Annotated in this window: 93 protein-coding genes and 1 pseudogene (2 of these 94 only partly in view); 36 read left to right on the top strand and 58 right to left on the bottom strand. The window is 61.6% G+C overall.

Annotation, left to right across the window (positions count from 1 at the left end):
- From P6U29_RS08990 to P6U29_RS08980, 3 genes and pseudogenes are all read right to left on the bottom strand, one after another.
- A protein-coding gene (locus P6U29_RS08990; protein WP_407117256.1) for an AAA family ATPase crosses the window boundary here: on the bottom strand, positions 1 to 2388 show its 5' portion. The gene continues 561 nt to the left of window position 1, outside the view; the window shows 2388 of its 2949 coding nt (coding positions 1-2388); the start codon lies at positions 2386 to 2388; its stop codon lies beyond the left edge, outside the window.
- A 221-nt stretch (positions 2389 to 2609) separates the two neighbouring features.
- Positions 2610 to 2768: pseudogene (locus P6U29_RS08985) on the bottom strand (SAM domain-containing protein); the annotation flags it as partial.
- A 46-nt stretch (positions 2769 to 2814) separates the two neighbouring features.
- On the bottom strand, positions 2815 to 4257 hold the full coding sequence (locus P6U29_RS08980; protein WP_407117255.1) for an FAD-binding oxidoreductase: 1443 nt from the start codon (positions 4255 to 4257) through the stop codon (positions 2815 to 2817).
- A gap of 499 nt (positions 4258 to 4756) precedes the next feature.
- Between P6U29_RS08980 and P6U29_RS08975 the strand changes: the two genes are divergently transcribed.
- Complete coding sequence (locus P6U29_RS08975) at positions 4757 to 5098, top strand: ABC transporter substrate binding protein (RefSeq protein WP_407117254.1); 342 nt, start codon at positions 4757 to 4759, stop codon at positions 5096 to 5098.
- A 477-nt stretch (positions 5099 to 5575) separates the two neighbouring features.
- On the opposite strand, the gene P6U29_RS08970 is transcribed toward P6U29_RS08975, so the two are convergent.
- The 9 genes from P6U29_RS08970 to P6U29_RS08930 form a co-directional block, all read right to left on the bottom strand.
- Positions 5576 to 6775, bottom strand: a complete 1200-nt coding sequence (locus P6U29_RS08970) for an ABC transporter substrate-binding protein (protein ID WP_407119281.1) — start codon at positions 6773 to 6775, stop codon at positions 5576 to 5578.
- 118 nt (positions 6776 to 6893) lie between these two features.
- Positions 6894 to 7538 carry an SDR family NAD(P)-dependent oxidoreductase gene (locus P6U29_RS08965; protein ID WP_407117253.1) on the bottom strand — a complete coding sequence of 215 codons (645 nt, stop codon included), beginning with the start codon at positions 7536 to 7538 and terminating at the stop codon, positions 6894 to 6896.
- A gap of 70 nt (positions 7539 to 7608) precedes the next feature.
- The gene (locus P6U29_RS08960) at positions 7609 to 8619 is read right to left on the bottom strand and encodes an NAD(P)H-dependent flavin oxidoreductase (protein ID WP_407117252.1); all 1011 of its coding nucleotides are present in this window, start codon (positions 8617 to 8619) and stop codon (positions 7609 to 7611) included.
- Positions 8620 to 8643: 24 nt separating this feature from the next.
- Positions 8644 to 9831, bottom strand: coding sequence for an acetyl-CoA C-acyltransferase (locus P6U29_RS08955; protein WP_407117251.1), 1188 nt, complete (start codon positions 9829 to 9831; stop codon positions 8644 to 8646).
- Between the two features lie 15 nt (positions 9832 to 9846).
- Complete coding sequence (locus P6U29_RS08950) at positions 9847 to 10977, bottom strand: acyl-CoA dehydrogenase family protein (protein WP_407117250.1); 1131 nt, start codon at positions 10975 to 10977, stop codon at positions 9847 to 9849.
- 23 nt (positions 10978 to 11000) lie between these two features.
- Positions 11001 to 12182 (bottom strand): acyl-CoA dehydrogenase family protein, encoded by a 1182-nt coding sequence (locus P6U29_RS08945; protein WP_407117249.1) that lies wholly within the window; start codon positions 12180 to 12182, stop codon positions 11001 to 11003.
- Positions 12183 to 12194: 12 nt separating this feature from the next.
- A complete protein-coding gene (locus P6U29_RS08940) occupies positions 12195 to 12932 on the bottom strand; it encodes an SDR family oxidoreductase (RefSeq protein ID WP_407117248.1) in 738 nt (245 codons plus the stop codon).
- 44 nt (positions 12933 to 12976) lie between these two features.
- Positions 12977 to 14527, bottom strand: coding sequence for a class I adenylate-forming enzyme family protein (locus tag P6U29_RS08935; RefSeq protein ID WP_407117247.1), 1551 nt, complete (start codon positions 14525 to 14527; stop codon positions 12977 to 12979).
- A 55-nt stretch (positions 14528 to 14582) separates the two neighbouring features.
- Positions 14583 to 15221 carry a 2-hydroxychromene-2-carboxylate isomerase gene (locus tag P6U29_RS08930; protein ID WP_407117246.1) on the bottom strand — a complete coding sequence of 213 codons (639 nt, stop codon included), beginning with the start codon at positions 15219 to 15221 and terminating at the stop codon, positions 14583 to 14585.
- 199 nt (positions 15222 to 15420) lie between these two features.
- Between P6U29_RS08930 and P6U29_RS08925 the strand changes: the two genes are divergently transcribed.
- Complete coding sequence (locus P6U29_RS08925) at positions 15421 to 15933, top strand: winged helix-turn-helix transcriptional regulator (protein WP_407117245.1); 513 nt, start codon at positions 15421 to 15423, stop codon at positions 15931 to 15933.
- A 253-nt stretch (positions 15934 to 16186) separates the two neighbouring features.
- Here the strand turns inward: P6U29_RS08925 and P6U29_RS08920 are convergent, their stop codons facing one another.
- Positions 16187 to 26980 (bottom strand): VCBS domain-containing protein, encoded by a 10794-nt coding sequence (locus P6U29_RS08920; RefSeq protein WP_407117244.1) that lies wholly within the window; start codon positions 26978 to 26980, stop codon positions 16187 to 16189.
- A 1029-nt stretch (positions 26981 to 28009) separates the two neighbouring features.
- Between P6U29_RS08920 and P6U29_RS08915 the strand changes: the two genes are divergently transcribed.
- Both P6U29_RS08915 and P6U29_RS08910 read left to right on the top strand, forming a co-directional pair.
- On the top strand, positions 28010 to 29110 hold the full coding sequence (locus tag P6U29_RS08915; RefSeq protein ID WP_407117243.1) for a helix-turn-helix transcriptional regulator: 1101 nt from the start codon (positions 28010 to 28012) through the stop codon (positions 29108 to 29110).
- 703 nt (positions 29111 to 29813) lie between these two features.
- A complete protein-coding gene (locus P6U29_RS08910; protein WP_407117242.1) occupies positions 29814 to 30035 on the top strand; it encodes a hypothetical protein in 222 nt (73 codons plus the stop codon).
- Between the two features lie 447 nt (positions 30036 to 30482).
- Here the strand turns inward: P6U29_RS08910 and P6U29_RS08905 are convergent, their stop codons facing one another.
- Positions 30483 to 30806 (bottom strand): hypothetical protein, encoded by a 324-nt coding sequence (locus P6U29_RS08905; RefSeq protein WP_407117241.1) that lies wholly within the window; start codon positions 30804 to 30806, stop codon positions 30483 to 30485.
- Between the two features lie 363 nt (positions 30807 to 31169).
- Between P6U29_RS08905 and P6U29_RS08900 the strand changes: the two genes are divergently transcribed.
- Together P6U29_RS08900 and gmd are read left to right on the top strand one after the other, a co-directional pair.
- Positions 31170 to 31757 carry a transglutaminase-like cysteine peptidase gene (locus P6U29_RS08900; RefSeq protein WP_407117240.1) on the top strand — a complete coding sequence of 196 codons (588 nt, stop codon included), beginning with the start codon at positions 31170 to 31172 and terminating at the stop codon, positions 31755 to 31757.
- A gap of 271 nt (positions 31758 to 32028) precedes the next feature.
- Positions 32029 to 33120 carry a GDP-mannose 4,6-dehydratase gene (gene gmd / locus P6U29_RS08895; protein WP_407117239.1) on the top strand — a complete coding sequence of 364 codons (1092 nt, stop codon included), beginning with the start codon at positions 32029 to 32031 and terminating at the stop codon, positions 33118 to 33120.
- 154 nt (positions 33121 to 33274) lie between these two features.
- Here the strand turns inward: gmd and P6U29_RS08890 are convergent, their stop codons facing one another.
- Complete coding sequence (locus P6U29_RS08890; RefSeq protein ID WP_407117238.1) at positions 33275 to 34033, bottom strand: class I SAM-dependent methyltransferase; 759 nt, start codon at positions 34031 to 34033, stop codon at positions 33275 to 33277.
- Between the two features lie 47 nt (positions 34034 to 34080).
- Here P6U29_RS08890 and P6U29_RS08885 point away from each other — a divergent pair, with 47 nt between their 5' ends.
- Both P6U29_RS08885 and P6U29_RS08880 read left to right on the top strand, forming a co-directional pair.
- Positions 34081 to 35160 (top strand): FkbM family methyltransferase, encoded by a 1080-nt coding sequence (locus tag P6U29_RS08885; RefSeq protein WP_407117237.1) that lies wholly within the window; start codon positions 34081 to 34083, stop codon positions 35158 to 35160.
- A 184-nt stretch (positions 35161 to 35344) separates the two neighbouring features.
- Positions 35345 to 37360, top strand: coding sequence for an acyltransferase family protein (locus P6U29_RS08880; protein ID WP_407117236.1), 2016 nt, complete (start codon positions 35345 to 35347; stop codon positions 37358 to 37360).
- A 126-nt stretch (positions 37361 to 37486) separates the two neighbouring features.
- On the opposite strand, the gene P6U29_RS08875 is transcribed toward P6U29_RS08880, so the two are convergent.
- From P6U29_RS08875 to P6U29_RS08860, 4 genes are all read right to left on the bottom strand, one after another.
- Entirely contained in the window at positions 37487 to 38794 is a 1308-nt protein-coding gene (locus tag P6U29_RS08875; RefSeq protein WP_407117235.1) for a WcaI family glycosyltransferase, read from the bottom strand.
- Between the two features lie 61 nt (positions 38795 to 38855).
- Positions 38856 to 39830: a GDP-L-fucose synthase family protein gene (locus P6U29_RS08870; RefSeq protein ID WP_407119280.1), complete on the bottom strand. Its 975-nt coding sequence runs from the start codon at positions 39828 to 39830 to the stop codon at positions 38856 to 38858.
- Positions 39831 to 40117: 287 nt separating this feature from the next.
- Entirely contained in the window at positions 40118 to 40390 is a 273-nt protein-coding gene (locus P6U29_RS08865) for a hypothetical protein (protein WP_407117234.1), read from the bottom strand.
- A 190-nt stretch (positions 40391 to 40580) separates the two neighbouring features.
- Positions 40581 to 41582, bottom strand: a complete 1002-nt coding sequence (locus P6U29_RS08860; protein ID WP_407119279.1) for an ABC transporter substrate-binding protein — start codon at positions 41580 to 41582, stop codon at positions 40581 to 40583.
- 252 nt (positions 41583 to 41834) lie between these two features.
- Between P6U29_RS08860 and P6U29_RS08855 the strand changes: the two genes are divergently transcribed.
- The 5 genes from P6U29_RS08855 to P6U29_RS08835 all read left to right on the top strand — a co-directional run bounded on the left by P6U29_RS08855 (position 41835) and on the right by P6U29_RS08835 (position 47915).
- Positions 41835 to 43334 carry an undecaprenyl-phosphate glucose phosphotransferase gene (locus P6U29_RS08855; protein WP_407117233.1) on the top strand — a complete coding sequence of 500 codons (1500 nt, stop codon included), beginning with the start codon at positions 41835 to 41837 and terminating at the stop codon, positions 43332 to 43334.
- 14 nt (positions 43335 to 43348) lie between these two features.
- Positions 43349 to 44425 carry an acyltransferase family protein gene (locus P6U29_RS08850; protein ID WP_407117232.1) on the top strand — a complete coding sequence of 359 codons (1077 nt, stop codon included), beginning with the start codon at positions 43349 to 43351 and terminating at the stop codon, positions 44423 to 44425.
- A 78-nt stretch (positions 44426 to 44503) separates the two neighbouring features.
- Positions 44504 to 45583: a glycosyltransferase family 4 protein gene (locus P6U29_RS08845; protein ID WP_407117231.1), complete on the top strand. Its 1080-nt coding sequence runs from the start codon at positions 44504 to 44506 to the stop codon at positions 45581 to 45583.
- A 200-nt stretch (positions 45584 to 45783) separates the two neighbouring features.
- Complete coding sequence (locus tag P6U29_RS08840; RefSeq protein ID WP_407117230.1) at positions 45784 to 46896, top strand: lipopolysaccharide biosynthesis protein; 1113 nt, start codon at positions 45784 to 45786, stop codon at positions 46894 to 46896.
- A 440-nt stretch (positions 46897 to 47336) separates the two neighbouring features.
- Entirely contained in the window at positions 47337 to 47915 is a 579-nt protein-coding gene (locus P6U29_RS08835; RefSeq protein ID WP_407117229.1) for a glycosyltransferase, read from the top strand.
- A gap of 25 nt (positions 47916 to 47940) precedes the next feature.
- Here P6U29_RS08835 and P6U29_RS08830 read toward each other — a convergent pair whose 3' ends face one another.
- From P6U29_RS08830 to P6U29_RS08780, 11 genes are all read right to left on the bottom strand, one after another.
- Positions 47941 to 49413, bottom strand: coding sequence for a hypothetical protein (locus P6U29_RS08830; protein ID WP_407117228.1), 1473 nt, complete (start codon positions 49411 to 49413; stop codon positions 47941 to 47943).
- 117 nt (positions 49414 to 49530) lie between these two features.
- On the bottom strand, positions 49531 to 50997 hold the full coding sequence (locus tag P6U29_RS08825) for a hypothetical protein (protein ID WP_407117227.1): 1467 nt from the start codon (positions 50995 to 50997) through the stop codon (positions 49531 to 49533).
- 28 nt (positions 50998 to 51025) lie between these two features.
- The gene (locus P6U29_RS08820) at positions 51026 to 51928 is read right to left on the bottom strand and encodes a glycosyltransferase family 2 protein (RefSeq protein ID WP_407117226.1); all 903 of its coding nucleotides are present in this window, start codon (positions 51926 to 51928) and stop codon (positions 51026 to 51028) included.
- The gene (locus P6U29_RS08815) at positions 51925 to 53100 is read right to left on the bottom strand and encodes a glycosyltransferase (RefSeq protein WP_407117225.1); all 1176 of its coding nucleotides are present in this window, start codon (positions 53098 to 53100) and stop codon (positions 51925 to 51927) included. The genes P6U29_RS08820 and P6U29_RS08815 overlap by 4 nt, the downstream gene beginning before the upstream one ends.
- 6 nt (positions 53101 to 53106) lie before the next feature.
- A complete protein-coding gene (locus tag P6U29_RS08810; protein WP_407117224.1) occupies positions 53107 to 53520 on the bottom strand; it encodes a hypothetical protein in 414 nt (137 codons plus the stop codon).
- A complete protein-coding gene (locus P6U29_RS08805) occupies positions 53511 to 54245 on the bottom strand; it encodes a hypothetical protein (RefSeq protein ID WP_407117223.1) in 735 nt (244 codons plus the stop codon). The genes P6U29_RS08810 and P6U29_RS08805 overlap by 10 nt, the downstream gene beginning before the upstream one ends.
- Before the next feature lie 10 nt (positions 54246 to 54255).
- Positions 54256 to 56520: a polysaccharide biosynthesis tyrosine autokinase gene (locus P6U29_RS08800; protein WP_407117222.1), complete on the bottom strand. Its 2265-nt coding sequence runs from the start codon at positions 56518 to 56520 to the stop codon at positions 54256 to 54258.
- A gap of 272 nt (positions 56521 to 56792) precedes the next feature.
- Entirely contained in the window at positions 56793 to 57413 is a 621-nt protein-coding gene (locus P6U29_RS08795) for a hypothetical protein (protein ID WP_407117221.1), read from the bottom strand.
- A gap of 140 nt (positions 57414 to 57553) precedes the next feature.
- Positions 57554 to 59002 (bottom strand): O-antigen ligase family protein, encoded by a 1449-nt coding sequence (locus tag P6U29_RS08790; protein WP_407117220.1) that lies wholly within the window; start codon positions 59000 to 59002, stop codon positions 57554 to 57556.
- Positions 59003 to 59068: 66 nt separating this feature from the next.
- Positions 59069 to 59530, bottom strand: a complete 462-nt coding sequence (locus tag P6U29_RS08785) for a hypothetical protein (RefSeq protein ID WP_407117219.1) — start codon at positions 59528 to 59530, stop codon at positions 59069 to 59071.
- Positions 59531 to 59824: 294 nt separating this feature from the next.
- The gene (locus P6U29_RS08780) at positions 59825 to 61027 is read right to left on the bottom strand and encodes a polysaccharide biosynthesis/export family protein (RefSeq protein WP_407117218.1); all 1203 of its coding nucleotides are present in this window, start codon (positions 61025 to 61027) and stop codon (positions 59825 to 59827) included.
- Between the two features lie 488 nt (positions 61028 to 61515).
- Here P6U29_RS08780 and P6U29_RS08775 point away from each other — a divergent pair, with 488 nt between their 5' ends.
- From P6U29_RS08775 to P6U29_RS08765, 3 genes are all read left to right on the top strand, one after another.
- The gene (locus P6U29_RS08775) at positions 61516 to 61878 is read left to right on the top strand and encodes a hypothetical protein (RefSeq protein WP_407117217.1); all 363 of its coding nucleotides are present in this window, start codon (positions 61516 to 61518) and stop codon (positions 61876 to 61878) included.
- Positions 61879 to 61953: 75 nt separating this feature from the next.
- Positions 61954 to 62229 carry a hypothetical protein gene (locus P6U29_RS08770; protein ID WP_128938180.1) on the top strand — a complete coding sequence of 92 codons (276 nt, stop codon included), beginning with the start codon at positions 61954 to 61956 and terminating at the stop codon, positions 62227 to 62229.
- Positions 62230 to 62469: 240 nt separating this feature from the next.
- Complete coding sequence (locus P6U29_RS08765) at positions 62470 to 63648, top strand: hypothetical protein (RefSeq protein WP_407117216.1); 1179 nt, start codon at positions 62470 to 62472, stop codon at positions 63646 to 63648.
- 11 nt (positions 63649 to 63659) lie between these two features.
- On the opposite strand, the gene P6U29_RS08760 is transcribed toward P6U29_RS08765, so the two are convergent.
- Positions 63660 to 64286 (bottom strand): transglutaminase-like cysteine peptidase, encoded by a 627-nt coding sequence (locus tag P6U29_RS08760; RefSeq protein WP_407117215.1) that lies wholly within the window; start codon positions 64284 to 64286, stop codon positions 63660 to 63662.
- Positions 64287 to 64480: 194 nt separating this feature from the next.
- On the opposite strand from P6U29_RS08760, the gene P6U29_RS08755 reads away from it, so the two are divergent.
- Complete coding sequence (locus tag P6U29_RS08755) at positions 64481 to 65218, top strand: metallophosphoesterase family protein (protein ID WP_128935766.1); 738 nt, start codon at positions 64481 to 64483, stop codon at positions 65216 to 65218.
- A gap of 61 nt (positions 65219 to 65279) precedes the next feature.
- The gene (locus P6U29_RS08750) at positions 65280 to 65942 is read left to right on the top strand and encodes a hypothetical protein (protein WP_407117214.1); all 663 of its coding nucleotides are present in this window, start codon (positions 65280 to 65282) and stop codon (positions 65940 to 65942) included.
- Between the two features lies 1 nt (position 65943).
- Here P6U29_RS08750 and P6U29_RS08745 read toward each other — a convergent pair whose 3' ends face one another.
- A complete protein-coding gene (locus P6U29_RS08745; protein WP_407117213.1) occupies positions 65944 to 66441 on the bottom strand; it encodes a hypothetical protein in 498 nt (165 codons plus the stop codon).
- Positions 66442 to 66817: 376 nt separating this feature from the next.
- On the opposite strand from P6U29_RS08745, the gene P6U29_RS08740 reads away from it, so the two are divergent.
- Both P6U29_RS08740 and P6U29_RS08735 read left to right on the top strand, forming a co-directional pair.
- Entirely contained in the window at positions 66818 to 67195 is a 378-nt protein-coding gene (locus tag P6U29_RS08740; RefSeq protein WP_407117212.1) for a hypothetical protein, read from the top strand.
- Between the two features lie 772 nt (positions 67196 to 67967).
- A complete protein-coding gene (locus P6U29_RS08735) occupies positions 67968 to 69113 on the top strand; it encodes a hypothetical protein (RefSeq protein ID WP_407117211.1) in 1146 nt (381 codons plus the stop codon).
- Positions 69114 to 69131: 18 nt separating this feature from the next.
- On the opposite strand, the gene P6U29_RS08730 is transcribed toward P6U29_RS08735, so the two are convergent.
- From P6U29_RS08730 to P6U29_RS08720, 3 genes are all read right to left on the bottom strand, one after another.
- A complete protein-coding gene (locus tag P6U29_RS08730; RefSeq protein WP_407117210.1) occupies positions 69132 to 69410 on the bottom strand; it encodes a hypothetical protein in 279 nt (92 codons plus the stop codon).
- 442 nt (positions 69411 to 69852) lie between these two features.
- The gene (locus tag P6U29_RS08725) at positions 69853 to 70269 is read right to left on the bottom strand and encodes a hypothetical protein (protein WP_407117209.1); all 417 of its coding nucleotides are present in this window, start codon (positions 70267 to 70269) and stop codon (positions 69853 to 69855) included.
- Between the two features lie 41 nt (positions 70270 to 70310).
- The gene (locus P6U29_RS08720; RefSeq protein ID WP_407117208.1) at positions 70311 to 70601 is read right to left on the bottom strand and encodes a hypothetical protein; all 291 of its coding nucleotides are present in this window, start codon (positions 70599 to 70601) and stop codon (positions 70311 to 70313) included.
- A gap of 1108 nt (positions 70602 to 71709) precedes the next feature.
- Between P6U29_RS08720 and P6U29_RS08715 the strand changes: the two genes are divergently transcribed.
- From P6U29_RS08715 to P6U29_RS08700, 4 genes are all read left to right on the top strand, one after another.
- Complete coding sequence (locus P6U29_RS08715) at positions 71710 to 71841, top strand: hypothetical protein (RefSeq protein WP_407119627.1); 132 nt, start codon at positions 71710 to 71712, stop codon at positions 71839 to 71841.
- Positions 71842 to 71956: 115 nt separating this feature from the next.
- Positions 71957 to 72121: a hypothetical protein gene (locus P6U29_RS08710; protein ID WP_407117207.1), complete on the top strand. Its 165-nt coding sequence runs from the start codon at positions 71957 to 71959 to the stop codon at positions 72119 to 72121.
- 519 nt (positions 72122 to 72640) lie between these two features.
- A complete protein-coding gene (locus P6U29_RS08705; protein WP_407117206.1) occupies positions 72641 to 74179 on the top strand; it encodes an EAL domain-containing protein in 1539 nt (512 codons plus the stop codon).
- A 72-nt stretch (positions 74180 to 74251) separates the two neighbouring features.
- Positions 74252 to 74617: a VanZ family protein gene (locus P6U29_RS08700; protein ID WP_407117205.1), complete on the top strand. Its 366-nt coding sequence runs from the start codon at positions 74252 to 74254 to the stop codon at positions 74615 to 74617.
- A gap of 44 nt (positions 74618 to 74661) precedes the next feature.
- Here the strand turns inward: P6U29_RS08700 and P6U29_RS08695 are convergent, their stop codons facing one another.
- The 14 genes from P6U29_RS08695 to P6U29_RS08630 all read right to left on the bottom strand — a co-directional run bounded on the left by P6U29_RS08695 (position 74662) and on the right by P6U29_RS08630 (position 90249).
- The gene (locus tag P6U29_RS08695; RefSeq protein WP_407117204.1) at positions 74662 to 75090 is read right to left on the bottom strand and encodes a CHRD domain-containing protein; all 429 of its coding nucleotides are present in this window, start codon (positions 75088 to 75090) and stop codon (positions 74662 to 74664) included.
- Positions 75091 to 75229: 139 nt separating this feature from the next.
- Positions 75230 to 75514: a hypothetical protein gene (locus tag P6U29_RS08690; RefSeq protein ID WP_407117203.1), complete on the bottom strand. Its 285-nt coding sequence runs from the start codon at positions 75512 to 75514 to the stop codon at positions 75230 to 75232.
- A gap of 150 nt (positions 75515 to 75664) precedes the next feature.
- A complete protein-coding gene (locus tag P6U29_RS08685) occupies positions 75665 to 76126 on the bottom strand; it encodes a hypothetical protein (RefSeq protein ID WP_407119278.1) in 462 nt (153 codons plus the stop codon).
- 150 nt (positions 76127 to 76276) lie between these two features.
- Positions 76277 to 78004 carry a chemotaxis protein gene (locus P6U29_RS08680; protein WP_407117202.1) on the bottom strand — a complete coding sequence of 576 codons (1728 nt, stop codon included), beginning with the start codon at positions 78002 to 78004 and terminating at the stop codon, positions 76277 to 76279.
- A gap of 5 nt (positions 78005 to 78009) precedes the next feature.
- A complete protein-coding gene (locus P6U29_RS08675; protein WP_407117201.1) occupies positions 78010 to 79101 on the bottom strand; it encodes a chemotaxis response regulator protein-glutamate methylesterase in 1092 nt (363 codons plus the stop codon).
- A 16-nt stretch (positions 79102 to 79117) separates the two neighbouring features.
- A complete protein-coding gene (locus tag P6U29_RS08670; protein WP_407119277.1) occupies positions 79118 to 79972 on the bottom strand; it encodes a CheR family methyltransferase in 855 nt (284 codons plus the stop codon).
- A 147-nt stretch (positions 79973 to 80119) separates the two neighbouring features.
- Complete coding sequence (locus tag P6U29_RS08665; RefSeq protein ID WP_407117200.1) at positions 80120 to 82294, bottom strand: methyl-accepting chemotaxis protein; 2175 nt, start codon at positions 82292 to 82294, stop codon at positions 80120 to 80122.
- A gap of 59 nt (positions 82295 to 82353) precedes the next feature.
- The gene (locus tag P6U29_RS08660) at positions 82354 to 82842 is read right to left on the bottom strand and encodes a chemotaxis protein CheW (RefSeq protein ID WP_407117199.1); all 489 of its coding nucleotides are present in this window, start codon (positions 82840 to 82842) and stop codon (positions 82354 to 82356) included.
- A 46-nt stretch (positions 82843 to 82888) separates the two neighbouring features.
- Positions 82889 to 84814, bottom strand: a complete 1926-nt coding sequence (locus tag P6U29_RS08655) for a methyl-accepting chemotaxis protein (protein ID WP_407117198.1) — start codon at positions 84812 to 84814, stop codon at positions 82889 to 82891.
- Positions 84815 to 84897: 83 nt separating this feature from the next.
- On the bottom strand, positions 84898 to 86985 hold the full coding sequence (locus tag P6U29_RS08650; RefSeq protein WP_407117197.1) for a methyl-accepting chemotaxis protein: 2088 nt from the start codon (positions 86983 to 86985) through the stop codon (positions 84898 to 84900).
- Positions 86986 to 87021: 36 nt separating this feature from the next.
- A complete protein-coding gene (locus P6U29_RS08645) occupies positions 87022 to 87483 on the bottom strand; it encodes a chemotaxis protein CheW (protein ID WP_407117196.1) in 462 nt (153 codons plus the stop codon).
- Positions 87483 to 89564, bottom strand: coding sequence for a chemotaxis protein CheA (locus tag P6U29_RS08640; RefSeq protein ID WP_407117195.1), 2082 nt, complete (start codon positions 89562 to 89564; stop codon positions 87483 to 87485). The genes P6U29_RS08645 and P6U29_RS08640 overlap by 1 nt, the downstream gene beginning before the upstream one ends.
- On the bottom strand, positions 89561 to 89926 hold the full coding sequence (locus P6U29_RS08635; protein WP_407117194.1) for a response regulator: 366 nt from the start codon (positions 89924 to 89926) through the stop codon (positions 89561 to 89563). Before P6U29_RS08635 ends, P6U29_RS08640 begins: the two co-directional genes overlap by 4 nt.
- Positions 89926 to 90249, bottom strand: a complete 324-nt coding sequence (locus P6U29_RS08630; protein WP_407117193.1) for a lipid asymmetry maintenance protein MlaB — start codon at positions 90247 to 90249, stop codon at positions 89926 to 89928. The genes P6U29_RS08635 and P6U29_RS08630 overlap by 1 nt, the downstream gene beginning before the upstream one ends.
- Before the next feature lie 256 nt (positions 90250 to 90505).
- On the opposite strand from P6U29_RS08630, the gene P6U29_RS08625 reads away from it, so the two are divergent.
- The 3 genes from P6U29_RS08625 (at position 90506) to P6U29_RS08615 (ending at position 94669) form a co-directional block, all read left to right on the top strand.
- Positions 90506 to 91651 carry an HD domain-containing phosphohydrolase gene (locus tag P6U29_RS08625; RefSeq protein ID WP_407117192.1) on the top strand — a complete coding sequence of 382 codons (1146 nt, stop codon included), beginning with the start codon at positions 90506 to 90508 and terminating at the stop codon, positions 91649 to 91651.
- A gap of 180 nt (positions 91652 to 91831) precedes the next feature.
- Positions 91832 to 92500, top strand: a complete 669-nt coding sequence (locus P6U29_RS08620; protein ID WP_407117191.1) for a hypothetical protein — start codon at positions 91832 to 91834, stop codon at positions 92498 to 92500.
- Between the two features lie 18 nt (positions 92501 to 92518).
- Entirely contained in the window at positions 92519 to 94669 is a 2151-nt protein-coding gene (locus tag P6U29_RS08615) for a CHASE2 domain-containing protein (RefSeq protein ID WP_407117190.1), read from the top strand.
- Positions 94670 to 94854: 185 nt separating this feature from the next.
- Here P6U29_RS08615 and pobA read toward each other — a convergent pair whose 3' ends face one another.
- Positions 94855 to 96027: a 4-hydroxybenzoate 3-monooxygenase gene (gene pobA, locus P6U29_RS08610; protein WP_407117189.1), complete on the bottom strand. Its 1173-nt coding sequence runs from the start codon at positions 96025 to 96027 to the stop codon at positions 94855 to 94857.
- A gap of 50 nt (positions 96028 to 96077) precedes the next feature.
- On the opposite strand from pobA, the gene P6U29_RS08605 reads away from it, so the two are divergent.
- Positions 96078 to 96983 (top strand): helix-turn-helix domain-containing protein, encoded by a 906-nt coding sequence (locus tag P6U29_RS08605; RefSeq protein WP_407117188.1) that lies wholly within the window; start codon positions 96078 to 96080, stop codon positions 96981 to 96983.
- A gap of 33 nt (positions 96984 to 97016) precedes the next feature.
- Here the strand turns inward: P6U29_RS08605 and P6U29_RS08600 are convergent, their stop codons facing one another.
- The gene (locus tag P6U29_RS08600) at positions 97017 to 97406 is read right to left on the bottom strand and encodes an SPW repeat protein (protein ID WP_407117187.1); all 390 of its coding nucleotides are present in this window, start codon (positions 97404 to 97406) and stop codon (positions 97017 to 97019) included.
- 411 nt (positions 97407 to 97817) lie between these two features.
- Here P6U29_RS08600 and P6U29_RS08595 point away from each other — a divergent pair, with 411 nt between their 5' ends.
- Positions 97818 to 98429, top strand: a complete 612-nt coding sequence (locus P6U29_RS08595) for an NYN domain-containing protein (RefSeq protein ID WP_407117186.1) — start codon at positions 97818 to 97820, stop codon at positions 98427 to 98429.
- A gap of 24 nt (positions 98430 to 98453) precedes the next feature.
- Here the strand turns inward: P6U29_RS08595 and pcaG are convergent, their stop codons facing one another.
- Together pcaG and pcaH are read right to left on the bottom strand one after the other, a co-directional pair.
- A complete protein-coding gene (pcaG, locus tag P6U29_RS08590) occupies positions 98454 to 99080 on the bottom strand; it encodes a protocatechuate 3,4-dioxygenase subunit alpha (protein ID WP_407117185.1) in 627 nt (208 codons plus the stop codon).
- Between the two features lie 4 nt (positions 99081 to 99084).
- Positions 99085 to 99873, bottom strand: coding sequence for a protocatechuate 3,4-dioxygenase subunit beta (gene pcaH / locus P6U29_RS08585; RefSeq protein WP_407117184.1), 789 nt, complete (start codon positions 99871 to 99873; stop codon positions 99085 to 99087).
- 94 nt (positions 99874 to 99967) lie between these two features.
- Here pcaH and P6U29_RS08580 point away from each other — a divergent pair, with 94 nt between their 5' ends.
- From P6U29_RS08580 to P6U29_RS08565, 4 genes are all read left to right on the top strand, one after another.
- Entirely contained in the window at positions 99968 to 100897 is a 930-nt protein-coding gene (locus P6U29_RS08580; RefSeq protein ID WP_407117183.1) for a LysR family transcriptional regulator, read from the top strand.
- A gap of 91 nt (positions 100898 to 100988) precedes the next feature.
- On the top strand, positions 100989 to 102293 hold the full coding sequence (pncB, locus tag P6U29_RS08575) for a nicotinate phosphoribosyltransferase (RefSeq protein WP_407117182.1): 1305 nt from the start codon (positions 100989 to 100991) through the stop codon (positions 102291 to 102293).
- Positions 102294 to 102423: 130 nt separating this feature from the next.
- Positions 102424 to 103611, top strand: coding sequence for an IS481 family transposase (locus P6U29_RS08570; protein WP_407112701.1), 1188 nt, complete (start codon positions 102424 to 102426; stop codon positions 103609 to 103611).
- Between the two features lie 306 nt (positions 103612 to 103917).
- A complete protein-coding gene (locus P6U29_RS08565; protein ID WP_407117181.1) occupies positions 103918 to 105213 on the top strand; it encodes a GGDEF domain-containing protein in 1296 nt (431 codons plus the stop codon).
- A 15-nt stretch (positions 105214 to 105228) separates the two neighbouring features.
- On the opposite strand, the gene P6U29_RS08560 is transcribed toward P6U29_RS08565, so the two are convergent.
- Positions 105229 to 105849 (bottom strand): TetR/AcrR family transcriptional regulator, encoded by a 621-nt coding sequence (locus P6U29_RS08560; RefSeq protein ID WP_407117180.1) that lies wholly within the window; start codon positions 105847 to 105849, stop codon positions 105229 to 105231.
- A 51-nt stretch (positions 105850 to 105900) separates the two neighbouring features.
- Here P6U29_RS08560 and P6U29_RS08555 point away from each other — a divergent pair, with 51 nt between their 5' ends.
- Together P6U29_RS08555 and P6U29_RS08550 are read left to right on the top strand one after the other, a co-directional pair.
- Positions 105901 to 106167, top strand: a complete 267-nt coding sequence (locus P6U29_RS08555; protein ID WP_407117179.1) for a hypothetical protein — start codon at positions 105901 to 105903, stop codon at positions 106165 to 106167.
- A gap of 347 nt (positions 106168 to 106514) precedes the next feature.
- Positions 106515 to 109919, top strand: a complete 3405-nt coding sequence (locus tag P6U29_RS08550; RefSeq protein WP_407117178.1) for an acyl-[ACP]--phospholipid O-acyltransferase — start codon at positions 106515 to 106517, stop codon at positions 109917 to 109919.
- Positions 109920 to 109939: 20 nt separating this feature from the next.
- Here the strand turns inward: P6U29_RS08550 and tcuB are convergent, their stop codons facing one another.
- Both tcuB and tcuA read right to left on the bottom strand, forming a co-directional pair.
- Positions 109940 to 111040, bottom strand: a complete 1101-nt coding sequence (tcuB, locus tag P6U29_RS08545) for a tricarballylate utilization 4Fe-4S protein TcuB (protein WP_407117177.1) — start codon at positions 111038 to 111040, stop codon at positions 109940 to 109942.
- Positions 111027 to 112418: an FAD-dependent tricarballylate dehydrogenase TcuA gene (gene tcuA, locus P6U29_RS08540; protein ID WP_407117176.1), complete on the bottom strand. Its 1392-nt coding sequence runs from the start codon at positions 112416 to 112418 to the stop codon at positions 111027 to 111029. Before tcuA ends, tcuB begins: the two co-directional genes overlap by 14 nt.
- Positions 112419 to 112568: 150 nt before the next feature.
- Here tcuA and P6U29_RS08535 point away from each other — a divergent pair, with 150 nt between their 5' ends.
- Positions 112569 to 113252 (top strand): GntR family transcriptional regulator, encoded by a 684-nt coding sequence (locus P6U29_RS08535; RefSeq protein WP_407117175.1) that lies wholly within the window; start codon positions 112569 to 112571, stop codon positions 113250 to 113252.
- Positions 113253 to 113261: 9 nt separating this feature from the next.
- On the opposite strand, the gene ybaK is transcribed toward P6U29_RS08535, so the two are convergent.
- Positions 113262 to 113735 carry a Cys-tRNA(Pro) deacylase gene (ybaK, locus tag P6U29_RS08530; protein WP_407117174.1) on the bottom strand — a complete coding sequence of 158 codons (474 nt, stop codon included), beginning with the start codon at positions 113733 to 113735 and terminating at the stop codon, positions 113262 to 113264.
- Positions 113736 to 113887: 152 nt separating this feature from the next.
- Positions 113888 to 115343, bottom strand: the 3' portion of a protein-coding gene (gene fdhF, locus P6U29_RS08525; RefSeq protein ID WP_407117173.1) for a formate dehydrogenase subunit alpha. The gene runs 1313 nt beyond the window's last position; only the last 1456 of its 2769 coding nucleotides appear in the window; its start codon lies off the right edge, out of view; it ends in the stop codon at positions 113888 to 113890.

Genomic DNA, 115343 nt, shown 5'->3' with positions numbered 1-115343 from the left:
TGACTCTGCAGCAGCCCTCAGTGCGGCATCGGGCTCTTGCCTGAATTGATATAGCATCGCCAGATAGTTGAGCGCGAGCGCGATGCTGAATGGATGTGAAATCTCACGCGCGACGGCGAGCCCTTTCTCAGCAATCCCAAGGCTACGAACGGGGTACCCGAGATGCCAGTCGCAATGGCTCATATAGGCGCGGCAGAATACGCTCATATCAATTCCGTATACCTCGGAATAATAGCGGCCGCGGTATTCGCCGGCTTGTGCGCTTCTGTCGAGCCGGTCGCGTGAGAATTGAAACTGGCCGAGGTGGAACGAGAGCACTCCCGCAAGATGATCGGCTTCGGCTTGACGTACGGGATCACCGCTCCGTTTCGCGAGCGCCTCCGTCTCCTCAACGAGAGTTGTGACCTCGCGCAAGTTGGCGCGCACGTGATAGACGTGGCCGAGCCCCTTCAACGCGGCGGAGAGATCAGCCTCGCTCTGCAGCTCGCGGCTGAGCTCCTGTGCGCGCTGGAACGCCGCTTCTGCCTCGCGTGAAGCAAATCCTTTAGTTGCAATCAGTGGGCCGCCGAGCCCAAGCTGCAGGGCAACTTCGAAGCGGGAGCGTGATGCTCCAGCAGGAAGTGCTTGGGCGCAATCGAGCCCTGATCTCAGATGGGCAATTGCCTCCATATTCGCCGATCGGGTGGCTGCGAGGCGACCGGCCCTCAGCCAGTATGGAATGGCCCTCTCGGCCAATCCCGCCTCGCCAAAGTGACGGGCGACCAGCTCCGGCTGCGCCTCGACAAGTTGCGGAAAGACCGCTTCGATCGATGTGGCAATCCGCGCATGCAGCTCCTGGCGGCGCCGCTTGAGCAGGCTTTCGTAGGCGGCATCGCGCACCAGAGCATGCTTGAAGACATAGGTAGCGGCAGGCGCGAGACCGCGGCGGAAAACGAGCTCTGCCGCTACTAGGCGATCAAGCGCCGCAGTGAGCTCCCCCGCTGGCATCGAAACGACCGCAGCAAGCAATTCGTGATCGAACTCGCGGCCGATACAGGCTCCGATCTGGGCGACCTCCTTGACTGGAGCAAGACGGTCAAGCCGCGCCATCAACGAATCGTGCAGCGTCGCCGGGATCGCCAAGGACGGGAATGCGCCGGCAAGGACGTAGCGAGCGCCGGTGTAGCGGAGGATCCCGGCTTCAAGAACGGCTTTCGTGAGCTCCTCGGTAAAGAGTGGCACACCCTCGGTCCGCGCCAGAATCTGGTCGAGGACCTCGGCTGGAAGCGATTTGCCTTCGGTGATCCGGTCGACGAGTGCAACCACCTGCGCCTGTGGCAGGCGGTTTAGCATGAGCAACGTGACGTGCGGAAACCCGGTCCATGGCGGCGGGAGCTCGGGGCGGAATGTTGCGAGGACCAGCACTGGCAGGTCCTGAAGACGATCCACGATCTGGTCGAACAGCTCGCGCGAGGTGGGATCGAGCCAGTGCGCATCTTCAAGCACCATCAGCACCGGCCCGCGAGCGGCAAGTCGATCGAGGCGGGCCAGGAATGTGCGGAACAGAAGAGCCTTCCTTTGCTGCGGCGACATTTCTGGCTGGGTGCTCGGCCTCTCATTTGGAATGCCGAGCAGATCGGCAAGAAGCTGGATTGCATCGCTAGGCAGCCCTTCGCCGTTTTCGCCAAGGAGTGACTCGAGGCGCTTGAGCCGTGTTTCTGCGGTATCCTCAGGTGCGAACCGCACCTCCCGCTCGAGCTGCGAGATGAAGGGAAAGAGCGGACTGTTCAGGTGATGCGGCGAACAGGCGTAGCTAACAAGCGTGAATTGTTCGTCCTGTAGCCGTTCTCGCAGCGCGAGCACCAATCGTGATTTTCCGATTCCTGGCTCTCCAAAAATCAAGACGACCTGTCCAGCCCGTCCTTTGGCAAGCTGCCACCGTGACAGCGTCAAATCGAGCTCCTCGCTGCGCCCGACGAGTGGCGTGACGTGGGCTCCGTGCAAAGCCTCGAACCTGCTTTCTGCCCGGCCTTCGCCGATGACCCGCCAAGCTTGCACCGGCTCGGCAAAGCCCTTGAGCCGAAGGGAACCAAGCTCAACAAATTCGAAGAGATTGCCGACCAGACGGCGCGTGCTGTCGGCGATAAGGACCGTACCGGGCTCCGCAACCTGTTGCAGACGGGCCGCGAGATTAGGCGTCTCCCCAGTGACCGCTTCCTCCTTCGCAGCACCTTCCCCGAGCAGATCACCCACCACGACAAGCCCGGTGGCGATGCCGACGCGTGCTGCCAGCAGGCCTCCTGCACCTGACGACATGCCGCTGACCGCTGTTGCGACCGCAAGTCCCGCCCGGACAGCTTGCTCTGCCGCATCTTCGCTTGCGCGCGGCCAGCCGAAATAGGCCTGCACGCCGTCTCCCAGAAACTTCGCGACGTGGCCCTCCAGTCGCGCAATCTCTCCGCCACCGTGTTGGAGTAGGCCCGCATGACCTCGCGCAGCTCCTCGGGATCGAGACGGCGGCTGAGGTCGGTCGAGCCGACGAGGTCGACGAACATGAGCGTGAGCTGACGGCGCTCCACCGACGCAGAGGGCCGCGCCGCCGCCAGCTCCGCTGGTAACAGGCCGATTGCATCGAGAAGCTTCCGCCGGTGGCCGACAGCCTGGACTCCAATCTCCTTGAGATCTTCAACCGTCAGGTGGGGCAGGATCTCAAGGTCAACTCCGTTGTCGCGAAACGTCTGCTCATAGGATTGCAGGCCCAGCCTGCGCAGCCATTCTCCGATATCCAACTTCGTCTCCGTAGCCCCCTCGGTTACGGATCCCCTCCTCCTCTTATCAGGCGGCCGGTCGCTGTGCAGCGGCCGGCCTGACGTTCTGGTTGAGCCGGAACAGGTTGCCAGGATCGTACTTGGCCTTCAGCGCGGCAAGACGAGCGTAGTTCGGGCCGTAGGCGCCGGCTACGCGATCGGTCTCGTCCTCCGGCATGAAGTTGACGTAGACGCCGCCGGTTGCGTGAGGCGCAGTCTCAGCAAAGAGCCTGCGCGCCCAGGCGATCGAACGTTGCTCATCCGCCGGATCGCGCCATCGCGTGTGAACGTTCATGACAAACTTCGCATCGCGGTGGGGAAACGCCGTAGCGTCGACGGCCATGCGACTGGTGGCGCCACCAAGCTGACCGATGAAAATCTCGCACTCACCGGTCGGCAGGCTTGTCGTATGGCTCACCAGCGTATCGAGAAGACTGTCGTTGAGTTCAACGAAATTGTGCGACTTCCAGTAATTATAGGCGCCGGGCGTGAGAAGTGGGTCAAACGCGGTCTGCCAAGCCGCGAAGGGCTGCATGCCGATCACGTCTGCGATCGGCTCTCCGAGCGCGCGCAACGGCTCCAATGCACGCTTGCCCTCGTTCTCATCTCCCGCATAGCAGACGGCGAACGCGACGATCTCCTTGCCGTGAACCTCAGCGGGCAAGAACGGCAGCGGCGGTGCCTGCCTGAGCACCACCCACACCGTCAGTTCGTCGGGCGCCTTGGCGGCGACGTCGCGATAGCCCGTCAGCAGCTCCTTCGCCCGCGAAAAGGGATGGACGATGAGTCCGGCCAGAACCATCGGACCAACAGGATGCAGGCGGAACTCGAACGAACTCACCACCCCGAAATTGGCTCCGCCTCCGCGCAGCGCCCAGAACAGGTCGGTCTTCTCGGCGATGTTTGCCCGGACGAGCTCGCCTTCGGCCGTCACCACGTCGGCCGAGATCAGGTTGTCGGCGGCAAGCCCGTACTTGCGGCTAAGCCATCCGAAGCCGCCGCCCAGCGTCAATCCCGCAACGCCAGTCGTCGAGTTGATCCCGAGCGGGGTCGCAAGGCCAAAAGCTTGCGCCTCCTTGTCGAAGTCGCCAAGCGTTGCCCCCGGGTCCACGCGCGCGGTGCGGTGAAATGGATCAACCCGGACGGAGCGCATGAGGGAAAGATCAATTAAGAGCCCGCCGTCACAAACAGCATTGCCCGCGATGTTATGGCCGCCGCCGCGCACGGCGATCAAGAGGTCGTGCTCACGCGCAAAGCGTACGGCACGAATGATGTCAGCGGCCCCTCTGCAGCGCACGACCGCGCTTGGGCGGCGATCGATCATCGCATTCCAGATCGTGCGTGCTTCATCATAGCCCGGCTCCTCGGCCAGACAGACGTTGCCTCGCAAGGTTTGGCGAAAGGTAGCAATTGCATCGCTTTCAAGCGTAATCGCCCCGCCCTGCAGCGAGGCCAGCCGGATCTCCGTCATGGTATCTCCTCCGTGACTAGTGGTCAGTATTGCGGCAGTCCGCTTCACGCTCTTTGGACAGATCGGCAGAGGGGCGACCACCGCCCACGGCTCTTGCAACCCTTGACGGCGCAGGATCGCCCGTTGCATGCCGTTCGACTTGCGAACGACAGATTTCCGCCTAGAGGTTAGTCCTCCGGCAAATCGAATGGTTCTGCGACAGAATGTCTCGCGGATGAGAAGCGCCCGCACACCCGCGCATCAAGAAAATGCGATCCGCAGAGGGAACTCGGGGGCAGAGAAAGGAGGGGATTCCTCTGGCTCCCATTGCTGAAGCCAACTCGCCGGCCGATGTCCGTTTTGCACCAGCAGCTGCCGAGGGGCCGAAGCCGACCCCCATCCTTGCCTCCAATGTGCTACACTGAAAACCGTCAGATGCTCCTGGGGGCCTGATGAAACGGCGCGAGTTCATCACCCTGATTGCTGGCGCTACGGCTTTTCCGCTCGAAGCCCGCGCGGGATGGCCGGCGGTACCGCATCGGGGCCGGTATTGTCCAGCTTCTTCGATGAGCTGGGCAGAGCCGGCTTCATCAGAGGCCGCAACCTGGAGATCGACAGCCGTGGCGAAGGCGTGGCTGCGGCCTCTTATGCCACAGCGGCCATTGAATTGACCGAGGCAAATCCAAACGTCCTGATGGCGATCGGGGCTGAGGCCGGACGTGCAGCACAGAAAGCGACGCAGCGCATCCCCATCGTGGTGATCGCGGACGACTTGCTTGGCAGCAAGCTCGTCGCCTCAATGCCGCATCCCGAAGCTAGTAATACCACCGGTGTTGCCATCTTTGCGTTCCAGCTCGAGTGAAGCGATTGGAGTTGCTGCATGATGCACTGCCGGGGGCCCGTCTCGTGCGGACTTGACGATCGAGTGAGTTCGCCACCTTTCAATGCATGTTACATCAACCGTTCGGTTGAGGCGCGCGGCCGCGTGAAGGTTTGTTATAACCAGCTGGCCTAAACCGAACAGCGCCCGAGCCATCGAGATGTCGGTTGCGGAAGGCTGACCAGACGCCTGGCCGGAGTTCAGCGCCTGCTTATGACCATAGCGGACTGTCGCTGGGGCTGCCGGCCGAGTGTATGACTACGGCAGCCCCACGCAGCTTCCATTTGCGCCTGTGATGCCCTCAACCTCGACTGCACTGATTAATCCGCGATTTTTTGGATGTTCGAGGAATGCGCGGCTGGAATTGATATCGAAGCGGAGTCTTTGAGGTAAAAAATCAATCTCCAAGCCCCCGACACCGATACGGAAAGCCAGCATCACGAGTCGCTTTAGTGCTGATTAGTTCTGGTCGGCGCTCAGAACACTGCCGAACTGCTCCCAGGAGCTTCCGGTCCAGCGTTGCAGCTGAAGCTGGGTGTACGCCATACTGTTGCTCGGACCGGTGTTGATCGCAATACCGGGCATTAGCGTCGGAAGCACGAGTCCTTTGATGCTGCGCGCCTGCTTCAGGATGTTCTCGCGCGACAGGTCGTTGCCGCATTGCTTGAGCACCTGCTCCAGAATTTGGCCCTGCTGGGTTCCGAACAGGTAATTGTTGTCGCCAATGTCCGAGCCGGGAAGATATTTCTCGAAGTGCTCGCGATACCATTTCATGCCCGGGTCGTCGGCCCACCTCTTGTCGTTCGGATCCTTTGTGACGGTCGCGGCGATAACCCCGACCGCCTTGTCCGCTCCGGCCGGCACGATGGTTGCGGAGACTGAGCTCGAGACATAGTTGATGATGGTAAGCGGCGACCAGCCGATTTCGCTCGCCTTCTTGATTGCCTGGGCGGTGAATTTGGGCGTGCCCGCGATCACGAACGCCTGGGCTCCCGAAGCCTTGAGTGACACCACATGGGATTCGATGGTTGGTTCGGTAACTTCGTAGGGCGAGGCGACCACCTTCCGGTCAAAATCGGCTTTCAACGCCTCCTTAAACGCTGCGACGAAATCGCGGCCGAGGTCATCGTTCTGATAGAGGATCGCGATCTTCGTCTCGGGCGCCGTCTGGGTGATGTACTTCGCGTAGATCTTGCCCTCGGTGTTGTAGCTCGGCAGTCCGGTGGTCGTCATCGGAAACTCGGTGAAGTTGGCAAACTTGGTCGCGCCGCTGACGACGAAGAGGTGTGGCACCTTCTTGCCGTTGACATATTTGACGGTCGCGCTGAGACCCGGTGTTCCAAGCGGGCTGAACAGCACTGCCACCTCGTCGCCCTCGATCAGCTTCCTGGTCTGTTCGACGGCCTTAGGCGGGCTATAGGCATCGTCATAGGTCACGAGGTTGATCTTGCGGCCATTGACGCCGCCACGGTCATTGATCGAACGAACGTAGGCGATGAGGCCCTTGCCGGTATTGCTGAGCGGAGACGCGGGGCCGCTGAAGGGGAATGTCGCCCCGACCTTGATCTCCGATTCCGTGACACCGGGCGTCTCGGCATGAACCGGCATCGCCACAAATGCCGCGAGCGCGGCCATGGAAAGCGCGAGTTTCCTCGTCAACATCTAAATTTCCTCCCGAGCTTGTTATGGTTTGAGCGGCTGATGCCTGCTGACTTGCGATCTACCAGGCTTCCCCGAACGGCCTGATCTCCACATTGAACGACCAGGCACTGCGATCCTAGTGAACGACATGCCAGATCTCATCCGCGATGGCCCGCGGATTGATGAAGAAGTCGTCCGTCCGGTCCGGCCAACGCTTTCTCGTCCATTCGAGATCGATCACGGCATCGATGACGACATAGGCGACGTGGACGCCCTGCGGTCCGAGATCACGCGCGATTGCCTCGGCAAGGATGCGTTGCGCCGCCTTGGTCGGAGCGAAACCGGCAAAGCCTGGCTTGCCTCGCCACGCCGACGTATTTCCGGTCGCGACGACGGCGCCGCTGCCCGCCAGTGTCATCGCCGGGGTAAACCGCCGCGCCAGATACAGCAGCCCCATCGTGTTGATCTGGAAGTTGCGGTTGAGGATCTCCGGATCGATTTCGCTGAACCTGCCGAACGCCCCGCCGACGGCGTTATGGATGACGACGGCGGGACTGCCCAGATCTCGTTCGACGGCGGATGCCACGGCCTCAACTTGCGCGGCATCGGACACGTCGCATGGATAGGCCCTTGCGCCCGGCAATTGCTGCGCCAGCGCGGCGAGGCGCTCCTCGTTCCTGGCGAGAAGAGCGAGGCGATATCCTCCCTCGGCAAATCGTCTCGCCAGCGCAGATCCCGTGCCTGGCCCAACGCCGGATATCAGACACACAGGTGCGCTCATGCAATCAGACCTCCATGTTCGGCCGCCAAGTCATGCCAGCTCGCGGCCTTGCCGTGCCCAGAAGCGCAGTTCAGGCGACTGCGCGCGCCTTCTCCGTCTCAACCTTGCCGTCGAGGAAGCCGGTCAGCCGCTGACGGATGATCGTCTCAGCTTCCATCATAATGCGATCGATCAGCTCCTTGACGGTCGGAATGTCATCGATGAGGCCGACCACCATGCCGCAGCTCCAGGCGCCGGCACTCATGTCGCCGTCGACCATCACCTTCGGGTAGACGCCCGCGACCTGGTCGTGGATGTCGTCGATCGTCAGGCCGGCGCCCTTGCTGCGCTCGATCTCGAGGAGCCGGTCGACCCCCTTGTTCTTCAGGACACGCTCGGTATTGCGCAGCGCGCGCATGACCAGCACGGTGTCGAGTTCGCTCGCCTTGACGATCGCCTGCTTCACATTGTCGTGGACCGGCGCTTCCTTGGTGGCGACGAAGCGGGTGCCCATGTTCATGCCCGAGGCGCCCATCGACAGCGCAGCGACCAGGCTGCGCGCATCGGCCATGCCGCCCGAGGCCACGAACGGGATTTTCAGCTCGTCGGCGGCCCGCGGCAGAAGAATCATGTTCGGGATGTCATCCTCGCCGGGGTGCCCGCCACACTCGAAACCATCGACGCTGACGGCGTCGCATCCGATTTTCTCTGCCTTGAGCGAGTGCCGGACCGACGTGCATTTGTGGATCACCTTGATGCCCGCTGCTTTCAGCGCGGGCATGTACTGTTCCGGACTGCGGCCGGCCGTCTCCACGGCCTTGACGCCGCCCTCCCTGAGGGCTGCGATGTATTCGGGATAGGGCGGCGCCGAGAAGGCCGGCAGGAAGGTGAGATTCACGCCGAACGGCTTGTCGGTCATGTCGCGACACCGCGCGATTTCCTTCGCCAGCAATTCCGGCGTCCGCTGCGTCAGGCCGGTGATGATGCCCAGGCCGCCGGCATTCGATACCGCAGCGGCGAGCTCGGCAAAGCCGACATAGTGCATGCCGCCCTGGATGATCGGATGCTGGATGCCGAAAAGTTCAGTGATTGCTGTCTTCACGAATGATCTCCCCGCCTTTGCCGCTCAGTGGACGATTTCGAACAGACCGGCGGCTCCCATGCCGCCGCCGATGCACATGGTCACGACGCCGTATTTCGCCTTGCGCCGGCGGCCCTCAATCAAAAGATGCCCGGTGAGGCGCGAGCCGGTCATGCCGTAGGGGTGACCGATCGCGATCGAGCCGCCATTGACGTTGAGCTTGTCCGGATCAATGCCGAGCTTGTCGCGGCAATAGATCACCTGCACCGCATAGGCTTCGTTGAGCTCCCACAGATCAATGTCGTCGATCTTCAGGTTATGGCGCTTGAGCAGACGCGGGACCGCGGCAACCGGGCCGACGCCCATCTCGTCCGGCTCGACACCGGCGGCGACGAAGCCGCGGAAGATGCCGAGCGGCTTCAGCCCCTTCCTGGCCGCGATCTTGTCGCTCATGATCACGCAGGCCGAAGCGCCGTCCGATAGCTGGCTGGCGTTGCCGGCGCTGATGGTCTTGCCCTCGAACACGGGCTTGATCCTGGCGAGACCTTCGGCGGTGGTTTCCGGACGCGGGCCTTCGTCCTTGGTGAGCGTCACCTGCTCGTAGGTGACCTCCTTGGTGTCCTTGTTGACAAGCGCCATCCTCGTCGTGAACGGTACGATCTCGTCGTTGAAACGGCCGGCCTGCAACGCAGCGCCGACGCGGCGCTGACATTCGAGGCTGTATTCGTCCTGCTGGTCGCGGCCGATGTTGTAGCGCTCGGCGACGACCTCCGCAGTGTCCAGCATTGACATGTACATTTCCGGCTTCATCGCCATCAGCTCGTCATCGATGGCGTGGAAGTTGTTCATGTGCTCGTTCTGCACCAGGCTGATCGACTCAATCCCGCCGCCGATCGCGACCTCGACCCCGTCAAGCATGACCGACCGTGCGGCCACCGCGATAGCCTGCAGGCCCGACGCGCATTGTCGGTCGATGGTGGTGCCGGCAACAGTGACCGGCAGACCCGCGCGGATCGCGCCCTTTCGGGCCACGTTCATCACCATGGTGCCCTGCTGCATCGCGCAGCCCATAACCACGTCTTCCACCTCATCCGGCGCAATGCCGGCCCGCTTCACCGCTTCAGCCATCACGTGCCCGGCCATGGTCGGGCCGTCGGTGTCGTTGAGGGCGCCGCGATAGGCCTTGCCGACAGCCGTCCTTGCGGTGGAAACGATGACTGCTTCAATCGTCATGCTGACCCCTTCTGTTTACGCGGCCGCGTCCAGCTGCGCGTAGCGCAGCACGTGGAACGCGGGATCGCCGAACTGGATGTTGATGGAGGAGATACGCTTGAAATAGTGCCCGACATTGAGCTCGTCGGTCATTCCCATGCCGCCATGAAGCTGCACCGCCTGATCAGCGACGAACTTGCCGGCATAGCCGATCTTCGATTTGGCGCCGGAGGCGAGCCGCGACAGGCCAGGATCACCGGCGCTGAGGTTCAGGCTGAGATGTTGCATCAGGGAGAGCGCCTCCTGATGAGCAATGAACATGTCGACAATGCGATGCTGGAGGACCTGGAAGGAGCCGATGGTCGTGCCGAACTGCTTGCGGGTCTTCGAATAGTCCAACGTCGCGGCGTTCAGCTCGCCGATGGCGCCGACGGCCTCGGCGCAGAGCGCTGCAATAGCGCGGTCGCGACTGGCTTCCAGCAAGGCAACGCCCTCGCCCTCCCGCCCGAGCAATTGCCCACGGACCTCGCGCAGACTGATCTCGGCGGCCCGGCGGCCGTCGATCGTCTTGAAGCTCTGGAGATCGAGTCCAGCGGCGCGCCGGTCGACCGCGAACAGGCTGACGCCACCGCGGTCGCGGTCGTCGCAGGACGTCCGCGCCGAGACGATCAGATAGTCGGCCCAGGGCGCAGCAATCGCCATCGTCTTCGTGCCGCTCAGAACGTAGTCGTTGCCCTCGCGCCGCGCGGTGGTCGTGACGTTGGCAAAGTCGAAGCGGGAACCCCTTTCCGTCCAGGCCAGCGCCCAGATCGTGCTGCCGTCGATGATTCCGGGGATGAAGGCCTGCTGCTGCTCGGGCGTGCCGGCCTGCTCGATCAAGCCGCCGGCCAGCACCACCGTCTCGACGAAGGGCTCGACGACGAGGTGACGGCCGAACTCATGCATGATGATCATGATCGACAGCGCACCGCCGCCGAGACCGCCGACGTTCTCGGAGAACGGCGCGGCGAGCAGTCCGAGTTCGGCGAAACCCTCCCATCGCGTCCGGCTGAAGCCTTCCTCGCTTGCCACGATCTTGCGCCGCGCCTCGAAATCGTACTGGTCGCGCAGCAGGCGCTGGACGCTGGATCGCAGCAGCTCCTGCTCTTCCGTGAACTGAACATTCATCCGATCCTCCCGATCCGCCGTGGCTAGAGCCCGAGCACGGCTTTGGCGATGATGTTGCGCTGGATCTCGTTGGATCCGCCGTAGATGCTGAGCTTGCGCGAGTTCAGGTATTTTTCCGACGCGGTATGAGCGTGCTCAGGGCCCGGCATGAAGTGATTGGCGCTGACCGGATGCTCGCGGATGGCAAGACCGTAATTGCCGACCGCGCGATGGGTGAGCTCGGTGATATCCTGGAAGATCTCAGTGCCGCGGATCTTGAACAGCGAGGCCGCCGGACCGGGATCGATGCCGCGCGCCATCTGTGCCACGACGCGAAGCTCCGTCGCCTCCAGTGCCAGCACGTCGAGCTCGATACGGGCGATCTCGCGCAGAAACTCGAGATGCGCGGGATCGTCGGCCGGAATCTCCGCTTTCACGATCTGCTTTAGCTTCCGGATGTACCGGGTCGACCGGCCGATACCCGCCATGCTGGTGCGCTCGTTGCCAAGCAGGAATTTGGCGTAGGTCCAGCCCTTGTTCTCCTCGCCGACCAGATTCTCGACCGGCACCCGGACGTTTTCGAGGAAGACGTCGTTGACCTCGTGACTGCCATCGATCGTGATGATCGGCCGCACGGTAACGCCGGGCGACTTCATGTCGATCAGCAGGAAGGAGATGCCGGATTGGGGCTTCGCGTTCGGATCGGTCCGCACCAGACAGAAGATCCAGTCAGCATGCTGCGCCAGCGTGGTCCAGGTCTTGTGACCGTTGACAATGTAGTGGTCGCCGTCACGCACCGCCTTGGTTCGGACGGTCGCAAGGTCCGAGCCGGAGCCCGGCTCTGAATAGCCCTGGCACCACCAATCCTCGCCGGACAGGATCCGCGGCAGGAATTTTTTCTTCTGCGCCTCGTTGCCGAAAGTGTAAATGACGGGGCCGACCATGGTGACGCTGAACGCCAGCGGCGGCAGCGTCCCCGCCCGGGAGGTCTCCTGCTCGAAGATGAAGCGCTGCGTGATCGACCAGCCGGGGCCGCCATATTCCTTCGGCCACAGCGGCGCGATCCAGCCCTTCTTGTAGAGAATGCGATGCCAGAGCAGCGACTGCTCCTTGGTCAGATCGGTCTCGGGGTTCGGAACGCGCATTTCCTCGGGGTAATGATCCCTGATGAACGCGCGAACCTCGTCGCGAAACGCCGCATCTTCCGGCGACAATGCCAGCTCCATCGAACCGGCTCCTTACCACTTTTCGCCGAACGGACGGATCTCCAGCTCAAATGTCCAGGCGGTCTTTGGCTGCTGGTAGAGCTGCCAGTACGCGCCGGCGACGGCCGCCGGCGGCATCAAGAGGTCCGGATTGTCAAGTGCGTTGGGGCCAAGCGCCTCGATGCGGCGCTGGCGCACCCATTCCGTATCGACGCCGGAATCGATGATGAGATGCGCGACATGGATGTTCTTCGGACCGAGCTCGCGCGCCATCGCCTGCGCGACAGCCCGCAGGCCAAACTTCGCGCTGGCGAAGGCGGCATAACCGCTGCCACCGCGCAAGGATGCGGTTGCGCCGGTGAAGAAGATCTTGCCGCCGCCGCGAGCGGTCATCAGCCGCGCCGCCTCACGTCCCGCCAGGAAACCGGAATAGCAGGCCATTTCCCACACCTTGCGGAACACGCGCTCGGTGGTTTCAAGAATCGGGAAATTGACGTTGGCACCGATATTGAAGATGCAGACCTCGAGCGGCGCGTGCTTATCGGCGTCGCTCAGGAAGGAGATGATCTCCTCCTCCTTGCGGGCGTCGAGTGAACGGGCGTGGATCTCGCCGCCGGCGGCTTCGATGTCCTTGACCAGCGGCGCGAGCTTGTCACCGTTACGGCGGCCGGCATAGATCGAAAATCCCTCGGCCGCGAATCTCTTGGCGATCTCGGCCCCGATGTAGTCACCGGCACCGATCACGGCTGCAGTGGCGTTTCTCTTTTGCATAGCCTTTTCCTTCATTCCGAGAGAACTGCTTGTCGGGCAAAGCGTCAGCCGGGACTGCGCAGCGACTCCGCCAACTTGTGCTTCAGGATCTTGCCCGTCGACGTCGCTGGCAGCGCGTCGATCAGGATGATTTCGGACGGTCGCTTGTATGAGGTGAGTTGCGGAGCTATGTGGGCCATGAGATCCTTTGCCGTCGCCCTTGAACCCCGGATGAGTTGCACGAAGGCGACAACCTCTTCATTGCCCTCGACCGGTCGTCCGACCACCGCGCATTGCACCACCGAATCATGCGTGCTCAACACGGCCTCGATCTCAGCCGGGTAGACGTTGAATCCTGACCGGATGATCATCTCCTTGGTACGTCCAACGATGTAGAGAACATCGCCTTCGAACCGGGCCAGATCGCCGGTATTGAACCAGCCATCGGGATCGATCGCCTTCGCAGTCAGATCGGGCGCGCGGTAATAGCCGCGCATCACGTTCGGCCCACGGACGTGGAGTTCACCGACCGCATCGCCCGACACTGGTTTGCCGTCGCGGCCCACGAGCTTGGTTTCGAGGCCCGGCAGAACTGTCCCCACCGCATGATCCGCCCTCGGGCACTCGATCCGGACGCCCGAGATGCCCGGCGAGCATTCCGTGATCCCGTAGCCATTGAGCAGCGGCAAGTCCAGCTCCTGCTCTACGCGCGACTTGAGTTCGAGGTCCAGCGGCGCGCCGGCAACCGCGATCAAGCGCAGGGCACCGCGATCGAGCTTCGGCAGGCCGGCATTGCGGCGGTACTCCAACAGGCGCTGATAGGTCGCAGGCACACCGTTGAGGATCGTGATGCCCTCCTCCGCCATCGCCTTCACCAAGGCTGCCGGATCGTATTTTGCGACCAGGCGCACCCTCGCGCCGACCATCAAGGTCATGGTGAGCAGGGAGATCCCGACGATGTGCGAGATCGGGAGCACGCAATACTGCACGTCGGCCGCGGTCATCTTGCGCCAGCCGGCCGTGCCCCGTGCACTGAACAGGAGATTGCGATGAGTCAGCATCACGCCCTTGGGCGTGCCCGTGGTGCCAGACGTGTAGATGAGAACCGCGACTTGCTTGGCGCCATCGGCTTCGACCGGCTCCGCCGCCGTGTCCGCGTTCAGCCCGGTCACCCCGATATCGCGCAGCGTCCCAAGCTCCTGCACCGAGGCATCGCACCGCGCAGCATGGGTAGCGGCTTCCTGTGATACCCCGACGGTGAAAAACACCCGCCTCGCGCCGCTGTGGTCCCGGATCTGGTCCACCTCGCGCGGCGACAGCCGCGGATTGACGACGATCGCCCAGGCGTCGAGCAAGCTCGTGGCGAGCAGCAGACAAGCGAGCGGGATCGAATTCTCGCTGACGATCATCACGCGGTCGCCGGCGCGGATGCCAAGCGTGCGCAGCGTGTCAGCTGTGGCCTGAACCGCCGCATCGAGTTCGCGATAGGTCAGCGTCGCGGTGTCGTCGACCAGCGCCACGCGATCCGGCGTTGCCGCGACATGCGCCATCACGTGATGGATCCGGCTCGGCAGACCGTCCACGCTCCCGATTGTCTCTTGCGTCAATGAGACCACGGCATCCTCCCTGAGAAACGGCTTTTTGCCTGTTTAATTTGCCTCGGCGTTATGATCACGCGATCTTGCGCCGCGCGCTGGCGAGTTGGGCGACGATTTCCTCTTCGACCTCGCGCAGACTATCCTTGCCGAAATAGATTTCGTCGCCGACAAAGAAGGTGGGAGAGCCGAAGCTGCCGCGCTCTACGGCGCGCGTGGTGTTCTCGATCAGCTTCTTCTTGACGTCGTCCTGCTGGGCGCGCGCGACGATGCGGTCAATGTCGAGACCAGACGACAGGAACGCCTCGCGGAACACCTGCGGGTCGTCCATCTTCTTGGGCTCGACCCACATGTGGTGATAGGCCGCGCGGAAATAGGACTCGAACAGGCCTTCGAATTCGGCCGCGACGACACCGCGCATCAAGCTCAACGTGTTCACCGGAAAGAACGGGTTCGGCGTGAACTTCGTGATGTTGTGGCGGCGCAGGAAGCGGACGGTCTCGAGCGCATTGTATTCCGGCTTGTTCTTGATCCCGCGCAGCGAGTCCGCCGGCGACATGTTGCCCGTCGCCTTGTAGATGCCGCCAAGGAGCACCGGGACATAGTTGAACTTGACGCCGGTACGCTTCTCGATTTCAGGCAATACGAGCTCGGCGAGATAAGCGTTTGGACTTCCGAAATCGAAGTGAAACTCAACCTTCACCGCAGCAACCATGGCAACGCTCTTCCCTTCGATGCATCAGCGGTTCGACTGCCGCCTCATTTGATGACCTCGCCCGAACCATAAGTTCTAATACAGAACTGTCAATATGATAATCGTCATCCAATGCTGGATATGACGACATCCTATTGAAATCGCATAAGTTCTGTTTTAGAATTTATTTTGCGGAAGTCGGAAGACGCGGAGAAAGTTGATGAAATGGGATGCACTTGAAGAGGAGCCGTGCTCACTCGCGCGCACTGTCGCGGTGATCGGCGACCGTTGGAGTCTGCTTGTCCTTCGCGAGTGCTTTCTTCGCATCCGCCGGTTTGACGACTTCCAGGCGTCGCTAGGGATTACCCGGCATCTGCTCGCCGACAGGCTGAAAAAGCTGGTGCGTTTCGGCGTGCTGCGGAAAATCCCATATCAGGAAGCACCAAAGCGCTACGAATACATTCTGACGCAGAAGGGGCTGGATCTGTACCCGATCATCATGTCGATCGTGCACTGGGGCAACGTGCATATGGTCGACTCGCGCGGCCGACCGATGCTGCACGAACACAAGAGCTGCAAGAGGATGTTCGATCCCGTGATGGTCTGCTCGGAATGCGGTGAACCGCTGGCGGCCAAGGCCGTCCATGTCCATCCGGGACCTGGTGCCCGGCAAGCTTCGCCGGTTCATGCAAAAGCGCAGGAACGAGCCAAGACTCGTCGAGAGCGGGCTTGAGGCGAGGCATGACTCCAAATCAGCTTAGACGAGCGCGGTCGGATCGAGGAAAGACGACCATAGCACCCGAATCAGGCGCCCTCGAACCCCGCCCCGCTTGGCTCGTTCAGAGCACGGGTAGATGGCGTCCTTGGTGGTGGTGAGCTCGTTAAGCCGCGGATGCACGCCCAAAAAGCCTTGGCGGGCGAGCGGCTTCGTGGTGGTCAGAATCCCGACCGCCTGGCGGCCAGCGCCGAGCTATCCCAATGCCGGACTAGCCCACCAGGAAGTTGCCATTATGCAACGCGCCAGTAGCGTTCAGCAGGCTGATCTCCATATCACTCGCTCCGTCGCCATCGATATCGATCTGGAGAGCGTCGTTGCCCGGATCGAAATTCTGTAAATGTGCCGAGGCTTGGTTGCCGCCAAGCAAGGCCGCACTATCCACATACTCGATGTGACCGCCGGCAATGCTGATGCCCGAGAAGGTAAAGCTGTCGCCATCGGCATTGAAGTTGTGAATGGTATCGGCAGCGCCCTGGGCGGAGTCCGCGACGCTGAGGAAGCGGAAATTGTCCTGGCCTGCGCTGGCAAAGATTTCATCCGCACCCGCGCCGGCGGTGATCGTCGTGTTACCCGACGTGTTGCCGATTGTGATCCTGTCGAAATTTGCGGCGGCATTGACCGTTTCGACGTTGGCCACCGTGATATCGTAGACGTTTGCGTTGAAGTTCAGAGTGTCGTTGCCGTCGCCGAGATCGATCACGTTCGCCGGGCTGCCTTGCAACGTCAGAGTGTCGTCCGACGAGCTCCCGTTGAGCAGATTCACGTTCCACAGATTGTCGAACGAATTGCTGCCTGCGGCGAGATTTAGGACGTTGGCTGTTCCTTCTCCAAGATTGACCGTCACCCCGGACACGGTGCTCAACAGCGTGACCGTATCATCCGATGGATTGAGATTGCCGGTAAAGTCGCTACTGTTGAGATTTTCAACGCCGCTGATGCTGAGCGAATTGACGCCGTTGGCGAGGGAGACCCAATCGTTTCCACCGCCCATATCAACGGCGATGCCGTTGACGTTATTCGTCAAGCTGATCGAATTATCAGCAGCATTGCCGTTGATGTGCTCGACACCGGTCGCGGCAAAGGCAGCGAAGTTTCCGTCAAGGACGATCGTGTCGGCACCATTGCCGAGGTCGATCGCGACGCCGTTGGTTGCCGCGATCGCACCGGTGACAATCAGGCTGTCATCGCTCGCCGTTCCGTTCACGTGATTGACATCGTAGATGTTCACGAACGAGTTCGCGCCGGCCGCGAGATTCATCGTGTTGTCTCCGTTGCCGAGGCTGATGTTCAGGCCCGTGACCGTTGTCAACAAGGTGAGCACGTCGTTGACGCCGGGCGTCGCACCGAAATCGGATCCACCCAGACCCTCGACCCCAATCAAGCTGAGCGTGTTGGCGCCGCCCGCGAGATTGAGCTGATCGTTGCCGCCGCCGAGGTCTACGACCAGTCCGTTGGCGATCGTGGCGAGATTGACGAATTCGTCATTGCCGCTGCCGATCAGATTCTCGACACCCGCGAGATTGAGCGTGTAGCCGTTACCGAAGATGCCATTGAGCAGGACGGTGTCGCCCGTCCCCGCCCCCAGATTGAGCCCGTGTCCGAAGATGTTGGCTCCGACGCGAAGATAATCGTCTCCGGCCGTTCCGAGGACGGGTGCTGCGCCGGGCAGTTGCTGCGTCGAGAGATCAATCGGGCTCCCCGAAGTCCCCGAAGACTGTAGCACGATGGCGTCGCTGAACTGCAGCACTTCGACGTTGGTCAGTGTGTCGGTGCCGTCGCGGTTCGCAACATTGTCTTGAACCTGGATCGTTCCAGCCGTCGTGACATTGTATTGCGATTGCGTACCCGAGAAGATCACCATGTCGGTTCCGGCGCCACCGTCGATCGTATCGTTACCGCCCTGACCGGTGATGCCGTCATTGCCGCCGCCGGCGTTGATCGTGTCGCCACCCCCGCCGCCGAAGAAGAACTCGTTGTTTGAGCTGCCGACCAGCGTGTCGGCTTGGTTCGAACCCTGCACGCTGTTGACGCCGCCCGTGATGACGTCGGCACCGGCGGCACCGCTCACAATTCCCGTCGACAGGTCGACGGACACTCCGCCCCCGCTCGCCTGAGAATACGAGACCCGCGTATTGCCGTTCCCGGTGATGGTATCGTTGCCGAGCAGGCCTTCGAACAAATTGAAGGTGCCGAACGATCCGGCCGAGGTCACCCCGGTGAAGCCCGCGGCATTGTAGGTGTCGTTCAGGTTGCTGCCGGTCGCACTGTTGACGCCAACGTAGGTGTCGGTGCCGATCGAGCTGCCGCCGGTCGCAGTTCCCGCCTGCAGGTTGATCGTCACGGCATCGGCTGCGCTGGAATAGATGATGCGAGTGTTACCGTTGCCGGTGACCGTATCGTTACCAGCCAGGCCCTCGAACTGGTTGAAGTTGCCGTTGTTACCGACGTTGTTGGTTGCGCCGTTCTGGAAGCCGATGGCGCCGAAATTCGTAGCCGTGAAGACATCGTTGAAAGCAGTGCCCTGGGCACCCTCGATTCCACGGAACGTATCATTGCCGATCGAGCCGTCACCGGTCGCGGTGCCGGCTGTGAAGTCGATGGTTACCGGGCCGGTGGAGAAGTAGATGTTGTTGTAGCTGATGATGTCAAAGCCACCGCGGCCGTCGATGAAATCGTCGCCGGCAAGACCGGTGAAGGTCTCCGTGGCCGTGGTGATGTTGCTGCCGCGGATGGTGTCGTTGTACATCGAAGCCATCACGGCGTTGACGCCGCTGAAGGTATCGTTGCCGGTGGATGCGTCGCCGCTTGCAGTACCTGCCAGCAGATCGACAGTCACCGCACCGGTTGCGTTGGTGAACGCAACACGCGTGTTGCCGTTTCCGGTGATGCTGTCGTTGCCTCCCATGCCGATGAATTCGTTGAAGGTGCCGTTGGAACCGGCATTTTGGCTGCTTCCGCTGAAGCCAACGGCGTTGAAAACGTCCGCAGCGTTCGAGCCACGCACGGATTCGATCGATCGAAGCGTGTCGGTGCCGACCGTCGCGGCGTCGCCCGTCACAAGTCCCGAGCCCAGCTGAACGTTGATCCCGCCCACGGCGGCCGGATCAAGCGCGTAATCCGCCCGGTCGAAGCCAGCCCGGCCGTCGATGAAATCGTCGCCGGCGCGACCTTCGAATATCTCGACGGTCCCGGGACCATTGGCGCTGCCGAGCAGTTGGTCGGCAAATCCAGAGCCGACGACACCAGCAAAGCCCGAGCCCAGCAAGGTATCGGTACCAACCGAGCTATCTCCGATCGCCGAATGGGCCGTCAAATCGACGGTCACGCTGCCCGTTGCGTTGGCGTAAGAGATGCGTGTCAGGAGCGCACCCAGGCTGTTCATTGCGCCCGTGATGGTGTCGTCGCCTCCGCGGCCTTCGAACTCGTTGAAGCCTACATTGGTGCCGGCAATGCCGGTATCGCCCGCAAAGCCGGTCGCGTTGAACGTGTCGGCGTAGTCGCTGCCCACGATGCCCTCGACGGTCACGAGCGTGTCGGTGCCGACTCCTGGACCTGAGACGGAGCCTGCAGCGAGATTTGCGGTAATGCCTCCCGTTGCCGCAGAATAGTCGGCGCGGTCGAAGCCGAGGCCGCCATCGAGCAAATCATTGCCATCGAGGCCCTTCAGCCGGTCGTTGCCCGCGAGGCCACTCAGGCTGTCGGCGTAGGCGGTGCCGACCAGCGTATTTGCGCCGGCGTCGCCGGTGAGGTGCACGCCCTGCCCCAGCATGAAGTCGGCGGCCGTGAGGTTCGACAGCGTCCCGTTCAGCAGCGTGAGGGTGTCACCATTGCCGAAGTCGATGACCGTGTTCGGCCCCTGCTGTGTGGCCAGCGCCTGAATGTCGGCGAGGGTCGAGATGCCCGGGACCCCCGTCAGGTCGATCTTATCGGCGTCCGCCTGCACGAAGTCGCCGATGATATCGGCGCCGCCGCCGGTGGCGTAGACAAAGGTGTCTGCACCCGTGCCGCCGTTCAGGGCATCGTTGCCGGCACCGCCACTGAGCAGGTCGTTGCCGCCGTTGCCGAACAGCTGATCGTCGCCGTTGGAACCGGTGATCGTGTCGCTGAAGTTAGACCCCCAAACGTTGGTTACCCCTCCCATGATGGTGTCGTGCCCCACCGAACCGTCGCCGTCCGCAGTACCGTTTGCGAGGTTGACGATCACACCAGAGGTCGCGTTCGCGAACAGGATCTGCGTGCTGCCGTTGCCGATGATGGTGTCGTTCCCGCCCTGGCCCTGGACAGCGTTGAAGCCGGCAAACCCGGTTGCGTCGAACACGTCGGCAAAATTGCTGCCGGTGGCGCTGTTGACACCGGAGAACGTGTCGTGGCCGACCGAGGCATCGCCACTGGCCGTTCCGGCCTGGAAGTTGATGGTGACGCCGGCAGCCGCACTGGCGTAGATGATGCGGGTATTGCCGTTGCCGGTGATGGCATCATCGCCGCCGAGGCCTTCGAACTGGTTGAAATTGCCGAACGAGCCGGCATTGGCGCTGCCGCCGTTGAAGCCCGTCGCCACATAAGTGTCGGCATAGCCGGTGCCCTGAATGCCCTCGATCGAGCGCAGCGTGTCGGTGCCGATCGACGCATCGCCGGTCGCCGTGCCCGATGCCATGTCGACGGTGACGCCACCCGTGACCGTGCTGAGGCTGTTGTAGATCGCGGTGTCGAAGCCGCCGCGGCCGTCGATATAGTCGTCGCCGCCCAGTCCTGTGAAGTTGTTGTTGAAGCTGCTGCCCAGCAGCGTGTCGGAGAACGTCGACCCCTGCACCGCATTGACGCCGGTGAAGCTATCGGTGCCCTCCGTCGCACCCGTGGCGCTGCCGGCAACCGTGACCGCATTGGTGGTCCCGACGGCGCTGGTCTCGAGATCGACGCTGACGTTCGAGGCTGCGATCTGGTAGTTCAGGCGCGTGAAGCCGTTGCCGATGATGGTGTCGTTGCCGCCGGCGCCGGCGAAGTCGTTGAAGCTGCCGGAGGAGCCGACATTGGTCGCCCCGGCCTGACCGAACCCGGTGGCATCGAACGTGTCGTCGAAGTTGGTGCCGCGGGCGGCCTCGACGCTGCGCAGCGTGTCGGTGCCGACCGTCGCATCGCCGTTCACGACGCCGGCGGCGAGGTGAACGTAGATGCCGGACGTGGTCGTCGTGTCCGAATTGTAGGTGACCTGGTCGTAGCCGCCGCGGCCATCGATATAGTCGTCGCCGCCGCGCCCCTCATAGGTCTCATAGGTGAAGGCCGCATTGTCGCTGCCATAAATCGTGTCGTTGGAGGCCGATCCCCAGATCGTCGATACGTTGGAGAAGGTGTCGTGACCGACCGAGGCATCGCCGTCCGCGGTCCCTGCCCCGATGTCGACCGTGACCGCGCTGGTTGCTCCGAGATACGACAGCCGCGTCACGATCTGGCCGGGCGCGTTGACGGCGCCGACGACGATATCGTCGCCGCCGCGCCCCTCGAACTCGCTCTGGCCGCCGGCGACGCCGGGCAGACCGGTCGAGCCGGTAAATCCGGCGGCGTTGAATGTGTCGGCATAGTTGCTGCCGACCACCCCTTCGATGTTGACCAGCGTGTCCGTCCCGACGCCGGGCCCCGAGGCGGTGCCAGCCGCGAGGTTGACGGCGATGCCGCCGGTCGCATCCGTATAGATGGCCCGATCGAAGCCCTGGCCGCCATCCAGAAGGTCGCTGCCGCCGAGGCCCTGGAGGCGGTCGTTGCCGCCGAGACCGCTGATGGATTCGGCGTTGGCTGTTCCGACGAGGTCGTTGGCGTTGCCGTCCCCGACGATCGGTGCGGCCGGCGTACCGAACAGGAAATCGCTCGCCGTCAAGCTGTTCAGATCGATGTTCTGAAGCGTGAGGCCGTCATTCGGACTGAACGTGATCACGGTGTTGGGGCCGCTCTGCGTCGCATGCGATTGCAGATCGGCAAGGCTGAAGATGCCGTAGACGCCGGTCAGATCGATCTTGTCCTGTCCATGGACGAAGTCCTGGATGAAGTCGAAGCCGCCGCCGGTCGCATAGACAAAGCTGTCCGCGCCGGCGCCGCCACTGAGGAAGTCGTTGCCGGCACGACCATCCAGGATGTCGTTGCCGTTGCTGCCGGAGAGGCTGTCGTTGCTGGCGCTGCCGATGATGGCGTCGTTGAAATTGGATCCCAAGACGTTGAACACGCCACCGCTGATGGTGTCGTGGCCGACCGAGCCGTCGCCATCGGCGGTGCCTGCGGTGAGGTTGACGCTGACACCGCCGGTCGCGTTGCCATACTGGATCTGGGTATTGCCATTGCCGGAGATAATGTCGTTTCCGGCGTTGCCCTGGAACGAGTTGAAGTTTGCGTTGAGGCCGGTGAAACCCGTCGCGTCGTAAACGTCGCCAAAATTGCTGCCGGTCGCGCTGTTGACACCGGTGAAGGTGTCGTGACCGGTCGAGCCGTCGCCGGCGGCGGTGCCGCCCGCGAGATTGATGGTCACACCGCCGGTCGCATTGGCGAAAATGAGGCGCGTGTTGCCGTTGCCGGTGATGACGTCGTCACCACCGAGCCCTTCGAACTGGTTGAAGGTGCCGTTGTTGCCGATATTGGCCCCGGTCACACCGTAACCGGTCGCATCATAGGTATCGTTGAAATTGGTGCCCTGAATGCCCTCGATCGAACGAAGCGTATCCGTTCCGTTGGACGCATCTCCGGTGACGGTGCCAGCCGCCATATCGACGGCGATGCTTCCCGTGGTGAAGAAGATGTTGTTGTAGGACGCGACGTCGAAACCGCCGCGTCCGTCGATATAATCGTTGCCGGCAAGGCCGGTGAACGTGTCGTTGGTCGCGCCGCCCAGCAGCGTGTCATCGAACATCGATGCCTGGACGGCATTGACGCCGCTGAAATGATCGGTGCCGACGGACGAATCGCCGGCAGCAATGCCGGTGACGAAGTCGACCTGGACGCCGGCCGTCGCGTTATTGAACCCGAGCCGGGTGAAGCCGTTGCCGATGACGGTGTCGTCCCCGCCGTTGCCGGTGAACTCGTTGAACGTCCCGTTCGAGCCGGCATTGACGCTGCCCGCGCCGAAACCGACGGCGTTGTAGGTATCGGCGAAGTTGGTGCCGCGGATCGCCTCGATCCCGCGCAAAGTGTCCGTTCCGATGGTCGAATCGCCGGTCACGGATCCGGCGGCGAGATTGACCGTAATTCCCGTCGTGGTGTTCGGATCGACATTGTAGTCCACGCGGTCGTAGCCGCCGCGGCCGTCGATATAGTCATTGCCCGCAAAGCCCGAATAGACCTCCGCGGTGAACATCGGATTGTTGCTGCCGAGAATCGTGTCGTTGTAGGCGGAGCCCCAGACGCCGTTGAAGCCGGAACCGACCAGGGTGTCGTGGCCCACCGATGCATCACCCTGGGCATAACCGGCTGCGAGATCCACCGTCACCGCCCCGGTGGCGCTGACATAGGAGACGCGCGTCAGCTCCGCACCCTGGCTGTTGGTGTTGCTGATGATAATGTCGTCGCCGCCATTGCCTTCGAACTCATTGTAGCCGACGGGGCTACCCGGGACATGTGCATCGCCGGTGAAGCCGGCTGCGTTGAACGTATCGGCAAAATCGCTGCCGATGGCAGCTTCGATGTTGACGAGCGTGTCCGTCCCCACGCCTGCGCCGGACGCCGCTCCCGCCGCGAGGTTGATCGTGACGCCGCCGGTTGCATCGCTATAGACGGCACGGTCGAAGCCCGGGCCGCCGTCGAGAATGTCGTCGCCGGAGCCGCCGCGGAGATAGTCCTTGCCGGCCCCGCCGAACAGGATGTCGTTCCCGTCACCGCCGCTGATGCGATCGTTGCCGTCCTGACCGTCAATCAGATCGTTGCCGGCTCCTCCCGAAAGCGCGTCATCGCCGAGCGAGCCCAACAAGGCACTCCCGACCGGGGTGAGCACGGCATTCGCAACCTCAGTACCGAGGTTATCGACAAAGCGGTCTGTCAGCTGATCGATCGATTGTTGATCCGAAAAATCGGTCGCAGCCAGCTGGTCGGCGGCAGCGCCTTGAGCGACCTGGCCGGCTTGCGCCAGTTCGGTGACGTTCGTGGCCGACTGAATGCTGTTGTTTGCGGCAGCAACGACCTCAACAACCGTCGCGGCAGCGGCTGTGCTGACGCCGGAGGATGTGACGATACTCTGAACCGTCTCCGAAGACGCCAGATCGAAAGTCGGCGCGCCGGGATCGCTCAGAGAGGCCGTAATAGCGCTTGCAATGGCTGTAATGACCGTGCCCGTTTCCACGCCGACGGCGGACACCTGGGCGACGGTGCTTTGGACCTGGATGGCTGCCGCGAGCACCGCGGTCGCGGTGGCATCGTTGTTGACCGCCGCGGGTACCGGGTCGAATGACCTAAGGTCGATACCTCCGCTGATATCGAGGTTGAAGGCAGCCGCCACGGCATTCATGGCCTGGTCCGCCGTCAGCGGGTGCTCATCGTTTGCCGTGCTATCGACGAGCGCGACGATCAACGTCGTCAGCGGAGTGATGACGGTGGAGCCCTCCGGCGCCCTCAGCACGCCGGCGACCTGCAATCCCGTCGAGATATCGACACCGCCGATGCTCACCAGCGGACCGGATCCGCCCGCCAGCGTGAAGCTGCCGTCAGCCCGCGTCGTCGTGACCGCCTCGCCCGCGTCGAGTATTCCGTTGTTGTTGGCATCGGCAAAGACGGTCGCGCCGCCGATATAGCCGTCGATATCCAGCGCGTTGATCTCGTTGGCACCGGGATCTACGGTCAGCGAGAGCTCGGCCGTGCTCACCGCCTGATGAACGCCGTCGTCGGAGATGGCGGTGACGCGCAGCGTGAACGGATCGGGGCTGCTGACGGCATGGTTCGGAATCAGGACGACGTTCTGAACCGAATCGCCGGTCACAAGCCAGGCGCCTTCCCCGATCGCTGCGCCGTTCTGCACCGTGAAGCTCGACGGCACTCCCTCGATTTTCACCGACAAGCTGCTGCTCAGGTCGATCTTGTTCGCCGCAATGTGCAGCGTGATGTTTCCGTCGGCCGCGCCCGCAGAGTCCTGAACGCTCAGAATCGGCGCGTCCTGCGCGCCATGGATGTCGAAGCTGATGGTCTTGGTCGTGCCGTCGAGGGACCTGACCGCGAAAGTCTCCGTCTTGATCTCGTTGGCGCCGAGATACTGGATAGCGGCGTTGTCGACCGAATAGGTGTAATGCCCATCCGCATGCAGCGTCAGCTTGCCGAGGTTTCCGGACGCCGTGATCTCGCCGGCCTGGAACGCGGCCTGGTTCTGATCAGCGTCGCTGACGGACAGCTGGCCGGACGCGGTCAGCTGGCCGTCCTCGGTGACGTCATGCTGGGCGGGGCCGCCGATATCGGCGGCATCGTTGACGCCGTGGATCGTGAACGTCACGTCCTTGGTCGTGCCGTCCAGAGCCTTGACGGTGAAGATCTCGTCGCGGGTTTCGTCCTGGCCGAGATATTGAACGAGGTCGTTGGCGACCGAATAGCTGTAGGCGCCGTTGGCGCCGATCGTCAGCGTCCCGAGATTGCCGGGCGCCGAGAAGACGGCGGTTTGGAAGGAATTCTGGTTCTGGTCGACATCGTTGATCGACAGCGTGCCGGACGCCGTCAGGACGCCGTCCTCGGTGACGTCGTGCTGGACGGGATTGCCGATTACGGCCGCGTCGTTGGCACCCGTGATGTTCACCACGATATCGTGGCTGGCGGTACCGTCGACTGACGTGACCGTCAGGGTGTCGGTGACGTGCTGCCCTGCGGCGAGCGAATCCGATTTCGCGGAATCGAGTGTGTAGGTCCAGGCTCCCGACGCTGCATTGAAAGTGAAGTTGCCATAGGTGCCGGCCAGCGAGGCCGGGACTGCGAAATGGTCTTGGCCGCTGTCGACATCGTGAACCGCGAGCTGGCCCGACGCGCTGGGATCGCCGGCCACGCTTCCAGCCTCGGTCACTGAAGTATCCTGGCTCCCCGACACCGTGATCGTGGCCGGGTCGTTGCTGCCGGTGATGGTCACCGTAAGCGTCGACGAGCCCGATCCTCCGTGGTTGTCGGCGTTCGTGTAGGCAAACTGCTCCGTCACCTGCTGGCCTTCGGCGAGCGCCTGCACGGAGGCGCTGGAACTGTTGAGCGTGTAGGTGTAGGCGCCGGTCGCCTTGGTGACCACCAGCGTTCCATAGGTGCCGACGACGGTGATTGTGGTGCCGTTGTCCGTGCCTCCTGCCACGGCCGACACGATGTGAGTATCGCCGGCATCGGCATCCGTGTCGTTTGCAAGCAGATTGCCGTTCGCAGCCGTCGTCACATCCTCCTTGACGGAGGCGAGATCCGCGGCTGCGACCGGCGCATGATTGGTCGGTCCCTCGATGACGACCTTGACCTTTTCGATCGAGACGACGGCCAGGTTGAAGCTCCTGAACGCGTAGTCCGCGCTGCCACAGCGCGCGATAAGGGCCTGGATTGCCGCAAGATCGGACCTGAACGAAGCCGAGTTCGCCAACTCTTGCGTGACGACGAGGCGGAGCGTGTCCTGGCCCTTACCGCCGTCATAGATATCGATTGAACCAACATTTTCCGAAACGCGGTAGCCCAGGATATCGTTGCCATTCCCGCCGCTGACGAGATCGCTGCCGGAGCCGCCGTCGATGATATCGTCGCCGTTTTCGCCGGCGATCAGATCGTTCCCCGCCCCACCGAGCAGCGTATCGTTACCAATACCGCCGAGAATGATGTCGTTACCGGTGCCGCCGTCCACCGTGTCGTTGCCATTGCCGGCGTCGATGATGTCGTTGCCGGCACCGGCATTGATGCTGTCGTTGCCGTTGCCGCCCTGAATGACGTCATTCCCGGCCCCGGCGCCGATGGTATCGTCGCCGCTCTTTGCATTGATGGTGTCAACCAAGCTGGTGCCGGTGATCTGATCGTTTGCGTTGGTAGCGTTAATGATCATGGCAATTCATCTTTCTCGATAGGGCAACAGGCATTGCTCGCAAGCGCGCGGAAGCGGCTTGCGTTGTGCGGATGGAGAAGTCTTCAATCGTTGAAAGCGGAACGCGATATGGACGCGACGCGTGACATCGTGCGGTCGCTCATGGTGAGCCCCCTCCCGTAACCTTCTTGATTTTTCAGGTTCGCCGTCAGCCCAACGGCTTAAGTTTGAAATGATGTGGTCTTGTTATTGTTCGACGCCTCCGTTGTTCGGCGTCGCCTGAATTCTCGAAGTCGCAATCTCCGACCGTCGAAAAACCTTTTCGATAATTGCAAATTGTTCCCACTGTTGCGCGACTGCGTCAAGACAGTACAGCTGCTAACCTTAAGCAGCGCACGAACCGAACGGTGCGGCTGCGAAATCGTGCGTCCCCGATTCGCAACGGCTGGCCGCCTCACCGAACCTGACGATCGACGTCTCGCCGGGCTCCGGCGCAATATGTGACGCAATGAAGTGAGCGCTCTCTCCACCGGGCGCGATCGAACCAGGCTGCTCAAGCTGCCGAGCAAACGAAATGCCGCCGTTGATGGCGCCGGCCCGCAGGCCGGGCCACGCGCCTCAGGACAGTCTGCGACATTCTGACGCGCCGAGGCGCCACCACAGAACATGAGCGGACACCGAAAACCTACAACAATCTGGCTCAAGACCTTTAATTCCCGGATCGAAATGCATTCCTCGCCAATGGAATAGCGCTGGCACAGACCGCCGCATGACCCGAATGGGTCATGCGTGTTCTGCTCGCACCGCCTCGCCGCGGCGATTTCATCAGACTTTCGTCGGCCACGATTTTTCAGGAAAAATAGGCAGGAGGGCTTGTTTCGAACCGCCGCCTCGCGAAGCATCCTGAACCAGGGGAAATGCGGAGGGTGCCAAGGTCGGTTCGATGCCGGGCCTTCTGCACGGCATGCAACGAAGAGGCTTGCCGGCCGCAATGGATGGCTCGACGAGTGCCTTGACGGGTGCCTTGGGCTCAGCGGAGGGGGACCGCACTTGAGGACCAACAAGATAGACGATCATGAATTGTCGAAGGTCATCAATCGACTTGGCGAAGCCGCCGTGAATCCGGCTGCGTGGCGCGACATCATGGATGACATCTGCAAGGCGGTCGGGGCGTCAGCGGCATTACTGCTTCAGAGCGACATTAGGACCCCCGACGTTCCACGCACCGAATCGATCGACGAAGGGACCAAGTTCTACTTCAGGAATAACTGGCATCTGAGAGATCCTCGCGCCAGGGCGTTTCCGCGCATGATGGCGGGCGAAGTCGTGACCGACCTCGATGTGATGACCCCGGAACAGATTCGTTCCGATCCCATGTACAACGAGGTGCTGTTTCCGTTCGGATACCAGTGGTTTGCCGGCATCGGCTTCTGGGCTGACGGCGCAGCGTGGGCGTTGACGATCCAACGAACCGGCCGCGAAGGCGCATTCGAGGCGCGCGACAAGCAACTGCTTGCCCAACTGGCTCCGCGGCTCACCGAGACCGCCACGCTCGCCACCGCGGTCGGCAGGATTGCGCTGACCTCGATGACAGACGTCCTCAGTCGCGTTGGACAACCCGCACTGATCCTCAACCGCGAAGGCAAGGTTCTGCGCACAAACGAAGTAGCCGACGGCGGCTTTGACAATGAGATCCGCATCAAAGATCGGCGTCTCGTGCTCCGTGACAAGCAGGCCATGGCGAAACTCGATCAGCTGATCAGCTTGATCCGATCCGCGCCGGATAGCGCCGTCATCCCCGCCGCTCCCATCCTTGTCCGTCGCACGGCGAAGCCACCGGTTGTCTTGCGCATACTGCCAGTGGACGGCGCGGCGCGCTCCGTCTTTCTCGGCGCTCGCGCCATGCTGATTCTGTCCAATCTCGTCCCGCCTGCGGCGCCCGACTCTGTCCTCATCGGCCAAGCCTTCGACCTCACGCCGGCGGAATCTCGATTGGCCGCACTGCTTGCAACTGGCGCATCGCTCGCCAGCGCGGCCGAACAGCTGCACATTTCGCGCGAGACGGCGCGCAATCACCTCAAATCGGTCTTCTCGAAGACCGGCGCCCACCGGCAGCCGGAACTAGTCAAGCTGCTCCTTCAATTAGTCTGAGGATTGGTTCTTTGCCCAGCGGCGATCGCAAATTTCGCCTAAGCGCGAGCGAACGACCTCGACCTTTTCGGCGTCTCAGCTGAAAGGTGCGGCCTAATGGTTTGCGCTCCACCTTTCATTTTCGGCTCCGAGCCGCCACGGATACGTTCATTAGCAAGAGAAACAACGCGCTTGTCGCTTCATATCTCGCCACCACGCGTTTCCTCGCTCTTCCTCGCATGATGGCTTTTCCGGCGCGGGAGCCAATACTCCACTCCCAGCTTCGCGAACGTTTGCGCATCTCAAGTTCGAAGAACGAGAAGTCGTCCAAGCCTCCTGGATTATCTCCCAACGAGTTTGACGTCATTTCGCTACTTAAGGACCCATCGGCACCTTTGCCCCATACGAGCAAGAACGCTGCATGCAAGGGATAGCGATATGCCTAGAATCCTTGGGTGCGCCTCCCCCAAATGGGCTAGGCCGAGAAAAATCAGTGGAAGGGTCAGCTCTGCGGCTAGTCATACTCCGCTATTTGCGCTCCGCTGACCGCACAAGGCCAGCACAAGCGCGCTCGTCAAAGGGCTGCTGGCTGGCTTCTCCGGTATCACAATGCGCTCCAACGGGCTCCCGAAGAGCCACAAGATTCCTCCGGAACAGCTGGACTTCTGCACCGACCTGAGCGTGCATTCGACTATCCGGATCTGTCAGTGGAGTTCGACAAGCCATGAAAGCGGAAATCATCGAACCGGCTATCAAGGCGTGCCTCGCGGAGATCCATGCCAAGCTGAAGGCGGCCGAACAGACCGCGAAGGCTGCGCAGGCGTGTGCGGCGGCAGGTGGTGTGGCGGAAGCGGTTCGAGTCTCCATGGATATCGAGCAGCTGATCTACGAAGCTGGACGGCTTCATGATGCCGCCACGCTGCTTGCTCGAATGGCGCACGACTGAGACCCTCATCGTCCGCGCGATTGACAGGACATGAGTTTCGACAGGCTCTCTAACGCAAGGCCTCCGACCTTCAGCCTCCAGCCCCGCGCTTTCCTTCTTTATCACACCTCGTTCAGCCAACGCTTCAGGAGCCGCCGTTGCGCGGCCCGGAAATGCAGTAAGCATGTCATGGCGGGCTTGGCGGATGCGACCGAGCCACAAATTGGCACGGACGAGATCATCCATGGCGAACGAGCTCTGACGCTCCGCGTAGCCTGCCGTGATCGCGCGCGCCAATGGGCCGGAGTTGACGTCGTCCTCCATGCCTAGGCGCGATAGCCCATGTTGACGGGCATTGCGGCTCGATCGCGCTTTTCCGGCGTCCGTTTTCGGCCCTGTGCTTCGCTTGGCATTCAGCCGGTTCGCTTCCATTTTTCGTTCTGAAGTCATGCCGTCTTTGCTGACTCCCTAGCGCGGTTGGCGCGAACATAGTCTCGCACCCGGGGTTTTCGTGCTCTCCGTCAAAGCTTCCTCTTGTTCCTTTTCGACTTGGCGCAACATCCGACCGCCGCTTTGCTGGCCTAGCTGGCCGCGCAATGCGTCTCGTACTTCGAAGAGTTCACGAAGTGTTTGGGCATTGTCAGATTGTGTCTCCTGCCATTCGATGCGATCCTCTGCGGTCCATAAGTGAGACTCGCGATTGAAGCGAGTTTTCTCTGTCTTATCAAATTCGATGTACTGTTCGATCTCGCGCTCAATGTGATCTAGTTGCTCTTGGAGAGTCTTTGGCATCAGCCGTTCCCTCGGCTTTGCCTCCAGCCGGCGTCAACCTTCGGCGCAATCGGCGATGTGATCAATAGCTGTTCTGGTTCCAAGCGACGTCACGTTCCGGCGAAGAGGACTTCCGGACGAGGCCTTGCATGGACCCTAGCTTCATTCGGTGAGCGGCTCTAACGGCGGCGTGATAGAGCGGGAGCAGACGGCTTCCATGTCTTTATATAGATCTTGCAGATGTAAGGCCACGGACTGCACCGCGGTCGCCTTCACCCCTTGAGATCGAGCGCGCACCCCTGATGCACGATTGTGCATCGATTGCCTCACAATTGTCATAGCGCTTCCATTGCATCGCAATATACTTCGCCTAGCAATCAAGAAATGTCAGGCGAACTTTCGATGATCAGACATGCGGCCTGCATGCTGGCCATACTGTATTGCGTTGGCGGCCAGCCCGCCTATTCGAGCTACGAATCCCAAGCGGTGACGCCACCGCTGTCATTCTCACAATTCTGCATTCAATATCCCAAGGACTGCCAGCACCACGATGATCGGAGGATCCGAGATTTCCGCTCCTCAATTCAGCGTTGGCGAGAACTCGCCCAGATCAATTCAACGGTGAATTTCGGCATAGCGCCGCAAGATCCGCCCGCAAGCCGGCGTGACGCGGAGTGGCAGATATTCCCATACGAAGGCAATTGTGGCGACTATGCCGTCACCAAGCGCCATCTGCTGCTGCGATCCGGCTGGCCCAGTTCGGCACTCCTTCTCGCGGAGGTCGTCATCCGAGCGACCGGAGAGCACCACCTTGTGCTGATAGTGCGCGAGGGAAGAGCGGTTCTTGTGCTCGATAATCTGAGCCCGGTGGTAACGCCGTTGGTGGATGCGTTGGATCGCTTCACTATTGTGCGGGTGGAGTCAGGATCGATCCACAACAGTGGACACGGGAAGTCGCTGCCTTCTAAGTAGTCTTCTGGACGAACTACCGGCCAAGCCCGAATGCTGTCATCAGATCCGATCCAGCTTCTTTCCGCCGGGATTTGACGCTTGGTGGTCCCGCTATGGCTAAAGGCGGGACGGACGCAGTGAGGGCCACTGAACCTCGCGAGAACTCTGTTGGGGATTCTTGGCGCCTCCGCCGGAGCCAGACGCCGTTAATCTAAGCTTGATTTTCGCTCTATTTCACCCTCCCTAGCCAAGTGGATTTCGTGTAAGCACAAATTTCCATTTTGGGACTGATATGACAAAGAAACGAGCACTCATTACCGGCGTCACCGGCCAGGACGGCGCCTATTTGGCCGAACTTCTTCTACAGAGGGGATACGAGGTCCACGGCATCAAGCGCCGGACCTCCCTCTTCAATACGGACCGAATCGATCACCTTTACCTTGACCCGCATGAGCCGGACCCGCCGTTCCGGTTGCACTACGGCGACCTCACGGACTCGTCGAGCCTGATCCGGATCGTCGGGCAGGTGCAGCCTAATGAGATCTATAATCTCGCTGCCCAAAGCCATGTTGCCGTTTCGTTTGAGGAACCGGAATACACCGCAAATTCAGACGCGCTGGGCGCGCTTCGGATTTTAGAGGCAATCCGGATCGTTGGCTTGGAGAAGAAGACGCGTTTCTATCAAGCCTCGACGTCCGAACTCTATGGTCTCGTGCAGGAGATCCCGCAAAAGGAGACGACGCCCTTCTACCCGCGCTCGCCTTACGCGGTCGCCAAGCTCTACGCGTATTGGATCACCGTGAACTATCGTGAAGCCTACGGCATGTATGCCTGCAATGGCATCCTGTTCAATCACGAATCTCCCGTCCGCGGCGAGACCTTTGTCACCCGAAAAATCACGCGCGCCCTGGCGCGGATCCATTTGGGCCTGCAGGAACGTTTGTATCTCGGTAATCTCGACGCGCTGCGCGACTGGGGACATGCCCGCGATTATGTTGAGATGCAGTGGTTGATGTTGCAGCAGGAGAAGGCAGAGGATTTCGTCATCGCTACCGGCAAACAACACTCGGTGAGGGACTTCGTCAACGTCGCGGCCAGCGAGATTGGAATGCGAATTCGCTGGGAAGGCGCGGGCGTCGATGAAAAGGGATACGATGCCAAAACTGGAAAGTGCGTTGTATCGGTCGATCCCAGGTACTTCCGACCGACCGAAGTCGAGACGCTTCTCGGTGATCCTGCCAAGGCGAAACAGAAGCTCGGGTGGGAGCCGAAAACGTCGTTCGAGAGCCTAGTTCGGGAGATGATGAAGGAGGATCTCGAATCCGCGAAGCGGGACGAACTGATCAAGCAGCACGGCTTCCGCTACTTCGCGCGACACGAATAGCCTGTCGGTGGGTCGACATCGCGATTGATGAGAAGCAAGTAAGCGCTCTCGCGGCGCTTACTGTTGGCTGCTCTTGCCCAAGCGACGTCATCGCGGTGTCATCCCTCTTTAGGCAAGCGAACCGCATCTTCCACCGGCAGTGGGGAATGAGGCGTTAGAGACCGGACCGACGTCTCGCTGCTCTTGCCAAGACCCCAAGGTTTCCGAGGAGATGTCTTGCCGCTATCGCCGCACTCTTGCCTTCGGTGACTTCCTGGAGCTTATACTCAAAGTAGTCGGGCAAGACGCGATCCAGATCGAAGGGGCTGGTTAGCGAGGAATAACCTGCGGGACAAAAATCGCCGCGACAAAAAACGAGAAGGTTCTGTCGATACCAGGGCCGAATTCGGCTGTCGTCATATATCTGCGGTCGGACGCAATCGAAGGCGCTGTAACCATGGCGGCTGAAACGTTCTGCCCAGTAGGATGGCCATTGCTCGTTCAGGTGGTTTCTACCGCCTTGCCCTTTGACTGCAGCAGAGAACAGTACGATTGGTGCAGCGGTCACGAGCGCGGAAACGAACTCATTCGCGCTACTCTCGGGCAAATGCTCGGCCACCTCTAACGAACACGCTAAATCGAATTTGCGGCCGATATCGGTGATGGATCGAAGGTCCATGGATCTGAACCTTTCCGACGGAATTCTGAGCTGATCACGAGGCACATAGTCGCCGTCAATTCCGAGATAATCGCGCACACCGTTCGTAGCGAATTCGTGCAACCAAGCGCCGACACTGCAGCCGACGTCAACGACCGAATTGACTTTGAAAAGTCGAAGCACCAGTGGGACGATCACCGACGCAGATTCGAAAGAGCCGCCTGACTGCTCCTTGAAGAACTGCGCACCGTAATGCTCAGCGACAGACTTCTCCATATCGACACCTCCGGACACCCAACCCGCCGGACAATCAAGGCTGCGCCATGCCGGCGCATAACGTCAAGCCCGTCACTCATTGGAGTTTGCAGAAAAAATGTGACTTGTGCGATCGAGTTCCGCACTGCCACATTTGTGGTGCGCGACCGCGGCTCGCGGATCGCACTCTCAACTTCGGGCGCTGCCATAACGCGGGCTCTATCGCGGCAATACGTTCGGGTGCTTTCGGAAAAGGCCTTTCTCCCTCTTCAATTGATCTTTCACCGACTTTGAAGCACCTGGGCAACATCGCGTACTTCGTCGAATGCGTCGCCGCTTTGCCGCCATTGTTTCCAACGGAACACTGGCGCGCGCTTAGCATAGAGCGGGTTGACCTCCCCTCATGTGGAGGTCAAATTGCCGGGTGGGCTGTTCAGGCGACAAGCACAGGCGAACTCATTATGCTCACAGCGCCGCTACGCTTCGCCGGCCGATTGCGCCGCTACATTTCCCGCCGCCTTTACGGCGATCCCGACTCCTATCTTGAACTATGTTCCGGCGTGATTCATGTCGGGGCAAATGCTGGCCAAGAACGGGAGCTCTATGCCCGACACAAGCTCAAGGTGGCGTGGATAGAACCTGTCCCGGAGCAATTTGAATTGCTTCGACAAAACATCCGCTCGCTGCCTGACCAGCGGGCAATCAACGCGCTGATCGCCGATACCGATGGCAAGCCCTATACTTTCCATGTCTCGAACAATGATGGCCTGTCATCGTCCATTCTGGATTTGCATGACCACAAGGACATTTGGCCGGATGTGCACTTCGTCCGCGACATAACGATTCGTTCTTCGACGTTGAAGACGGCTCTTGAAATGTGGCAAGTCGATCTCGGGCAATACAATGTCCTTGTGTTGGACACCCAGGGCTCGGAGTTGCTGGTTCTGCGGGGTGCGCAAGAAATCTTGCGACAATTCAGATTCATCAAGGCCGAAGCGGCGGACTTCGAATCATATCGGAATTGTGCGACCGTTGATCAAATCTGCTCGTATCTGAAAGCTTTTGGCTTTCAGGTGAGACGCGAGGACCGGTTTGCGAAGCGTGCATCTGGTGGCGCCTATTTCGACATCTTGTTCGAACGCGTTTAAGGCTGAGGTCACCGAATGACGCCAACCTGCCGGCTTTGGTCCGAGCGGATATTATCTGCTGATTACTTGTCGGCGCCTGGCGGGTCAGGCCCGCCTTCTCCTTCGCGTATCCGCCGACACTAGCCCTTGCCTCGCCGCCGCCCCACGAACAGCCGAAAACGGACAAACTCCCCGAACGAAATGCGTGGTACTGATTGTTCGCGCGTTTCTAGATGCAATGTGCACAGCAATAGACATGCAGCCCGTATCGCGAGCGGCGACCCATTTCAGAGCTGATGTCGAGGGGCTGAGGGCGATCGCAGTTCTATCGGTGGTCGCCTTTCATTACGCAGTTCCGGGCTTAACCGGCGGATTTGTCGGTGTAGACGTGTTCTTCGTCATATCCGGCTTCCTGATCACGCAACTTTTGCTTCGGGAGATAGCCGCGACCGGGAAAGTCGATTTTCTTGGCTTCTATGGTCGCAGGGCTAAGAGACTCTTGCCTGCCGCCTTCGCGGTCACGCTAGCGACCTTGATGATCGGATACTTCCTGCTGGCGCCCTTTGAACAGAAGGAGATGGCCAAGTCGGCCGCAGCTTCAGCGCTGTATGCCGCCAATGTTTGGCTCCTCCGCCAATCCATGAACTATTTCGCCCCCGAAAGTTCGCTCAATCCCTTCCTTCATACGTGGTCACTTTCAGTCGAGGAACAATTTTACTTGGTCTGGCCCGCGTTTCTCGTCATTGTCGGTCGTTTCAGCCAAAAGATCATCCTGCTAGCTTTGCTGATCGTAGTGTTCGGATCGTTCGCTGGCTGCATCTACCTGACCTACGGCAAGCAAGCTTGGGCGTTCTATCTCGCGCCCCCTCGGGCGTGGGAGTTTGGAGCAGGAGCTCTGATCGCAACAAGGCCCTTCGAGCGCTGGGCAAAGCAGCATGGCTCGAGTTCAATCGTTGGATGGTTGTCATTCGCAGTTCTCATCCTGTCATTCTTTGCTATTGACGGCTTCATGGCGTTCCCGGGAGTCGTTTCCGTTGTTCCAGTGGCAGCTACGGCACTGCTGCTGCTCACGGGGAACAATCCTGCTGGACCGTCGGCTTTGCTCAGGACTCATCCGTTTCAGTTCTTCGGTGCCCGGTCCTACGCTATTTACCTCTGGCATTGGCCGATTGCAGTTCTTGGTACGGCAGTTGTCGGCGGGACTGCATTGGCCCATTGCCTTTTCTTTGTCATGACAATCGTTCTCTCGTCGCTCAGCTTCGCCTGGCTCGAATACCCCATCAGAGCTAGTCACTGGCTGGCACAACGACCTGTACGATCAATAGTCATGGGCGGCGCCGTTACGTTAACCGCCACAGTTGCCGGAATCCTTTCGTTCGCCATTGCGCAGCACGTCACGAATGCCGCGCAAGCGAAGATAGTTGCCTCGACTTCGAAATATTCACTTTCGAGCGAGAGTGGTTGTCTGGCCGGGTTCACCACACAAAGTCCCATCCGCTGCGTATTCGGCCCGTCCAACTATACAAAGACAATTGTGCTGTTGGGAGATTCTCACGCCGATCAATGGACGACCGCGCTCGCGGATATTGCCGAACAGAGAGGATGGCGGCTTATTACCTACCTGAAGGCCTCGTGTCCTATCGCCGACATCCCGGTTTCCAAGGTCCACAGTTTGCGACTTCGTCGGCTTTCGCCCCAGTGCGCAAGCTGGCGCGAGCAGGCAATCGCGATGATAAAAACTCAAGATAGCCCGGACGCGATACTGTTGGCGCAGTTTTCGAGCGGAAACGTCAAGGGACCATTCACCAATCTGGGACCTCACGCAGTGAGCATTGAGACCTGGGAGCGTGGATTATTTGGAGCGCTCAAGGAACTCGAACCGGTCAACGCCAAGCTCATTGTCATCCGCGACAATCCCACTCCTTACCACCCGGTCGGCAATTGTCTTGCTCGGGCGGAATGGCGGCGCTTACCATTTAGCACCTGCAGTCGCAGTCTTTCGCTCACTACAAGCAACGAAGTGTTCGAAGCGGAGCAACGTGCCGTCTCGTCGATCAACCACGCGCGCATGATCGACCTAACATCGTCGATTTGCACAGGCTTGGTATGTCCGGCCATTCGCGACGGCGTCGTTGTCTATAGAGACGCAAACCATCTCACAGTCGATTTCACACTAGTGCTTATGGATCGTCTCGCCGCAGAACTAATAGCCGCCCTCTGAGGAAGATCGTGTCGGTCAAGCATCGCAGCGAGCGAGACTCGGGTATGAGCGCTCATCGCGGCGCTTATTTCCGGCTAGTCTCGGTCGACAAAACTATCGCAGCGCAACTGGTTGAGGCTAGGCCCCTCAGGGCACACGAACCGCATCCTCCACCGGCAATGCAACGTTGTCGTTAGCGCCTGCCGAGCCGTTTTCCTCTTTCCCAGTTGAGTTGGACTCGCCTGCCATGACTTCCGCCCACCGCCGAACTATGGTCCACCGATCCCATCGCTCAAGGGCGCGCTTTCGTCCTTCATCGCCGTAACGCCGGCGGAGTGCGGGCGACTCACTGAGCTGGCAGATCGCAACTTCCAGAGCTGACAAATCTCCCGGCGGAATCACGAGACCGGCGCCGGTCACTTCCACCGCCAGCCCCGTACCTTCTTCGGCCATCGCTATGACCGGCCGCGCGGACGCGAAGATCGCACCAAGTTTCGAGGGCAACACCAGATCGGCTGCCTCGGCCTTCTGCGGAATGAGATGAAAATCGGCGGTCGCCATCAATTCGTTGAAGCTCTCGTTGGGCTGAAGTCCGAAAAAATGGACGTTGGAATGTCCAGCGCCCATCTGCTCGAGCCTCGTTTTGTGCGGTCCCTCGCCGGTAAGAATAAAGTGAACATTTGGATGGCTTTGCTCCAAGCTGACCGAAGCCTCGATTACGAGATCGAGCCCCTGCTTGTTCGACATCGTTCCAGAGTAGAGCGCAACAATATCGCCTTCGCCGAGGTTTAACTGCCGGCGGTATTTTGTCATTCGTGATCCGGGGCAGACCGTGCTGGTATCAATCCAGTTTCTGACCTCAAGCGCTTTGTTGGGCGCTAGCCCTTTGATTACCAGGCGCAGCAACATCGCCTCAGAAATAGTTGAGACGCGATCGAAGGATTTGAGGATTGCAGCTTCCGTTCTCAACATCCACTTGCGCAGTGAATGGTTGCGCAGCAGACCAAGATCGAATGCCGCGTCCACCTCGAAATCCTGCACATGAAGCCATGATTTGGCGCCGACGCGACGAGCGACGAACGAGACGAAGGCAGCCGACATCAGCGATGGCGCGACGGCGATCATAACGTCGGGTCGCCAGGATAGCGCCTCGAAGAGGACCGGCGCCGCGCTCGTGAGCGCGAACGAAGCGTGATGGACCAGCCGTTTAGCGCCCGAGGGATGTCCGGGCACATAAATCGGCACACGTGTTACTCGAACGCCGTCAATATCTCTCGATCTGAAGTACGACGATTTGAACGCGGGTGGGATCTTCCAGGCCGGATAATAAGGGGGCGCCGTAATGACCCGAACTTCATGACCGTCGGCTGCCAAACTTTCGCAGAGCTCGGCGTTGTATTTCGCAACGCCGATCAGATCTGGGGCATAGTTGATGCCCACCAAGAGAACACGCATAAAGCCCCGCCCAAGTCAAAGTTCAGAATAAAAAAGCTTTCTTGTAGTCCAAGTAATCTACTCAGCGCGTTGCGCTGACTTCCAGATGACGTCCGTAGCCTTCCAAGAAATCTGCGTATGCGGCCGCGAGACCGGCCTGCAAAGCGACGTTCGGCCGCCAACCAAGCCCTCGAATTCTCGAACTATCGAGCAGCTTGCGTGGCGTTCCGTCAGGCTTGGAGGTATCGAACGCGAGCTTGCCTCCATAGCCCACGACTTCCGCTACGACCGCCGCAAAGTCTGCGATCGATAACTCATCACCACTACCGACGTTTATCGGCAGGTCGCTCGAATAATTCTTCAGAAGGAAAAAGCAGGCATCGGCAAAATCATCGACGTTGAGAAATTCGCGGAGCGGCGTGCCGGTGCCCCATACGGAGACGCTCGGCGCATTGGCGATCTTGGCTTCGTGGAAGCGCCGGATCAGCGCTGCAGGGACGTGACTATGGTCCGGATGATAATTGTCGCCGCGGCCGTAGAGATTGGTCGGCATCACCGAGATGAAATCATCGCCATACTGCCGACGATACGCCTGGCACATTTTGAGGCCGGCAATCTTGGCGATCGCATACCACTCGTTGGTCGGCTCAAGCGGCCCCGTCAGCAATTCGCTTTCGGCGATCGGCTGCTTGGCGTGCTTGGGATAGATACAGGATGAGCCGAGGAACAACAGGCGCTGCACGCCAACCGCGTGACTTGCGCGGATGACGTTCAATTCCACCGCAAGATTGTCGCAGAGAAAGTCGACCGGGAAACTGTTGTTGGCTGCGATACCGCCGACCTTTGCAGCGGCGTGCACCACAACGTCGGGACGATTGGCCTGCAGCCATTTCAGCGTGGGCTCTTCCTTTGTGAGGTCCAGTTCACGCCGGTCGGCCGTCAGCACAGTGCAATTCTCTGATGCAAGCCTTCGGACGACAGCTGATCCGACCATGCCGCGGTGACCCGCGACAAAGACACGTTTGCCCGTGAGATCGTAGGTTGAAACCCCTGTCATCGTATCCTCTATCAGCGGCCGGTTGGCCGGATCACCACTCCCAGGAAATCCGGCCCACCGCCGCCTAAGCAATCACGCTGCCGATGCAGCCCCGCCGATCTGGTAACACAATCTTCACCATGCGAAAGCCTATCCCGGCCCGGCAAAGATATTCATGGTGAACCTGCGCTGCGCGCACAAAAGAGCAGCACTCTGCGAAACAAAAATGAGCAAGGCAGCCGCATGAGCTGTGCGGCTGCCTTTAAGTCTTTGCAAAAAACGGCGGCCGCCGCTTGTTCAGCCCAAGCTCAATACGCCCGACGTAGGACAGGGCCGACAGGCGCGCAAACGCGGTCCATGTACCAGCCATAGGGCGTCTCGACCCGCACCAGGGGGCAACGGCGCACCGGCACATAGCGGTACGGGTACGGCTGCGCCCAGAACGTAACAGGCGTCACCTGGCTCTCGCCCGTGAGCAGGGCTGCCGGTGCGGGCATCTGCATCGCGGCGCTTGCTCCGCTCGATGCGCCGAGGGTAACAGTTGCGGCCAAAAGACCTGCTCGCATCAACGTCTTAAACATCCAAAAAGCTCCTCGCCCCTGCGGATTTGATCCCCGTGCTCGTCAGACCCCAGCCGGCCGACGTCGCGGTCCGCGACTAGCCCAAATAGTGAACTGAACTTTACCAAGGCCACCGGCAGAAATGCAACCGATGCCACGGCGGCCAAAGGCCTTTTGGGTCGATATGGCGCACAGGTGTGGCTTCTTGGTCCTACTTTTCCTCGGTCCAGGCGCCCGGGGCAGCGAGGTCGGGTGAACGGCGATACACATCCCGAAGGAACTGGTAGTTGACCGTCTGAGCCAAAGGCACGTCTTCCTCGCCGAGCTTGGCAAAGAGGAGGATATCCCGAAGCGTCCGCCAGCGGCTTTCGTCGTAGTCGCCAATACGACCGCCCGTCGGCAACACCAACGGCCGCTGCTGCTGCAGCTCGAATTTCAGCCGCTCGGAATTCAGCCTGGCCGGGCCGGTGCCGGCGAGAACGGGCACGCTCCGTGCATAGTCCGCGTAGGCAAATTGCCATCCTCGAATGAGCCCCTGCAGGACGTCGGCGATCACGGACGGCTGATCATGGATGAGATCATTGCTCGCGAAGTAGACCTGGCCTGGGACATGAATGCCGTAGTCCTGCGGTTTGATGACGCTCAGCTTCACGAAGGTCGCGCTGGAGGGATCGGGCTGCTCGTCGATGGCGGCAATGATCGCATCCACCTCCCCGGCCCTCAAAGCCTCGAAGCTGTCGCGGTCTGGGACCTTGGTGATCTGGCTTCGGGGAAGCCCGAGCTGCGCCATCATGGCGTCAAAGACGACGTCCCCCTCACTCGCCCTGCGGTATCCGACCCGTTTTCCGACCAGATCAGCCGGCCGCCGCAAGCCCGAGCTTTCGAGCGTGAAAATCGCGACCGAGGTATCGAGGAAGCTTGCAGCAAACGCTGTCACGGGAACGCCGCGCCAGCTTGCCAGCAGGAAGTTCTGGCCGCTCGTCACGCCGATGGCATGTTGGCGTGCAATGGTTTCGACGAAGTCAGGGCCTTCGGGCTGCGCCGACACCTCAATGCGGGAGGAGAAATATCCCTGCCTGGACGCCGCGAGCTCGCCGGCAAACCGGGCGCCATATGGCCCATCAAGGAGGAGCTTGATTGCGACGGGCCTGGACGCCGTTGGAGTTCGGATGGGGGCCGCATCGGGACGCAGAAGGAGAAGCAGGATTCCCACCAAAGCGACGGCCGCAAGGCCAATGGCGAGGTACCGCTTCCCTGTCGGCCGGCTCCGCCGCCGGGAGTGGGTGCGAGGCAACGAGGACTTCCTAACGGGTTGTGAAATTTGACATATCAACCGAGGCAAGATGAGGCTACAATCGAGCGCGTGGGGTAAGGTTAATTTTTCCTTCGCCTTGTTCTAACAGCGATTTTGACCGATAGCACGGCGCGTTCGGATAATGAATTTTGCGTCAATGGGTTTGGCAGGATGACGATTCTTTCCACGCGGCCGGTGCCCGTCGCTGATTCGACGACGGAAATTCGTGTGGTCGAGCCGGTCACCGAGACATCTGCAGGGTTTGCGCCGAGCTGGCTACGACCTGTGGTTGTCGAGCGGCTGATCGCCATGGTCGATGCGGCGCTGATCGTGATCAGCGGAATCGGCTGTGCGGTCGGCTATCACATCGTGACCGCCGGCACGCTCGGCAAGGCGGATGTCTATGCGGCGGCGAGCGTGCTGGTTGCGATCAATTTCATCCTGCTGACGACCGTGCAGCACGGCTACCGCCTGAAGAATATCACCAACCTCCCCCGCACGTTCCGGATGACGCTGACGACGTGGACCTTCCTGTTCGGCGCGCTGCTGGCGATCGCCTTCACGATGAAGGTCAGCGACGAGTTCTCCCGCGGCACCACGATCTCGTTCTACCTGGTCGGCCTCGCCGCCCTGCTCGCCTGGAAGACCGCGGCGGCGCGCTGGACCGCGCATGCCCAGCGCACCGGCGCCTTCGCCAACGGCCGGGCGATCATGATTGCCGAGTTCGGCCTTGCCACCTCGTCCAACGCGGTCGACGACCTTGGCCAGCACGGCTACCGCCTGATGCGCGTGATGGAGATCCCGGCCAAGGAGCTTGGCTCTCCCCTGCTGCTGTCCTCGCTGGCGCCGCGCTTCGAGGAGTTGATCAATTACGCGCGCGAGCACCGGATCGAGCACGTCTTCCTCTTGATCAACTGGAGCCGGCAGCATGCGATCGACAGCATTCTGGACATGCTGAAGATCCTCCCGCTGCCGGTGCATCTGGTGCCGGACCCCAACACGGCGCGCTTCTTGCGCTATCCGCTTGTAGGCACCGGCAACACCTTCACAGCCGAGCTGCGCCGCGCCCCGCTCAGCCATCGCGAACGCGCGCTCAAGCGCGCGCTCGACCTCGTCGGCGCCAGCCTTGCGCTCTTGGTGTTCGCGCCGGTGATGCTGGTGACCGCACTCCTGATCAAGCTGACCTCGGCGGGCCCGGTGTTCTTCCGCCAGACCCGCCACGGCTTTGGCGGGCGCGCGTTCAGGATCTTCAAGTTCCGCACCATGCGCGTGCTGGAGGACGGCCCCACGATTGTGCAGGCGCAGAAGGACGACCCGCGCGTCACGCCAATCGGCAAATGGCTGCGCAAGACCTCGATCGACGAGCTGCCGCAGCTCCTCAACGTGCTCAAGGGCGACATGTCGCTGGTCGGCCCCCGCCCGCACGCGGCCGCCCACAACACAGAATATGAGCAGATCATCGGCAACTACGCCTTCCGCCACCACGTCAAGCCCGGCATCACCGGCTGGGCCCAGGTTAATGGTTATCGCGGAGAAACCCGCACGCTCGAGCTGATGCAGAAGCGCGTGGAGTATGATTTGTGGTACATCAATAATTGGAGCTTGTGGTTGGATGTGAGGATCTTGTTGGGAACGGCAGTGTCAGCGTTTAAGCATCAAGCTGCGTACTAGCACCTCGCAACAGAATGTCCGCCAAGATTAGCCCGAAAGTTGTTTCGGCCCTGAACGTTGCCCGCGCAGTCGCAGCAACGTACGTTGTACTTCATCATCTCGCGAACCATCATGGCTGGTCTTCGCAAGGAATAGGGCTCCTATTTCGGTTCGGGCAAGAGGCCGTGCTCGTCTTCTTCCTATTAAGTGGATTTGTGATTTTCAGTAACGAACGAGACAGGGTGTCTTCGCCGCTTCCCTACTTTTGGCGCCGCATTCGGCGCATTTATCCGGCGCTATTAGCTGCCATGTTGGTGTCAACTGCGGTTGCCGCAGACAATGGCTCGCTTAGCCGCGAATTCCACGTCTCAGAACTGGCAGGGACTCTTCTTGGGCTACAAGACGTATCAACATTGAAGCCAGGCGTGATTGTTGATCCCTACTTGGGCAACGATCCCCTTTGGTCACTGTCCTATGAGCTGGCCTTCTATTTTGCCTTCCCCTTCGTGATGTGGCTTTGGAGGCGCCACTCCACCTTCGTGGAGCACGGAATAGGGTTTGTCAGTTGTGCCGCGTACGTTCTCTATGCTTTGGCTCCGAACCATTGGGCCCTCGTAACGTCGTACTTCTTGGTTTGGTGGTGCGGCGCAGCTGTCGCGGAAAGATACCAAAGGGGACTGAGAAGCTATCGATCGCTCGGTGCGCCGCTCTATTGGCTGGTGGCACTATGTGGGATAGCGGCCATAGTAGCAGTTTGGACGGGCCCAAAGAGCGTGGGAGTTTACCCCCTCTTACCGCTGAGACATTTTGCTGTTGCGCTGGCTCTCACGATTCTGTTGTTCAGCAGCAACGGTGAAAAATTTGCCAGGTTGTTGATGCCTGCAGCTGCGCTTGCGTCCTCAGTGGCCTCGATTTCCTATGGACTTTACGTGCTCCACTTTCCGCTGCTTATAGTCTGGCACCGAGCGCAAAGTATTGGAGGTATCCTGCTTGCACTGATCATACTGCTGGTTTGTGCGTACGTTGCTGATCTGAAAATGCTAGAGCTTGTCTCTAGACTCAGAGTTGGCAACTCGGCGAGTAGTCATGCTCGCTCAACTGCAACTGGATAAAAAGTGTCTCGTCCTGTGCACGAACGGAAGTCACATATCGTCTTTTGCGCGCTTGAAACCTACTCATTGATAGGCGGAATGCAGAACTTCAACCGGCGGGTCATTCGAAATCTAATTTCGCGTGCTCAAACGCGAAACGAAGCTCCGCCGCAGGTGAGAGTGCTGCGGGATCGCGATCGCATACCGATGGATTTGCTATCCTTTGTGCGGAGCCATCAGAATCGGATTGTCTACCTTGTGGCGAGCGCCTTCACCGCACGTCGTGCGCGCGTCTTCATTGTAGGACACATAAACCTGCTGCCGCTTGCCGCGTTCGTGCGATGTCTTCATTGGAAAACGCCGATACTGCTGTTTGTGCACGGAGATGAAGTCTGGAACGAGCCCGGTCGTCGACAGAAGCGTTGGTATGACCGCCTTTTCCTTCGCGCCGTTGATCGAATTGCGTCCGTAAGCTGCTATACTGCTGAGATCATGTCGCGGGAATTCCGTGTACACCCAGAGAAATTCAGTATTCTTCCGAATGCAGTCGATCTGATCGAGAGACCAACGAACGCTGCCCAGAAGGATGGGCTCGTCGTGCTAACCGTCTCCCGTCTCAGCCTAGGCGATCGTCCCAAAAACGTTGACCAGATGCTGAGAGCGATCGCTATATTGACGCGGAAATTGCCAAACGTTCGTTATGAGATCGTTGGCGACGGCGCGCTTCGGGGTGAATTGGAGCGACTGGCGCAAGAGCTAGGCATCACGGGCAACGTTGCATTTCTCGGACGCCTCAGTGAGGCAGAGCTTTCGCAAGCCTACGAACGGGCCTCTGTTTTTGCGATGCCGTCCTCTAAGGAAGGCTTTGGAATCGTTTACCTTGAAGCTTGGCTACGTTTCCTGCCAGTTCTCTGCAGTTCGTTCGGGGCATCCAAGGAAGTTGTATCGAACGGCTCTGATGGATTTGTCGTCGACCATCGAGAGCCGGAGGCCGTCGCAAATCTGCTTTACGAATTGCTGACCGATAGCAGACTAGCCCGAAGGTTTGGGGAAAATGGCAGAGCCAAGGTAGAGTCCAAGTATCTCAACAACTCCTTCCGAGCCAATCTTGACGTGATTATAGACGAAGTTCTCTCGCAAGGAGATGAGTATCGTTCGGCCGTGAAAAGCACCTCATGAATAGGACAGAAGCTGACTGGTCACGAAAGCGCCTTGCGCGGACGTTTGGAGCACAAATCTACAATCAGTTTGTCACTGTTGCAGTCCAATTGGCTCTTGTCCCCATTCTCTTGCACTTTTGGGGTACAGAACGGTACGGCGTTTGGCTTCTGTTATCCGCAGTGCCCAGCTACCTCGTATTTGCGGATTTTGGATTCACCTTGTCCGCGAAGAACGAACTGACCACGAGCATGGCCTCTGGCGAGCGTTCGAGAGCGATCTCTATATATCAGAGCACATTCGCTCTACTTAGTTTGGTCGTAGCCCTTGTTCTTGCGATTTTGCTCGCAGCTGTTTCTCCTTCGGGTCTGAATCGGGCGTTTACGCTCGGTGAGATCAGCGGAGAAAATGCAAAGTTGGTTTTGTTATTTTTGGCAGGTAACGTGCTGCTAAACCAATATCTGTTGCTATTCGCGGCCGGCTTGCGAGCCTGCGGCCGACCGGCAGAGGAAGTCATCTGGAATGCTTCGTCGAGGCTGGCTGAAGGCATTGCAACGGTTATTTCCGCTACTCAAAGCGACGATCTCTCGACCACAGCACTGGCTATATTGATGTGCCGCGGCTGCATTGCAGTTCTTCTCTGGGCTAGATTGTCAGCAGTTGCTCCTTGGCTTCAACTCGGATTTACCTATGTAAGTCTGTCAGAAGTTCGCCTTTTGGCGTCCCCATCATTTGCGTTCCTCGCTCAGTCATTTGCACAAGTTCTGCTTATTCAAGGGCCTGTAGTCCTGCTGGGCACCTTAGCCAGTCCGTTGGCCATTACCACGTTCTCGACATGCAGGACCCTTGTTCGACTTGGAACGACCGGTGCAAACTTGCTGAATGCCACGTTCATTCCGGAATACACACGCCTCTACGCTACTGACCGGCCGCTGCTATGGGCCACGTTCAGATGGCATTCACTTGCGACTACATTCATGGTCGCCGGTTACATTGCAGTTCTTTTATTCTTTGGAGAGTACATCCTCCGCCTGTGGACCAAAGACGCAGTACACACCGGTTATCCGTGGTTCTTCTTTATGGTTGTGGCGAGTTCATCCGAGATGATGTGGACGACTCTTGCGATGCCGATGTTGGCAATTAATAGGCACATCACGTTATCTTATGCGTACCTTTCGGTCAGCATTATCTGCCTGGGTGGGCTAGCGGTCGCACTGAAGAGCTTTGGCCTCGATGCCGTTGGCATGTCGTTGGTTACTGCGCATGGGGCGATGCTTGTCGTAGTCGCCCTCGATGTGCGACGCCAGTTCCGACAAGAGATCATTCGCAAATAATGAAAATACTTTATATCGGATCTAGCACAGGCACGTCGCTTCACCGATCGCTTGCAATGGCTCGCCTTGGGCACATTGTGACCAGCATCGATCCTCATCGCGCTGTTCCGGAAGCGTTGAGGAGGTGGGGCTTCAAGACGGGGTATTTAGGCTTAGCGAGCCCAATCTGCCGGTACGTTTATGACCGCGCCAAGGACGGCAAGTTTGACGTCGTGTGGGTTGATCACGGTGACCTTTGCAGCGCGTCGCTTATTCGAGCCTTGAAATCCCTTGGCGCGCCAATTGTGAACTACTGTCAGGACAATCCCTACGTTGCGCGAGACGGCTTTCGCTGGCGCTTATTCTTGCATGCGGTCCCAGAATACGACCTAGTAGTCACTCCTCGAGCCTCAAGCGGAGAAGCCGCATATGTCGCGGGGGCCCGTCGAGTTTTTCGAGTGATGTTTGCGGCGGACGAAATCGCCCATGTCCCCAGGACGCTGCCTGCTGCCGAGAGGGCTCATTTCGCTTCTCAAGTCAGTTTTGTGGGAACCTGGATGCCAGAACGAGGGTCATTCCTCCGGGATCTGATCGATAGAGGGGTACCTCTAACCATTTTCGGCCCAAGGTGGCATAAGGCTCCTGAATTCTCCGCGTTGAAAGGCCACGTGAGGTTGGGAACACTATCCTCCGAAGACTACGTCAAGGCCGTTCAGTGCACGTCGATTGCAATCGGCCTACTTTCGAAAGGCAACGAGGATCTCCATACGACCCGGTCGGTAGAGATCCCCTCGATCGGAACGTTGCTCTGCGCTGAAAGGACATCCGAACACCTCGCAATGTATAGGGAGGACGAGGAAGCAATCTTTTGGGAGAATGCGGAGGAATGCGCAAACAAGTGTCTGGACCTTCTTAAAGATCCGATACGGATAGCCAAGATCTCCAGAGCGGGGCAGGCGAGAGCATTGCTGAACCGCTATTTTAATGAAAACTTGGTCAGCTCCGTCCTGCGATATCTCGGAGAAGATAATCTATTATGACGATCCTGTACGCACAGCTGGTCACTCAGTCGGATTCTATGCGAATGCTAATCGAGTGATTCTTGCCAGCGAAGGACGGCACCTTTGCCGCGCTGGTCGTCGGAGAGTGCAGTACAGCCGTAACATTCCGTAGAGATACATTTGCGCTGTTCGCATCAAGAATACCTCCGATCGGAGCGACCTTCGGCCGTAACGCTTTGTCCTCGATCTCGATATCTTCCAGGAGAACATCTCGATACGGGCCTACTGGAAAGCGGATCGCAGGGTAGATGTCGTTCAAGAAGTATGAATCGTAAACGCCCTTGAGTCCCTGGATCACAAGACGTTCGCTCGGAAGAAGATCGAGAACTCCGTCCGGCCGATAAGAGGTGTAGTTCTTTACGCCAGAATCGACGGCGCTGATCTTGAGCGACAAAGCGTATCCGCTGCGGTTCGCTGCATCTTTGTCTCTCGCTTCGCCGACACGTTCGCCCCAGTCCTGTACATTCGAAATCTCCAAATTCGAGTTGCGGAGATCATTGCGCTTAGGCGCCGTGATATAGAACAGATGCGGCGGCGCAAACCATTTTCCTACACCTCCTACATTCTGGCCTTCTTCATCTTGGAGATCACCATAGCGGAATGATTTGATGCCTCGGAAGCGCGAGTTCTTCAAGCTTCCAAGCCAACCCATGTATGCGCCATCGAGCTCTAAATCTGATACCTCGATCTCGCTCGGTATAGCTGCAGAATTTGCGTCAACCGGGACCGCAGCAGTAATTACCTGATTGCTCTTGAACCCGACCGTACTAAGAAAGCACACCGGAACGAAGCGAGCGACATCAGCGTTTCTGGGCACGAAGATTTTCATGCCGCGAATTCTGATCAAGGTTGCACTTCCCAGGATGTAAAATACTGCCGACGTACCCGTTGGGCCAGGCCACGGGGAAGTAACAGAGCCGCGACTGCGGTCGAACAAAATACCTCTGTTTGATGTCAACCATGGCGTCAAAATCTTGTCGTGAAACGCTCCAGCGGGCTGATATTTTCCAGTCATTGGCACGAATGTGCCGCCTGCCACATACCCCTTCGTGTCCGGATCAACCGGGAGACGTCCAACATACTTGACGCGCCAATTGAGAAAATCAATTTGACTGCTGTTGGCAATAACCCATGTGGGAATCAGGACGTTGTCCGTAATGAATAGTCCTTCGGGACCAAATTGGACGCTCGTCCCGTCCTCTACAAAAATGGGTCGCGAAATATCATTACCGACATGGATATACACTGGGCAATCAACTACTAGCGCGAACGCGTGATTCTTTGCCTCGTTGAAGGCCGCCGCAACACCGTTTCGATCGTCCCGTTTACCATCGCATGTGGTCCAATCACGAATGCTTCGGCTGGTCCGAGCGTTTGGATCTAAGGCAAAAAGCTCATTCGGGAATGATATCGCCGCAAGCACGACAAGGCCAAGCAACAACTTCAGTGTTCGAGCAAAGCAGCCGAGCGAGTTCATGGCTGCGTGCCAAAGGTCGTTTGCTGGACGCGCAGTGTCCCGATCGCTTTTTTCGGGGCATCGACACTCGCGCCGCTTCTCTTAAAAGCGTTCTGCCGGTCAGTCACAGGCGCGGATCTATCCATGCCGTAACGCACCGGCCGAATTTCGGGACCGAAGATTCTGCAGCAGGATTAGCATAACGAAGAAAAACGGAACGCCGCGTGTCAATTCCGCTAAGAGAACCTCAGTTGTAGATTCGACGAATTCGTGCTGATAACTCGAAAAGAGGAATATACTCACCACTGAAACATTACGAAAACTCGCAATCCTGGAAAGAACGAACAACAGGGGCAGCATAAAAAGAAACGGGTAAACAAGCAGGCCTGGCAATCCAAAAGACGCGAAACCTTCCATCGCCAAGCTGTAGTTCAAAAACGCCGGGTGGCCAACCGGAAGCTGGCCAGTGTTCCAGGCAATGAAATCTCCAATGCCGTAGTTCATCGCTTTCTTATCAGGCCAGAGAAAGGACGGCGTGACCCGCTGCACACTCTCTTCAAGAATGCGCGTCCCTAGAGGAGCCCGTCCAGCCATTCCCGTGTAAGCCCAATCAACTAGCGCGACGAAGGACAGTCGGTTCAGCACGTTCGACCTGGAGCTAAGCCGGTAATAGTCATATCCTACTACTCTTTCTTGCTTAATGTTGGCCGCTGCGCTGTCGTTCTGACTGGATATGGATTCCAGAAATTCAAAATCGAGTGCAGCTCGTGTAGCCGTCGTTAGCGCTAGGTCAGCAAACTCCGCGATGGGCATATTCTCCTTCTTCGTCCTCAAGTACAGAGTGACAGGAGAGATCAAAAAACCAAACAAGGAGACAAAGATTGCGCCAACGATCAGGTGTCTTATCCTAATGGCCTGGCAGTAATATGCAGTCAGTACTACGCCCAGGAGGGCAGATAGTAGACCCTCGCGGTAATTTAGCACTAAGCCGATCAAGAACTCGAACGCGAGGGCGGCCAGGAGCCCGATCGTCAAAAAACCATCGCCTCCGAAACGTCGCGCACCATCCCTTGTCTGTATGATAAGACCTAACACCAATATTTTTGCGAGGACGGCGAACAGGACAAACAATCCAGTTCCTGCAGTCTGGGCCGAGGTCGGTTTCACAGCAGCTAACCCGACGTAAGCTGCGATCCCTAACCCAACCGCAATGTTCTTTGCTGAAAAGATGTCAGAGGATTGCTCGCCCAAAGAAACGATTGACGCGCCCCTATCAAATAACCGAACTACATAGATGACGAGCGTTTCCACCGAAAGAATGCAAAATGTTAGAAAGAAAGCCTCGAGTGGATAGACAAGATGCTCATCGAGCGGTTGTCCGTAAAACGTCTTGGCGACCAGAGGAAAGACAACATATCGCACACCCAACACCACGTTGAGCAAGCCGTACAGATCAAACCGGTAGATAAAAGCCGGCACAAAGCTGACTGCGATAGTAGCACCGCAAAGGGCCAGCACAGCAAAACTGCAGCCCATCGCGAGTTGCGCCACCATCAGCAGGATGACTAGCGCGACGAAAGCAACTGATATTTGGCTTCGTCTCATCAGGTCGAACGCACGCTCCGATCGATCTTCAGATTCTTAAGCCGTGGCGCTCTGCCATCATGACTTTGAACGCAGGCAGTCCGTTAGACCTAATGAAGTCAGTTGCTTCAAGTATTTTTGTATCGACGAGCAGTCTGTACCAGAGACCTTGCATCAAATGGAAGACCAAGCCCGCCCTTCCATCAAGAAAACCCAACCGCAAGAAATATCGATAGCAAAAATAGCAGATCGCTCGATAGATCACCGGCAGCCGCGAGTAAACATTCTTCTTCGCGGCCCTCTTTACCAGAGTCTGCGCAGAGAGCACCGAGGTCGACTCCTCGAAAAACTTGAACTCCGAGTTCAGAGCGTCAATCATCTCGCGGGTCGCATATCGATTGTGTTTATCGACCCAAAAGCCAAGCCCTTTGAGGTTGTCATCAATTAGAAGACCGGACAAATTCGCCGTTTTGCCTTCAAACAGAATAGTATGCTCGTCCATCCATCGATTTTCCACCGCCCCCTTATTTGTCCTCCAGATCTTCAGGACAAACTGAGGAGAAACGCCTCCTCCGAATCGTATCATTCTTCCGAGAAATGTTACTCTACGCTCAACGACAAACCCGTTAATTTCCATGCTTGCTGTAGGCAACTGGGAACGCATTTGCCCGGCTAGCTCTGCATCGATGTATTCGTCGGCATCGATACGCATGACCCAATCTGTGGCCACTGCGCAGTTTTCCAACGCCCAATTGAATTGAGCTGCGTAGTTCCTGAACGGATGAGTGTATACGTCCGCTCCGCACCGCTTTGCGATGTCCACGGTCTGATCGGTCGATCCTGAGTCAACGATCACGATCCGCTCAACGTTCGATTTGAGGCTTGCGATACAACGCCCAATATGGAGTTGCTCGTTGTGCGTCAGCACTATTGCGGTCACCGAAACCGTCATGTCGACAGCCTCCTGGCTATGCTCGAGCTGCCGGCCTCGTCCAAGATCGCCTGATATTCAAATTCTAGTTTTCCGGCAATGTTTGACCAGTCATAGTTCCGTCTGCAGAACTCTCGCGCGCGCTTCGATAATGTTTGGCGTCGTTCGGCGTTGACGAGTAGTTGATGCAGTGCAGTCTTAAGCTCGTCTATCTTTGTATCTACTACAATGCCTGCGTCGGCTGCGGCGATTTCCGGCCAACTATTCACCTGGTTTGATATCACTGACGGCGTGCCGCAAGCCAATGCTTCAAAAAGCGCGTTTGCAAAATTCTCCGAATATGAGGGCAAGACAAACACTTCAGCGTCGGCCAAAGCCTCGAACTTTTGGGGAGACCCAAGGAAACCAGTAACCGTGCAGTCAGCAAAGAGGCCGTGAGCTCCGATTAGCTCTTGGACCGCCGAGAGATGTCCGTCGTCGTTGCCAGCGATTACGAGATGGATGTCCGAGATTGTTTGTCTGAGCTGCGCAAATGCCGGTATTAGAAGCTCGAAGCCCTTCTTGTAGTTGATACGTCCGAGAAACAATATCAGTCTCTTGGATGCAGCCACTCCCAGTGTATTTCGGAATCGTCCTTTTTGCGCATGGCTTTCGATTTGCGCGATATTCAAACCGTTCGGAACGACGAAGCCCTTTCTTCCGTATGTCCGCGGCTGGGAAATCTTGCTTTCGATTTCGGTCGTGAAATGGAAGGCGGACGCATTTCGCAAGACCCGATTGTGAATAAGATGATCGAAAAGTGCCTTCTTTAGTGCTTTGCGGCGGAGGTGGTAGGGATCCAACGCTCCTGCCGGCCTGATGACGTAGGGCACACCAAACTTGTGCGCCAATTGAGCGGCTCGCACCGTCGAATGAAGGTACAATGCGTGAATGTGCACCAAATCCGCATTTGGCATAAGCGATTCAAGCACGCTCGACATTTCAGGGGCATAAGCGTAAGGCGCGAAAGTTTCCTTCAAAACTGTCACAGTAACATTTTGGAGCGATCCGACATCGGCAACGCCGCCCCGATCGGTCGTAATAAGATGTACCGTGTGGCCCCGGTCCGCCAACGCCTTCGACAGATTGATCGCCACGAAGGTGGGACCTCCATGCAATGGCGAAAGGGACGGAATGACCTGAAGAATATTCATCAAAATTTACTTCTGTATCATCGAGTAGCGAAAAAATTTCGCACCGCGCATGGTCCCAAGGATCGTATCGGCTCTCTTGTAGCCTTGAATCACAACATCATTGCAGCGATCCGAATTGAAATAGCAGACCTTTACGCGAATGATGCGCGGACAGTTGTTCTTAAGACTAACGACGTGATCAAGCATTTCGGGATTGACGGTGTGAGCCCGAGCAGCCGCCTCCACATCGAGACACGGACGCCCTAGTGCGTCTCGAATGACCGACGCTCCCGCTTGGTCAGCAGGGCCTTGCAAAGTGAGGCTGGAGGACGGCGCGGTGGTAGCCGTTTGAGCGCGAGCCGATGGTGAGAGTTCAACGCCAGCCAGAGCGGCGAACACCGAGCAGCAAACTAAAATGGCTAAGATCCGTTTCATTTCCACGGCCTATCTTCGGTTTCAATACCGGGCATCTTGATTTTCACGCCATCCCTCGAAAGCCGTTTAGCAAAGCTTTCCCGGGCGGTTGGGTCCGTCCCTGCCAGGCCCGCCACAAGGCGTTCGCGATGTACCCAGCCGACCGTCGTAAGATTCAACGCAGCATCCTCAATTAAGTCAGAGTCGACCAGGGCTGCGAATTCAGCAACAACGCGCTCCTGCGTTGAACCACCTAGCACTGGCAAGGCGGCCAAGGCCAGTCGATTCCGCCGAAGCGAGATCCACCCCTCATAAGGTCCGATCGTGTAGGATTGCATAAGATAGCTGCCGCGATCAGTATCAAAGCCGTTGCGGGTCATCTCGATCGAGTAGAGAAGAAGCCAGAGAAATGAATCATTAGGGCTAGTCGAAAGTGAAGCCCGAAGCTTGCTCTCAGCCTTTTCGACTTCACGATCGGCCTCATCGGGACTCCTCTGCTTTATCGCTTCTTCAGCCTTCTGCAGCCTGATTAGAGCCTCGGCGTGCAGGAGTTCCGACTGCACGATGGGCGGCACAAAATCATCCGTAATACGCGAGAGCGCGTCGGAGAGAACGCCGGGCCCGAAGCGCTGGTCCTCCATAATACGTGCCGCGATGGCGCGTGCCGGCGTTGTTAGCCGAAAGGACGGTAGTACGGCTAGTGACCACAGCATTCCGCCTGCGCCAAGCAGCAGCAGCACACCCCGAAGCATGAGCTTCCCGCTATTCTACGTATCCATAGCGCGCGTAATACTTCTGGTAGTAATAGCGGCCGTGATATGACTCGTATCGGGCAAGTGCCTTTGTGTCGGCCTTGTTCAGGACCACGCCAAGCAGCTTATCCTGGATCTCGGGAGAGCCGCGCAGATTGTGCCTAACGACATCGATCTTGGTCCTGCCCCACTCCACCACGAAAACGTAGGAATCGACGAAAGACGAGGTGACGCGCACGTCGACCACCGGTGCCATCGGCGGCATGTCCAGCACCACGTAATCGAACTTCGAACGAAGCTGCGTTACTAGCGCGTACATCGCCTTTGACGCTAGGATCTCGTTGGTGTGCAACAGCTTCGAGGTGGTGCCCGCCGGCAGGATCGAGAGCTTGGTCTCGCGATCGACGATCAGCACGTCCTCAAGCTGCGCCTTCTGTGCCACGACGTCGACTAGGCCAATCTTCGCATCGGGCACCAGCGCCCGCGACAAGGAGGGATTTCGCAAATCAGCATCGACGAGGATGACACGAGCGCCGCCATGCGCCATGAGCTGGGCGAGGTTGGTCGAGAGCGTGCTCTTGCCCTCGTTAGGTAGCGTCGAGGTGGTCGCGAGCACGCGGTTCTCGCGCACGATCGAGTTCAGATCGACCGCAACCTTCACCGACCTCACGGCTTCCGAGAAACGCGAAAGCGGGTTGTTGACGACATAGCGCAGCAGATCGGGCTCGGGGTTGTTCTTCTTCATGGCGAGCTTGCCCGCCAGCACCTTCTCGCTAAGCGCCGCGGCCGAGCCGCCGAGCGCCGGTAGGATCGCGATACAGTTGGCGCCGAGCTGCTGCTCGACTTGACCCGTGGTGCGGAACACCTTGTCGGTGAACTCGCGCGACAGGGCCGCGCCGAAGGCCAGTATGAGGCCACCGCATAGGCTGGCGGCTAGGACGAGCAGCGACTTCGGAGAACTCTTCTTGAGCGGCGTGGTGGCCGCGCTGATTACGCGCGCCTCGGTGATCGGGAAGGACTGCTGCTGCACGCTTTCCATGTAGCGCTGCAGGAAATTGTCGTACATCGCCTGGTAGGACTGTGCGTTGCTCTCGAGCTCGCGGAGCTGCACCTGCGCCTGGTTGGTGAGCTGCGATTCCGACACGACATTGGCGAGGCTCGACTTGATCGCCTCCTCGCGCGTCACTGCGATGTCGTAATCGCTCTTGTAGGATTCCTGGATGCGCCTGAGCTCGTCCTGGATGTTCTTCTTGATCTCCGCCATCTGACTGCGCAGATTGACCGCGGCGAGATGGTCGCGTCCGTATTTGGACGACCAGATCGACTCCTTCGAAGCCATGTCGACATATTGCGCACGCAGTTTGACGATGGTGTCGTTCTTCAGCGCGTCAGCTACGTTCGCGTCCGGAACATCCTGCTTCTGGATATCGTTCATGCGGTCCAGCCGCGCCTTCGCTTCGGCGGTGGCCGCATGCGCCATGATAAGCTGGCTGTTCACCTCGGCGAGCTGCTGCTCGTTCATCAGCCGGCCGCCGGTATCGACGATGTTGTTGGACGTCTTGAAATCAACCACCGCCCGTTGCGCGGCGGAGGCCTGGGTGCGCAGCTCCTTGATGCGGTCCTGCAGCCAGACGCTGGCTCGGCGAGTGGCTTGGTACTTCGCCTCGAGCTGGTCGACGATATAGGCGTCCGCGATCGCATTGGCGATCTTCGCCGCCTTCGCCGGGTCCTTCGAGGTGTAGCCGATCTCCATGACATAGGTGAGGCCGAGCCGTTTGACGGTGCGGCTCTTCTCAAAACGCTCCAGCGCCTTGCGGGTAAGCTCGAATTCGGACGAGGCGTGTCTGTCGGAGAACAGGCCGCCGACGAAGCCGAGGATCGAGCCAAGCACGCCGCCTCCGGAGCCGGAGAACTCGGGGTCCTCGATCAAATGTAGATCGCGGATCACGGCGAGGCTGATGTTCTCGGATTTCAGGATCTCGACCTGGGTTTCCACCGTCGCGGAATCGATCGCGATGTCGCCGAGTACGGATTGCTGCTGGAACAGCTGCACCTTGCGGGTGTCGATCACCATCGAGGCGGTGGAGGTAAACAGCGGCGCGGCGGTGAAGAGATAGAGCAGCGCCAGGATCACGCAGGCCGAGACAATCGCGACCATGGTCGGGAACTGGCGGCGGACGATCTCGACATAGGAGGTGAGCGTCTGGGCCGGAGAGCTTTCAACCTCGTCGTAGTCGCGGTTGATCTCCGACGACGGCTTATTCACCTGCAGCATTGTGCAATTCCTGAAATCGTCCAGCGAACGGTTCTGGAGGATGGGATTGGGATGAGAAAGTCACGCGAGCAAAAGCACTCGAAAAGAACCGGCAGTTGAGGGCGAATATAACACGCGGCGAAACGCGGCTGAACTCAATTGATGCAGCGCAACGGTGTGCGCACATTATAATTTGTGTGGAAGCTTAACGGTCGAAACGCGAAACGGCGCCGTGAAGCGCCGTTCCGTCGTTGGTCGGTCCAGCCGGACCGCTCCTTGAAGCTCGTCTGCGCTCAGCGGCGCTGGCTGACGGCGTTGGTGGTGCCGCTGACGCCGGCACTCGCGTTCGGCGTGATCGTCGTCGCGTAGTGCAGGCCGCCGAAGGTGCCGAGGCTGCCGCCCGGTCCGCCGTTGGCGAAGCCGCCCGATCCGGTCGGGCCGCCTGCGCCGGTGCCGCCGCCACCCGCGCCGCCGCCGGTCGCGGCGATCTGGACGTCGCCGGTCGCGGCCTGGTAGGCGGCGATCACGTCCTGGTTGCCGGTGCCGGCGATCGCGGTCTGGATCTCATTGGCGAAAGCCGGATCGCTCTGCGCAGCCATGCGGGCGACCTGGGCGAGGCCGCCGACGATGGCGCGCATCTGGTCCTTGGTCGTCGCGGGATCCTTCAGAAGCGCGATCAGGCCGGGAAGCGTGGTCGGATCGGAGGCGCCGAGGTCGCGCACGCGCGAGATCAGCTGCGGGCCGCCGGTCGGATATTGCTGCAGCAGGCTGTTCGGGGAAGCCTTGAAATCGGAAATAACGGTGGCCGGCAGCTGGCGCTGCGGCGGGTAAACGGCGGCGCTGGCGGCCGTGGTGATCGTCGCGGCGAAGGCCGCGGCGGCAGCCATGCGAAGCGCGATTCTGATAACGCTCATAAATCAACCTCCAAAAAATCAGCTGCCCCGATTTGCTTCCTCGGCCCGGGCAAATGGCTGTGCAGTGCGGAACCTAGCCGAAGAGACATGAGCTGTCCACTTATTCTAAAGACTTCGTAAACGGCGCAACTGCTTCAAATCTAGACACTTTTATGAAGCTCGGGCAGCGCGCGCGGGGCCGGAGGCGCGGTTGCGATACGGCCCTCACCTCGCCGCCTGGTGGCGCCCACGTCCGGTTGCGGTCGGCCCTCCTGGCTGCGGAATGATTGCGACAGGCCCGCGCCAAAAAGCGCAAAGAACGGAATGCTGTAGCCGGGCACCTGGAGCGTGAAGTCCAGACACGAGTGCAGCAGCGAGAGCGTCGCGGTGGCTGCCGCGGCCAGCGGGATGATGGCATCGCGCCGGCGTCCGAACACGCCCCTGGCCAGGACGAGCAGCATGATGGCCCAGCCGAGCGCCACCAACAGCGCCATGGGAATGCCTACCTCGGAGGCAAGCTCCAGCGGCGTCGAATGCGCGGCATCCCAGACGCCGCGAATCGAAATGTTGGGGCTGCGATAGGGTGGGAAGGCCCATTGGAAGGTGCCCATGCCGGTGCCGAACCACGGATTGTCGGCGATGATCCGCAGCGTCGATTTCCAGGCCTCGACGCGGCCCTCGTCGACCAGGCCCTGGCTGTCGAAGCGGCTGGAGACGCGGCCGCCGAGCAGCTGCAAGAGGCCGAGCGCGACGGCAAGCCCAGAGCCGAGCGAGATCCAGATGCCGGTGCGCGGCGGCAGGTCTTTCCGGAGGAAGACCGTGAACGAGACGATCATCGCGAGCAGCGACAGGCCGACGCCGGCGCGCGAGGTCGTCATGAACATCGCCATCAGGCAGATCAAGAGACAGGTGAGCTGCGGCAGGATTTCTTTCGGCGGAACCGCGAGCAGATCGAGCGACAGACGCCGCCATTCGATATGCCGCTCCGGCAGACGGCGGCGGACGTCCTCCAGGATCAAGAGCATCCAGATCACCGCGCAGGAGCCGAAATAGGCCGCCGCCGTGTTGCGGTTGATGAAGGTGCCGGTGACGCTGCCGAGATAGGCCGTCTTGTCCCGCCACAGGATCATGGTGGGCTCGATCAGGAACGAGAGCACGCCGTAGAGCGCGTAGGCCGCGCCCGAGATCGCGATCACCCACAGCAAGCGGCGCGCGCGCATCCGATCGGCGCCGATGGTGATGCCGAGCACGATGGCGAGGATGTTGGCGAGCGGCGCGCCGAGCGCGAAGAACGCCTCGTTCTTCACGATCGATGCGGACGGGGCGATCGGCACGCCAAGCAGATCCGAGGCCTGCTTCCAGATCGGCTGGAACGGCGCGACCCAGGGATGATCGGACAGCTGCTCGTGCAGCACGAAGGCGTAACCGGCGACGATCAAGGCGATGGCTGCGAGCAGCGCTAGATGCGGCGCCCGCAGATCGCGCGTCGGCGCGAAGATCACCGCGATACCGAGACACAGGCACCAGAACGCGATCGATAGATCATTGGTCGAGCCGAACGGAAACGGCGCGCCGGCGGCCACGAAGAACAGGATAAGGGTCGCGGGCAAGCTCCACGACCAGCGAATCTCGGGAAGCCAAAGGCGCATCGTCGTTCTTGCAAGCTTTGCTTGAGCTTAGAGGAAGCAATCGATCGGATAGATCTTCAGATCCACGTTGAGGCGGCTGTTCCGGCTCTGCGCCCGGAATGCATAGAATACCCCAAAGCCATCATTCCCCTGATCGAGTTTTATTCCGGGAGTTAATTCGTCGGGCGGGACCAGAAGGCCGATGTGCCGGTTGATGGCGGAGATCTCGATTCGCCCTTCGCCTTCCGCAAAATGCCCGCCGAGCTGGGTCACGGTGACCTTGGGCAGGCCGCGGCGCTGATGGCAGACCTCCTCCTCCCAGAGCTTGGTCTGTTGGACCAGGGGCTTGCCCGGCCCGTCAGGCACGACGATATCGGGGAAGGACGGCCGCAGCATCCCGAAGAACTTGCTCTCCTTGGAGTTCGCCGAGAGGCGGACGGTGAACGACAGCTCGCCCTTGGCTCCCTTGAGGCGCGACAAGATCGGAGCGTCAGGTTCGGCAAGAACCATGACGTCGATTCGGTGGCGGACGCCCAGCTCTGCGGCAGCGCCCAGAGCCGTCCCGACCGGTGCAAGCCCGAGCGCGACTGGGACCAGAGCCAGAAGACGGCAAAATGTTCGAAAGCGCATGAAGCCCCTTGCAATGCTGCGGGATGACCGATGACCCGCGCGCCGTGCTCACTGGCGTCTTGATCCAAATCCCGAACGCCTAGCCGCAGCAGAACCGCTTCGATTGCTAAACGAAAATGGCACCGGGACAAAGCCCCGGTGCCATCGATCGTGGTGGATCAGGTTGGCCCCGTCTTACGGCGCCAGCTTGACGTTGTTGCGGAAGATCAGGGCGTCGTTGGAGAGGTTCACAGCATCGCTGCCGGTCGCCATGATCACGCGCAGGTAGTTCAGGAACTTGGCAACTTCGACGTTGCGCGAGTTCGAAACGTAGATGATGTCCTGGTTCTTCATCATGACCTTGGTGGCGAGGAAGAAGCCACCCGGATCGCGGAAATTGACCGCGAAGATGACCGGGATCGTCTCTGACGTGTACTTGCTCACGTCGATGCCGAGCTGGGCGGCAACCTCGCGCGGCTCGCGACGGTAGAGATACACGGCAGCCGGATCGGCCTGGCCATCCAAGAGACCTCCGGCCTTGCCGACGGCTTCGCCGAGGTTGATGCGCCAGGCATCGAAGTTGAACTCGCCGCTCTGGCCGCTGGCGCCGAACGCCAGGAACTTCTGCTGCTCGCGATAGACATAGATGCTGTCGTCGGGGCGAACATAGATGTTGTTCTCAGGCGTCATCACGAGATTTTCGAACGGCACGGTAGCCCGCCGTCCGCCACGCTCCAGCATCACCCAGGTCTCAAAGCCCTGACCCTTGATACCGCCGGCGCGGGTGATCGCATCGAGCACGCGATCCTTCGCACCCGCCGCGCTCGCCGGATAACGCGCCGGCGAGTTGACTTCGCCGAGCACGCTGATGAGCTGGGTCCGCTGCGAGGACATCGCAACCACAACCTGCGGCTCGATGGCGCGGTTGGATATCTTTTCAACGATCGCTCGCTGAATCTGAACCGCTGTGAGGCCCGCCGCCTTGACCTGACCGGCATAGGGCACGGTGATGAAGCCGTCATTGTCGACCGATTGATCCGGGATCGTCACGAAGTTACCCGGACGGACGCCGGCTTCCGCCGGGATGAACAGACCACCGGCGGCAGCTTCGAAGATGGTAACGCTGACGACGTCGCCGATGCCGAACACGATGCTGGCCGGCGGCCGCTTGTCCGTGAAGGCCCCCGCGAGCCCCTTGGGCTCATGGGTGTGCAGAATCTTCACCGTAGCGGGATTGATCGGCACCAGCTCATAGGCCGGCGCATTTTCGGTCTGGATCTTATTGTTGACGTCATCCGTCAGCGGGCCCGAACCTGGATTGGTTGAACACGCTCCGAGCGCTAGAGCGGCCGCCAGAAATACCGGCTTGAATACATAAGTTTTGGCAAAGGAATGCATGAATCGCGCCCCAAGAGACCCCAATTACCGTCGATTGGTACGGCTGCGCGGGCGGTGCGACAAGGGTTCCCTAGTGGTTAATGGTGCGATCAGTCGGCTACTGTTGCGTGCGAGCCACTCTTTGGGGCTTAGTTTAACCCTTTGTGACCATTTGTTGTATTTCGTGTGCCCGGTTGGCGGGCAATCCGCCCAAGTCAAGGACTCGATGTGTCGAGTGCGCGGCTTCTTGGGCTCGCGTCCGTCTGCTAAGGCTGGGTCCAGCAAGATTAGGAATCCTCGTGTCCGGCCTCCTTCTGATCCCGTTACTGGCAGGTTCCCTCTTTGGCGCAGCTGATCGCTCATGGCGCCCTCAGATCTCCTGCCTTGGAAGCCCGGGGGCACCCTGTCACGGCGCACCCGTCGTTGCGGTGGCCGCCCCTGCCCCTTCTTCCGTCTGGAAATTCACCCGGACCCAAGGGGCCAAGGACGGCGAGAGCTTCGCTGCGATCATGAAGACGGCGGACACGACCCAATCCGACCCGGACTTCGCTGGCCTGATCGTCCGGTGCGCACCGAAAGGCAAGATTGATGTGCTGGTGGCCTTGATCCGGCCCTTCCCGCCGCGGAGCCATCCCAAGGTCACGATCGCCGCGAGCGGCGGCGGCACGCTGACGTTCGAGGCCAGCATGGCGGCCGCAGGCGCTGCCGTGCTCCTGCCCGACGAGGTCTCCGCCTTTGCCGCCGGCAAGTGGCAGACGACGCCCTCGCTGTCCGTGGTCGTGAGGGAGAGCGACAGCGAGATCAAGGGTACGGTAGCCCTGAACGGGCTGCGGGAGGCGTACAATTCATTGCAGGCAAATTGCAGCCAATAGGCCAAATTTAGCCATACAACTTAAGGGTCTTTTTAGGGGGGGAACCTAGGGTCCGGAGCACGGAGAGTGTTTCGGATGACCGCGTTTTTGATTTTCAGCTTTCTCGTAGGTGCCGTGCTGGGCCAACGCTTTCGCGTCCTGGTGCTCCTGCCGTTGACCTTCGTCATGGTGCTCGCCGCCATTCCGGTCGGCTTGATGGTCGATCTCACCGTGGTTGAGAGCCTGAAAGACGTGGTGTTCGCCGCCATCGCCCTCCAGGGCGGCTACCTCTTTGGGTCAGGAGCGCGCTTTGGCCTTGCTGCCGCGCGTACCACCCGCGTATTCGCCCGCCCCGTCAAAACTGTCCGCTGACGACGCCCGATTGACGCTGCGATGAACCTTTCGCGAGCGCGCGAAAGGTGAAGACCGAGCTGTTGTCATGACAGAGCTCTGTTTGAAAACCCACCGCCCGCTTGTATGGTGACCTGACCGTTTCAGGATTCCCTTCGAGCGCGCCGTTTGTCCTTCGCTTATTTTGCCCTCATCGTTTCAATCGTCTCAGCTTCTGCTCTCGAAATTGCCGGCGCCAGGGTCGGTGCGCAGCTCGGGACGATGGCCGCAGCGCTGAGCTTGCTGGCGGCCGCTTCGGCCGCGCGGAAGGCCGACTACGACCACTATGTGCGCGCGGCCGCCTGGGGCCGGTGGATCCTGCTCGCCATTCCGCTGTGCATCGCGGCCCAACTCGTCCCTCTTCCGCTGAGCTGGGCGCATCCGATCTGGGCCAGCGCTCACGACGTCCTCGGTGGCCTGTCGCTCGGGCCGATCACGGCCGATACCGGCTTGACGGTGAATGCGCTGCTGCTGGCACTCGCGGCGATCTCGTTGCTCGGCGTCACCATCCTGGTGGTCCGCAACCGCGGCCGTGCCGAGCTGGTTCTCTTCGTGCTCAGCGGAGTGACCGCGGTCTCCGCCTTGACCTTGGACTTGCATCGGCTGTCGCCGGCCGTTGCGGCAGCCGCGCCCTCTGACTTCACCGCGACTTTGGCCGGCTTCGGGCTCATGCTCAATTTAGCGGTCATGCAGCTCGCTGCTGAACGGGCCGAAACGCATCACTCGGTCCTGCGCTCGATCGCGATCGGCCTTTGCGGCCTTGTCGGGACCCTGGTCTGCGCAGCCGCGATCTTTGAGCTTTCCGGTACGAACTGCGCCATCGCAGCGGCCTTTGGCGTTGTGCTGATCCTGCTGATCCTCGTCATCCGGAGGCTCGACCTCTCGCCGTTGGCCGCGGGTGCATTGTCGGCAGCAGCTCTGATCGGCGCGACCATCATCCTGACCTTCCTCTTCGAGAAGAGCTCTGGGCCGATCCTGATGCGGCTCATCCCGGATGCGGGAAGCGAGACGAAGGCTGCCCTCGAGCGGATGTTGGCCGACACACGCTGGTTCGGCGCGGGGGCAGGAAGCTTTTCGGCCGTCGCGAAGATCTATCAGAGCGACGCTGGCACGACTTTGGCCGCGCCCTCGGCGGCCATCGCCGTCTTTGCGGATACGGGATGGATCGGTTTGACCGCCATGATGGCACTAAGCCTGATCGCTCTGGTGCGCCTGTTCTTCGGCGCGCTCCAGCGCGGACGCGACTCGTTCTTCCCAGCGGCGACCGCGGCCTGCGTTCTCTTTGCACTCGTCCAGAGCTTCGCCGGTCCGGGACTGCTGCGTCCCGCAGCCATCCTGTGTCTTTCGGTGATCGTGGGACTGGGGCTGTCGCAGAGCGTCAGTCAATCCTCATCACGATAGAGCGCGGGTGATCAGACCGCGCGATCGCCGAGCGACGCCCAGTAGTTCGGGTTCTTGGGCGACTGAATGCGGACCCAGCGATAGGGCTTCTTCGACCACGGCACGATGTGGCCGGAGAGATTGTCCAGCACGAGATCGCCGGAGAAGGTCCGCACCACGACCACGAGATGATGCTCGCCCCAGGTGGTCACGACTTCGCTGAGCAGCACCGAGCGGGCCGGAAAGCCCTTGGCGATCAAATCGTGGCGTTTTGTCACAGCATAGTCGTTGCAATCGCCGCTCGCCGGATGCAGCAGCCACTTCTCGCCGCGCAGCCCTTCGAGGTTGGGCTCCGGACGGATCGCGGTATTGACCCGCTGGTTGACCTCTTGCATCTGCGCCATGCGCTCGGCCGTAAGCTTCAGGCGTCCGCCCCGGAAGACGATCTGCTGCGGTCGCGGTTTGCACTCATCCTTGTACTTCAGGCAGAAGATGGTGAACGCCATCGGCGCCAGCGTGGGCTGGTCGAACTTGATGTACTGGATGGCACCGCGCAGCCCCATTGGCGCGCCGACAAAGGCGGCTTCCGCGCTCCGCTGCATCCCCGCAGCAACGACGATGGCGGCGACGGCCGCCAGGAACTTTACAACTTTGCGCATGTCGCGCTCCCCGTTCTTGTTGGGAAAGACGCTACGCGAGACCTCTTGAAATACGGCTCAAAGGCAGCGCGATGCTTTAATCAAAATGCGGGCGCGTTGGTTGCAAACAATTAAGAATACCGATGTGTGACTTGTTCTGCTAAGAGCGGGCACGACGTTCCGCTCGCGACGCCAAAAGCGATTCGACCGACCTGATGGGCCTTTCCAGCCGCTTTCGCAAGAAGACCAAGCCTCGGCTTCCCGACGGCGTTCGCGTCTATGCGATCGGCGACGTGCATGGCCGCGCCGATTTGCTTCAATCGCTGTTAACCGTGATCGACGCCGATCTTGCCCGCTCGGCTCCCCAACGCGCCATTCAGGTCTTTCTCGGCGACTATGTCGACCGCGGCCCGGACTCGCGCGCCGTTCTTGATCTCTTGATCGCCCGCTCGAAATCACACGAGACGGTCTGCCTCAAGGGTAACCACGAAGTCTTCCTGCTCGAGGTCCTCAAGGACCCCGCCCGCCTGCAGGAGTGGCGCCACTATGGCGGCCTCCTGACGCTGGTCTCCTATGGCATCAGGCCAACCATGAATCCGTCTGCGGAGCAGCAGGTCGAGCTGATCGAGGAATTGAAGCGCGCGCTCCCGCCCGAGCATCTCGCCTTCCTCCAGCAATTGCCTTCCTCCTTCACCTGCGGCGATTTCTTTTTCGTTCACGCCGGCGTCAAGCCGGGCATCGCGCTCGATCGCCAAAAGGATGAGGATCTGCTCTGGATCCGCGAGGAATTCCTGGCTTCCGAGGAGCGCTTCGGCAAATATATCGTTCACGGCCACACGCCGGTCAGCGCGCCCGATATTCGACCAAACCGCATCAATATCGACACCGGCGCCTACGCGACGGGAAACTTGACGCTGCTAACGATCCAAGGCGATAGTCTGCTCGCAATTTGAGGGCGCCGGCTGAACATCAATCCCGTCGTCGGCTCACCCGCACAGGCCTCGTCAATTCCCCATGACCCGCATCAACCTGCTTCGCGTCATCGGCATCTGCACCGCGATCGTGCTGGCGCTTCACGCCGGCATGGCGTTCTATGGCGATCTGATCCGACCGAACTTTCGCGCCAGCGACTTGTTCTCGGGCGAGATTCCGCCCGACAAGGCCAAGTTGGCAGCCGCCGGCGGTCTGGCCTCCTTTTCATGGGATGGCGATCTGCTGGCGAATTATGCGGCAGCGATGGCCGCTGACATTCTGCACCGCCCGTCGCTCGACGCAGGCCGAAGGGCCAGCGAAAACAAGACGGTCCAGGCCGCGGTCATCGCTGCCTTGAAAGTCTCACCGATCCGACCCGCGCTCTGGCTCACTCTCGGCACGCTACAGGCGCGGGCCGGCGAGGCCGTCACGCCGGCGGTGAAGATGTCCTACCTGACCGGGTCGGTGCCGATCGACGTTGCCTTCTCTCGCGTCCAGACCGTGACCTCGGGCGCCGCTGCAACCGACGAAGAGGTCAAGCTGCTGGCGCAATCCGACATCCGGTCAGCGCTGGCCAATCGCTCGCGTTACGAACCCCTGCTGATCGCGGCCTATGTGCAGGCAACTCCGCAAGGCAAGTCGCTGCTGCTCGAGACGACGAAACTGACCGATCCCAAATTCAACGAGATCTTGCGGCGGTACTAACTCAGCGCACCGATTTCGGGTTGACCGGCACAAAGTCCTGTTCGCGGCGCGGTTGGTCGGATCGCCCCTGGTAGACGAACATGCCCTTCTTGGTCGCGACGATGTCGCCTCGTTGCAGGCTGTCGTCGCGCAGGAGACGTTCGGTCGCAACAAGGTCCGGATCTTCGGGAATCGGCTTGTAGAGCTCTGGATGCTCTCGCCGCTCGCGCGAGACCTCCTTGGCCCGGCGCCGCGCGTCCTCGATCCGCTGTCGCCATTCATCGCGCGTGACTTCCGGCTCGCTTGGTGGAAGATAGTCGTTGAGCGAGGGCTCCGGTTCGGTCTGAGCGAGAGACAAGGACGGACTGGCGAGAGACAAGGACGGACTGGCGAGACCAAGGCCGAATGCACCGACAATGGTTATGACCGCCCGAGACAGCTTCCCAAATCGCTTTTCACAGTGGCCACGTCGACCCGTTCGCACGCTGATGACTCCAGGCAGAACGACAAGGTCGACCATTGGCCAATTTCCTCATCTCCAGTTTTTCAGTCTATACCTTTGCCGATTGCAAGAAAGCCAATTCGCGGGGCAACCTTTCCACTTAGCTCGCGGGATTTCAGCACATGGGGGCCTTCGGGGCCGTCCTATCAAAAAATTGAAAAACAACCCCATGCACAGTAGCCGGCACCAGTCGGATCAATGGGTTGCGCCTTTTCCGAAATTCGGGTTGACTCGTCGGGCAAAACAGGGGCAGGATGGCATGATCCGGAAAGAGGCCGACGGATGATTGATGTATCTGAGATCCGCGTCATTTGTTCGGGGGCAAACGCTCTGTTCTAAGACCTGGTTAGGTCATTGCTGTTAACTTCGGCACGCGCTGGTGGAGTTGCCGAGAATGCGTGCAAGACCGTTATTGCTGTTAAGTATTGCCGTCGCGGCTTCCTTCATGTCTGGCCTGACGGCGCACGCCAGTCCCGTCTGCATCAAGGCGCGAACGCCGTTTGCCTTGTCGGAGGATACGGTGAGGTGGACGATGTCGATCGCGCCTGGGGCGGACTGCATCCAGGGCCTGCGTTTGTCGTATATGCAGATCTTCAACGTCTCAGTCGTGAGCGGACCATCATGGGGACAATTGGCAGTGGTCGGGTCCGGCTTCCGCTATTCGGCAGGAACCGAAACGCCTGGCACCGACAAGTTCACGCTGCTGATCTCGGGCAGCAATCGCCATCATCGCGGGACATCGACCCTGGAGGTCGAGGTAAATCCGCAATAGCTTGTCTCACGACGCCACCGAAAGGAGGCTGGCGCGGCTAATAACGACTCGACCCACTGCCCCGGGTTCTGTTCCCGTGATAGGGGCGGGCGTGTCCGCCCCTCGTCACCGGGGGCTCGATTCGGCTCGGAATATTTGGCGTCGCCGTGGAGGGCGACGGCTGCGACGGATTGACGATGATCACGTTGCGATTGGGCGTCGACGGATCGCTGACGCCCTGGGCCGAGGCGCCGGCAGGCACGACAAGCGCGAATGTGATCAAGACTAATCGTTTCATGAGCGACATCTCCCAAGCAAGAACGTCAGGGAGACGAACAGTGTTCCTTCACGGTTGCTTGCGTTGCCTTCACCGAGGCACGGCAATCAGCTTGCCATCCCGCCAGACGCCTTGGGCCGCCCTTCCGGCAGGAAGGCTCCCAGTCACATTTCGGACAGCGGTAGGCCGCGATGCGGCCTGGGTGGTCTGCGCCTTTTTCGTAGGCGTTGTGATGATGCTGGAGCTGGTGGTATTGGCCTGATCCTTGACCCCTTGCGCCGAAGCGGGCTGAACCAGGAAGGCCAAAAACGTAATTGCTGTCAAAATGCCGCGCATCATCAAACACCGGAAAGAGGAGCTGGGCGAAATGTCACAGGTTTTTGCCCAAAAGCAAGCTCTTCGAGACGATCGCGGCGGACCTTTGAAGGATCCATCGGAGCGATCCACCGCGGCCGAGGGATCCGGGGTGAAAAAGCCTAGCGAAACAACTGTATCCGGGGTAGTTGATCGGCCTTGATGACCGAGCCCGGCGACACTGCAGCCAACGCGGACGAGATCAAGGACGGACTTGTCCGCCTGTTATCAGGGCGGATCGGCGAAATCTCCGACGACCCTCGGCAGATGCGGGATGTCGTTTACGAATTGGCCCGCGTCAAGCTCCTGGAACAATTCAACCACGCCGATGCGCGGGAAGCGCGAGCGCTCCAGCAAGTGCTCGAACGGGCCATCCGGGAGGTCGAACAGTCCTTTGAGCGATGCGAGCCGTCCTCACCGGCAAAGGCTGCCGCCACCGTCGCGGCGAATTCTCCGCCGGCCAACGCCCCTCCTTCGCCGCCCATTCCGACGCCGCCGGCTATGGAAACGCCACGCGGACCTGTGGCATCGCCAAGATCGCTGGACCAACTCAAACGGAGCGGCGCCTTTAAATCTCTCGTTCGATTGACCGCCATCCTCCTGCTCATTGCGGGCGCCGGTGCCACCGCTGCCTATTTGCTACGTCTGAGGACACAAGTAACCGCATTGTCGCAGGTGGCGCTGCCGCCCGAGCGCGCACCGACTCCCGCGGTGGGCGAGACCGGTGAACGCACGCCGGACAGCCCAAAGGAGCCGGCGCAAGCGGCACAACCCTCGATGCCGTTGCCGATGACGTTCGGCGTCTACGCCTTGAGCGAGGGCCAGCTCCATGAGCTCAAGCCGGTGCCCGGCAAGATTCCGGACCGGCGCGTCGCGATCTCGGCAGCCATCAACACGCCGAGCGCAACCACCTTGATGGGCGGCGACGTCAAATTCATCGTGTTCAGGCCCGACGGGGGGGTCGATGCAAGCGGGACCGAAGTTCGGGTGGTCGCGAAAGTCTCCCGGGCGATGGGCGTCGATGCCACCGGGAAAGCCGCCATGGTCAGCGCCGGCGATTCCTGGGTCATTCGCAGCATGTCCTACCCCTACAAAGTAGGTCCGGTCGAAGACCAGTCGAGAATGCTGTTGCTCCAACCAGAGCAAGACGACTTTACCCTCGCCCCGGGCCGCTACGTCGTGGTGGTCAAGGGCATGGGCTACGACTTCACGGTCGCCGGAACGGTCACTGATCCCAATCAATGCGTCGAACGCATCAATGCTGCGAACGGCGCGTTCTACTCGCCCTGTCCGCCGCCCCGACGTTAGCCCTAGCCACCCCTGTTCTTATTTCGCTGGCTTGTTGTCCTTTGGCGCGTCCCCCGGCATGTCGTCGACCTTGCCATTGTTGGCAACGCATTTTTGGAAGTATTCGCGCTTATCCTTGGCCGTTCCCTTAGTGCTCCCGGCCGCGGGGTTGCCGATCTGTCTGGGCGGAAAGGCCTTGGCCATCGCCGCATCGCATGCGCGGGCCACTTCCGCTGTGATGGCCGAAGCCGTCGCCGGCGCGGCCAGCGTCAAAGCGCATGCCAATCCAACCAACGTCCGCAAATTCTTGACTGGCACTTCTTTCGCTCCTTCAATCCATGAATGGCCGCCGAACCATATCAAAAAGAGTCGAAGCGCCCAACGGCAAAGCGGCGCCGAATTGTCACGCGGCAGTCCCTGCTCGGCGGGACATTGCGCGTGACAAAGCCGTGAAATTCGCACGTCGCCTCGGTGTCGCGGCGCATCAGAACGAGGGCAGGATGCGGGGCAAAATCCCCAATACTAGAGCATGATGAAATTAAGCTAGGTCGGCTGCCCTGGGGTTCACTCTCCCAGCGGGAAGAGGTCGGATGATTGCACCTGGCGATGCGAAGCATCGTCCAGTGCAATCCGGGTGAGCGGCCGCGGCAGACAATGAAACTGTAACCCCTCACCCGGATCGCATCTTTGATGCCGACCTCTCCCTGCGGGAGAGGTGCCCTCTTTGGCTCGCACCTATTCAACCAAGGCTCATCTCACTTTAGCTGTTGAGCTGCGGCGGCTTGAAGTCCGGGAAACGGGTGAGCATTGCGGTCTTGACGAACTTCAAGTGGGCAATGGTGCTGGCCAATTCCTTGAGCCGTCGCTGGCCGTTCGAGATGTCGGCCGCGAAGAGATCCTGATGATAATTATCGAGCGCTTCCCGCTCGAGATATTCATCGGTGCCGTTTCCGAAAGTGACGGATGCGCGCGCGAGGGCATCGTCAACACGCCGGTTGAGTCCGGCCTGCTCCCTCTCCGCCTCCTGCAACGCTGTTTCGATCGCCGCCAAGACGGCACCGATCCGCACGCGGTCGGTCTCCGCATCACGCTCGACGGAGCGGGCCTTGAAGCCTTTGTCCTCGCGGCGGGAGCCGAGAAGATTGTGTGCGCGCGCTCTCAGGAACAGCTGAAACATTTGGGCCATCCCACATTCGAGATTCAGGGGGCTACCATCGGTCAGACATAGTTAACAAAGCTTAAATCCTGCGCTCGCTCTGCCTGGCTTTGTACGATCCACGCCCGCCAAGCTCCTTCGTGCTTGGAATAGAGCTCGAGCCAGCGAATTTCGTGCCTGGCAGCAGTTCCTTCGCTCACGCAGATCTCGGATGCGAGTCGCACTGTCGCGTTCGGTGCAAGATCGAGCGCCTCGAACTCTGCCGTCTCTTCCGGAGACAGCCCGATCAGAACACGATGTCCTCGGGCGTCGACGAAATATCTGCGGGGCGCGTTGTGCCTTTGATCAATCATTCGAATGGCCCTCGTTCAGGATCCAAGGCCCTGGAAGATCTTTCAGCCGCCGATCAAAGCTACGAACAAATGCGATCAAAATGAGGACGCAAGTCGCGCCCAGCAACGCAATCAAATACGCCATTCACGCCTACCTATGCGAGCCGCGGAAAATATCGAAGCGGCTAAATTCTCGCCATGAACTGATATGTTTTAGGTTGCCTTTCCGAAGCTCTCAAGGACCGCACCATGTTAACCTAACTGCACATGGTTATCCGGCGCAGCCGCAAAGGCAAGATCAGCCCCAGCTGAACATCGCGCGCCGATGGTTCTGCCCTTATATGGCTCTGCCATTATGATGGATGCTCGCTTTGTCTGACGGCCATCGATGCCGGCGTATAGGGCGCATAGAGACGATATCGTGCTGATCGCTTGCGCGAGCGCCACGCCCGCACACCATAGCCACAGCAAAAGCCAGCTGCAAAAATCGAAATCAAAACCAGAACTGCAAGCATTTGGAATGTTCCCGATTTTCGGAACGCTCCTCCCGGTGCATTTCAACGTGATGTTGTGACGACTTCAAGATCATCGGCGCTGAAACTTTTGTCAGACGAACATGAAGTTTGTGCAACGTGGTGCTCGAAGTTTGGTCGCCGCGCAAACGCGAAGAGCCGAGAGGATAACCGGAATCTCTCATTGTTCGACGGTGATATCCAGCCGGCGATGTTAACCCCCGTTCACTTCGGCAAGCAGCCTCGAACGAAGCGGCTGAACGCGCTGTGGTCGGGCCAGCTGCGATCTGCACGGTAATGTCTCCGACACGTTCTCGAACACGTCCGCCGGCCGTCGCAAACGACACTGCTGACGAAATATCCGTGGTTATACGGAGCGTCCTGCACCAACTTCATCGCGGTAAGGTTGAGAGGTTAGCTTAATCCGCGTTGTTTGTTGCGAACTCTCGCGCTTTGCTTATCCATCTTCCGCACCGGGCTCCCCCAAGCCCGGCCCCACCCAAGCAAAGCCGTCGAGCGAACGTGGGTCCGCTTGGCGGCTTTGTCGTTGTGTCGACGAGAGGATCATTTCGGTTATGGCGCGCAGGCCCTGGTCGTTCAAGGAAGATCGCCGGCTCATGGAGCTGGCCAAGTCTTCAACCTCGCTGGAGCAAGCGGCGAAAGTTCTCGGGCGCTCGCCTGATGCGATCAAGCGCATGGCGTTGCGCCTTGGTCTTTCGTTGAAGTCGAAGGCGGCCAAGAAAACCTGATTGCGAAAACGGCAGCGCTCGCCGCAGGCGGCGCAGTCCTGCACGGCTCCCCTCGGCGGGATGAAACCAAATCAACCTTCGGATGTTGGTCCCGATCTCGCAGCGAGGTCTGGCAGTGCTCCACTTTGCCATTTCCGCAATCTTGGTTTGGCTGGCGATCAACATCGCCTTCGTGCTGCTCCGGTTGCGGGCCATTCGCCACTCCGCCGCGCACCACATCGACAGGCCTAACCGGTCCTATCCCGACGTCATTCCCGTCCGCCACCGCCTCCGGCAGTGAGCATCGATTGAGCGTCCTGCCTGGCGGACTAGCCTGGTCGACTAGTTGTGCGTCCTCTTCTGGGAACCCATCCCCGGGCTGGTGCCGTAGTTCGGCGTCCCCGTTCCTTTGAACGCGCCACCCATGCTGTCCGAACCGGAATTGGTACCTGTGCCGCTGTTGGTCGCGGAAGTCGGCTGCGTGCCCGATGGCGTGTCTTTGGTCCCCTGCGCCGAGGCCACGGAGCTCCCGACGGCTAGCGCCAGGAGGAGGCTTAACGTCCTGATCATACTGCTCAACTTTCCATGCTTGTTTCTATCCCGAAGCCGCCAGACCATTGGTCAGGCCATCGCTCGGGTCGGCCATCCGGGCCGGTCTCTCCGTTAAACCCTATCTTAGCCCTCCCTGGCTAGGATCAATCTCCAAGCCTTGCCCGAATTTAAGCCTTGCCTGAATTTAAGCCTCGCCTGATTTCGCCTGAACCGGATGCGACTGCTGCGACCCAACCTTCCGTTTGCGGCGCTCGTGCTTGCGAGCACGATGGCGTTCGCCTTGGCGGGCCATTTCGCCGCTGAAGCCGTCATTCGCCACCAGCAGGTGCATCAACTCAACGAGTTGACCGAGGTCGTTCTGCGCCGGTCGGAATTTGCGGTCGATTTTGCCGCGGCCAGCCTGGATGAGCTCGCAAGGCGCAAGCTCGCCAGCTGCGAGCCGGGGGCACTGCAAGCCATCCGCCTGCACGTCTACCAGCGCTCGGCGATCAAGGACGTCCGGCTCGTCAAGCCGGATGGCTCCGTGATCTGCTCGGCTTATTCCGAGACGCTCGAATTCGACAGGGGATGGGTGGATCGTCGCGACATGCTGCCTTCGCGCGACAAGGCGCTTTCGCTGTTCCGCGTGGAGCAGTTCGGGGGCGACGCCTTGGGCGTGCTCAGGGACATCGATGGCAGCTCCGCCCTTGTCGCCATTGTCGGCATCAACGCCAGCCTGTTCGACATCATGCCTGCCGAGCTGCGGGCGCACAGCGAGGTGATCCTCGCCTTGAGCAGTGGCGAGAAGCTCGGCGAATTCCAGACCGACGCCGGCAAGTCCCTGCTGGGGCCGATCAGCTTCGACAGGACTTCCACGCGTTTCCCGCTTCATGCCACGATCGTGCTCGAGCACGCGGTGCTTTCGAGCTGGAATAACGAGGCTTATTGGCCCGCAGTCGCGGTGGCCCTCGGACTTGGCGCGATCTTTGGCATCCTGCTGGCACGCAGCCACCGCATGGAAGGGCCTGTCGCCGATCTCGATCGGGCGCTGGCAGCCGGCGAATTCAAGCCATACTACCAACCGATCTTCGATCTCCGGACAGGTCAAATCAAGGGCTGCGAGATTCTGGCTCGCTGGCTGCGCCGAGACGGCTCGGTCGTACCGCCGATGAACTTCATTCCGCTCGCCGAATCCAGTGGGCGCATCCAGGCGATGACCTGGCATATGCTGGGATCGGCACTGATCGAGCTGAAGCCGTTGCTGAAGGCAGACAAGCATTTCAAGCTGTCCCTGAATGTCGTACCCAATCATCTCCTGAGCGCCGGCTTCGTCGAAACGCTGCGCCGCACGGTCCTGACGGCACGTGTCTCCGCGCGCCAGATCGTGGTCGAGGTCACCGAGCGCGACGAGCTCGACGATCTCGCGCGCGCCGCGGCGGTCGTTGCCGAGCTGCGGGACCACGGCTTCCGCGTCGCCATCGACGACGTCGGCGTCGGTCATAGCGGACTGTCCCGGCTGAAGGGCCTCGGCGCCGACATGATCAAGATCGACAAGTTCTTCGTGGACACGATCACCGTGGACGCATCGACGACGGCGATCGTGGAAATGCTGGTGGCACTCGCGAGGGACCTCAATATGACCGTGGTCGCGGAAGGCATCGAGACGAAGGAGCAGCTCCGTGCATTGATCGCGTCCGGCGTCGAGGAGGGCCAAGGTTACCTCGTTGCGCCGCCCCTGCCCTCCGCCCGCTTCAATGAGCTCGTGGAGTCGCGCCGCGTGACGCAGTCAGGCGCGACGGTCTCCGACGACACGGTTTTGGTGGCCTGACCTCAACGCGGGCCTTTAACGCTATTTTCGGCTTTCGAACCAGACCAGCAACCGACCGGCTATGCTGGCGCCATGCGCAGAAACCACCTCATTACAGCCGCGAGCATCTGCCTTGCCCTGATCGTCTACGCCACGCTGGCGAAGCTGTCGGGGAGGCCGGCGCTCATGGGGCATCACGAGGCATACTGGGTCGTCGTGATCGAGCGCTTCAGTGCCTATGGGCTGCTCGGTTTCCTTCTTTCCTTCCTGCTGCCCGGACGAATCGGTTTGGCTTGCTCGCTCGTCATCGCGGTCGCTATGGGGCTGGAGCTGATGCAAGCGTTCATACCCGACCGGGATCCGGGCTTCCTCGACGTGTTGCAGAAGGCGGCAGGAGGCACCGTGGGCGTCATGCTCGCCCAGATGATCCTAGCGTTCCTGCCCAGACCTCCGTCCTAAGGCAGCCCGCATCTCCATAGCGAGATGACCGGCGGACCCCGCTTTTACTTCATCATCTGACCGCGCAACTCACCGCCCGGGTTCGCGGCCGTGTGGATGTTCGCGTACCATTTGCCGCCCAGCAGATCTGCCGCCTGCGCGTCGGTAAGCGTGGCACTGCCTTGGATCGGGCTTTGCACCGTCTTGAACGGCAGGACGATGCCAGCATTCTTGCCGGCCTCGCCGGGACCGTGAAAATGCGCCCCCATCGCTGGCCCCGTGAGCCCGCTATAGGTGACGACGTAAGTCAAAGCCTTGGTTTCAGTGTCGTAGCTTGCCTCGGCCTTGCCCGACCCAGTTGAGCCGTTCGGAGGCACTTCGTTGCTTCCCTTGAGCTCCGCTTGCAGCTTCACGAGTTCCGCGCTTGCCGTTCCGCTCGCCGCAATGATGCCTCCGACAAGCGCAAGTGTCCCCAACAGTGCCACTTTGCTCATGCACTCCTCCCGCGCATTCCGCTCCCTATCGCGATCGAAACACCGACGACAGCGGGAAATTCCGCCATAGAGCTTATGCTGATTCGGGACAACGACCGCGATTTGTCCTTCGGAGTCACGACCCGGAACACGCGGAGGCTCAAGCCGCTCCACGCCTGGTGTGGAGCTCGGAGGGAACCAGAAACGCGGCCATCTGCCGATGGGTGTTGTGCAGCGCTCCAATGGCGCAATCGAGATCGAAATCCGCCTCACGAACCGATGCAAAGAATTTGGCCGTCAGCGCCAGATCGAGTTTGACGCGCGTCGCCCCATCGCGGCTCCTACGACGATCGAGCGACAGATGGATGGCACGGTCCCGGGCCTCCGTTGCACCGCAGCCGCAAAGCGCGCCGAGCTCGTCGTATGTCATCCAGATTTGAGGCATGTTCTTCCACCACGCTAGATCGGTCGCAGACTAGCTCTCGCTTCTAAAGGCAGAGTTGCTGCAGCGCGGCCGCGACGCGAATTCGCGACAACAACGTCAATGCAATGCTAATCATGGCACGCGGCGCGAGCGCGAGTGGAGCTGCGGGGATTATTGCCGATTTGGCTTTTGCTTGGGCGAGCCCGCCTTAAACGGGGGCCGCGGACGGGAACGGCCGTCGAGTCCCTTGGGCAGCTTGTCGGCATTGAGCCTTACGACCGCGCTCCGGGCGTCGGCAGCCGGCGCGACTTCCTGGCTGTAGATCAGGGTCGCTTCGAACCTGACGTCAGGCGCTTGGCGAGCTCTGCCCGAACAGGTCGCCATCGCACCGCTATACACGCCGGAGAGCTCGACCTCGACTTCGTCGAGCCCGAATACCGTCGGCGGCCCGTCGGCATGTCGCCGTGTGGTCAGAACGGCCGTGAAGCGCTGGTCGTCGTCGAACTGATAGGAGCCGCCATAGGTGAAGAAGCTGTCACTGCCCGAGATCCGACCCTGGGCCAGATGCACGATACCGGTGCCTTGTGCTTGCGCGGTTCTGAACCACGCCGCGTATTTGCCCTCTTTCAGCATGGAAACATCCATCCATGAATTCCATGCGTATTTGCAACGAACCGTGAGGGCGCGACAATGACCGTCGCGACGAGCATTCCGCCACGGTTAACGCCCTGCAAAGTCAATCCGTCAAATTTCCGCGGGCGCGAGGCGACGCCCGCGGCAATATCAAAACAATTTTATGCCGTCGTCCGCGCTCTCGACTGCCTCGACCCGGCGCGTGGTCGCGATCGACGCCAGCCCGAGCGTCTGCAGAAATTCCCGGTGGACGTCCCGCTCGCGCTCCATCGTGTAGCGCGCGAACAGCTGGTCGAGCATCGCTTGGTCCTGCGCTTGCGGCCGCGGCTTCTGCGCGCCCGCGGTCGCGGTCTCGAGCCGCGCGGCGACCGCCGGCAATGCCGCGGAGCCCTCGCCAAGCGTGGTCATCAGGCCTTGCGCCGAATTCATAAGCGCCTCGAATTCCGCACCTTCATTGACGAGCCGGCTCATCAGCTTGCCGAGCCGTTCATTACCGGCCTCGACCTCTCGCAGCGCCTGGAGAATCTGCGGTTCGAGCTTGGCGAGCTGCGTGGGATCGCCCTGCACGCGGAGCTCCTTCAGGTCCCTGGCCGAACGCTCGATGTCGTTAAGCACGGGCCTCAGACGCCCCGCTCCCACCGAGACCTGGTCGGCGGTCGCCTTCAGCTCGTTGGCAATGACGACGAAAGCGCTGCCGCGGCTGCCGAGATGACTTGCCTTGAGGCTCGCATTCATTCCGATCAGCGTGATGTCGACAGTCGCCTCGGCCAGCCCGGCGATCGCCTGGCGGAATTTCGTCAGCGTGTCCTCGACGATCGCGAGCGCCTCGTCCACCGAGCGGCCGGCGCCCTCGCAGGTGGCGATCAGCGTCGAGGCGTGCGCCAGCGTCTGCTTGATGCGCGCCAGGAACGATGACGACCTGCCGTCCTCGCCGCCGAACAGCGTGCGGCCCTGGCCGACGACACTGCCCGCATCGCGCAGGATTGCGGTCAGCGCGTGAACGATCTGGCCGATGTCGCCACCGAACTCGCGCTGGGCATCTCTGAGCTGGGCCGCCTGCAATTGACAAATCGTGCGCACCCCGTCGTCGCTCGCGACCGGTTCGGGAACGAGGCTCGGGGCGGGTCCCGAGGCGAGCGTGAGGCCTTGGCAGACGTGCTCGAGACGCTGACGCGTGCTGTCGCCGGCCTGCAGGGAGATGATCGCGCTGCCGACCGCCTCGGCAATCTTCCTTGTGCTGGAGCTCGCGAGATCGGCGAGATGGCTGCTGTTGCTGCGCTGATCGCGCAATCCGGAATAGGCGGATCCAAGCTCGACGCTCTCCGCCGCCAGTTGATTGCGGTAGCGGCTCTCGAACTCCTTCTGCCGGCCGAGTGCGGTGGCGACCGCCTCGGACAGGCGCTGCTGATCCCGCGCGCAGCCCTCGATCGCGCCCTGCACGGCCTTGCCGAGATCGTAGGCCTCCTGCGTGAAGGCGAGAAAGCCCTCGCGGTCGCCGTCGAGCGAGGCCGCCTCGATCCGCGCGCTGCGGGCGATGATGGTAATCATCTGAATGTGCTTGAACAGCGGCTTGAGCAGCGAAGACGCCTCCGCCGTGCTCTTGCCGATGGTCTCGAGCAGCGCGGTTTCGGCCGGCAGCGCCTGCGCCAGGTCGCTGAGCCGCGCGGCGATCTCCTGGAGCGCCGTTGCAGCGCCTTCGATCTCGGCGCCGGAGAGTTCACCGGAAAGCGCCGCGAGACCCTGGTTCAGCTCCTTGAAGATGAGATGCCCGCGTCCGAGCTCGTTGCCGACGCGCGCGAACACGTCCTCGATGCGCGAGGAGACGTCCTCGATCCCTGCGATGGCCTCGGTGAGCGTATTGGCTGGAATGAGCGACATTGCGATCAACCTGCCACCGCGGGATGCCCCGCCTGATACCAGAGCATGATCTCGCGCGGGATCTGGTGCAGCGAGACGACCTTCTCGACGCCGCCATGGGCGATGGCTTCCTTGGGCATGCCGAACACCACGGAGCTCTCTTCATCCTGCGCCCGCGTCGAGGCGCCGAGCTTGCGCATCTCCAGCATTCCGCGCGCGCCGTCGTCGCCCATGCCGGTCATGATCACGCCGAGCGCGTTGGCACCGGCATGCTGGGCGGCCGAGCGGAACAGCACGTCCACGGACGGACGATGCCGGGAGACCGGTGGTCCATCCTTGATCGCGATCTGGTAGCGCAGACCGATGCGCTGGAGCAGCATGTGCCGCGCGCCGGGCGCGATATAAGCGCAGCCCGGCAGCACCGGCTCGCCGTCCTCGGCCTCCTTGACCTTGATCTGGCAGATGCTGTCGAGACGCCTCGCAAAGGCTGCGGTAAAGCCTGCCGGCATGTGCTGGACGATAACGATCGGCGGACAGTGGGCCGGCAGCATCTCTAGGACGTCGTTGAGCGCTTCGGTGCCGCCCGTCGACGCGCCGATGCACACGATGCGTTCCGTGGTCGGCCGCACCCTGCCCTGCACCGGCGGCGGGATGATGGCATCGGCGGTCAGCTTCTTCTCGATCTCGCGACGCTCCGCGCGCGGACGCACCCGGGCGCGGGCGGCCGACTTCACGGCCTCACGCAGCCGCGTGGAGCATTCGAGCAGCGCCTGCCGCGTGTCGATCTTCGGCTTCGGCACGATGTCGACCGCGCCCGCCTCGAACGCCTCGAACATCACGTTGGAGCCCTCCTCGGTGAGCGAGGAGCAGATGATCACCGGGATCGGATGTTGCGCCATGATCTTGCGCAGGAACGTCATGCCGTCCATGCGCGGCATTTCGAGGTCGAGAATGATGACATCGGGCAACTCCTTCTCGAGCCGGCGGGCCGCGACGAAGGGATCGGAGGCGGTCGCCATCACCTCGATATCAGGGTCGTCAGAAAGGATCGTCTGAAGGATTTGGCGCACCGACGCCGAATCGTCCACGATCAGAACGCGAACTTTCCCCCTCGGCATTCTGGTTGAGCTCCGGCTAGACCTGGAAGATGGTTGGCTGAACCTGCTTCAGCCCAGGCACGGCACTGTGAATCATCGATTCCGAATGCCCGACCAGCAGATAGCCGCCCGGACGCAAATGGCCGCACAATTGCTCGACCACCTTGCGCTGGGTCTCGCGCTCGAAATAGATCAGGACGTTGCGGCAGAAGATGATATCGACGTCACGATCGACGGGATAGGACTTGTCCATGAGGTTCATCCTCATGAAGTGCGTCATGCGCCGCAGTTCCGGCACGACCCGGACCTCGCCGCGCGACTTGTCCCGCGACGACAGGAAATATCGCCTCGCGAAGTTTTCCGGCACCGGCGCCAGCACATCACGGGTGTAGATCGCGGTCTTGGCAAGGCGCAGCACCGCCGTCGAAATGTCGGTCCCAAGGACACGATACTGGAAACGCGAGCCGTTCCGCGTCATGTCGTCCAGCACCATGGCAGCCGTGTAGGCCTCCATGCCGGTGGAGCTCGCCGAGCTCCAGATCTTCAGGTTCGCATTCTTCCGTCCATGCGACTTGAGCAGAGCGGGGACTGCGACGTCTCGTATGAATGTGAAGTGCTGCGGCTCGCGGAAGAAATCGGTCTTGTTGGTCGTCACCACATCGATGAGATGTGTGAGCTCGGTCTCGAAATGATCCGCCTCGAACAGGTTTTCGACGTACTCGTTGAGATCGGCGTATTTCAGCGCGCGCACGCGCTTCTGCAGCCGCCCCTCCAGCATCAGCCGCTTGCCCGGCGGGAGCTTGATGCCGACCTGGCCCTCGATCAACTGGGCGATGGTCCGGAAGTGGCGGTCCGACAGATGCACGGCCGTATCCTGCACGGCGGGCATCATGGCCGCCTGGCCCCGGTCCGGGATGTTCGCCTGTACTGAAATGCGGGCCGTGAGGGCCATCTTGAATCCTACGCGTTCACGTAACCACTGAAAGCGGACCGGTCCACCGTCATCGAGCGGGCCGGTCCGCGAGAGCCCGAGCCGGCCCTAGCGCTGGAAATCGGCGTCCCGGTCGTCCCCGCCATCGTTCATGTCGAAGGCAAAGCCACCGCCGCCGGCCGCCTTCATGGCGCGCGCCGGCTTGGCCTGCACGGTCTTTTGGGCGGGGCGCTCGGCGGCCGCCATGATGGCCGCTTTCGCCCGCAACTGGCTGACTGCGCGATCGATCGGTGCCGACGCCTGGCTCTTCGCAACGTGCTCGATGCGGAAATAGGCAATCGTGGACTGCAGCTGTTCGGCCTGCGAGGCGAGCTCCTCCGAGGTCGAGGACACCTGCTCGGATGCGCTGGCGTTCTGCTGGCCGACCTTGTCGAGTTGCTGGATCGCCTGATTGATCTGGGCCGAACCGACGTCCTGCTCGCGGCAGGCTGCGGTGATCTCCTCGACGAGCTCGGCGGTCTTCTTGATATCAGGAACCAGCTTCGCAAGCATCGAGCCGGCCTCCTGCGCCACCTTGACGGTCTCGGCCGAGAGCGTGCCGATCTCGGCCGCGGCCGCCTGGCTGCGCTCGGCGAGCTTGCGCACCTCGGATGCGACCACCGCAAAGCCCTTGCCGTGCTCGCCAGCGCGGGCGGCCTCGACCGCCGCGTTGAGGGCCAGCAGGTCGGTCTGGCGCGCGATCTCTTGCACGATCGTGATCTTCTCGGCGATGGTCTGCATCGCGTTGACGGCGCGTCCGACCGCGGCCCCGCTGGCCTCGGCGTCCTTGGCCGATTGCGCCGCGATCTTCTCGGTCTGGTTGGCGTTGTCGGCATTCTGCTTCACGTTGGAGGCCATTTCCTCCATCGAAGAGGAGGCTTCCTCAGCAGACGAAGCCTGCTCGGTCGCGCCCTGCGACAGCTGCTCGGCGCTTGCGGAGAGCTCCTGGCTGCCGGCAGAGACGTTCTGCGCCGCGGTGAGCGCCTCCGATACGATCTGCCGAAGCTTCTCCACCATGCGTTCGAGCGCAAGGCCCAGCGTGTCCTTGTCCGACAGCGGCTTGGCCTCAACCGTGAGGTTGCCCTGCGCGATCTCGTTGGCAAGGCTCGCCATCGCATTCAGGTTCGCGGTCATCGCATTGAGCGATGTCACGAGATCGCCAACCTCGTCATTGCTGGAGACGGCAATCTTCTGGCTGAGGTCGCCGACGGCCACTGCATTGGCGAGATCGACTGCACGGGCAAGCGCACGGCTGATATTGAGGGCGATCCAGGACGCGGACGCAACGGCGATCAACAGCGCAGCGCAGATCATGCTGATCAGCAACATCTTCGCGAAGGCTGCGTCCCTGGCACCCTCCTCCGCGACCTCGGCCATCTGCTTCTCGTTTCGCTGAACATACTGCTCGACGGCCTCGAGCGCCTCGTTGAAGGCCTTGCGGCCTTCACCGCCGGCAATAGCCGCTGCCTTCAGGTTGCCGGCCTCAAGGGTCAGACGGCTGGCGTTCTCCACGACTTTCACGAGGCGGTCGAGCTGTGCGTTGATGGCACTGGCCGCGCCTGCTTGATTCACTTGAGCAAGGGCCGCCTTTAGATTGGCCAGGCGCTGCGTGGCCTCTTTCACGTCAGCATCGACCTCCTGAACCGTCGTGGCCGAATAGCTCGAGACCACCGAGCGCACGAGCCGCGCAACCTCACTACGGGCCGTCAGCAATGCAGGGGCGCGCTGGTTCTCGGAGCCGTTGCCGCCGGCTTCTGCGAGGGCTGCTTCCAGCACCGCGTCGAGATCCTTGACGACGACCTGCCCTTCGGACTTCCACAACTGCGCAGCCCTGTTGTTGGAGTTGAGCAGCGCAAACTTGGCGGCCTGGTCCTCCAGCTCGTTCATGCGCTTGATCGGACCGGCGGCCTGATCAAGCAAGCGCCGGCCGGCCTCACTCGCTTTGCTGTAAAGCTCACCATTGAGCTTGAGCATCTTCTCGCGACGAGCCAGCATCGCATTATAATTGTCCTGAGTGTCCTTGTCCGAGACCGCCTGGATCATGCGGGTCTCCGCACGCTGTTGCGCCTGGATTGCACTCATGACGTCGGCGGCCAGTTTCGTGCGATAGGCCTGACCGACGATACGCTCCTGCTGCTCCGTCAGCGTGGAGAGAGAGTTGTAGGCGACCCCTCCGGTGATCATCGAGAGAATGATGACTGCGCCGAATGCGCTGGCGAGTTTGGCTTTGACGGTGAATCTCATATCGGTCTCATTCGTTCAATTGGGGAGCTTACGCGTGACCACGCTTCACTCTTGCAAACTCAGGCGGCGCGGGACGCCTCCACGGCAGCATCGCGCCCGTCCGGGAACTCGTCCTTCGCCATCAGTTTGGCGAGGTCAAAGATGATGACAAACTTTTCGCCCTTGCGCCCAATGCCGGCCGCATAGTCAGACTGCCACTTGCCGCCGACCTCCGGCACAGGCTCGATCGCCTGTTCGTCGATGTCGGTGACCTCGAACACGCAATCCGCGACGAAGCCGACGCCGACCAGGCGGTCCTTCATCGGCACGTCGAGGATGATGATGCGCGTCGCCTCGGTCGCCGAGACGGTGGGCAGGCCGAGCTTGGTCCTGAGATCGACGATCGGATAGCCGCTGCCGCGCACGTCGATCATGCCCAACAAGAAACTCGGCGCATGCGGCAGCCGCGAGATCGGCCGCATATCCAGGATCTCCCGGACGTTGCGAATGCTGATGCCGAACGTCTCGCCGGCGAGACCGAGCGTCAGGTATTGCGAGGTTGCGGCCATGGTGCGTCCATTCGATGTTGGGGAAGGGCCCGTTCGGACCAGCCAGTTAGCGTTGAAACTCCGCGTCGCGATCGTCACCGGCTTCGTCCATATCAAAGGCAAAGCCACCTCCACCGCTAACCCTCTGGGCCCGGGCCAGCCTCACCGCCGGCCTCCGGGCGCCTTCATCGGCCGCGGCCATTTGGGCCGCCTTGGCGCGAAGTTGACCGACGGCACGCTGGATCTCCTGCGAAGCAGCTTTGGGCTTGTGCGCATTTTCCTGGATCCGGAAGAACGAGATGGTCGATTGCAATTGCTCGGCCTGCGACGCCAGTTCCTCCGATGTCGAGGATACCTGCTCAGAGGCGCTGGCGTTCTGCTGCCCGACCTTGTCGAGCTGCTGAATCGCCTGATTGATCTGAGCCGCACCTACGTCCTGCTCGCGGCAGGCGGCGGTGATCTCTTGAACCAGTTCGGCTGTCTTCTTGATATCGGGAACGAGCTTGGACAGCATCCCACCTGCTTCCTGGGCGACCTTCACGCTTTCGCTCGAGAGGGTGCCGATCTCGGCAGCCGCAGCCTGACTGCGCTCGGCGAGCTTACGGACCTCTGAGGCAACCACGGCAAAGCCCTTGCCGTGCTCGCCGGCACGCGCGGCCTCGACCGCCGCGTTCAGAGCGAGCAGGTCGGTCTGGCGCGCGATCTCCTGGACGATGGTGATCTTTTCGGCGATCGTCTGCATCGCCTGAACCGCGCGACCGACTGCAGCGCCGCTGGCCTCGGCGTCCTTGGCCGATTGCGTCGCGATCTGCTCTGTCTGGTTGGCGTTATCGGCATTCTGCTTCACGTTGGAGGCCATTTCCTCCATCGACGAGGACGCTTCCTCCGCAGAGGAGGCCTGCTCGGTCGCACCTTGCGAGAGCTGCTCGGCACTTGCGGAAAGCTCCTGGCTGCCAGCCGAGACATTCTGGGCCGCGGTCAGGGCCTCGGAAACGATCTGCCGGAGCCTGTGCACCATGGTCTCCAGCGCGATGCCGAGCTTATCCTTGTCGGAGATCCGCTTGGCTTCGACCGTGAGATTGCCCCGCGCGATCTCGTTCGCGACCTCCGCATTGGCGTTAAGGCTCGCGATCATGCGCTCGAGAGCGATTCCCAGAGTGTCCTTGTCGGAAAGACGCCTGGCCTCGACGGCCAGATTGCCTTGCGCGACCTCGTTGGCGATTCCGGCGGTCGCGTTGAGATTTCCGGTCATCGCATTCAACGACTTGATCAGATCACCGACCTCGTCGTTGCTCTTGACCTCGACCGTCTGGCTGAGGTCTCCGATCGCGACCGCGTTGGCAAGGCCCACCGCGCTGCCAAGCGAACGGCTGATCGAGATCGAAATCCACAGAGCGGCACCGATTGCGATCATCAGTGACACACCGAGGAGCGTCATCAGCATGAACTGTGCCTGGTGCCCCTCTTCCTTCGAATGGGCGGCCTGCTCGGCCAATTGCTTCTTGGTGTTCTCCACGTAAGCGCCCATCGACTCCAGCGCGTCCGCGACGACCCTGCGGCCCTCGTTCATCGAGCGCTCGGTCGCTTTCGCCTTGTCGGTCTTTGCCAACCGGATCGTCTCTTCCTGGTACACGTTCATCTTGGCGTAGGCGCCGGCGAAGCTGTCGAGCAGCTTCCTGCCGGTTTCGCTCGCCAGAGCGTAGACTTCATCCCGCGTCTTCATCGCCTGGTCGCGGCGCTTGGCGGCGTCAGCGGCAAACTGCTCAGCATCGGCGTCGGTCCCCAGAATGGCATTCTTCTCTGCCCGCAGCTGGAGCAGGATCTCCTTCTCGATCTGGGTGGCCTTCTCCATGCGCTTAGCGCGCAGAACCATGCTGTCGGCCGTCGCCATCATGTCGCCGAGCTTCATGTACGCGACGCCACCGGCGATGATGGACAGGACAATGACGAGGCCGAATGCACTGGCCAGCTTTGCTTTGACTGTGAATCTCATGCTCGAAGCCCTTCGGGTTCGCCCCGGTCTGATGTTGAGGAGAAGCGAGCGTGCCTGCTCCGCTGCGCTTCCCCCGTAGAATGTCAGCGCTGAAACTCGGCGTCGCGATCGTCGCCGCCGTCATCCATGTCGAAGGCGAAGCCGCCTCCCGCGCCGGCAACTTTCAGGGCTCGTGCAGGCTTGGCAGCGGGCGCCTTGCCGCGGCGGTCGACCGCCGCCATCTTCGCCGCCTTGGCGCGGAGCTGACCAACGGCCCGGTCGATCTCCTGAGGTGCGGCCTTCGCCCCGCGCGCAGCGTCATCGATACGGAAGAAGGAGATCGTCGACTGCAACTGCTCGGCCTGGGAGGCCAACTCCTCGGAGGTCGACGAGACCTGCTCTGATGCGCTGGCATTCTGCTGGCCGACCTTGTCGAGCTGCTGGATAGCCTGGTTGATCTGGGCCGAGCCGACGTCCTGCTCGCGACAGGCCGCGGTGATCTCCTGAACGAGCTCCGCCGTTTTCTTGATGTCGGGCACCAGCTTGGAGAGCATCTCTCCGGCTTCCTGCGCAACCTTGACTGTTTCGGTCGACAAAGTGCCGATCTCGGCGGCGGCGGCCTGGCTGCGCTCGGCAAGCTTGCGCACTTCGGAGGCGACCACCGCAAATCCCTTGCCGTGCTCGCCGGCGCGGGCGGCCTCGACCGCCGCGTTGAGCGCGAGCAGGTCGGTCTGGCGCGCAATCTCTTGCACGATCGTGATCTTCTCGGCGATGGTCTGCATCGCTTGAACGGCCCGGCCGACGGCGCTGCCGCTGGATTCGGCATCGCGCGCCGACTGTGCGGCAATCTTCTCCGTCTGATTGGCGTTGTCGGCATTCTGCTTCACGTTGGAAGCCATTTCCTCCATGGAAGATGAGGCTTCTTCCGCCGAGGAGGCTTGTTCCGTCGCACCCTGCGACAGCTGCTCGGCGCTGGCGGAAAGCTCCTGGCTGCCGGCAGATACGTTCTGGGCGGCGGTGAGAGCTTCGGCCACAACCTGCCGAAGTTTCTCCACCATGGCGTTGAGGGAACGGACGAGATCTCCGATCTCATCGTTGCTCTTGACGGCGATCGTCTGGCTCAGATCGCCGTTGGCGACCGCGCCGGCGAGGCTGACTGCGCGCGACAAGCCGCGGCTGATGCTGAGTGCCATCATGACTGCCGATCCTACGCCGAGCAGGAGTGACAATCCGATGACGCTGACCAAAATGATCTTTGCGCGAGCGGCATCCTGCACCGACGCCGCGGACATCTCCGCCATCTGCTTCTTGACCAGCGTGATGTACTCGCCCGACGTTGCGATCGCATCCATGGCGCTCGCCTTCCCTTCGGTCGCGGCAAGCGCGGTTGCCCTGATATTACCGCCCTCCTTCACGATCTCGGCCACACGGGAGACGACATTGACGAGGCGATCCGTCTGAGCCACAAAGCTTGCGGGCGACAAGCCGGCCGCGGTGATGGGAGCGACAGCCTGCTTGGCTGCTGCCCTGAGCGCTTCGTCTCCTTCGCTGATTACCTTGATCGCGGCATTCAGCTCCTCGACGCTGGAGGCCGAGAACGACAAGGCGACCTGCCGCTGAAGGCGGACACCTTCGAGCCTGATGGCATGGATCGCCAGAACGGCACTGTTCTTCTCAGCGGATGGCGGCAGGCGATTCAGCTCGGCGAGAGACGCATCGAGCGAGTCGTTCCAATGCTTCAGAACCGGGACCGCGTCGGAGGTCCACAGCTGGCCGCCCCGATAGTTCGAATTTTTCATCGCGAGCCCGACGATGACGTCCTCTCCGGCATTCATCTTGTCGTAAGACGCCGAGAACTTGTCGAGCAGGTGCTTGCCGACCTCAGAAGCGGTCGCCTTGATCTCGGTGAGAAGACGGCTCACCTCGGCACGATACTTCTTGATCTCATCGGCCAGCTTCTGCATTTCCGCGTCCGTTGACGCGAGGATGATGTCGCGCTCCGCCCGGGTCTGATAGAGCACATTGTTTTGCAGCTCGCCGGCCCTGTCGATGCGCGCCGCGCGCACCACGAAATCTGCGGAGACCTCGACCTGATCCGAAAGCTTCAGAAAAGCCAGTCCACCCGTGAGTCCCGAAAGCGCGATGATCGCGCCAAACGCGCACGCCAGCTTTGCCTTGATAGTGAATCGCATATCGAGCCCCCTAATCCCCGGCCCCTCGAGACCGCTTCAATTCAAAATGCGTTCCATGTTCGGAACGATGACGAACTCTTCACGCCACTTCGCGATGAAGCGTATGAATTCCGGCTTCCAGTGCATGCCGACGCGCGGCGTTTGCTGCACGTCGGTCTGCGAGATCTCCGTGACCTCGTAGACCTTGTCGGCGGTGACGCCGACCAGAACGGGCTCGCCGTCGATCTCGAGCTCGATGACCACGATGCGCGTGTCGGCCGAGTTGTCGAGCTGCGGCATGCCGAAGCGAATGCGCAGATCGGCGAGCGGAATGACGTTACCGCGCACGTTGATCACGCTGGGAACGAAGGCGCGCGCGCCTGCCACCTTGGTCACGGGGACGGGATCTATGATCTCGCGCACGAGTCCGGCGTCGAGTGCAAATTTCTCCTCGCCGAGGCCGATCATCACGACCTGCATTGCGCCGGACTGATGCTCGCCCGCCAAATCCTGATTCATCACGCCGCCTCGTTGATATGCTGCTTCTCGACCTTCGACTGCGCCAGTGAGACCAACTGCGCGACGTCGAGGATCAGCGCCGCCGTGCCGTCACCCAGGATCGTCGCGCCGGAGAAGATGGTGACGTCGGAGTGCAGCTTGGAGAGCGACTTGATCACGGTCTGGTGGTTTCCGATGATCTGGTCGGCGACGAGGCCGACGCGGGTCTCCCCGGTCGAGATGATGATCGTCTTCTGATGCCGATCGGGGGCGCCGGAAGCCGACATCAGCTCGCGCAGGCGCAGGAAGGGCACGAGATTGCCGCGCACATTGAGGAAGTTGCGGCCGCGCGACCGCTCGTCTTCGTCCGTCAGCTCGACGCATTCCTCCACCGCCGACAGCGGGATGATGTAGCGGCCTGCACCGACGCGGATCAGCAAGCCTTCGATGATCGCGAGCGTAAGCGGCAGGCGCAGCGTCACGGTGGTGCCTTGGCCGGATCTGGTCGACAGATCGATCGAGCCGCGCATGTTCTCGATGGTACGCTTGACCACGTCCATGCCGACGCCGCGCCCCGACAGCGCCGAGATCGTCTGCGCGGTCGAGAAGCCCGGGTGGAACAGGAATTGATGGATCTCATGGTCGGTCAGCACGGCGCCGGCCGCGATCAGCCCCTGCTCTTCCGCCTTCGCGCGGATGCGCGCGGTGTTGAGACCGCCGCCATTGTCCTTCACCGTGACCAGCACCTGCGCGCCGGAATGCACGGCGGCAAGCTCGATGCGGCCCTGCTCGGTCTTGCCATTGGCAGCGCGCGTGGCGGTGTCTTCGATGCCGTGATCGATGGCGTTGCGGATCAGGTGCACCAGCGGGTCAGCCAGACACTCGATCATGGTTTTGTCGAGCTCGGTATCCTCGCCTGAGGTGACGAATTCGACCGGCTTGGACAGATCCCGCGACAGATCGTGCACGAGGCGGCGGAAGCGGCCGAACAAGGAGCCGATCGGCACCATGCGCGCACCCATCGTGGTGTCGCGCAAGGAAGAGGCAAGACGCTCGATCTCCTCGGCGATCATCTTGATCGAGAGGTCGGAGCCGGAGGCAGCGAGCTGCGTCAGCCGCGCCTGGGCGATGACGAGCTCGCCGACACGGTCCATCAGCTCGTCGAGGCGCTCGGCCTGGACGCGAACGGTAGCGATGCCGCGCTCTTGCTTGGCGTCCTCGCGGCGCGCGGGTGCCGCCTCGCGCTTGATCTCCGGCTTCGCCTCAGATTGGGGCTCCGCCTTTGCGACGGGCTGCTCGGCGACAGCCGCCACCACCGGCGCAGCCATCTCGGCGATCACCGGCTCTTCATCGGGCAGCTGGAATAGCGGGACCGGCGCGGGCGCTTCGACTTCTTCCAAAGGCGAGAGCGTCAACTTCATCTCGTCCTGGACGAACATGAAAACGTCGTCGATGGCGTCCTTGTCGCAGGCGGCATGCAGCTTGACGTCCCACTTCAGATAGCAGTCTTCCGGTTCCATCTCATCCAGGAACGGGATGCCGTCCGTGATCGGGACGACGAAGCAGGGGCCGAGCTTGCAGAGATCCTCCAGCAGATCGAGCGGGTTGGAGCCGTTGCGCAGGACGTGGGATTCGAATTCCAGACAGAGGTGCCAGCCGGCCTGCTTGCGCTCGCCGGGGGCCAGCGGCGGCGCCTCGGCGATCTCGGCGAGCGGCGCTGCGGGCTGGTCGGACGAGACGAAGCGTCTGAGGTCGTCGAGGATGGCTTCGCCGATGATGTCATCGGTCGACTGCGGGTCCTCGATCAGCGCGCGGATATAGTCCTTGGCGGCGAGCGCGACCGAGATCAGCTCCTGCGTCGGCTTGATCTCGCCCTTGCGGACGCGGTCAAAAGCGGTCTCGAATTCGTGGGTGAAGGAGGCGACCTTGTCGAAGCCGAACATGGCGCCCGAGCCCTTGATCGTGTGCAGGGCGCGGAAGGCCGAATCGACCAGCTCGCGATCGTCGGGACGCTGGCCGAGGTCGAGCAGGGCGCCTTCGAGAACTTCGAAGAGCTCGCTGGCTTCCTGACGAAATATCTCGGTCGGGTCCATTGCACTCATGTGCGCACCAGCTTGCCGACCACGGCGAGCAACTGCTCGGGCTTGAACGGTTTGGTGATCCAACCGGTGGCGCCGGCGCTCTTGGCCTCCTGCTTTACGGCATCGTTGGATTCGGTGGTCAGGAACACGATGGGCATGCCGACCGCGCTCGGCAGCTTGCGCAGCGCGCGGATCAACTCCAGCCCGTTCATGACAGGCATGTTGAGGTCGGTGATGACGAGGTCGAGCTTGCTAGCCTGCGCCTTGGCGAGCCCTTGCGCGCCGTCCCCGGCCTCGATCACGTTGTGACCGGCCGGCTCGAGCACGACCTTGATCATTTGCCGGATGCTGGGGGAATCGTCGACGGTCAGAATCGTGGCCATTAGATGCCATCTTTCTTTTGCGGGAAATGCTGATCGATCAGCGCCTCGCTGGCGAAGCCGGCGCGGCGAAGGGTGTTGCGCAGAGACTGGGAGAAGGAGGTCAGGACCACCGGGCGGCCCTGGGCCTCGCCCGTCTTGGCGGTCGACAGCAGAAGCTGGATCGAGGTCACGTCGGCCTTGTCGACGCTCGAACAGTCGATCTCGAGCCGCTCCTGGCGGCCGAACGCCTCGCGAATGAGGTCATAGACGCTGCGAATGGCCGCGATGCTGCAATCGGCCGGCAACCGCAACGACCACTTCGGCTCCGTGGAATTGAGCGCCATCGCTGCACCCGCCTTTGCTAAATTTCCACTACCCGTTTAACGCGAATCGGGTGAGTAAACTCCTAACACGGGCATCCGTACAACTACGGGTCACATTCCCCGGTAATACGCGCAGATGCATGCAAACGTGCACAACCTGCAGAAATGCGTCGCATTTCTGCGTCGCTTCCATGCGATGACATTTGCTTCGCGTTAAATTTGCCTGGGTTAAGGCTTGGGTTCGTGCCTTTGCCAGCGAAGAGAGCCCCGGCCGCCGATGCTGACCCAAGCGCTCCTGGTTGATGACAGTCGCTCCGTCCTCAACTTCCTGAAACGTCACATAGAGGCTGAAGGTCTGGTCGAGGCCACCACCTTCCTCGATCCCGTGGAGGCACTGGCCTGCGCGCGGGAGCGCGTCTTCGATCTGGTGCTGGTCGACTACGAGATGCCGCATATGGACGGCATCAGCTTCATTCGTGTCTTCCGGACCTTGCCCGGCTGCGCCGACATCCCGATCGCGATGATCACCTCGCGACAGACCGATGACGTCAAAATGGAAGCGCTGCAGGCCGGTGCAACCGATTTCCTGCCCAAGCAGCCACAAAGCGTCGAGATGACGGTGCGCCTGCGGAATTTGGTTCAGCTTGGTGCAGCCGTGCGCAAGCTCAACGACCGCGCCGCGCACCTGGCCAGCGAAGTCGCGGCAGCGACACGAAAGCTCGGCGAGCGCGAGGAGGAGATCATCCTGCGGCTGGCGCTCGCGGTCGAATACCGCGACAACGACACCGGCGAGCACACGCTGCGGGTCGCCAGGTACAGCCGCATCATCGCCGAGCAGCTCGGCCTGCCGGCCCGGCTCTGCCGCGACATCTATCTCGCTGCGCCCCTGCATGACGTCGGCAAGGTTGCCATTCCCGACAATATCCTGCTCAAGCCAGGCAAGCTCACCGACGAGGAGATGGCGGTGATCCGGACGCACGCGACGATCGGCGAACGGATCCTGGCCGATTCCAGCTGCGAGTTGATCCGGCTCGGTGCGCAAATTGCTGCAGGCCATCACGAGCGCTGGGACGGCGTGGGCTATCCGAACGGCCTTCGGGCGGATGAAATCCCGGTCGCCGCACGCGTGGTCGCCGTCGCCGACGTCTTCGACGCGCTGACGACGCGGCGGCCATATAAGGAGCCAATGCCTCTCGAGGTGGCGCGCACTTACCTCGTTGAGAACGCGGGCCGGCAGTTCGATCCGGCCTGCGTCGAGGCATTCCTGTCGCGCTGGGACGAGGTGATCGAGATCGCCGCCGGTCAGCGGACGACCTCATTTCAGAGGACCGGGGCCCCGCTCGTTCCCGCTATGGAGAGTGCGGCGGAGAGCCGTCCGGTCGAGGACCATTCGGCCGAGGCCGTGCCGCCCCGCCTGACATAGTCAAGCGGCCAACATCTTGCCGCGGCTCCATTTTCTACAGTCGCCGGTTTGAACCTGTTCCTGCTAGAGTGGCACCAATAACCAAGAGTGATTCTGGTCACACTTGCCCGGGCGCCCTGCTGCTAGGCATCGACCCAGGACGGGGCACCAGAGCATCGTCGAATTGGATGAGAATTTCCCATGAAAAGCCTGATCGGCGCCTGTATCGGCGCGTTCTTTCTTGCGGCCCCCGCTCTGGCGGAGACTCCTGCCGCGATCGTCGAGGACGTCCAGGGCAAGGTCGACGGCATCGCATTCATGGACTATGTGGCGCCGGGCAAGATCATCAAGCTCGGGCCCAAGGCCAGCCTCACGCTCAGCTACCTCAGATCCTGCCAGCGCGAGACCATCAGCGAAGGTGTCGTCCTGGTCGGCGCCGAGCAGAGCACCGTGCAACTGGGCGAGGTCAAACGGGAAAAGGTGCCCTGCGATACCAATGCGGCCAAACTGTCCGAGCGCGAGGCGAACCAGAGTGCCGCAACGACCTTCCGCACCATTCGGTCGGACGCGAAGGGCGCGCCGGCCAAGCTGCCGACGCTCTACGGCGTCTCGCCGCTGGTGCAAGCCAAGGCCGGTAGCACGCTGGTGATCGAGCGCACCGACGGCAAGGAGCCCACGATCAGCGTGCCGCTCAAGGGCGATGCCATGATCGGCGGCAAGTTCTATGATTTCGCCAAGGCCGGGAAGGCACTGACCCCGGGCGGCAGCTATCTCGCCATTGTCGGTGCCAAGCGCTACACCTTCCAGATCGACGCCAGCGCCACCTCGTCGCCGACCCCGATCATCGGCCGCCTGCTGCGCCTCGAATAGACGGCCGGCGACAGCACGATGCGGCGGATCGGCAGGCGCGACATCGTTGCGGCGATCCTGATCGCGCTTCTTGCGGGCGCGGTCTTCACGTCATCACCGCTTCAGACGCAGCAGGGTCTCTCCCTCGACATCCTCACGGCGCTGCGTGGCAAGATCATTGGCGATCGCCGCGATCCCGCGACGTCACCGGTCGTCGTGGTGGCGATCGACGGCGAGACCTACGACACGCCACCCTTCAAGGGCTCGCCGACGCAGACCTGGACACGCGAGATCGGCCGGGTGCTCGGGAGCATCACTGAGGGCGGCGCCAAGGTGATCGGCTTCGACGTCATCTTTCCGAGCTCGATCGAGCAGTCCGAGATTCCCTTTGGCGAGGCGTCGTTCGGCAGCCGCGTGACGGGATTTGACCGGGACTATCTGATTGCGCTTAGGCGACTCTCCGACGGCGGCAAGCTCGTGCTCGGCGAGATTCTGAGCAACGACCACCCGGACAGGCCCGATCGCGCGCAGCAGCTGGCGGTGAAGAACAATGTCCGCGCTCTCAACGTCCACACCGACCCCGACGACGTGATCCGGCGGATGCCGCTGAGCTTCTCCATCGACGGCAAGCCGGTGCCTGCAATGGCGGTCGAGCTCGCCGCGCGCGCGCTCGGTGTCAAGCCCGAGACCGACCCGACCGGCGTGACGAACTTATCCGGCTATGCCATTCCCAGCGCAGTGCCCAACACGCTCACGCTCAATTTCCGCGGCCTTGGCCGCGACGTCCCGGCCTATTCATTCGCCGACCTGCGCGCCTGCGTCGAGAAAGGAGACGTCGATTTCTTCCGCCGCGCCTTCGAGGGCAAGATCGTGCTGCTTGGCACCATCCTCAATTTCGATGACCGCAAGCTCACATCAATGCGCCTGGCCGGCGGATATGACGGAACATCGACTGCGCGCTGCGCCCTGCCCGCACCTGCGAGCACCGCGCGGCAAGCTCGCAACGCGGTCGCCGGCGTCTTCGTCCACGCCACGGCCGTGCGAAATCTGCTCGAGCATGATGCCGTCACCGAGCTCGGCGCCCCGTGGCGACCGGCCCTCACGATTCTGTTCGCGGCAATCGTTGCCGGCGCCGCCTGCCTGCTTGCTCCGACCGGTGCAGCGATCACCTGGCTTGCGCTCACCATTGCCTACACCGCTGTCGCCGTCAGCACATTCGCGCACGCCATCGCGCTGCCGCTGACCGAGCCTACGCTAGCGAGTCTCGCCGCGCTCGCCATGATGATCGGCTATCGCTTCGTGCTGGCCGATCGCGACGAACGTTTCCTGCGCAAGAGCTTTGCGCTCTATCTCGCGCCCGAGGTGATCGAGACCATGGTCGCCTCCGGCAAGATGCCGGCGCTCGGCGGCGAGATACGCAACGTCACGATGTTCTTCTCCGACCTCAGCGGTTTCTCCTCGATCGCAGAGACGATGACGCCGGGCGAGCTGGTCACGCTGATGAACGAATATCTCTCCGCCATGACCGATATCATCGAGGGCCATGGCGGTTACGTCGACAAATATATCGGCGATTCCATCGTCGCCATGTTCGGCGCGCCCGCCGACGATCCCGCGCACGCACGCAATGCCGTCCGCGCGGCACTGAAATGTCATGAGAGGCTGGCGGAGCTCAATGCCGGCCATCCCGCCTTCGCCGGCCACGGCCTGTCGCATCGCATCGGGCTCAACAGCGGCGAAGCCGTGGTCGGCAATATCGGCTCGCGGCGCCGCTTCAACTACACCGTGATGAGCGATACCGTGAACGTCGCCTCGCGGCTCGAAGGCGCCAACAAATATTACGGCACCGCCATCATGGCATCGGAAGCGACGGTCGCGCAGACCGGCGACACATTCGCCTGGCGCGAGCTCGATGCGATCAGGGTGATGGGACGCGGCGAAGCGATCAGGGTGTTCGAGCCGCTGGCGGAGACGGGCGCGGAGACTGCCGCGCAGGCGAAGGTCGCCGCGGCGTATGCCGAGGGGCTGACGTGCTGGCGGGCAAGGGAGTTTGCGAAGGCGACGGACGCGTTCGAAAGAATGGCAGAATCCGACCCAGCGTCAGCGCTGTTCTCGAAGCGCGCGAGGGTGTTTGCTTCAAGTCCACCCCCGTCGGATTGGACACCGGTCAACACGTTGGAAGGGAAGTAGTGGCTTGCTATCCTCCCCTGAAGGGGGCCTGGAGGGGGAGGGTCGGCTCACATTGAGCGCAGCGAAATGTGAGACGGGGTGGGGTGACAGACTGTCCACCGAGATAGTACGCGTGGAGAGATCATCCCACCCCGCTCGCGCTTCGCGCGATCGCCCCTCCCTCTCAAGGGGGTAAAAGAGGCACCCTAGAACGGCAGGCCCACGTAGTTCTCCGCGAGCAGGCGCTGCGCTGTCTCGGACGAGAGCAGATAGTCCAGCTCCGTCTGTTGCAGCCGATCCTCGTATTCGATCCGGTCGGGGAAACGATGCAGCAGCATCGTCATCCACCAGGAGAAGCGTTGCGCCTTCCAGATCCGCGCCAGCGCCTTGGCGGAATAGCCTTTGAGGCCGGAATCATCACCGTGCTCATAGTGCGCGAGCATGGCGTGGTAGAGATAGTAGATGTCGGAGGCGGCGCTGTTCAGCCCGCGCGCGCCGGTCGGCGGCACGATGTGAGCGGCATCGCCGGCGAGGAACAGCCGGCCATAGCTCATCGGCTCGGCGACGAAGCTGCGCAGCGGCGCGATGCTCTTCTCGATCGACGGTCCCGTGATCAGGCGGCCTGCGACCTCCGCTGGCAGGCGGCGCTTCAGCTCGGCCCAGAACGCATCGTCGCTCCAGTCCTCCACCTTGTCGGTCAGCGGCACCTGGATGTAGTAGCGGCTCAGCACCTGCGAGCGCAGGGAGCAGAGCGCAAAGCCGCGCTCGTGCTTCACATAGATCAGCTCGGGCGACACCGGTTTGGTGCGCGACAGCACCCCCAGCCAGCCGAACGGATAGACCTTTTCATATTCACGCAGCACGTCCTTCGGGATCGATTTGCGGCTGACACCGTGAAAACCGTCGGCGCCGACGATGTAGTCGCAATCGACGCGGATCGTTTCACCATTCGAGCGATAGGTCACATAGGGCCGGTCGGATGTCAGATCGTGCGGCGTCACATCCTCGGCGTTGTGCACGACCTTGCCGCCGAGCCGGTCGCGGGCCTCGTAGAGGTCGCGCGTCAGCTCGGTCTGGCCGTAGACCAGCACCGAATTGCCGCCGGAATGCTTGTGCAGGTCGATATGGGACAGCGCGCCATCATCGGCGATCTCGAACCCCCGGTGGATCTCGCCCTCGCGGTCCATCCGCTCGCCGCACTGCGCTTCGCGCATCAGTTTTGCAAAACCGTGCTCGAGCACGCCGGCACGGATCCGGGCCAGCACGTGATCGCGGCTGTATTTCTCCAGCACGACCGTATCGATGCCCTTGAGGTGCAGGAGTTGCGAGAGCAGCAGCCCGGACGGCCCGCCGCCGATGATACAGACCTGAACTTTCATTTTTGCGTCCTCTCGTCGGCGCTTTTTTGCAGAATCAGGGCTGCAAACCGATGGAGGGTTTCGTCATTATCTTGTACTATTCGAACATGAAAAACGCCGCCCCTGCCCCGCCGATCCGGGTCTACAATCTGTTCGGCGAGTCCGGAGATCTGCCTGATGTCGTGCATTGCGAGACGATCGCGTCCCGCTCGGTGCTGCATGACTGGATGCTGGCCGTGCACCGCCATGCCCGGCTGCACCAGGTGCTGCTGATCGAGCGCGGCGGCGGCGAGGCGACACTCGACGGGCGCGTGGTGCCCTTGAGGCCGATGCAGATCGTCAACGTGCCTGTCGGCCACGTCCACGGCTTCCGCTTCGTGCCTGATACCCAGGGCTGGGTACTGACGATCGCGGCGGAGATTCTGGACGAGGCGTTGCTCTCGGCCGAGGGCCTGCGCGGTGTCCTGTCGCAATCGGGCGTGGTGCGCGGCACGCCGCAGATCCGCGCCATCATGAAGCAGATCTTCGCCGAACACGCCGCTCGCGATTTCGGCCGTGCGCACGTGCTTCGCGCCTTGTCGGCGGCCATGATCGGGCTCGTGGCACGCGCACTCACGGGCGAGCGCGGCGGCAACGGTACCGCGCAAAGCGGATTATTCCGCCGCTTCGAGGCACTGCTGGAGCAGCATCATTTGGAGCGCTGGAGCGTCGCCGATTATGCCAAGGCGCTGTCGGTGACCCCAACGCATCTCAACCGGATCACGCGGGCGGCGACCGGCGACACCGCCTCGCATCTCATCCTCAATCGCCTGATCCGCGAGGCGCGGCGCAACCTCGTCTACACCAACCTGCCGGTCTCGACGATCGCCTACGCGCTCGGATTCGAGGATCCCGCCTATTTCAGCCGGGTCTACGCCGGAGCCACGGGCGTATCGCCGCGCGCCTTCCGCGCGCAGCTCCATGACAGCGAAAGCTGAGGCCCCGGATGCCAGACCTCCAAGCGTCGCATTCTACTCGCGCGCGCTTTCCTGCCCGGCGTGGATCGGCTCTTCCTCGGGATGCCGCTTCTCGTAATGTAGGAAGAGATCGAGTAGCGCCAGAAACACGATGACGGCACCGAAGCCGATGCTGAGGTGCATCGCGCGTGTGTGCGGGAAACCAAGCAACCAAGGCGACACGATGAGCCAAAGGCCCATCAGAACGTTGAGCCACTCCTCCCAATCCCGATAGGCGATGATAGCAGCCAGCGACAGGATGGCGATGATCGCGCTCGTTACCCAGAGGTCGATCTTGCCCTGGCTGATCGTCAACTTGAACAGCCACGGGGATATGAAGAGTACAGCGGCGAGAAACAGATTGTAAACGTCAGGGACAGTTTCGCGCTCTTGCAACCTGCTCATGACACACCTCTCCACGGGGATATGTCGAAGGAAGCATTCGCCAGCGCTTTGGTTCCGGATCAACGCGCTTCGCAGGATAGACTTTGGTCGCAGGCCGTGGTGCGAGCCGATCGTCTCGATCGCGTCTTCGCATCCACTTACCTTCGTATAGAGCGTCCAACCCTTTGGATGGAGGCCGTTTACCTCCGTACAATTGCACCAGAACCACGCGCGCCTTAGCGTCACTGCATTCGGCGCCCTGGCGCTGGTGGCATGGAACCTCCCTAACCTCGGCGCAAGGCGGCCAACCCTGTCCGGTCGTCTGCGCCGCTTTTTCAGCAAGCCATCGGCGCCTGCAGTATTTCCGGCCGACACACCGCGCCATGTCGGCTCGATCGTCAGCTTTCGGGTCGACCTGGGGATTTGTACATAATGTCTTCGTTTGGGAAGATCGCGCTCTTCATCGATGGCTCCAATCTCTACGCCACCGCCAAGGCGCTCGGCTTCGACATCGATTACAGGCGCCTGCTCGGTGAATTTCAGAGCCGAGGTACGCTGCTTCGCGCCTTCTACTACACGACCGTCATCGAGGATCCGGAATATACGTCGATCCGCCCGTTGATCGATTGGCTCGACTACAACGGATACACCGTCGTCACCAAGCTCACCAAAGAATTCGTCGACGCCACAACCGGCCGCCGCAAAGTGAAAGGCAGCATGGATGTGGACCTCGCCGTAAGCGCGATGGAGCTCGCCCAGCATGTCGATCAGATCGTGCTGTTCTCGGGCGATGGGGATTTCCGTTCACTGGTTCAGGCCTTGCAGCGCCGCGGTGTCCGCGTGACGGTCGTCTCCACACTCTCCACTCAGCCGCCCATGGTCGCCGACGACTTGCGCCGGCAGGCGGACGTCTTCATTGATTTGGTGGAGTTGAAACCCAAAGTGGGGCGCGATCCGCCCGACCGGCCGGGGTCGCGCGAGCTGCGGCAGCCGCCGCAATTCCTCGCGCGCGGAACGATCAAACGCGACGACCGGGTCGAGTGACCCTGCGAGACGACCGCCGGATACTCACACGTCGAAGAACACCGTCTCCTCCGGCCCCTGCAAATTGATCGTGAAGGTGTACACGACCTTGCCGGCGCGCTCGCTGCGCTTTGCGATCAGCGTCGCGCGCCGGGCCGGCTGCTCGATCAGGTTGAGCACGGGATCGGCGGCATTGGCGGCCTCTTCGTCCGAGAAATAGAGCCGCGTGTTGAGGCCGATGTTGATGCCGCGCGCGACGATCCAGAGATTGACGTGCGGCGCACATTTGCGGCCAGTCTTGTCGGTGATCGCGCCCGGCTTGATGGTCTCGAAGGTGACGAGGCCGCTGTCGAAGTCGGAGCCGGCGCGGCCCCAGCCGCGAAACTCTTCCTCCAGCGCACCGGCCGAACGCTCGGCCGGATGGTTGTAGCGACCGTTCGCATTGGCCTGCCAGATCTCCAGCAGCACGTCCCGCAACGGCGAGCCGGCGCCATCGAGCACCTTGCCCTCCAGCGTGATGCGTTCGCCCTTGGTGTTCGGCGTCACCAGAACGTTGGAGAAGTTCTTCTCGAAGATGTCGAAGCCGGCCATCGCCGGGATCAGGCCGATATGGACGTACGGGCCTGCCGTCTGCGAGGCGGTTTCCTTGAGATAGTTGAGCGGCTGCGGCATGGACTTAGTTCCCCGCGGTGCGGTTTTCGAAATAGGTGGAGCGCTGGCCACGCAGGACGATGTCGAAGCGGTAGGCCAGCGAGTCGAACGGCGTCGAGGCGTTGAGGTCGAGCGGCGCCACCAAGCGATCGAGCGCATCCTTGTCCGGGATCGTCGTCAGGATCGGGCAGACCGGGATCAGGGGATCGCCCTCGAAATACATCTGCGTGATCAAGCGCTGGGCGAAGCCCGAGCCGAACACCGAGAAATGGATGTGGGCGGGCCGCCAGCTGTTGACGTAGTTGCGCCAGGGATATGGGCCCGGCTTCACGGTGCGGAAGTAATAGTAGCCGGTATCGTCGGTGAGCGCGCGGCCGCAGCCACCGAAATTCGGGTCGATCGGCGCCACATAGGTGTCCTTCTTGTGCCGATAGCGGCCGCCGGCATTGGCTTGCCAGAACTCGACCAGCGTGTTCGGCACACCGCGGCCGGTCTCGTCCAGAACGCGGCCATGGACGATGATGCGCTCGCCGACAGGATCGCCGTCCTTGGCGTAATTGCGGATCAGATCATTGTCGAGCGGGCCGAGATCATTGTGCCCGAACACCGGCCCCGTGATCTCCGAGATCGAGTTCTCCAGCGACAGCAGCGCCTGGCGCGGCGAGCGCAGCACCGAGGATTTGTACCCCGGCGCATGCGCCGGCGGATGAATCGAATGATCACGCTGAAAGAAGCCGCCATCGCCGAGCGGCGGCGTAAAGGGCTCGGGTCGGTTGAGGCGGGGATCCTGCAAGGCTGGCGCCTGGACATTCATCGGCGTTGTCTCTTCCTGAAGCGCCCAGGTCTGGGGCGCGGCTTACCGGAAGATGATGGGCCGGACTATTCCGCAGATAAATAGATCGATTATAATGTATTGCATGAAGGAAATCGATCATTTGGCCCTCGACGGCCATGCCCTCGAACTGTTCCTCGCGGTGCTGGAGGAAGGTTCGGTGACGGCGGCGGCTACGCGGCTCGGCCTGACGCAATCTGCGGTCAGCCACGCCCTAAACAAGCTGCGGCGCATCGCCGGCGATCCGCTGTTCGCCAAGTCCGGCCGTGGCATCGTTGCGACGGCTCATGCCCAGGCGCTGGCCGACAAGGCACGCGCGCTGATCGATGAGATGCGCAGCTTTGCCGGCGGCGTCAGCTTCGCGCCGGCCCAGGCCCAGCTGTCGCTGACGATCGCCGCCAACGACTTCCAGCGCGACCTGTTGCTGCCACGGTTCTTCGATCACGTCGCCGCACAAGTGAAGAGCTTGAACCTGCGCGTGATCCCCTCGCAATCGCCCTCGCCGGCGATGCTGCGCGAGAACCGCTGCGATCTCCTGATCACGCCGCTGCCGCCATCCGGCGTCGATATCGTGCAGAAGCGGCTGCTGAGGGATCACTACGTCTGCTACTACGATGCAAAGGCACGTGCCGCGCCGGCGAGCCGCAACGCTTATCTCGCGGCGCGTCACGTCACCGTGGTCTATACAGATAATGAGCGGCTCGACTTCGACCGCCGGCTGGCAGCGAACGGGCTCCACCGCGACATCGCGATCTCCGTGCCGAGCTTCTCCGGCGTGCCGTCGTTCCTGCGCGGCTCGCAGATGCTTGCGAGCATGCCGAGCCTGCTCGCATCCGGCGTGATGCGCGGTTTTGCGCAAACGCCGATACCGCTCGCGTCCCGCGCGCGGACGCTGGCCGAACTGCCGATGTTCATGGTCTGGCACCAGCGCTACCAGAAAGACCCGGCCCATCGCTGGGTCAGGAGCCAACTCGAGGCCGTGGCGGCGACGGCCGCCAAGACCTGATATTAAGTTCTGATGTCAGGTGCCGTCGTCTGCAAGACTGCCTTTCCCAAACCCACTGGTTGCGCAAAGGGAGCCGCGCTAAAATCCCGTCATGACAGTGACCGACATTGCGAGCCGGACCTACAATCACAGCTGGCGGCTGGATCCCATCATCCGCAGCCTGCTTGATACCGACTTCTACAAGCTATTGATGTTGCAGATGATTCGGGAGGATTACCCGAGTCAGCAGGTGACCTTCTCGGTCATCAACCGCTCGCGCCATGTGCGGCTCGCCGAGATCATCGACGAGGGCGAGCTGCGCGCCCAGCTCGACCACGCCCGCACGATCCGCTTCAGCAAGAAAGAGCTGATCTGGCTCGCCGGTAATACCTTCTACGGCAAGACCCATATGTTCTCGGCGGACTTCATCCGCTGGCTGGCGGAATTCCGCTTGCCTGAGTACGAGCTGCGCAAGGTCGAAGGCCAGTACGAGCTGCATTTCCATGGCCCCTGGACCCACACCACGATGTGGGAGATTCCGGCGCTTGCGATCCTCAACGAGCTGCGCTCGCGTGCGGCGATGAAGGGCAGCGGCCGCTTCGAGCTCGACGTGCTCTACGCCCGTGCCAAGGCCAAGCTGTGGACCAAAGTCGAACGGCTGCGGAAGCTCGAGAACTTGCGGCTCTCCGACTTCGGCACCCGCCGCCGTCACGGCTTCCTCTGGCAGCGCTGGTGCGTCGAGGCGGTGAAGGAAGGCCTGGGCTCGTCCTTCATCGGCACCTCCAACGTGTTGCTCGCGATGGACAACGATCTCGAAGCCATCGGCACCAACGCGCACGAGTTGCCGATGGTCGCAGCCGCGCTCGCCAGGGACGACGAGGAATTGCGCTGGGCGCCTTACCGGGTTCTCGACCAGTGGCGCCAGACCTATGGCGGCAACCTCCTGATCGCGCTGCCCGACGCCTTCGGCACAAAGGCCTTCCTGCGCGATGCGCCGGAATGGGTCGCCGACTGGACCGGCTTCCGCCCCGACAGCGCGCCGCCGATCCAGGCCGGCGAGGAGATCGTCGCCTGGTGGCAGAAGAAGGGCCGCAACCCCAAGGACAAGCTGCTCGTCTTTTCCGACGCGATGGACGTCGGCTCGATCGAGGAAACCTATCATCACTTCGCCGGTCGCGTGCGGCTCTCCTTCGGCTGGGGCACCAACCTCACCAACGACTTCGTCGGCTGCACGCCGGACGGCTCGTTCAATCTCGATCCGATCTCGCTGGTCTGCAAGGTCTCGTCGGTCGACGGCCATCCGGCCGTCAAGCTCTCCGACAATCCGGAGAAAGCGACCGGCCTTCCCTCGGAGATCGAGCGTTACCTGCGCGTGTTCGGCGACGCCGGTCGCGTGCGCAAGCCGGTGCTGGTGTAGAGCACGTAATTTGGCTCGGCGCTGTCCGTGGTTCACCTCTCCCCGACGGGGTGTTCGGACCGGGGACATAGTGGACGGGTGTTCGGAGACATCGTGGACACTTTCGGCAGCGAATCAAGGAGGCTGTCGGATGCCGTTCCGCGAGGTATCTCGGATGGACGCGAGATTGGAGTTTGTGATGTTGGCCTCGGAGGAAGGAGCCAATGTTCGGCAATTGTGTCGTCGGTTCGGCATCAGCCCGACGACCGGCTACAAGTGGCTGGAGCGATGGCAATCGGCCGGGATCAATGGGCTTCAGGAGCAGTCGCGTCGACCGCAGCGTTCGCCGGCGCGCAGTGTTGCGGCGATCGAGGATGCCGTGCTCTCGGTGCGAGCCGAGCATCCGGCTTGGGGTGGGCGCAAGATCGCCAGGCGACTGAAGGATCTGGGGCGGGACGCCGTTCCGGCGCCTTCGACGGTCACGGCGATCTTGAAGCGACATGGGATGGAACTGGGCAAGTTCGGCGGCGGTTCGCCCGCCTTCACCCGTTTCGAGCGGTCGCGGCCGAACGAGTTGTGGCAGATGGACTTCAAGGGCCACGTGGCCTTGCATGTCGGCCGGCTTCATCCGCTGACCGTGCTCGACGATCACTCGCGCTTTTCGGTGGCACTGGCGGCGTGCGCCGACGAGCAGACCGAGACGGTCAGGCAGCATCTCATCGCGGCTTTCCGCCGTTACGGCCTGCCCGAGAGACTGATCACCGACAACGGCTCGCCCTGGGGCGACGGTCCGGGCAGCCCATTCACCCCGCTCGGGGTTTGGCTGATCGAGCATGGCATCAAGATCAGCCATTCGCGGCCCTATCATCCGCAGACCATGGGCAAGGACGAACGCTTCCACCGTAGCCTCAAGGCCGAAGTGTTGTCGGCTCCTTCCTTCACCGATATTGCCGCCGCCCAGCGTGCTTTCGAGCGATGGCGCACGGTCTACAACACGCAACGGCCGCACGAAGCGCTCGAGCTCGCCGTGCCGGCCAGCCGCTATCAGCCGAGCCCGCGCGACTATGTCGAGACCGTCGCACCCTTCGAATACGCACCAGGCGACGCCGTGCGCCGCGTCCAACAGGGCGGGCACGTCAGCTTCCTCGGCCGCAACCTCAAAGTCCCCAAGGCCTTCCGCGGCAAAGCAGTCGCGTTCCGGCCAACCACACAAGACGGCGTCTTCGACGTCGTCTTCAGAACCCAGCTCATCGCAACCGTCGACATCCGGCCTCTCGACGGAACGACCGAAAGTGTCCACGATGTCTCCGAACACCCGTCCACTATGTCCCCGGTCTGAACACGGGGAGAGGTGAACCGAGCCGTGTGCGCATCGATTCAACCAAGACTCATCCTGCTATGGTCCGCGGCCACCGCCTTCGATCGAGTAAACCGCGCACGATGAATGCGAGGCATTGGTTCGCCGATGCCACGCCAGTTCCGGTCGACCGGCATTTGAAGCGATCTGCGCGCATCCACTTCACGGCACCTTCACCCTGCAGCGCAGTCGCTCGCGTTTTTCCCGTCGGTTAAGCAACATTCTCCTCTACTTCCGTTGCAGGCGCAACGCTCCGCTGGGATCGTTGATCGATTTGGGGAACGCAGGGTGTCTCGCAGAACAGCGACTTCGACGAAGGGACATAGTTTCCTTCGCGTCATCAAGCTCGTCTCGCCTTTCGTGCTGGTCGTCGTGCTCCAGGCGGCTGTTGCGGGATTCAGCCTCGAGGTGATGTCCTCGGTCCGCGCCTATGTCGCCGGCGAAGCGTTGTGGTCGCGCTCGCAGAAGAACGCCGTCTATTTCCTCAATCGCTATCTGCATTCGGGCGAGCCGAGCCAGTTCGCGCAATATCAGGCCGCGCTCTCAGTTCCCATCGGCGACGAGTTCGCGCGCTGGGCGCTCGGGCGCGATCCGATCGACGTCGAGACCGCCCGCATCGGCTTTCTGCAAGGCGGCAACCATCCCGATGACGTACCGGGCCTGATCTGGCTGTTTCGCTACTTCAACCGCGTCAGCTTCCTTCAGGACGCGATCCGCGAGTGGGCTGCCACCGATCCCATGCTGCTTGAGCTCAGCATCTTCGGCGAGGTCATCCGCTCCGAGCTGGAGAACGGTCCCATTCAGGACGACGGCCGCATGCAATTCCTGTCGTCGCGACTCTCGGAGCTCAACACGCAGTTCACCGTGCACGCCACCGTCCTCGGCGAGGGCTCCCGTGCCATCAAGGCGACGCTGACGTTCGTCAACATCGTCACCGCCGCAATGCTGATCCTGCTCCTGATCTGGCACACGCGCCGATTGGTGCTGCAGCGACAGACCTTCGAAGACGCCCTGCATGCCGAGAAGGAGCGCCTCGCCTGGCAGGCATCGCACGATTGGCTCACCGGACTCGCCAATCGCCGCGCCTTCGAAGCGCGACTGCAAGGCGAGCTGGACAATGCCGCGGCAGGTCCGCTCACCCTGATCCTGCTCGACCTCGACCAATTCAAGAACGTCAACGACAGTTGCGGCCATCTCGCGGGCGACCGCCTGCTCTGCCAGATCGCACACCTGTTGCAACACGACAGGCAGCCGCTTGATCAGGTGGCCCGGCTCGGCGGCGACGAGTTCGGCCTAATCCTGCCGCAGTGCGCGCCGTCAAACGCCGTCGATATCGCCGAACGGCTGCGACGATCGCTCGAGCTGTTCAGCTTCCCCTGGGACGATCGCTGCTTCACGGTGACCGCCAGCATCGGCATCACCTGCATCGCCGACCGCAACACCACGCTCGAGGACGCGATGCGGCGCGCGGATGCCGCCTGCTACCGCGCCAAGGAAAAGGGACGCAACCGGGTTCAGGTCGAGAACGGAAGACTGGGCGTCGTCGCCGCCGCGCTCCGGCCGCGCAAAGCAGCGCGCGCCTGACGCGGCTCGCCGCTGTCATCGCAGCGGCAGAATTCCGAGCCCTCTGAGATGCACGTCGACGAATTGTTCGATCTGCTGGCGCAGCATCTGCGGCGGCACGGCCACCATGCGCTCCTCGAGGCCGAGCGAGATGATGCCATGCACGGCGGAGAACAGCGTGCGCGACAGCAGCGCGATCTTCACGTCATCAGCATCCGGCAATAGCCGCACCAGGGGCGGATGCATCAGCGCGAAAGCATCCATCACCATCTGAAGGATGTCGTCCGGATAGGGGCGATCGTCCTCCATCCGGTGCTCGAACAACGAGCGCAGCAGATTGGCGTGCGCGGCGAAGAAGTCGAGATAGGTCTCGGCAAGCCCATAGAGCTGGCGAACCGGATCCTCGGCAGGAACGCCCCGAAGCCGCGTCGTGAGCGCCTGAACCGTCTCCCGATTGACGGTCAGGATGACGCCGTCGAAGTCGCCGAACTCGTTATAGACGCTGCCGACCGAACAGCCGGCAGCCTCGGCAACGTCCCGAACCTTCAGTGATTTCAGCCCTTTAGCTGAGATAATGCCGCGGGCAATCTCCACGATCTGGAGCCTGCGCCGATATTTTTTTTGGTCGCGCAGCGATTCTTCTTGAACATTGTTCATTTTCAAGCTACTCATGTGAACATTGTTCAAATTAACCCGGAGACCTGGAAAATGCAAACCCTTGCTGTTGATATCGCCGCCACCTTCGTCGATGACGCCACGGCTCTCGTCACCGGCCTCGGCCGGGCCCTGCTGCGGTTCGCGATGGCGCCGATCAATCGCATCGCCAATGCCTGCGACGTTGCCGGCGTGCTCGCCGAGCGGCGGGCGACCTTCCGGATCTGGCGGGCCGATCGCGCCCGTGCACGTCACGAGGGCCGGCGGTTCAGCCTGCTCGGCCGCCTCTCGCCCTTTCGCCACCTCTCCCATCTCACCTGAGGCGCGCACAAGCCGGTCGGCTCGAATGCAAGAGCCGGTTGCAAGGAAGGACTCACCATGTCGGGACGTGCGCGGCCGATCCGGCGGATTTCAGCGGTGCGGTTCAGCTTTTCCTTCATCGCCCGGCGCCATATCCGGGCGAGTGAGGCCGCTCCGCCCGAGCAGGACGCGGCCTCGACCAGATATTTGCGAACCTAACAAGACCACTTGGAGACCAACAGGATCAGAGGACTGAGGGGACAGAGCAGGCCGGCGATGTCGTTATCCTGCACGCGTTCGTCCCAAATGCCTCGGTCGTGACGTCTCACCGACAATGTAACAGGCTGCCTTTCCAAACAGGATTAGTCATGATCAGGGAATTGATGTCGTCACGCCGTTTCGCGCCGCTGTTCTGGGCGCAATTCTTCTCGGCGCTCAATGACAACGTGCTCAAGAACGCTCTCGTCATCATCCTGCTTTACAGCGCGGCAACCGGCCATGGCGATGCCTTGGTGACGGTCGCAGGCGCCGTCTTCATCTTCCCCTATTTCATCCTGTCCGGGCTCGGCGGCCAGCTCGCCGACAAATACGTCAAATCCGTCGTCGCAAGACGGCTCAAATTCGCCGAGATCTTTGCTGCTGGCTTTGCCGCCGCCGGCTTCTTCCTGCATTCGGTACCGCTGCTGTTCGCAGCGCTCGCGCTGTTCGGCACCATCGCCGCGCTGTTCGGCCCGGTGAAATACGCGATGCTGCCGGACCAGCTCGAGCTCGGCGAGCTCGCGACCGGCAACGCTCTCGTCGAAGGCGCCACCTTCATGGCGATCCTGCTCGGCACCGTCGCCGGCGGCCAGTTCGTGGCCGGCTCCGCGCATATGGGCTGGGTCGCATCCGCCGTCGTCGTGCTGGCCCTGCTGTCCTGGGCTTTCGCTTCCCGCATTCCGCAGACCACGCCCTCCGCGCCCGACCTGCCCGTCGATGCCAATCCCTGGACTTCGACGGTCAGCCTGCTCAGGACGTTGCATGCCGACCATCGGCTGTGGGACGGCACCGTGATCGTCTCCTGGTTCTGGCTGGTCGGCGCCATCGTGCTGTCGCTGCTGCCGGCGCTGATCAAGGAGGTTGTCGGTGGTACCGAGGGCGTGGTGACGCTGTGCCTCGCGATCTTCGCGATCGGCATCGCCATCGGCTCGCTGTTTGCCGCCAGCCTCAGCCACGTTCGCCCGAACCTCGCGCTGGTGCCGATCGGCGCGATCATCATGGGTTTTGCCGGCCTCGATCTCGCCTGGGCCATCGCGGTGACCGGCAAGGGCCAGGACATCACCGCGCTCGACTTCGCGACCTCGTTCGCCGGCCTGCGCATGATGGTGGATTTCGTCGCCTTCGCATTCGGCGGCGGCCTGTTCGTCGTCCCGTCCTTCGCTGCCGTGCAGGCCTGGTCGGCTCCGAATGAGCGCGCTCGCATCATCGCCGCCGGCAACGTGCTGCAGGCTGCCTTCATGGTGGTGGGCTCGCTGTTCGTCGCGCTGCTGCAGGCGGGCGGATTGCATGTCGGCTGGATCTTCTTCGGCCTCGGCCTCGCCAGCTTCGGCGCGGTCTGGTTCGTGCTGACCAAGTGGGGCAAGGAAGGCGTGCGCGATTTCGGTGGACTGCTGTTCCGCGCGCTGTTCCGCACGGAAGTGCGCGGGCTCGAAAACCTGCCGCCTCCGGGCACGCGCATGCTGATCGCGCCCAACCATGTCAGCCTGATCGATGGCCCGCTGCTGCACGCCGTACTGCCGATCGATGCGAGCTTCGCGGTCGATACCGGCATCGCCAAGGCCTGGTGGGCCAAGCCGTTCCTGCGGGTGATCAAGCACTACACCATGGATCCGACCAAGCCGCTGGCCGCGCGCGACCTGATCAAGCTCGTGGCCGCGGGCGAGCCTGTCGTCATCTTCCCGGAGGGACGGATCACCGTTTCCGGCTCGCTGATGAAGGTCTATGACGGCACCGCGATGATCGCGGACAAGGCCGACGCCGTGGTCGTGCCGGTCCGCATCGAAGGCGCCCAGCGCTCCCATCTCAGCTATCTCGACAGCAGCCAGATCAAGCGCTCGTGGTTTCCGCGCGTGACGGTCACGATCCTGCCGCCGGTCAAGCTTCCGGTCGATGAAACGCTCAAGGGCAAGGCGCGCCGCAATGCCGCTGGCGCCGCGCTCCAGGATGTGATGATCGACGCCCTGGTGAAGAACGCCATGCTCGATCACTCGCTGTTCGAGGCGCTCGGACACGCTTATCGCGACCGCGACACCGGCAAGGTCATCATCGAGGACGCGCTCGGCACCAAGCTGACCTATCGCAAGCTGATCCTCGGCGCACAGGTTTTGAGCCGCAAGCTCGAAATCGGCACCACGGCCGGCGAGAATGTCGGCGTGCTGCTGCCGAACTCCGCAGGCGTTGCCGTCGTCTTCATGGCGCTGCAAAGCATCGGCCGTGTCCCGGCCATGCTCAACTTCTCGGCTGGCCCGGTCAACGTCCTCGCGGCCATGAAGGCCGCGCAGGTCAAGACCGTGCTGACCTCGAAGGCCTTCATCGAGAAGGGCAAGCTCGACAAGCTGATGGCCGCGATCTCCGCGGAAGCCCGCGTCGTCTATCTCGAGGACGTCCGCGCCTCGATTGGCCTCACCGACAAGATCAAGGGCCTGCTCGCGGGCACGACGCCGCGCGTGCCCCGCCAGGCCAACGATCCGGCCGTCGTGCTGTTCACCTCAGGTTCGGAAGGCACGCCCAAGGGTGTGGTGCTGTCCCACCGCAACATCCTCGCCAACGCGGCGCAGGCGCTGGCGCGGGTCGACGCCAACGCCAATGACAAGGTGTTCAACGTGCTGCCGGTGTTCCACTCGTTTGGACTCACGGGCGGCATGATGATGCCGATGCTCGCGGGCATTCCGATCTACATGTACCCCTCGCCGCTGCATTACCGGATCGTGCCCGAGCTGATCTACCAGACCGGCGCCACCATCCTGTTCGGCACCGACACGTTCCTCACCGGCTACGCCCGGTCGGCGCATGCCTACGACTTCCGCACCCTGCGTCTCGTGATCGCCGGCGCCGAGGCCGTCAAGGACCGGACGCGGCAGGTGTTCATGGAGCGCTACGGCATCCGCATCCTCGAAGGCTATGGCGTCACCGAGACGGCGCCGGTGCTGGCGATGAACACGCCGATGGCCAACCGTCCCGGCACCGTCGGCCGTCTGTCGCCGCTGATGGAAAGCCGCCTCGATCCGGTCCCCGGCATCGAGGAAGGCGGACGCCTCTCGGTGCGCGGGCCGAACGTGATGCTCGGCTACTTGCGCGCCGAAAATCCCGGCGTGCTCGAAAAGCTTCCCGACGGCTGGCACGACACCGGCGACATCGTGGCGATCGACGCCGCCGGCTTCATCACCATCAAGGGCCGCGCCAAGCGCTTTGCCAAGATTGCGGGCGAAATGGTGTCGCTGTCGGCGGTCGAGAGCATCGCAACGACGCTATGGCCGCAGGCCGCCTCGGTCGCCGTGTCGATCCCCGACCAGCGCAAGGGCGAGCGCATCGTGCTGCTGACGACGGAAAAGAATGCCGAGCGCAGCGCGATGCAGGCCCAGGCCAAGACGATCGGCGCCTCCGAGCTGACCGTGCCCGCGACGATCATGGTGGTCGACAAGGTGCCGCTGCTCGGCACCGGCAAGACCGACTATGTCACAGCGACGACGATGGCCCGCGAGCAGGCCTCCGCGACGGAACGCGAGGTGGCGTAAGACGGCGAGCGGGTTCGCCGTCACGCCGCCGTTCGCCGCTCCTGCGCGTAACGTACCAGCGCGGCGAAGCGATAAATGCCATGCACGAACTTGCCGTAGGGCATGGTGATGAACAGCGCGAACACCGCACCGAGATGGAGCGCGAGCAGCGGTCCCATCGCCGAGGTCTCACGCAGGACCAGAAGCAGCATGCCGGTGAGGCCGGTCAGGAACAGCATGGCGATGAAGCCGACGTCCATGCCGTAACGGCTCTCGTCGAGCAACGCCGGATCGCGTTGCATCCTGGCCGCGAACAGGCCGATCGGCCCGATGATCAGACCGATGCCGCCGAGCGTGCCGAGCACGACCGGCAGATCCCACCACGGATACGGCGCCTCGCGCCCGAGCAGATAGTGATAGAGCGTCGCCACCGAGGTCGCGGCAAAGCAGAGCAGGAAGCCGTAGAAGGTCAGGTGATGATAGAGCTTGCGCCGGTCCGTCGGCCGATCGTCCTCGTTGTAGCAGCCGACGCCGCCGCCATGGAGATAGCGCAGCTCGCCGGCATCGCGGATCGCCTGGAACATCGAGCCGCCATCGGCGCGGCCGCCGATCGGCGCCCCGATGTCGCGCCAGAACGCACGCACGCTCATGACGAGGGCCAGGATGGCGTAGAGCAAGGCGGCGCTGAACAGCGCGGCCATCGCGTTGTGCGGCATCAGCTTGTAGAACGCACCCGGACCGGTATGAACGCCGAACAGCACATCGCGGTCATTGAGAGCAGCGAATCCGAGGATGAAGGCCGCCATGCTGAGCGCGGCGACGATGCTGATGAGGAGGCCGTTGCGCGCGAAGGCGCCTGACAGCGCACGCGGCCAGGCATAGACCGCATAGGATTCCGCGCGTGCGGCCGCAAGCGTCTTGGGAACGTTGACGTTGAACTCGTGCGGCGGCGAGAACTGGCAGTCGACGTAGCAGGCGCCGCAGGCATGGCAGAGATTGGCGAGATAGTTGAGATCGCCGTCGGAGAAGGCGCGGCGCATCTCCATCGCCGGAAACACCGCGCACAGGCCCTCGCAATAGCGGCAGGAATTGCAGACCGTCATGAGACGGTCGGCCTCGTCTAATATCCTAGTTCCGTGCATGTTTCGCCGCTTCCCGTCCCGCGATCCGACCGAACACGCTGCCGATGGTCATACCCATGCCGGCCGCATAGCCCTTGCCGAGCACATTGCCGGCCATGATCTCGCCGGCGGCGAACATGTTGCCTGATGGCTTGCCGCCCTTCATCAGCATCCGCGCCTCCTTGTTCACTCGCGTGCCGAGATAAGTGAAGGTGATGCCGGGCCGCACCGGATAGGCGAGATAGGGCGGCGTCTCGATCCGCCGTGCCCAGTGGGTCTTCGGCGGCGTGATGCCTTCGGTACGGCAGTCGTCCAGGACGGTGTGGTCAAAGGTGCCGAGCCGCACCGCGGCGTTGAATTCAGTGATGGTCTTCTCCAGCGCGGCCGGATCGAGCCCGAGCTTGCCGGCGAGTTCCGCGATCGTCTGCCCCGCGATCGGCGGGAAGAGCGTCGGCATGAAGCTCGTCACGACGGTGGAATCGAAGATGATGTAGGCGATCTGATCGGGCTGCGCCGCGACCAGCCGCCCCCAGATCGCATAGCGCTTCGGCCAGATGTCCTCGCCTTCGTCATAGAAGCGCTGGGCGTGCTTGTTGACGACGATGCCGAACACGACCGAGTCATGCCGCGTGATGATGCCGCCGTCGAATTTCGGCGCGCGCGCGTCGATCGCGACCGCGTGGCACTGGGTGGGATCGCCGACCTCCTGCACGTCTTTGTCGAGTAGCATCTTCAGGATGGAGCCGCGGTTATAGGGCGTGCCGCGTATCAGGAAATTGTCGGCAGCTTCGCCCCAATACTGCTTCAACCACTCGATGTTGGCCTCGAAGCCGCCGGCCGCCGCGACCAGCGAGGTCGCGCGGATCTCGGTCTCGCCGTTGACCGGCCGCTTGAGGCGCGCGGCGAGGAACATGCCGTCCTCGATCACGAGGTCGGTGACCTCGGCGTCGTATTCGACCTCGACGCCGAGCCGCTCGGCGGTCAGATACAGCGCATTCAGCATCGCTCGCCCCCCGCCGAGGAAGAAGGAGTTGGTGCGGCCAAGACTCAGCGTGCCGCCGAGCGAGGGCTGCCAGCGCACGCCCTGCTCCACGATCCAGTTCAGGATGTCCTTGGACTCCCTGATCATGTGCCGGGCCAGCACCTCGTCGGTCTGTCCGCCGGTGACGCGCAGCAGATCCTCCCAGAATTCCTCTTCGGTATAGGGGCCGGTCAGGATTTCGGTCGCCGCATCATGGGCGCAGCGCATGTTGCGGGTGTGGCGGGTGTTGCCGCCGCGGTAGAACTTTGGCGCGCCTTCGAGCACGAGGACGGAGGCACCGCCTCGCCCTGCGCTGATCGCCGCACACAGTGCCGCGTTGCCGCCTCCGATCACCAGCACGTCGTATTTGCTGCCCATGCCGTCTGCCCGATGCGACGAAGTTGGAGACATTCTGCCAGCAGGCGGACTCGATCGCGCCGATCCGCCATTGCGCATCTTTGTATACGAAGATATACAGAAAAGACGCAAGCGGCATCTCTGCATGGGCAGGATGCGCATCGAGGGATCATGGCCAGACGCGCGGCAAAGATAGGCGGATCGGTTTCGCGCGGCGCCGGCCTGGCGCTGGGCGAAGCCGTGTTCCGCTCGCTGTGCGAGGCGCTGCAGGCCGGCAGCTACCGGGCCGGCGATCGCCTGCGCGAGGAGGAAGTGGCGCAGCGGCTGAAGGTCAGCCGCACGCCGGTGCGGGAAGCGCTGGGCCGACTCGCGGCGCGCGGTTTCGTCGAGCCCGCCGGCGGCCGCGGGCTGATCGTCCGCAATCTCGACATCTCCGAAGTGCTCGAGCTCTACGCCATGCGCGAGATCATGGAAGGCGCCGCCGCGCGTCTTGCCGCCGAGCATGCCTCAACGACGGAGATCGATGCACTCCGCGATATCGAGCAGGCCTTTGTCGAGACATCCGCGACCGACGCAGCCGAAATGGCGCGGCTCAACCGCGCCTTCCACGAGGCCATCTGCCGCGCCGCACGCAACCGCTATCTCGACAACGCTTCGCGGGAATTGCAGGACTGGATCGCGCTGCTCGGCCCAACCACCTTCACCGTATCGGACCGCCCCTTGAGCAGCCACGGCGAGCATCAGGCCATCATCGACGCGATCGCCGCGCGCGACGGCGACAGAGCCGAGCAGCTCGCGCGCGCGCACATCCGCGAAGCGCTGCGCTGCCGGCTCAAATTGTTGCAGAAGCAATAGGCGAGGCGCTCACGCCAGCACGTCCGCCACGACCGCCTTCAGCACATCCCTGATGTCACCGGGCTTCAGCCGCACCTGCAAGCCGCGCTGGCCGCCATTGAGATAGACCAGATCATGCGCGAGCGCGCTCTGCTCGATCACGGTGCGCACCGGCTTGCGCTGCCCGAACGGGCTGATGCCGCCGACCTTGAACCCGGTGACGCGTTCGGCCTCAGGCGGCTTCATCATCTGCGCCGACTTGCCGCCCGCCGCCGCCGCGAGCTTCTTCATCGAGACTTCCTGATCGGACGGCACGACGACGCAAACCGGCTTGCCGTCCACCAGCGCCATTAGCGTCTTCAGGACACGCGCCGGGTTCTCACCGAGCGCGGCGGCGGCCTGGAGCCCGATGCTCTCGGCATCGGGATCGTAGTCGTAGGTGTGAACGGTGAAGGCGACACCGGCTGCGTCAAGCGCGCGCGTGGCGGGGGTGACTTTGGACATGCGCCACGTTTATCACCGTCACTGCGAGGAGCGAAGCGACAGCGAGGAGGTGCACGAACGCGCCAAACCCCGGTGTCGCCCCGGCGAAGGCTGGGACGACGCCGATTGTTTGGCAGTCTTGTGCCACCAAAAAGACGGCGAGCCCGCCGCCCCTACTCCGCCGCGTCCCGCATCTCGACGCGCTCCGCCCGTGCCGCGCAGAACTTGAATTCCGGGATCTTGCCGAAGGGATCGAGCGCCGGGTTGGTGAGCAGGTTCGCGGCCGCCTCCGCGTAGCAGAACGGCATGAACACCATGTTCTCGGGCACGTCGCGGTCGGAGCGGACCTTGACTTCGACGGCGCCGCGGCGCGTCTCCAGGCGGATGAAATCGCCCGGCGCGAGCCTCTTCTTGCGCATGTCCTTCGGGCTCATGAAGGCGACCGCCTCCGGCTCGATCTGATCGAGCACCTGGGCGCGGCGCGTCATCGAGCCGGTGTGCCAGTGTTCCAGCACGCGGCCGGTCGACAGCACCATCGGATATTCGTCGTCCGGAATCTCGTCCGGCGGGATGACCTTGGCCGGCACGATCTTGCCGCGGCCGCTCGCAGTCGGGAAGCCCGTGGTGAAGATGATCTCGTTGCCGGGCTTGTTCGGATCATCGACGGGATAGGTGACCGCGCCTTCGCGCACCAGTCGCTCCCAGGTGATGTTCTTCAGCGACGGCATCAGCTCTGCCATCTCGGTGAAGACGTCGCCGGGGCCGGAGTAATTCCACGGCAGGCCCATGCGCTTGCCGATCTCCTGGATGATCCAGAGATCCTGCCGCGCATCGCCCGGCGGCTTGATCACCTGGCGCGCGAGCTGCACGCGGCGGTCGGTGTTGGTGAAGGAGCCGTCCTTCTCGGCAAACGCCGAGGCCGGCAGGATGACGTCGGCGTGGAAGGCGGTCTCGGTAACGAAGAGATCCTGCACCACGAGATGATCGAGCATGGCGAGCGCTTCGCGGGCGTGCTGGAGATCGGGATCGGACATCGCGGGATTCTCGCCCTCGATATACATGCCCTTGATCTCGCCGGCGTGGATCGCGTTCATGATCTCGACCACGGTCAGGCCGCGGACAGGATCGAGATCCTGCTGCCAGAGCTTCTCGAAGGCGCCGCGCATGTCGTCGCGGCCGACCGGCTGGTAATCCGGCAGGAACATCGGGATCAGGCCGGCGTCGGAGGCACCCTGCACGTTGTTCTGGCCGCGCAGCGGATGCAGGCCGGTGCCGGGACGGCCGACCTGGCCGGTGATCAGCGCAAGCGCGATCAGGCAGCGCGCATTATCGGTGCCATGGACGTGCTGGCTGATGCCCATGCCCCAGAAGATGATCGACGATTTTGCCCGTGCATAGGTGCGCGCGACCTCGCGCAGCGTCTGCGCCGGGATGCCGCAGATCGGCTCCATCTTCTCCGGCGTGAACTCCTTGATCTTCTCCTTGAGGTCCTCAAACCCCTCGGTGTAGCCGGCGATGTACTGATCGTCGGTGAGGCCCTCGGTGATGATCGTGTTGATCATCGCGTTCAGCATCGCGACGTCGGAACCGGGCTTGAACTGCAGATGCTTGGTCGCATGGCGCGACAGC

Source organism: Bradyrhizobium sp. LMG 9283, assembly GCF_045571415.1.
Taxonomy (GTDB): domain Bacteria; phylum Pseudomonadota; class Alphaproteobacteria; order Rhizobiales; family Xanthobacteraceae; genus Bradyrhizobium.
This window is presented reverse-complemented; position numbering and strand designations above follow the sequence as displayed.

Excerpts from the sequence above, each read along its gene's own strand:
- tcuB (WP_407117177.1), bottom strand. The coding sequence starts at position 111,040 with ATGCACGGAACTAGGATATTAGACGAGGCCGACCGTCTCATGACGGTC.
- ybaK (WP_407117174.1), bottom strand. The coding sequence starts at position 113,735 with ATGTCCAAAGTCACCCCCGCCACGCGCGCGCTTGACGCAGCCGGTGTC.
- P6U29_RS08655 (WP_407117198.1), bottom strand. The coding sequence starts at position 84,814 with ATGAGATTCACAGTCAAAGCAAAGCTGGCCAGTGCATTCGGCCTCGTC.
- P6U29_RS08755 (WP_128935766.1), top strand. The coding sequence starts at position 64,481 with ATGGGCCTTTCCAGCCGCTTTCGCAAGAAGACCAAGCCTCGGCTTCCC.
- P6U29_RS08885 (WP_407117237.1), top strand. The coding sequence starts at position 34,081 with ATGCCGGCGCATAACGTCAAGCCCGTCACTCATTGGAGTTTGCAGAAA.
- P6U29_RS08795 (WP_407117221.1), bottom strand. The coding sequence starts at position 57,413 with ATGAGCGTTATCAGAATCGCGCTTCGCATGGCTGCCGCCGCGGCCTTC.
- P6U29_RS08735 (WP_407117211.1), top strand. The coding sequence starts at position 67,968 with ATGACCGAGCCCGGCGACACTGCAGCCAACGCGGACGAGATCAAGGAC.
- P6U29_RS08950 (WP_407117250.1), bottom strand. The coding sequence starts at position 10,977 with ATGAATGTTCAGTTCACGGAAGAGCAGGAGCTGCTGCGATCCAGCGTC.
- P6U29_RS08645 (WP_407117196.1), bottom strand. The coding sequence starts at position 87,483 with ATGAATCAGGATTTGGCGGGCGAGCATCAGTCCGGCGCAATGCAGGTC.
- P6U29_RS08925 (WP_407117245.1), top strand. The coding sequence starts at position 15,421 with ATGAAATGGGATGCACTTGAAGAGGAGCCGTGCTCACTCGCGCGCACT.
- P6U29_RS08550 (WP_407117178.1), top strand. The coding sequence starts at position 106,515 with ATGATCAGGGAATTGATGTCGTCACGCCGTTTCGCGCCGCTGTTCTGG.
- P6U29_RS08760 (WP_407117215.1), bottom strand. The coding sequence starts at position 64,286 with ATGCGCAAAGTTGTAAAGTTCCTGGCGGCCGTCGCCGCCATCGTCGTT.
- P6U29_RS08940 (WP_407117248.1), bottom strand. The coding sequence starts at position 12,932 with ATGCAAAAGAGAAACGCCACTGCAGCCGTGATCGGTGCCGGTGACTAC.
- P6U29_RS08980 (WP_407117255.1), bottom strand. The coding sequence starts at position 4,257 with ATGACGGAGATCCGGCTGGCCTCGCTGCAGGGCGGGGCGATTACGCTT.
- pncB (WP_407117182.1), top strand. The coding sequence starts at position 100,989 with ATGACAGTGACCGACATTGCGAGCCGGACCTACAATCACAGCTGGCGG.
- pcaH (WP_407117184.1), bottom strand. The coding sequence starts at position 99,873 with ATGAATGTCCAGGCGCCAGCCTTGCAGGATCCCCGCCTCAACCGACCC.
- P6U29_RS08800 (WP_407117222.1), bottom strand. The coding sequence starts at position 56,520 with ATGCTGCAGGTGAATAAGCCGTCGTCGGAGATCAACCGCGACTACGAC.
- tcuA (WP_407117176.1), bottom strand. The coding sequence starts at position 112,418 with ATGGGCAGCAAATACGACGTGCTGGTGATCGGAGGCGGCAACGCGGCA.
- P6U29_RS08580 (WP_407117183.1), top strand. The coding sequence starts at position 99,968 with ATGTATTGCATGAAGGAAATCGATCATTTGGCCCTCGACGGCCATGCC.
- P6U29_RS08805 (WP_407117223.1), bottom strand. The coding sequence starts at position 54,245 with ATGCTTCGGGGTGTGCTGCTGCTGCTTGGCGCAGGCGGAATGCTGTGG.
- P6U29_RS08855 (WP_407117233.1), top strand. The coding sequence starts at position 41,835 with ATGACGATTCTTTCCACGCGGCCGGTGCCCGTCGCTGATTCGACGACG.
- P6U29_RS08835 (WP_407117229.1), top strand. The coding sequence starts at position 47,337 with ATGTTTGCGGCGGACGAAATCGCCCATGTCCCCAGGACGCTGCCTGCT.
- P6U29_RS08865 (WP_407117234.1), bottom strand. The coding sequence starts at position 40,390 with ATGTTTAAGACGTTGATGCGAGCAGGTCTTTTGGCCGCAACTGTTACC.
- P6U29_RS08955 (WP_407117251.1), bottom strand. The coding sequence starts at position 9,831 with ATGACGATTGAAGCAGTCATCGTTTCCACCGCAAGGACGGCTGTCGGC.
- P6U29_RS08620 (WP_407117191.1), top strand. The coding sequence starts at position 91,832 with ATGAAAAGCCTGATCGGCGCCTGTATCGGCGCGTTCTTTCTTGCGGCC.
- P6U29_RS08785 (WP_407117219.1), bottom strand. The coding sequence starts at position 59,530 with ATGGTTCTTGCCGAACCTGACGCTCCGATCTTGTCGCGCCTCAAGGGA.
- P6U29_RS08765 (WP_407117216.1), top strand. The coding sequence starts at position 62,470 with ATGGCCGCAGCGCTGAGCTTGCTGGCGGCCGCTTCGGCCGCGCGGAAG.
- P6U29_RS08635 (WP_407117194.1), bottom strand. The coding sequence starts at position 89,926 with ATGGCCACGATTCTGACCGTCGACGATTCCCCCAGCATCCGGCAAATG.
- P6U29_RS08725 (WP_407117209.1), bottom strand. The coding sequence starts at position 70,269 with ATGTTTCAGCTGTTCCTGAGAGCGCGCGCACACAATCTTCTCGGCTCC.
- P6U29_RS08680 (WP_407117202.1), bottom strand. The coding sequence starts at position 78,004 with ATGTCGCTCATTCCAGCCAATACGCTCACCGAGGCCATCGCAGGGATC.
- P6U29_RS08690 (WP_407117203.1), bottom strand. The coding sequence starts at position 75,514 with ATGCCTCAAATCTGGATGACATACGACGAGCTCGGCGCGCTTTGCGGC.
- P6U29_RS08700 (WP_407117205.1), top strand. The coding sequence starts at position 74,252 with ATGCGCAGAAACCACCTCATTACAGCCGCGAGCATCTGCCTTGCCCTG.
- P6U29_RS08705 (WP_407117206.1), top strand. The coding sequence starts at position 72,641 with ATGGCGTTCGCCTTGGCGGGCCATTTCGCCGCTGAAGCCGTCATTCGC.
- P6U29_RS08900 (WP_407117240.1), top strand. The coding sequence starts at position 31,170 with ATGTCAGGCGAACTTTCGATGATCAGACATGCGGCCTGCATGCTGGCC.
- P6U29_RS08965 (WP_407117253.1), bottom strand. The coding sequence starts at position 7,538 with ATGAGCGCACCTGTGTGTCTGATATCCGGCGTTGGGCCAGGCACGGGA.
- P6U29_RS08615 (WP_407117190.1), top strand. The coding sequence starts at position 92,519 with ATGCGGCGGATCGGCAGGCGCGACATCGTTGCGGCGATCCTGATCGCG.
- P6U29_RS08570 (WP_407112701.1), top strand. The coding sequence starts at position 102,424 with ATGCCGTTCCGCGAGGTATCTCGGATGGACGCGAGATTGGAGTTTGTG.
- P6U29_RS08775 (WP_407117217.1), top strand. The coding sequence starts at position 61,516 with ATGAAGACGGCGGACACGACCCAATCCGACCCGGACTTCGCTGGCCTG.
- pcaG (WP_407117185.1), bottom strand. The coding sequence starts at position 99,080 with ATGCCGCAGCCGCTCAACTATCTCAAGGAAACCGCCTCGCAGACGGCA.
- P6U29_RS08870 (WP_407119280.1), bottom strand. The coding sequence starts at position 39,830 with ATGACAGGGGTTTCAACCTACGATCTCACGGGCAAACGTGTCTTTGTC.
- P6U29_RS08625 (WP_407117192.1), top strand. The coding sequence starts at position 90,506 with ATGCTGACCCAAGCGCTCCTGGTTGATGACAGTCGCTCCGTCCTCAAC.
- P6U29_RS08715 (WP_407119627.1), top strand. The coding sequence starts at position 71,710 with ATGGAGCTGGCCAAGTCTTCAACCTCGCTGGAGCAAGCGGCGAAAGTT.
- P6U29_RS08660 (WP_407117199.1), bottom strand. The coding sequence starts at position 82,842 with ATGGCCGCAACCTCGCAATACCTGACGCTCGGTCTCGCCGGCGAGACG.
- P6U29_RS08975 (WP_407117254.1), top strand. The coding sequence starts at position 4,757 with ATGGCCGGCGGTACCGCATCGGGGCCGGTATTGTCCAGCTTCTTCGAT.
- P6U29_RS08820 (WP_407117226.1), bottom strand. The coding sequence starts at position 51,928 with ATGACGGTTTCGGTGACCGCAATAGTGCTGACGCACAACGAGCAACTC.
- P6U29_RS08720 (WP_407117208.1), bottom strand. The coding sequence starts at position 70,601 with ATGATTGATCAAAGGCACAACGCGCCCCGCAGATATTTCGTCGACGCC.
- P6U29_RS08605 (WP_407117188.1), top strand. The coding sequence starts at position 96,078 with ATGGAGGGTTTCGTCATTATCTTGTACTATTCGAACATGAAAAACGCC.
- P6U29_RS08770 (WP_128938180.1), top strand. The coding sequence starts at position 61,954 with ATGACCGCGTTTTTGATTTTCAGCTTTCTCGTAGGTGCCGTGCTGGGC.
- P6U29_RS08905 (WP_407117241.1), bottom strand. The coding sequence starts at position 30,806 with ATGCCAAAGACTCTCCAAGAGCAACTAGATCACATTGAGCGCGAGATC.
- pobA (WP_407117189.1), bottom strand. The coding sequence starts at position 96,027 with ATGAAAGTTCAGGTCTGTATCATCGGCGGCGGGCCGTCCGGGCTGCTG.
- P6U29_RS08650 (WP_407117197.1), bottom strand. The coding sequence starts at position 86,985 with ATGCGATTCACTATCAAGGCAAAGCTGGCGTGCGCGTTTGGCGCGATC.
- P6U29_RS08745 (WP_407117213.1), bottom strand. The coding sequence starts at position 66,441 with ATGGTCGACCTTGTCGTTCTGCCTGGAGTCATCAGCGTGCGAACGGGT.
- P6U29_RS08560 (WP_407117180.1), bottom strand. The coding sequence starts at position 105,849 with ATGAACAATGTTCAAGAAGAATCGCTGCGCGACCAAAAAAAATATCGG.
- P6U29_RS08600 (WP_407117187.1), bottom strand. The coding sequence starts at position 97,406 with ATGAGCAGGTTGCAAGAGCGCGAAACTGTCCCTGACGTTTACAATCTG.
- P6U29_RS08675 (WP_407117201.1), bottom strand. The coding sequence starts at position 79,101 with ATGCCGAGGGGGAAAGTTCGCGTTCTGATCGTGGACGATTCGGCGTCG.
- P6U29_RS08930 (WP_407117246.1), bottom strand. The coding sequence starts at position 15,221 with ATGGTTGCTGCGGTGAAGGTTGAGTTTCACTTCGATTTCGGAAGTCCA.
- P6U29_RS08825 (WP_407117227.1), bottom strand. The coding sequence starts at position 50,997 with ATGAGACGAAGCCAAATATCAGTTGCTTTCGTCGCGCTAGTCATCCTG.
- P6U29_RS08640 (WP_407117195.1), bottom strand. The coding sequence starts at position 89,564 with ATGAGTGCAATGGACCCGACCGAGATATTTCGTCAGGAAGCCAGCGAG.
- P6U29_RS08830 (WP_407117228.1), bottom strand. The coding sequence starts at position 49,413 with ATGAACTCGCTCGGCTGCTTTGCTCGAACACTGAAGTTGTTGCTTGGC.
- P6U29_RS08850 (WP_407117232.1), top strand. The coding sequence starts at position 43,349 with ATGTCCGCCAAGATTAGCCCGAAAGTTGTTTCGGCCCTGAACGTTGCC.
- P6U29_RS08780 (WP_407117218.1), bottom strand. The coding sequence starts at position 61,027 with ATGCATTCCTTTGCCAAAACTTATGTATTCAAGCCGGTATTTCTGGCG.
- P6U29_RS08750 (WP_407117214.1), top strand. The coding sequence starts at position 65,280 with ATGACCCGCATCAACCTGCTTCGCGTCATCGGCATCTGCACCGCGATC.
- P6U29_RS08875 (WP_407117235.1), bottom strand. The coding sequence starts at position 38,794 with ATGCGTGTTCTCTTGGTGGGCATCAACTATGCCCCAGATCTGATCGGC.
- P6U29_RS08740 (WP_407117212.1), top strand. The coding sequence starts at position 66,818 with ATGCGTGCAAGACCGTTATTGCTGTTAAGTATTGCCGTCGCGGCTTCC.
- P6U29_RS08945 (WP_407117249.1), bottom strand. The coding sequence starts at position 12,182 with ATGGAGCTGGCATTGTCGCCGGAAGATGCGGCGTTTCGCGACGAGGTT.
- P6U29_RS08555 (WP_407117179.1), top strand. The coding sequence starts at position 105,901 with ATGCAAACCCTTGCTGTTGATATCGCCGCCACCTTCGTCGATGACGCC.
- P6U29_RS08920 (WP_407117244.1), bottom strand. The coding sequence starts at position 26,980 with ATGATCATTAACGCTACCAACGCAAACGATCAGATCACCGGCACCAGC.
- P6U29_RS08815 (WP_407117225.1), bottom strand. The coding sequence starts at position 53,100 with ATGAATATTCTTCAGGTCATTCCGTCCCTTTCGCCATTGCATGGAGGT.
- P6U29_RS08535 (WP_407117175.1), top strand. The coding sequence starts at position 112,569 with ATGGCCAGACGCGCGGCAAAGATAGGCGGATCGGTTTCGCGCGGCGCC.
- P6U29_RS08595 (WP_407117186.1), top strand. The coding sequence starts at position 97,818 with ATGTCTTCGTTTGGGAAGATCGCGCTCTTCATCGATGGCTCCAATCTC.
- P6U29_RS08685 (WP_407119278.1), bottom strand. The coding sequence starts at position 76,126 with ATGCTGAAAGAGGGCAAATACGCGGCGTGGTTCAGAACCGCGCAAGCA.
- P6U29_RS08670 (WP_407119277.1), bottom strand. The coding sequence starts at position 79,972 with ATGATGCCCGCCGTGCAGGATACGGCCGTGCATCTGTCGGACCGCCAC.
- P6U29_RS08910 (WP_407117242.1), top strand. The coding sequence starts at position 29,814 with ATGAAAGCGGAAATCATCGAACCGGCTATCAAGGCGTGCCTCGCGGAG.
- P6U29_RS08845 (WP_407117231.1), top strand. The coding sequence starts at position 44,504 with ATGCAGAACTTCAACCGGCGGGTCATTCGAAATCTAATTTCGCGTGCT.
- P6U29_RS08890 (WP_407117238.1), bottom strand. The coding sequence starts at position 34,033 with ATGGAGAAGTCTGTCGCTGAGCATTACGGTGCGCAGTTCTTCAAGGAG.
- P6U29_RS08695 (WP_407117204.1), bottom strand. The coding sequence starts at position 75,090 with ATGAGCAAAGTGGCACTGTTGGGGACACTTGCGCTTGTCGGAGGCATC.
- P6U29_RS08665 (WP_407117200.1), bottom strand. The coding sequence starts at position 82,294 with ATGAGATTCACCGTCAAAGCCAAACTCGCCAGCGCATTCGGCGCAGTC.
- P6U29_RS08630 (WP_407117193.1), bottom strand. The coding sequence starts at position 90,249 with ATGGCGCTCAATTCCACGGAGCCGAAGTGGTCGTTGCGGTTGCCGGCC.
- gmd (WP_407117239.1), top strand. The coding sequence starts at position 32,029 with ATGACAAAGAAACGAGCACTCATTACCGGCGTCACCGGCCAGGACGGC.